Below are 86646 nucleotides of genomic sequence, written 5' to 3' on the forward strand. Positions count from 1 at the left end.
GGCTCGGCGAGCACTTGCTCTACACCGTCATCGCCGTCGGCGTCGCGGCCCTCATCGCGGTGCCGATCGGCTGGCTGATCGGCCACACCGGCCGGGGGCGCGAGTTCGCCGTCGGGCTCTCCGGCGCGGCGCGTGCGCTGCCCTCGTTCGGCCTGCTGTTCCTGTTCGTCATGCTCGTCGGGGTCACCCTCCGCGGCCCGATCGTCATCGCGGTGCTCGTCCTCCTGGCGATCCCGCCGATCCTCGCCGGGGCGTACGCGGGATTCGAGGTCATCGACCGCCGCACGATCGACGCCGCGCGCGCGATGGGCATGACCGAGGGGCAGATCCTCTGGCGCGTCGAGGTGCCGCTCGGGCTGCCGCTGCTGTTCGGCGGCCTGCGCAGCGCGACCCTCCAGGTCGTCGCGACCGCCGTGCTCGCCGTCTTCGTCGGCCTCGGCGGGCTCGGCTACGGCATCGTGCAGGGCATCGCCGTGCGCCAGTTCGACCAGATGCTCGGCAGCGCGCTGCTCATCATCGCGCTGGCCCTGCTGCTCGACGCGGTCTTCGCGCTGCTCGAGCGCTTCGCGGTGCCGCGCGGCGTGCGCGCGGGCCGCACCCCCATCGTCCGCTCGGCGTCACCGCGACGCCGGGCGGTGGCGGAGCCCTCCGCCTGAACCGAGAAGAAGGAAGAGTGTGATGATCACAGCAAGGAACAAGGGCCGGTTCGCGCTCGGCGCGACCGTGGTCGGGGCGGCATTGGCCCTGGCAGGGTGCGCGTCGGGGGATCCGCTGGACCCCGGTACGGAACCCGGCGACAGCGGCTCCGGCGACACCATCGTCGTCGGCTCGCAGGCGTACTACTCGAACGAGATCATCGCCGAGATCTACGCGCAGGCGCTCGAGAGCGCCGGCTTCGACGTCGAGCGCAACCTCAACATCGGCCAGCGCGACGCGTACATTCCGGCGATCGAGGCCGGCGAGGTCGACCTCTTCCCCGAGTACACCGGCAACCTGCTGCAGTTCTACGTGCCCGACACGACGGCCACCGAGGCCGACGCGGTGTACGAGGAGCTGCAGGGCGCCGTGCCCGAGGGCCTGCAGGTGCTCGACTACAGCCCCGCGACCGACCAGGACAGCTACAACGTCACGCGCGAGTTCGCCGAGGCCAACGACCTCACGACGATCGCCGACCTCGCCGGCGTCGAGGGCCTCATCCTCGGCGGCAATCCCGAGCTCGAGGAGCGCCCCTACGGCCCGACCGGCCTGCAGGAGGTCTACGGCGTGACGGTCGAGTTCCAGGCGACCGGCGAGACGACCGTCGACGCCCTGCTCGAGGGCGTCGTGAACATCGCCAACGTCTACAGCGCCGACCCGCGCATCGGCGAGAACGACCTCGTGACCCTGGAGGACCCGGAGGGGCTCTTCCTCGCCTCGAACGTCGTGCCGCTCGCGAGCGCCGACCTGCCGCAGGAGGCCGTCGACCTCATCAACGAGATCAGCGCCGCCCTCACGCCCGAGGGCCTCGTCGCCCTCAACGTGCAGAGCACGGTCGACCAGCTGAGCGCCGCCGAGATCGCGGAGGGCTGGCTGACCGAGAACGGGTTCCTCGAGTAGGCGACCCGCGGCATCCACGCCACGACGGGGGCGGAGCGTCAGGCTCCGCCCCCGTCGTCATGTGCAGCGGATGCCCGGCGCGGGCCCCGCGCGCCCGCTCAGTCCTCCCGCGTGGTCGCGTCGCGATCGCCCGGGTGGTCGGCGAAGCGCGACGAGTACCGCTCGAGCAGCTTCTTCACGCCCCACACGAGGGCGAGGAAGACGAGGATGATGCCCACGAAGAGGTACGCCGCCCAGCTGAGCTGGTCGTCGAGCTCGCGGTAGGTGCCCGCGGCGGCGGAGCCGACCGAGACGTAGAGGAACGACCAGATGGTCGACGCCGCCGCGAGCCAGGCGATGAACGTGCGGAAGCGCAGGGTCGACATGCCAACGGTGAGCGGTGTGAGCGAGTGCAGCACGGGCAGGAACCGTGAGACGAAGACGGCGATGCCGCCGCGGTGGTCGAGGAAGTTCTCCGCCCGCACCCAGTTCCTCTCGCCGATGAGGCGGCCCGCTCGCGACCGGCGCAGCCAGGGCCCGATCGTGCGGCCGATCCAGAACCCGATCGAGCCGCCGGCGAGGGCGCCGACGATGCAGGTGAGCGCGAGGCCGAAGTACTCGGCGGGGGAGTCGACGGCGGTCGAGGCGACGAGCACGACGGTGTCGCCCGGCACGACGAGCCCGATGAGCACGCTCGTCTCGAGCATGATGAAGAGCCCGGCGAGCAGCGTGCGCACGACCGGGTCGACGCTCTCGACCGTGTCGAGGAGGCCGCCAAGGAGGTCGTTCACGAGCGGGAGCCTACCCAGCGACCGCCGGTGTGCGCTGAGCGCCAACGCGGCGCGCGCCGCCCGCGATCTCGGGACCTTCGGCCCGTGCCCGTCGCGCGACCGTCTTCCTAGGGTTGAACCGTACCCACCCCTCACTGACGCAAGGCGGTCTGACTCCCGTGCTCGAATGGCTCGACCCACTCGCCCTCGCCCGCTGGCAGTTCGGTCTCACGACCTTGTACCACTTCCTCTTCGTGCCGCTCACGATCGGCATGGCCCTGCTCGTGGCCATCCTGCAGACCGCGTGGGTGCGCACGGGCACGCTGAAGTACCTGCACCTGACGCGCCTGTTCGGCCGCATCTTCCTCATCAACTTCGCGATGGGCGTTGTGACGGGCATCGTGCAGGAGTTCCAGTTCGGCATGAACTGGAGCGACTACTCGCGCTTCGTCGGCGACGTCTTCGGCGCGCCGCTCGCGATGGAGGGTCTGCTCGCGTTCTTCCTCGAGGCGACTTTCATCGGCCTGTGGATCTTCGGCTGGGACAAGCTGCCGGCGAAGCTGCACCTGCTGTCGATCTGGATGGTGTCGATCTCCACCGCGATGTCGGCCTACTTCATCCTCGCCGCGAACGCGTTCATGCAGAACCCAGTCGGCTACCAGATCAACGAGATGCGCGGTCGGGCCGAGCTCACCGACATCGGGGCCGTGCTCACGAATCCGGTCGTGCTCGCGTCGTTCCCGCACACGATCTTCGCCTCGATCATGTTCGCCGCCGTCGTCATCGTCGCGGTCGCGGCGTATCACCTCTCGCGCGGCCAGTACGACGACACCATGCGCACGGCGCTGAAGTTCGGCGGCGTCGTGAACCTCATCGCCTTCGCCGGCGTCGCGATCAGCGGCGACCAGCTGAGCCTCGTCATGGTCGCGACCCAGCCCATGAAGATGGCCGCGGCCGAGGCCCTCTACGAGACGGCGGGCCCGGCGAGCTTCTCGCTCTTCTCGCTCGGCACGCCCGACGGCTCGAACGAGATCTTCTCGGTGCGCGTGCCGTACCTGCTGTCGCTGCTGTCGACCCACACCCTCACGGGCGAGGTCGAGGGCATCAACGACCTGCAGGCGCAGTACGCCGAGCAGTGGGGCCCCGGCGACTACACGCCGATCATCTGGGTGACCTACTGGGCCTTCCGCTGGATGATCGGCCTCGGCGCCCTCGCCGCGCTCATCTCGGCCGTCGGCCTGTGGATCACCCGAGGTGGCCGCCGACCGGCCGGCTGGGCGTGGAAGGTCGCCATCTGGGCCGCGCCGCTGCCCATGATCGCGAGCCTCGTCGGCTGGATCTTCACCGAGATGGGCCGCCAGCCGTGGCTCGTCTTCGGCCTCATGAAGACGGAGGACGGCGTCTCACCGAACGTCACGGGCCTCGAGGTGCTCATCTCGCTCGTCGTGTTCACGATCGTCTACGGCGCGCTCGCCGTCGTCGACTTCCGCCTCATCAAGCGCGCCGCGATCGAGGGCCCGAAGGAGTGGGAGCAGCACTCCGACCCGGACGCCGTCGACCCGCAGAAGCTCGCCACGGTCTACTAGGAGCCCCTCATGGATCTCGCATTCCTCTGGTTCGTCATCGTCGGGTTCTTCTTCGTCGGCTACTTCGTGCTCGACGGCTTCGACTTCGGCGTGGGCATGTCGCTGCCCTTCCTCGGCAAGGACGACACCGACCGCCGGCAGATCATCAACACGATCGGCCCGGTCTGGGATCTCAACGAGACCTGGCTCATCGTCGCCGGCGCCGCGCTGTTCGCGGCCTTCCCGTACTGGTACGCCACGCTGTTCAGCGGGTTCTACCTCGCGCTGCTGCTGATCCTCGTGGCGCTCATCCTGCGCGGCGTCTCGTTCGAGTACCGCCATCAGGGCCGCAGCCCGCAGTGGGCGAAGCGCTTCGACCTCATGATCGTCGTCGGCTCGGCCGTACCGGCGTTCCTGTGGGGTGTCGCCTTCGCCAACATCGTGCAGGGCACGCCGATCGACGAGGCCGGCAACTACACCGGCACGCTGTTCACGCTGCTGAACCCGTACGGCATCCTCGGCGGGCTCGCGACGCTGCTGCTGTTCTTCACGCACGGCGTGCAGTTCGTCGCGCTCAAGACCGACGGCGAGCTGCGTGAGCGCGCCCGCGCCCTCGCCGGCCGCTCGGGCATCGTCACGATCGTGGTCGCCGCGGCGTTCCTGGTCTGGACGGTCGTCGCCCACCTCGGGGTCGACCACGCGCCGCTCATCGCCGCCTTCGCCGCCGCCGCCGCGGTCGCCCTCATCGGTGCGACGGTCGCCAACCGGGTCGGGCGCGAGGGCGTCGCCTTCACCCTCTCGGCCGTCACGACGCTCTTCGCGGTCGCGACGATCCTCGCGGCCCTGTTCCCGAACGTCATGCCCTCGACGATCGACCCCGCGTTCAGCCTCACGATCGAGAACGCGTCGAGCTCGCAGTACACCCTCGAGGTCATGACGTGGGTGGCGGTGTTCATGATCCCGCTCGTGCTGCTCTATCAGGGCTGGACGTACTGGGTCTTCCGCAAGCGGGTCACGCGCGCCTCGATCCCGGTGGGGGCGGCGCACTGAAGCCCCTCGACCCGCGCCTGCTGCGCACCGCGTCGGCCGCGAGATCCCTGCTCGCGGTCGGCGCGGCCGTCGCCGCCCTGCACGTCGCCAGCATCATCGCCTTCTGCTGGTTCGCCGCGCAGAGCATCGCGCGCGTCATCGAGGGCGCGCCGCTGAGCGAGGCGGGGATGCTCGTGGCGGCGACCGCCGCATCCGTCGTCGTGCGATCGCTCACCCAGGCCGCGCTCGACGCGCTCGCCGCCCGCGGCGCCGCCCGGGTGAAGAGCCAGCTGCGCCGGCGCGTCATCGAGGCGGTCGACCGCGGTGGCTCGGCGGCGCTCGGGCAGCGGTCGAGCGCGGGCATCGCGACGCTCGTCGGGCAGGGGCTCGACGCCCTCGACGGCTACGTCGGGCAGTACCTGCCGCAGCTGATCCTCACGGCGGTCGCCACGCCGCTCGTCGTCGCCGCGCTGCTGCTGAGCGACCTCGCCACGGGCATCGCCGTCATCGTGACCCTGCCGCTGATCCCGCTGTTCATGGTGCTCATCGGCTGGGCGACGCAGGCGATGCAGCGCTCGCAGTGGCAGGCGCTGCAGCGGCTCTCGCAGGGCTTCCTCGAGGTCGTGCAGGGCCTGTCGACCCTGACGATCTTCGGCCGGCAGCACCGGCAGTCGGCCCGCATCGAGCGCGTCACCGACGACTATCGCGTGCGCACGATGCGCGTGCTGCGGGTGTCGTTCCTGTCGAGCTTCGCGCTCGAGCTCGCCGCGAGCCTGTCGGTCGCGGTCGTCGCCGTCTCGGTGGGCGTGCGCCTCATCGAGGGCTCGATCCCGTTCGCGCTCGGCCTGTTCGTGCTCATCCTGGCCCCTGAGGCGTACCTGCCGCTGCGCATGGTCGGTGCTCGCTTCCACGCCGCCGCCGACGGGCTCGCGGCCGCCGAGGAGGTGCTCGACCTGCTGCACGAGGCGGATGCCCGCCCCGACGCCGCCGCGCCCGTCGCGCCCGCGGCGGCCCGGCCCGGCGAGGCGCACGGCGTCGCCCTCGCGCTCAAGGGCGTGAGCGTCGACCGCGGCGGCGTGCGCGTCGTCGACGGGCTCGACGCCGCGTGGCGGCGCGGCACGGTCGTCGCGGTGACCGGCTCGAGCGGCACCGGCAAGTCGTCGCTGCTCGCGGCGATCCTCGGCTTCGCGCCGCACGGCGGCCGCGTGCTGATCGACGGCGTCGCGCTGCCGCCGGATCAGCGACCGGCGCGGCTGGCCTGGGCGGGGCAGCGTCCCGAGCTGACCGCCGGGCCGCTCGTCGACGTCGTCGCTCTCGGGGAGGCCACGCCCGATGCGGCGCTCGCCGCGCGCGCCCTCGCCCTCGCGGGCGCGATCGACGTGCCCGTCGCGACGGTGCTCGGCCCCGCGGGCGCCGGACTCTCCGGCGGCCAGGCGCAGCGCGTCGCGATCGCGCGAGCCCTCTACCGGGCGCTCGCGCATGACCTCGACGTCGTGCTGCTCGACGAGCCCACGTCGGCGCTCGACGTCGACGCCGAGCGGCGGGTCGTCGACGGCCTGCGCGCGATGGCCGACGCGGGGCGGCTCGTCGTGGTCGTCACCCACCGACCCGCCGTCGTGGAGGCGGCCGACGAGGTGCTCGACCTGGCCGCGCATCGTGCGGGCGCCCGGGCGACACTGGAGGAGGTGCGGAGCCGATGACCGCGACATCGCAGCCCGCCCCGCCCGCCGCCGCGAGCATCCGCCCCGTGCTGCGCGCCGCGCAGCCGCCGCTGCGGGCCGCCGCCCCTGCCCTCCTGCTCGGCGCCCTCGCCGCCGGGTCGTCGGTCGCGCTGCTCGCGACCGCCTCCTGGCTCATCGCCCGCGCCGCCGAGCAGCCGCCGATCCTCTTCCTCGGCATGTCGATCGTCGGCGTGCGCGCCTTCGCAATCGGTCGGGCCGTCTTCCGCTACCTCGAGCGCGTCGTTGGCCACGACGCGGCCTTCCGCGCGCTCGCGGGTCTGCGCGTCAGCGTCTTCCGCCGGCTGCTGCCGGTCGCGCCGGACGGGTTGCGCGGCACGCGCTCCGGCGACGTGCTGACGACCCTCGTGCGCGACGTCGACACCCTGCAGGATCTGCCGCTGCGGGTCGTGCAGCCGCTCGTGAGCGCGGCGATCGTCGCCGGCCTCGCCGTCGTCGGCGTCGCCTGGCTGTCGCCCGTCGCCGCGGCCGTGCTGCTCGTCGGCCTCATCGCGACGACCGCCGCGGCGACCGCCGTGCTGTCGGCGCTCAGTCGCGACGCGGAGCGCCGCATCGCGCCCCTGCGCGCGGAGCTCGCCGACGCGGTGCTGGAGTACCTCGCCCGGTGGGAGACGCTGCGGGCCTTCGGGGCCGACGCCGCCCGCCGAGAGCGCGTGCTCGACCTCGACGCACGCCTGCGGCGCGCGCAATCGCGGCAGTCGGCCGCGCAGGGCTCCGTCGCCGCCCTCGTCACGCTGGGCGGCGGGGGGATGCTCGTCGCGACGTTGCTCGTCGTGCAGCCCGAGCTCGCCGCGGGCGCCCTCACGGGCCCCGAACTTGCCCTGCTCGTGCTCGTGCCGCTCGCGATCGTCGAGGTCGTCGGCGCTCTGCCCGCCGCGCTCGGCGCCTGGTGGCGCGTGCGCGCGAGCGCCGAGCGGGTGGCCGACGTCGTGCCCGAGTCGGTGCCGGTGGAGATCCCCGTCGCGCCGCAGCAGCCGGTGTCGATCGAGGGGCTCGAGCCGAGCATCCGCCTGCGGGGTGTGTCGGCGCGCTGGCCGGGAGCCGCGCGCCCGGCCCTCGCACCGCTCGACCTCGACCTGCGGCCCGGCGACCGCGTCGTGCTGCACGGGCCGAGCGGCGCCGGCAAGACGACGCTCGCGCACGTGCTCGTGCGGTTCCTCGAGCACGAGGGGCGCTACGAGCTCGGCGGCGTCGACGTGCGCCGACTGCACCCCGACGATGTGCGGCGGCGCGTGGTGCTGCTCGAGCAGCAGCCGCACCTGTTCGACGAGTCGATCCGGCAGAACCTGCTGTTCGCGCGCGACACGGCGACCGACGCCGAGCTGCTCGCGGTGCTCGAGCGCGTCGGGCTCGCCGAGTGGGTCGCCGAGCGCGGCGGGCTCGACGCGCCCGTCGGCGAGCGCGGCCGCCTCGTGTCGGGCGGGCAGGCGCAGCGCCTCGCGCTCGCGCGCGGGCTGCTGTGCGAGGCGCCCGTGCTCGTGCTCGACGAGCCGACCGCGAACGTCGACCCCGAGCGCGCCGAGGCCGTGCTCGAGCAGCTGCTCGGCGCGGCCATCGGCGACGACCGCGCGGTGCTCGTCATCTCGCACGCGCCCGTGCCCTCGCACCTGGTGACGCGACGCGTGCGCCTCGAGCCCGCCCCCTAGACTGGGAGGGCCACCGCCACTGCTGTCGGACCCACAAGGAAGAGGCATCCATCCATGGTGCGCACCACCGGCCCTGCTCCCAGTTTCACGACGAGCGACGACGGAGTCCCGATCTACCGCCCGGGGCTCGCGGAGGGGGGTGACGGGCCGCGCGAGATGCGCATGGAGCACGATTCGCTCGGCTCGATGCCCATCCCCGCCGACGCCTACTGGGGCATCCACACCGCGCGAGCGCTCGAGAACTTCCCGATCACGCGGCGCGCTCTCTCGAATCACCCGAACCTCGTCATCGCCCTCGCGTACGTCAAGCAGGCGGCCGCGCGCGCGAACCGCGAGATCGGCGTCCTCGACCCGGCGAAGGCCGACGTCATCGACCGCGCCTGCCAGGAGGTCATCGAGGGCCACCTCCACGACCAGTTCGTGCTCGGCGTGCTGCAGGGCGGCGCCGGCACGAGCACGAACATGTCGGTCAACGAGATCATCGCCAACCGCGGCCTCGAGCTGCTCGGCCACGCCAAGGGCGAGTACGAGCACCTGCACCCGATCGACGACGTCAACCGCAGCCAGTCGACGAACGACGTCTACCCGACGGCGATCAAGCTCGGCATGGTGCTGAGCCTGCGCACGCTGCTCGACGAGCACGAGCTTCTGAGCGAGGCGTTCTCGCGCAAGGGCCGCGAGTTCGCGCACATCCTCAAGGTGGGGCGCACGCAGCTGCAGGATGCCGTGCCGATGACCCTCGGGCAGGAGTTCCGCGGCTTCGCCACGACCCTCCGCGAGGACTACGACCGGCTCTCTGAGGTCATCCCGTGGCTCAACGAGATCAACCTCGGCGCGACCGCGATCGGCACCGGCATCACCGCCGACCCCCGCTACGCCGAGGCGGTGCGCCGGCACCTCAGCGAGATCTCCGGCTACGAGATGCAGACCGCGCCCGACCTCATCGAGGCCACGAGCGACGCGGGCATCTTCATGACGCTCTCCGGCACGCTCAAGCGCGCCGCGGTGAAGCTGTCGAAGATCTGCAACGACTTGCGCCTGCTGTCGTCGGGCCCGCAGGCCGGTCTCGGCGAGATCAACCTGCCGCCGCGCCAGGCGGGCTCGTCGATCATGCCCGGCAAGGTCAACCCGGTGATCCCGGAGGTCGTCAACCAGGTCGCGTTCTCGATCATCGGCGCGGATGCGACGGTCACGGCCGCCGCCGAGGCGGGGCAGCTGCAGCTCAACGCCTTCGAGCCGGTCATTGCGACGAGCATCATGCAGTCGCTCGCGTGGATGACGAACGCCTGCCGCACGCTGCGCCTCAACTGCGTCGACGGCATCACCGCCAACGTCGAGCGCCTGACCGAGATGGTCGACCTGAGCGTCGGCGTCGTGACCGCCCTCACGCCCTACATCGGCTACCAGGCCTCGGCGAAGCTCGCGTACGAGGCGCTGAACTCGCCGCTGTCGATCCGGCAGATCGTCGTCGAACGGGGCCTCATGTCGGCGGAGGACGTCGAGCGCGTGCTCTCGCCCGAGCGGCTCTCGGGCGCCGTGCCGGCCACCGGCGCGATCGCGCTGCCGATGGTGCCCGTCGAGGACTGACCGCACCCTCGCGCGACGCGGCGGCCGCTCCCGAGGGGGCGGCCGCCGTCGTCGTTCGCGGATGCTCCTGCCTAGTGCTCGCGCAGCATCGCGATGAGCTCGCTCTTGCGCTTGCCCGAGTACCCGGTGAGACCGAGCTCCTTGGCGCGGGCGCGCAGCTCGGAGACCGTCCGCGCCTCGTAGTCCTCGCCCTTGCCGCCGCGGCGGCCGACGGCCGAGCGGCCGTCGCGCGCCGCGGCGTTGCTGATGCGCGCGGCCTTGCTCTCACTCATGCCCTCGCCGGTGAGCTTGTCGTACAGCTCCGGGTCCTTGAGGCTCGGCCGGGCATCCGTCGGCGCCATCAGAGCGCCTTCCCGCCGGTGACCGGCAGCACGCCGCCGGAGACGTAGCTGGCCTGCTCGCTCGCGAGGTACACGTACGCAGGCGCGACCTCGGCGGGCTGGCCGGCGCGGCCGAGCGGGGTGTCCTGCCCGAAGCTCGGCAGCGAGTCCGGCCAGCTCGTGGCGGGGATCAGCGGGGTCCAGATCGGCCCGGGCGCGACGGCGTTGACGCGGATGCCCCGCTCGCCGAGCTCGTCGGCCATCGCCCGCACGAACGCGACCTGCGCGGCCTTCGTCATGGCGTAGTCGACGAGCTTCGCCGAGGGCTGGAAGGCCTGGATCGACGCGGTCACGATGATCGACGCGCCGGGGCTGAGGTGCGGCACGGCCGCCTTCGCGCTCGCGACGAGCCCGTAGAGATTCGTCTTCATGACGCGGTCGAAGTCGTCCATCGGCAGCGACTCGAGGCTGTCGCGGTTCTCCTGGTAGGCGGCGTTGAGCACGAGCACGTCGAGCCCGCCGAGCGCCTCGACGGTGCGCTCGACGATGCGCGCCGCGTGCTCGACGTCGCGAACGTCGCCCGGCAGCAGCTCGCAGTGCCGGCCGGCCTCGCGCACCCAGCGCGCGGTCTCCTCCGCGTCGGCCTGCTCCTCGCGCAGGTAGGCGATCGCGACGTCGGCGCCCTCGCGCGCGAAGGCGATCGCGACGGCCCGGCCGATGCCGCTGTCGCCGCCGGTGATGAGCGTGCGACGGCCCTCGAGCCGTCCGCTGCCGCGGTACGACTGCTCGCCGTGGTCAGGGGCGGGCGTCGTCTCGCTCGTGAGGCCCGGCTGGTCCTGCTCCTGCTCGGGGAATCCCTCGGCGTGGTGCTTCGTCGTCGGGTCGGTGCGCTGATTCGGGTCGGTCTGCTGCTTCGGCTCGTGCTGCTGGTCGGTCACGACGCTCCCTTCCGCGGCCGCGGGTGCGGCGGCGCGGCCACCGTAGGCGGGCGGCGCTCGCCGCGGCGACGGGGTTGACAGCGGCGTGAGGCGGCGCGGCTCAGTTCGATTCGGCGCTGCCCTTCTCGACGAGCCGCTTCGACAGCAGCACGATGAGGATCACGCCGTAAGTGTCGGCGACGAGGCTGATGTTGTACTCCCAGAAGAACCAGATCCAGAACTCGCCGGCCTCGAGCGGTTCGCCGGCGTGCTGCTGCTCGCCGACCCAGACGTGGTGGCCGGCGAGCACGGCGAGCGCGGTCTGCGCGATGAGGATGGCGGCGAGCACGATCGACAGGCTGTGGCGCTGCCAGAAGGTGCCCTGCGTGCTGGCGCCGCGGTATCGCATGATCATGGCCGCACGCTAACGACGCCGCGTGCCGCGCGGCACGGGGTTGCGCCGAGGCGTTGCGGCGGGTCAGCCGGCCGGGCGGTCGCCGTCGAGCGCGATGTCCGGGTCGGGCTCGGCCTCGACGCGCTCCTCGGGGTCGAGGGTCGGCGGGGGCAGCTCGAGCTCGGCGTCGTCGTCGAGGTCGACGTCGCGTCGGGCGTCGGGGTCGAGCGGGGCCGACTCCTCGAGCCGGTCGTCGTCGGTGAGCGGGTCGTGCAGCGGGTCGTGCAGGTCGTGCTCGCGGTCGGTCATCGCTCGTCCTTCCGTGCGCGGATCGGGGCCGCACCATCCTCCCGCGCTCGCCGCATCGGCGGGGGAGCCGCTCTCCACAGGTGCAGGGTCGCGTAGCTGCGCCACGGCGCCCAGCGCGCGCCGAGCATCCGTGCGCCTGTCGCCGTCTCGGCGGCGCCGAGCGCGCGCAGCGACCGCAGCAGCACGAGGTCGTGCTCGAGCAGGATGTCCGGTGCGCCGAGCACGCGCATCGTCACGTAGCCGGCCGTCCACGGCCCGACCCCCGGCAGGGCCTCCAGGCGCGCCCGGAGCTCGGCGGCCGGCATGCCCACGTCGATCGCGAGGGCGCCGCTCGCGAGCGCCTCCGCCACGCCGAGTACCGTGCGGATGCGGCTCGCCGGTCCGCGCAGCACCGCGGCGCCGTGCGCCGCGATGCGGTCGGCGCCCGGGAACTCCCGCAGCCCGGCGACCGGCTCGCGCCCCTCGAGCGCGTCGAGGTCGGCGGCGAGCCGGCCCAGCACGGTGCGCGCGGCGGGCAGCGAGATCTGCTGCCCGACGATCGTGCGCAGCAGCGTCTCGCCCGGGTCGACGGCTCCGGCGATGCGGATGCCCGGCTGCTGCGCCACGAGCGGCCCGAGCAGGGCATCCGCTCCCAGGGCCGCGTCGATCGCGGCCGCGTCGGCGTCCAGATCGAACCAGCGCCGCACGCGCGCCACGAGCGGTGCGACGTCGGCGAGGGCGCTCACGCTCGCCGTGCACACGACGCCCGGCCGCTCGTCGTCGAGCCGCACCCGCACGAGCGCGCGGCCGTGGGGCAGCGGCAGCCAGCGCCGCACGACGCCGTCGACGACCTCCTCGACGCCGTGCACGGCGTGGTCGGCGACGTAGCGCACGAGTCCGGCGCCGTCGAACGGCGCGCGGGCCGCGAGTCGCACGGTCACGGTCGTGAGGCCCGTCGCATCGGGGGAGAGCGCGGCGTGCGCGACGGCGTCGAGGCGCACGCCGACCCGGCCCGATCGGGCGAGGCGGCGCAGCTCGGTCGGGGCGAGCCCGTACACCTCGCGCACGGTGTCGTTGCACTGCCGCAGGCTCGCGAAGCCCGCGGCGAACGCCACCTCCGACACCGGCAGGTCGGTGCCGGCGAGCAGGGCTCGGGCCGACTCGGCGCGGTGGGCGCGGGCGAGGGCGAGCGGGCCGGCACCGAGCTCGCCCTGCAGCACGCGCCCAAGGTGCCTGCTGGAGTACCCGAGCCGCGCCGCGAGGCCCGGCACGCCCTCGCGCTCGACGACGCCGTCGGTGATGAGCCGCATGGCACGCGCGGCGAGGTCGTCGCGCAGGTTCCAGTCGGGGTTGCCGGGCACGGCGTCGGGCTGGCAGCGCTTGCACGCGCGCAGGCCCGCCTCGTGCGCGGCGGCGGCGGTCGGGTAGAAGCTGACGTTGTGCGGCTTCGGCGTCGTCGCCGGGCACGAGGGGCGGCAGTAGATGCCGGTCGTGCGCACGCCCGCGATGAACTGGCCGTCGAATCGCGCGTCGCGCGAGGCGAGGGCCCGGTAGCAGGTGGCGTGGTCGAGGGGCGGCACGCGACCACGATGCCACCGGGGGGATGCTCGCACCAGCGGAAAACGGACATCCCCGTCGTCGACGCCCGCGTCGCACGCCGTCGCTATGCTCGCGACCATGACCCAGCACCCCGACGCGAGCGCGCACCTCGCGCGCACGCCCGACTGGTCGGCGACGGGCGGGCTCGCCCCCGGCGCCTCCGCCGCCCCGACGGCCGCGCCCGAGAGCGTCCGGGCTGAAGCGGCGTCACCCGCGCAGCCGGTGCTCGGCACGACGCCCCGACGACGCTCGGCGGCGCTCACCGTGCTCGCCGTCCTCGGCTTCGCGCTCGTCGGCGTCGTCGCGCTGCTGGTCGCCCTGTACCTGCTCGTCGGGCTCGGCCCCGCGGGGGTGGTCGTCGGTGGCGTCATGGCGCTCGTGCCGCTCGCGATCGTCTTCGCGGGCATCCGCTGGATCGACCGGTGGGAGCCGGAGCCCCGCGGGGCGCTCGCCTTCGCGTTTCTGTGGGGTGCGGGGGTGAGCGTGCTCATCGCGCTCGTCGTCGACGCCGAGATCCAGAGCATCGTCGCCGGCATCGACGCCGACCCGGGCGCGGTCGAGTTCCTGGGGGCCGCGGTGCAGGCACCGATCGTCGAGGAGCTCGGCAAAGGCCTCGGTGTGCTGCTGCTGTTCTGGTTCGTGCGGCGGCACTTCGACGGCCCCGTCGACGGCATCGTCTACGCGGCGACCGTCGCCGGAGGGTTCGCCTTCACCGAGAACATCCTCTACTTCGGCACGCAGCTGGCCGAGGGCGGACTGCTGAGCGCCGGCACGATCGAGATCTTCCTCATCCGGGGGCTCATGTCGCCCTTCGCGCACGTCATGTTCACCGCCTTCATCGGCGTCGCGCTCGGCTTCGCCGCGCGGCACGTCGGGGCGGTCGCGGGAGTTCTGCTGTTCCTGCTCGGCGCGGTGCCGGCCATCCTGCTGCACGCGTTCTGGAACGGCGCGCTGTTATTCGTCGGCGACTTCTATGGCTACTACGTCGTCGTGCAGGTGCCGATGTTCCTGCTCGCCGTCTGGTTCGTCGTGCTGCTGCGGCGCCAGGAGCAGCGGCTCACCGCCGAGCGGCTCGCCGAGTACGCCGCGGTCGGCTGGTTCCACCCGCAGGAGGTCGCGATGCTCGCCACGCCCGCCGGGCGGCGCACGGCGCAGGCGTGGGCCGCGCGCCACGGGGTGGCGGGGCTCATGCGCGCGTTCGTGCGCGACGCGACGCGCCTCGCGCACGCGCGCCAGCGCATCCTCGGCGATCGTGACCGCATCGGCGCGCAGCTCGACGAGGCGGAGCTGCTGCAGCGGGTGGCGCGCTCGCGGCACGCCCTCATGACCGGGCGCGTCACGCCCTAGCGTCGCCGAGCGGGAATGGGGGCCGGTCGTCGCGCCCCCGCGCGTCGACCGGCCCGTCCGAGTCCTCCCTGCCGTCGCGGCCCCCCGCGACGCTCCCCCCGGATGCAACCCCCCGGAGTCCTCGGCTCGTTCCCGATACGCGTGGTGTTCGGCGCTGCTGCACGAAGGGTTTGCTCCGACTGGACCCCACGTTCGGGGGACACGACCGACGAGCGTTAACAGACTCGCCGCCCAGTGGCGGGGCGAAGCCTCCGGCGCTCCTGGGCGGCGAGTTGATCTGCCCCTATGGTGCCCCGGCGATCCGTCCAGGGTCAAGAGCGCGCGAGCGCTCCACCCCCTCACGGGGGCGAGATGAGCGAGCGTCGGCGTCGCTAGCCTCGCAGAGGGGCCGCTCTCGAGCCCCGCCCACCCGAGCGAGAGAAGGCGGTGACGGCCTGTGGCGGCATGCCCGGTGTGCGCCGCGCCGATCCGCGACGGCCAGCGCTTCTGCACCCAGTGCGGCGCGCCGCTCATCGCCGCCTCGACACCGCCGGCTGCGGTGCCAGCGGCTGCGGCCGCCCCGATCACGGTGCCCGAGTCGATCGCGCCGCAGCCGACGCCCGTCACGCCCTCGCCGACGGCCCCCGTGGCCGAGCCGCCCGCCGACTTCGAGCCGGTGCCCGCCCTCGGGCCGCTGGCTCCCGCACCCGCCGAGCGCACGAGCATCCTCGGCCTGCTCGCTGAGCGCGAGGCCGAGGCGGCGCCCGTCGAGCATCCGCTGGGGGTGCCCGTGATCACCGCACGCACGCTGCCGGGCCCGGGAGCGAACCCCGCCCACATCGGGCGCGCGAGCGACTACGCGACGCCCGCCTCCGCCGGATCGAACGGGTCGACCGGGTCGGCCTCGCCGGCTGAAGCCGCCCCCTCGACCGTCTCGCCGGCGGAGGTCGCCGGTGCATCCGCCGCCAGCCCGGCGAGCCCGGTCGGCGCGCGTGCGGCCGCCCCGCGCCGGTACACGCCGCCACCGGCGCGCAGCCGGGCCGCAACCTGGGCGCTCGTCACGGGCATCCTGCCGGTCGTCGTCTCGGTGCTCGGCAACCTGCTGACCGCCGAGCTCGGGCGTCAGGCGGTCGCGGCCACGGAGGCCGGCGTCACCACCGGGGCGTGGGCCCCCGTGTTCGTCTCGCTCTCCGTCGTGTTCGTCGTCAACGCCGCGCTGCTGACCGTCTGCGCGATCACCGGCACGCGCGGTGTGCGCGAGACAGGCAACGGCGTCACCCGGGGTCGCGGGCTCGCGGTCGCCGGGCTTGCGGCTGGCGCCGTCAACCTCGTGCTGCTCGTCGCGGGCCTCGTCATCTCGATCTCGGGCTTCTCCGCCGTCCTCGCCTGACGTGCGCTGACTCGCCGAGGCGGCGCGGGCGTTCGACCAGCATCCTCCCGGTTCTCTCTCAGCTTGAGCCGCATCCGTCCGGGCACCTGCGCCGGAAGTGATCACTGTAAGGCGAATCCCGCCTTGACCCCGCAAGGGGCGCGAGCCCCACGGGGCCGATCACTGGAGGAACCATGCGCAATCGAATTCTCGCGGGCCTGGGCGTCGCCGCCCTCGCCACCGTCGGCGTCGCGGCTCCCGCGAACGCCATCAGCGACACCTCGGCCGACCTGTACGTGGTCCACGCCGTTCCCGGCGTCACCGTCGACGTCTACGCCGACGTCACGGGCGACCCGGTCCTGGAGGGCTTCGAGCCCATGGACGTGGCCGGCCCGCTCGACCTGCCCGCTGGCGACTACACGTTCACGATCGTTCCCACGGGCACCGACCCGCAGGACGAGGCCAACGTCGCCATCCAGGCGGACGTAACGCTCGAGGCCAACACGAGCTACACCGCTGTCGCGCAGCCGCAGGAGGGTGGCGAGCTCACGCTCGGCGCCTTCGTCAACGACATCTCGGAGATCCCCGCCGGCCAGGGCAAGATCACGGTGCGCCACACGGCTGACGCCCCGGCGGTCGACGTCCGCAGCGGTGACACCGAGCTCGCCGGCGACCTCGCGAACGGCGAGGAGATCGTCCTCGGCCCGCTCGCTGCCGACACCTACGCCGACATCAACGTCGTCCTCGCCGGCACCGACACGCGCGCCATCGAGCTCGGCGACGTCGAGCTGCCCGCCGGCACGAACATCTTCGTGCACGCCTTCGGCCCCATGGAGGACGAGACCTACAGCGCCGTGATCTTCACGATCGACGGCCTGGGCGCCACCCCGGCCGGCGTGCCCGCGGGTGAGGCCGGTCTCGGCCAGCAGAACAACGGCGGCCTCATCGCCCTCGGCGCGGCGCTCCTGCTCGCGCTCGCGGCCGGTGCCGTGGTCGTCCGTCGTCAGACCGTCGGCGCCGAGCGCTAAGACGGTTTGCATCTCATGTCGATGAGCGGGAGGTCGGTGCGGGCGATCGGGTTCACCGTCGCCGGCCTCCTGCTCCTCGCCGGTTGCGCTGCTCCGGAGCCCGACGCGGCTCCGGAGCAGCGCCCTTCGGCGTCGCCGACGCCGACGTCCACCGCCTTCACCGACCCGCGCGAGGCGCTCGACGCCCTCGCCGCCCGGGTCGCCCCCGCCCCCGTCTCGCTGTCGGTGCCCGACCTCGGCATCGAGATGGACGTCGAGCCGCAGGGCCTCGACGAGCGCGGCCAGATGGCGCTGCCGCGCAGCGCCTTCGACGCCGGGTGGTACCAGTACAGCGCTGGCCCCGGCGCGAGCCAGGGCGCGACCGTGCTCGCCTCGCACGTCTTCACCGTCGCCGAGGGCGAGGGGCCGTTCCTGCGGCTGCTGGACGCGCAGCCCGGGCAGCTCGTCTCCCTCGTCGATGCCGAGGGCGTCCGACACGAGTACCGGGTGGCGACCGTGGAGCAGATCCCGAAGGACGACGTCCCGCTCGATCGGGTGTTCACGACGACGGGGGAGCCCCACCTGGTCATGGTGACCTGCGGCGGCGACTACGACTCCAGCTACAACGGGGGCGTGGGCCGCTACGAGGACAACGTGATCGTCACGGCGGAACGACTCTCGTGACAGCTTCCTTCGCTACCATGACGCGCACGACCGGCACCCGCGCCGGTCGGTCGACGCAGCAGGAGCGGAGCCGCCAGGTGGAGACAGCGGTCGATGACGGCACCGAGCTCGCCCGCCGCTTCGTGCGGGGTGAGGAGCGAGCGCTCGCCGACGTCTACGGCCGCTGGAGCTCACTCGTCTACTCGCTCGCCCTGCGCTCGCTCGGCGACGTGCCCGACGCGGAGGACGCCACGCAGCGCGTCTTCGTGAAGGCCTGGCAGAGCCGCGAGCGCTACGACCCGTCACGGGCGAGCCTCTCGGCCTGGCTCGTCGGCATCACCCGCAACGTTATCGCCGACGCGTACGAGGCGCGCACCCGCGAGCGCTCCATCACCGAGCAGCTCACGGCCATCACCGCGAGCGACGAGGCCCCGGCGCCCGACGTGGCGCTCGCCGATCGGCTGGTGGTCGCCGACGAGATGGCGCGACTCGAGCCCGTGCCGCGCAAGGTCGTCGAGCTGGCATTCTTCGATGACCTGACGCACACGCAGATCGCCGACCGACTGGGGCTCCCAGTCGGCACGGTGAAGTCCCACATCAGACGCAGCCTCGCGAGGCTCCGAGACCGCATGGAGGTGAGCCATGGAGCAGCGGACGCCTGACCGCGACACGCACGCGCCCTGGGCGCACCTCGACGCCGACGCGCTCGCGCTCCTCGCCATCGGCGAGGCGCCCGCGGGCGAGGCCGAGTTGCAGCACCTGGGCGAGTGCGCGGCCTGCCGGGCCGAGTTCGACGCCCTCAGCGGCGCCGCGAGCGTCGCTCGCACGACCCTCGGGCAGGGCGCGCTCGTCTCACCGCCGAGCAGCGTCTGGGCGGGCATCCAGCGCGAGCTCGGGCTGCCGGCCGACCTGCGGCCCGGGCCCCCCGCCCCGCTGCCGGCCGTGCTCGCCTCGGCGCCGTCGCCCGCCGGTCCGGGTGAGGGCGAGTCCGCGGCCGAGCGACCGTCGGCCGTCGCCGATCTGGCGGATGCCCGTGCGCGGCGCTCCCGCCGCCGTCGCCTCATCGCGCCCCTCGTCGGTGTCGCGGCCGCCGCCGCGCTCGTGGCGACCGTCGCCCTCTCCTGGGACGCGCTGCGGCCAGCTCCGCCGGTGACCCTCGCGAGCGCCTCGCTCGACGCGCTGCCGGCCTGGGCCGGCGCCTCCGGCGAGGCGGTCGTGCTCGAGCGCCCCGACGGCGAGCGCGTGGTGTCGATCACGGTCGCCGACGCCGCCGAGGCGGAGGGCGTGCGCGAGGTGTGGCTGCTGACCCCCGAGGTCGACGGCCTCATCAGCCTCGGGCTGCTCGAGGGCGACTCGGGCGAGTTCGCGATCCCCGCGGGCATCGACCTGGGCGAGTACCCGATCGTCGACGTGAGCCTCGAGCCGGTCGACGGCGACCCGGCGCACTCGGGCGATTCGATCGTGCGCGGCGCGCTCGACGTCTGAGTCTCGCGGCGCGGCCGGTCGCCGGCTGTTCAGCGGGCGGCGCGACGGGCGAGCACCCCGACGAGCACGAGCAGCAGGCCGGCGACGATGAGGAACACGGCACCGACGATGAGCACCGTCGCGAGCGCGGCCCCGGGCATCGCGAGCACGAGGATGCCCGCGACGATCGAGAGCACGCACGTCGCGATCGCGAGGCCCCGCGGCACGATCGCGGCGTCGGGCATGCCGCCGAACAGCGCCGCGACGCCGTCGATGATCCACGCGATGCCGATGAGGTAGGCCAGCAGCGTGAGCTGCCCGGCGGGGTTCGCGATCGTGACGACGCCGAGCGCGAGCACGGCGAGGCCCAGCACGCCGACGAACCAGCGCAGCGCGCGCGGCAGCTCGTGTCCGCGCCAGGCGACCCAGAGCCGCAGCCCGCCGACGAGCACGAGGTGCACGCCGAACAGCAGCGCGAGCGTCAGCAGGGTGGCTTGCGGCCAGGCCAGGGCGGCGACGCCGAGGGCGATCGAGAGCGCTCCGAGCAGCAGCAGGGGCAGGGGCGGGCGCGGCGCGGGCGTGTCGGTCATGGCATCAGTGTGCCGCACCCGCACCGGGTGTCAGTAACGCTCGGGCTCGGGGGCGCGCTCGAAGCGGCGCCCGGTCAGCTCGACGGGGCGGATGCGCACCCACCGGTACTTCAGCGTCGGAACCCACGGCTGCAGCGGCAGCCGGTCGGCCGCGTCGATCTCGCTCTGCAGCTCCACGCGCTCGGCGACGCCCTTCACGACGACGCTCCACGCCTCGCGCTCGCTCGCGCCGTCGATCTCGAAGGCGACGCGATCGTTGATGGAGAGCTCGAGCAGCTTGGTGCCCGGCGCGGTGCGGAAGTAGAGCATCCGGTCGTCGACCGCGTAGTTGACGGGGAAGATGTCGACGGTGCCGGCGGCGGTGACGGCGAGGCGGCCCAGGGAGTGGTCGGCGAGCACGCGCCAGCACTCGTCGACGCTGAGTTCGGTGACGGGGCCGAGTCCGATGGTCATGGCGGGCTCCTTTCGAGGTGCCCTCATTGCACTCTCTCGCGCGCCGCGCGCGTCAGGGCCGAAGGTCCTGACCCTGCCGCCGCCGGCGCTCAGCGCTGGCAGCTGCCGGTGCTGACGCGCTCGCTGAGGTCGGGAGCGGCCGCGATCACCGGGTCGAGCTCGGCCATGGTGTGCGCGTAGCCGACGTCGTCGCGGTTCTGGGCCTTCGCGAAGATCATGCCGACGACGGCGCCGTCGAGCGCGAGCAGCGGCCCTCCGGAGTTGCCGGGGTTGACGTCCGCGGCGAGCGTGTAGGTGTCGCGCGGGTACGAGCCCTCGCCGTCGATGCCGGCCGTGCTGAGGGTGCCGACCTGCACGACCTCCGCGCCGCCGGAGACGAAGGGTCCGCCCCAGGGGTAGCCCTGCACGGCTCCCACGGCGCCGACCTCGAGGGTGTCGCCGATCGCGAGCTCCTCGACGGGCAGGTCGTCGACGGCGACGACGGCGATGTCCTGCTCGCCGTCGAAGTAGACCACGCGCCCCGGCAGGCCGCCCACGCCGGGGAACTCGATGGTCGGCTCGGCGACGCCCGCGACGACGTGCGCGTTGGTGAGCAGTCGGTCGTCGGCGATGACGAACGCGGTGCCCGACTGCACCTGCCCGCACGAGTAGGCGGAGCCCGTGATGCGGCCGACCGACTGCCCGGCCCGGCGCAGCTCGGGGTTCTGGGCGTCGATCTGCGGGGGCGGGGGAGGGGCGACGTCGCCGAGCGCGTCGGCGATGCGGGGGATGCCCTCGCTCACGACGAGCCCGCGCACCTGCCCGAGCGCGCTCGCGACGGGCGGCGGCGTGAAGCGGTCGATCGTGCGCAGCACGGTCGAGCTCGCCGTCGTCGTCGAGACGAGCGGGATGCCGAGCGCGGTCACCGTCGACCCGACCAGGCTCATGACGAGCAGCGAGACGACGCCGCCCGCAAGCGCGCCGCCGACGCGGTCGAGGGGGCGGGCGCGCCGGGCGACGCCTCGACGCCAGCGGTGCCCGAGGCGCTCGCCGAGCGTGAGGCCGCCGACGACGAACAGCACGATCGCGACGAAGACGGCGGCGGCGCGCCACATCGGCTCGGAGATCCAGGTCGTGATGGGCGGGATGAGCAGGAAGGCGAGCACGGCGCCGACGCTCGCGCCGATCACCGATCCGAGCGTGAAGAGGAATCCCGAGGCCGCCCCGCGGGCGATCGCGCCGACGAGCAGCAGCAGCAGGAGCACGTCGAGCAGCAGCGGCAGCAGCATCCGGCCTCCCGTCGTCGGCTCGCGGCGTCGTGAGCATCCTGGCACGCGCGACCGCTCGCTGTCTGCGCGTGCGGTCGAGGCGGCGGATGCTCGGCGCCCGCCCGGGCGACTGCTAGTATCGGGAGGTTGCCGTCGAACGGCCGCGGAGAAAGAGAGCCCGAGCATCCCGCTCAGGGCGCCGCGCAACGAGGAGGAAGGGGATCACCTATGGCTCTGGATGCAGAGGTCAAGAAGGCGATCATCGACGAGTACGCGACGCACCCCGGTGACACCGGATCCCCCGAGGTGCAGGTCGCGATGCTCACGCAGCGCATCAAGGACCTGACCGAGCACCTCAAGGCGCACAAGCACGACCACCACTCGCGTCGTGGCCTGCTGCTCCTCGTGGGTCAGCGTCGCCGTCTGCTGGGCTACCTGCAGAACGTCGACATCGAGCGCTACCGCTCGCTGATCGAGCGTCTGGGTCTGCGCCGCTAGCGCATCGCGCGAGCGGTCGATGAGACCGCGATCTTCTTGCGCGAAGGCCGCCCCCGGGTCACCGGGAGGCGGCCTTCGTCGTTCTGCGAACAGGAACGATCGGAATTGTGGCACTTCCGCGCGAGGCGCCCCCGGAGGGGGCTACTGTGGCTCGGATGAACGAACCACGCCGCCGCGGCCGCCCCGTCGAGCTCGACCTCGATCGCGTCTCGCACGTCGCCCTCGACATGTTCCGCGAGCAGGGCTACGACGTCGTGACGATGGAGGACATCGCCCGCGTCGTCGGCCACAGCCGGCGCACCATCTTCCGGCACTTCCCGGCGAAGGCGGCGCTGGTCTGGGCGGGCACCGAGCAGTTCATCGCCCTGCTGCAGCACGAGCTCGCCCAGGTCGACCCCGAGGTGCCGGCGCTCGACGCCGTGCGCACCGCCTACGTCGCCGCCGCGAAGATCCCGGAGCAGTACGTCGCCGTCACGCGCCAGCGGCTGCGCCTCATCGGCGAGAACCACACGCTCTACGCCGACGGCGTCGTGCGCTTCGCCGAGGCGCGCGCGACGGTGCGGCAGGCCTTCGTCGAGCGCGACGGCCTCGACCCCGACGGCCCCGAGGCCGCCATGGTCGGCGATGTCGTCGTGCTCGCTGCGCATCAGGCGCTCGTCTGGTGGGCCAGCAACGACGACGGCGACCCCGGTCTCGTCATCGACCGGGTGCTCGCTCGCCTCGGCGACGGCCTGCGCCGCCGGTGAGCCGCCGACCGACGCCGCTCTCGCGCATCCGCCCCGGCCGTCTCGCGGTCGCCCTGCTGCTCATCGGGCTGCTCGTCGCCGCGGCGTCGCCCGCCCTGGGTGCGGCGCGCGGCGTGGCTCGCGCGGTGCTCGTCGTCGTCGCGGTCGCCGTCGCCGTGAGCTGGATGCTCGACCTGCTGCGCCGGCGCCGCTCCCGCTGAGCGCGGCGCGGCCCCGATTCCCGGCGCAATCCCGGGCGCGGCGTGGCACGCTGGCGGCATGCTCGAGCAGCGTCGCCTCGGTCGCGGCATGCGCGCGCGCCCGCGACGGCGGGTGCTGGGCGCCGTGCTCGCGTCGGTGGCGGCTGTGGGCATCCTCGCCGGGTGCGCCGTGCCGTCGGCCGACGCGCGCGACCGCCTGGGGCGCGTCGCCGAGCAGCGCGATCGGGTGGCCGAGCAGGCTCACGAGCGCGCGATGACGCGCTTCGCGGAGGCGGTGCGCGCCAAGTGGGGGCCGGTCTCGCTGCCGGAGGTGCGCATCGTGCGCTGGGTCGACTACGCCGAGTGGGGCGGGCTCATGGCCGAGTGCCTCGCCGACGCCGGGTTCCCGGGGGCGCGCGCGGCCGACAGCGGCGAGCGCATCGACTTCAGCGGTGTCGACGTCGACTCCGCTCGTGAGCTCTTCGACGTCGATGTCGCCACCTTCGACTGCCAGGGGCGCTACCCGGTGCGCAGCTGGTTCGCCGAGTCGGTGCGCGCGATCGAGGTGCCGTGGGCCTTCGACTACGCCACTTCCGCGCTGCCGGCCTGCCTCGCCCGCCACGGGTGGGCCGTCGCGCCGCCTCCCACGGAGGAGGGCTTCGCCTCGGGCTGGCGCACGCCCGAGCGGTACGACCCGTACGCGCTCGTCGGGCCCGACCCGCTCGAGCGGGCGGCCGCCGCCTCCCGCTGCCCCTCGCCCGAGGCGCTGCTCGACGGGGCGGGCTCGTGAGCGCGCGGAGGGTGCTCGGGGCGATCGCTGCTTCGGCCGCCGTCGTCGCGACCATCGTCGCGGGGTCCGCTCTGGTGGCGTCGACCGCGGCTCGGACGGAGCCGCTCGGGCTCGACGACGTCGTCGCCGAGCGCTCCGAGATCGTGTCGATTCAGTGGCGCGCCGCCGCCGCGAACTCGACGCGCTTCGTGCGCGAGCGCTGGCCGGAGGCCGACCTTACCGTGGCCTTCGACCGGTGGGTGCCGGTCGAGGCGCTCGACGAGGCCCGGGCCGACTGCCTCTCCGAGGCGCTCGGTCGCGAGGTGACGGTGACCGAGACGCAGGGCCTGCTGCAGGTGGGCCCGGTGCCGCCCACGGAGCCGGCGTGGAGCGCCCCCGTCGCCGACATCGGCTGCGGCCTCTCGCTGCAGCCCTGGAGCGGTCTCTACCCGTTCGGCGGGCCGGTCGAGCGCGAGTGGGTGCGCCAGCAGCTGCTCATCGGCCTGCCGGCGTGCGCGCGGGGCTTCGGCGCGCGCATCGTCGTGCCCGACGTCGAGGCCGCCGTCGACGGCGCCATCTACCCCACGAGCGTCGGGCGCGCGGTGAGCCCCATGCAGAGCGTCTGGCCGCACGTGCGGATCGTCGGCGACCCCTCCGCCACGATGCGGGTGCAGCGACTGTGCCCCGACCCGGGGCAGGTGCTGCTCGACCTCGAGCCGCCGGAGATCGTGCCGTGAGGCGCGCCCCGCGTCGCTCGCCGATCGTCGCCCTCGCGACTGCCGTCGCGATCGGCGCGGGCGGATGCTCGGGCGTCGAGCCGGCGAGCGTGAGCCTCGAGCTCGTGCAGGCCGAGCGCGCGGAGCGCCTCGTCGGCATCTGGTACGACAGCGCGCAGATCACCCAGCGCGACCTGCGGGAGCGGTTCCCCGACTCACCGCCGCTCGAGTTCCGTTTCACCGAGTGGGTCGAGCCCACGCAGTACCGCCAGCGCCTGCTGCAGTGCATCGGCGACGAGCTCGGTCGCGAGGTCGACGACGTCGGCCAGCCGGCGGTCGAGGGAGAGCAGCCGTGGGAGCCAGCGGACGCAGAGGCGCTGTGCCGCCACGAGTTCCCGCCGTTCACGCCCGAGTTCTCGCTCGGCGGGCCGATCGAGGCGCGCTGGCTCGACCATCAGCTGAGCGTGGTGCTGCCGGCCTGCGTGCGATCGTTCGGCGGTCGGCTCGAGCTCGCCGACACTGCGCCCGTCATCGACGCCATCCGCGACCGCCCGCGCAGCTTCGAGGGGCCGCGTGACATCTTCTCGATCGTCGCGGTCTCCGGGGTGAGCCTCCTCGACCGCGAGGCGATGCGCGCGACCTGCCCCGACCCTGGCCTCGCGCTCGACGCGCTGCCGCTGCCCGTCATCGACCGCTGAGCACTCAGCGCGCTCCCATCCCGCGCCCCGGCCGTGCGCCGCACAATGAGGGCATGACGAGCGAGGAGGGCCTGCTGCGACCGACCGCGGTCGTGCGGGCCGGGGCGGGCCCATGGGGGCTGCGCCTGGCGCTCGCCGCGATCGCGATGGTGGCGGCGGCCGCCGTGCTCGTCGTCGGAGCGGCGCCCCCGGGCATCCTCACGGGTCTTGCGATCGCGGTCACGCTCGGGGCCTTCCTCGTGGTCGCGGCGAGCATGATGCAGATCACGACGCGCTGGCGCACGAGTCTGCGCTCCGATGGCTGGGCACTCGTCGTGCGAGCCCCCTTCGCGGTGGCCGAGCACTCCTACGGCCACGAGCTCGCCATCGGCCGGTGGGTCGACGAGCGACGACGGCGCCCCGAGCACTGGATCATCGAGTCCGGCCGCATCGCGACCCCCATCGGCGAGGCCCTCGAACCCGTGCGCGTCGAGGCCTTCGCGCTCGCCGTGGGCGTGCCGATCGTCGACCTCGAGGGGCCTCCGCCGAGCGCGGGTCTGCGCTAGTCGCGACCCGCGTGACGCGCCCCGCGCGCAGGAGACTAGGCCGCGACACGCCGTGCTGATAGCCTGATGAGCGGTGCGATTCCGCGCCGCACAAACGAAGACCGCACGGAGCAGGCCGGCTCGAAGCTGGTCACCGGTGGTGATCTCCCGTCCCGCAGCCCCCGAGGCTGGAGGAACGGTGGATGTCTACTGTTGGCCAGAGCAGACCCGGCGGCACACTCGCCGACGTCCCTTCCTGCCCGCTCCTGCTCCGCGCGTCGCGCGCGCATCCCTGACGGATGCCCGTGCGCAGATGCAAAGGAGAGAGACCTCGTGGAAGGTCCTGAGATCAAGTTCGCCGAGGCCGTGCTCGACAACGGCAAGTACGGCACCCGCACCGTCCGATTCGAGACCGGCCGTCTCGCCCAGCAGGCGCAGGGCGCCGTCGCCGCCTACCTCGACGAGGAGACCATGCTGCTGAGCGCCACGAGCGCCGGCAAGCACCCTCGCGAGGGCTTCGACTTCTTCCCCCTGACGGTCGACGTCGAGGAGCGCTCGTACGCCGCGGGCAAGATCCCCGGCTCGTTCTTCCGCCGCGAGGGCCGTCCCTCGACCGAGGCGATCCTCGTGTGCCGCCTCATCGACCGCCCCCTGCGCCCCTCGTTCGTCGAGGGCCTGCGCAACGAGGTGCAGATCGTTATCACGGTGCTCAGCATCGCGCCCGACGAGTTCTACGACGCCCTCGCCATCAACGCCGCGAGCGCCTCGACGCAGATCTCGGGCCTGCCGTTCAGCGGCCCGATCGCGGGCATCCGTCTCGCGCTCATGCCGCAGAGCGACGGCACCGGCCAGTGGGTCGCGTTCCCGAAGCACAGCCAGCTCGCCGAGGCCGTCTTCGACCTCACGGTCGCCGGCCGCATCGTCACGAAGGCCGACGGCTCCGAGGATGTCGCGATCATGATGGTCGAGGCCGAGGCGACCGAGGGCAGCTGGAACCTCATTCAGGGCGGCGCCATCAAGCCGAGCGAGTCGGTCGTGGCCGAGGGCCTCGAGGCGGCGAAGCCGTTCCTCGCCCAGCTCGTCAAGGCGCAGCAGCAGCTCGCCGCGCAGAGCGCCAAGGAGGTGCAGGAGTACCCCGTCTTCGTAAACTACAGCGACGAGCTGTACGCCGCGATCGACGCGATCGCGCACGACGAGCTCGCTCGCGTATACCAGATCGCCGACAAGGTCGAGCGCCAGAACGCTGACGACGAGCTCAAGGCCCGCGTCAAGCAGCAGATCACCGAGAAGGTCGAGGCGGGCGAGCTGCCCGAGGAGGCGCTCGCGCAGTTCAGCGCCGGCTACAAGGGCGTCTCGAAGACGATCATGCGCCACCGCGTGCTCACCGAGGGCGTGCGCATCGACGGCCGCGGCCTGGCCGACATCCGTGCGCTCGACGCCGAGGTCCAGGTGATCCCGCGCGTGCACGGCTCGGCGATCTTCCAGCGCGGCGAGACGCAGATCCTCGGCGTCACGACGCTGAACATGCTGAAGATGGAGCAGCAGATCGACTCGCTCAACCCCGTGACGAGCAAGCGCTACCTGCACCACTACAACTTCCCGCCCTACTCGACCGGTGAGACGGGCCGCGTCGGCAGCCCGAAGCGTCGCGAGATCGGCCACGGCTTCCTCGCCGAGCGCGCACTCGTGCCGGTGCTGCCGAGCCGCGAGGAGTTCCCCTACGCGATCCGTCAGGTCTCCGAGGCCCTCGGCTCGAACGGCTCGACCTCGATGGGCTCGGTCTGCGCCTCGACGCTGTCGCTGCTCAACGCCGGTGTGCCGCTCAAGGCGCCTGTCGCGGGCATCGCGATGGGTCTCATCAGCGACGAGGTCGACGGCGAGACGCGCTACGCGGCCCTCACCGACATCCTCGGCGCGGAGGACGCGCTCGGCGACATGGACTTCAAGGTCGCCGGCACGAGCGAGTTCGTCACGGCCATCCAGCTCGACACCAAGCTCGACGGCATCCCCTCGTCGGTGCTGCACCAGGCCCTCGGTCAGGCGAAGGATGCCCGTCTGGCGATCCTCGCGGTCATGAACCAGGCGATCGACGCCCCCGACGAGATGGCGCCGACCGCGCCTCGCGTCATCAGCGTGCAGATCCCGGTCGACAAGATCGGCGAGCTCATCGGGCCCAAGGGCAAGACGATCAACGCCATCCAGGACGAGACCGGCGCCCAGATCTCGATCGAGGAGGACGGCACGGTCTACATCGGCGCCGTCGACGGCCCCTCGGCCGAGGCCGCCCGCGCCCGCGTCAACCAGATCGCCAACCCGATCAACCCCGAGGTCGGCGAGCAGTACCTGGGCACGGTCGTGAAGCTCGCGGCCTTCGGCGCTTTCGTCTCGCTCATGCCGGGCAAGGATGGCCTGCTGCACATCAGCGAGGTGCGCAAGCTCGCCGGTGGCAAGCGCGTCGAGAACGTCGAGGACGTGCTCAGCGTGGGTCAGAAGATCCTCGTCGAGATCACGAAGACCGACGACCGCGGCAAGCTCTCGCTGGCTCCCGTGCTCGCCGACGAGGAGGGCGCCGCTGAGGCTCCCGCCGAGGGCGAGGACGCGTAGCTCGCGACGCATCGCACGAACGACGGATGCCCGCTCCCGATCCCGGGGGCGGGCATCCGTCGTTCTCGCCTCGCGACGCGATCGCGGCGGGCGTCGCGCCGGCCGCTACTCGGTCCGCGACAGCCCGGTCAGCACGGCGCGCCCGACGAGGTGCTCGCGCAGGATGAAGCCGAGCAGCGCCGGCGTGGCGTCCTCGGGCACCTCGAGGCTCGGCACGTCGAGCGCGTTGACGATGAAGTAGTAGCGGTGGTCGCCGTGGCCGGCGGGAGGCGCAGCGCCGAGGAAGCGCTGCAGGCGCAGCTCGTTGGCGACGGTCACGGCGCCCTCGGGCAGCAGGCCCGCGTCGGGGTCGCCGGCGTTCTGCGGCAGCGAGGTGACCGACGCCGGGATGCCGTGCACGGCCCAGTGCCACCAGCCGCTGCCGGTGGGGGCGTCGGGGTCGTACATCATGACGACGTAGCTCTGCGTCGTGTCGGGCGCGCCGCTCCACACGAGCGCGGGGGAGCGGTCCTCCCCGCCGGCGCCGGCGATGCCGCTGCGCGCCCACTGCGGCAGGTCGTCGCCGTCGGCGACGTCGGGGCTCTCGAGGGTGAACAGGGGCACCTCGGGCAGTCGCCAGAACGGATCGTTCGTCACGGTCTCCTCCTTCTCGGGGCCCCGAGTGGGGCACTGCGTCCACCGTGGCACGGCATCCAGCAAGAACCCTCGATTCGATGCAGATGCATGCAGTCTTTTCGCAGGCGACACTCAGTGCCCTCAAGCCGTGCTGGGGGTGGATTCCGACGCAGCGGAGTAGCTTTCGAGCGTCAACCGCCGGAGGGGCCCACAACCCGATGGAGTCACTTCGCCGCTCGCCCCCGAGCGGCGCTTCACACGATTCGAAGGAGAATTGTGGACTTCCAACTTGTGCAGGCGTTCTTCATGCTCGGCTTCGTCGCGATGGCGGCGGGCACTGTGTGGTTCATCCTCGAGCGCAACGACCTCAAGCCCGAGCTGCGCTCGGTCGCCACCTACGCCGCCGTGATCACCTTCGTGGCCGCGGTGCTGTACTACGTCATGAAGGACATCGTCCAGTTCCCGGGCGGTGCCATCGACGCGGCGACGGTCGAGGCGACGGCCCCCATCCGGTACATCGACTGGCTCATCACGACCCCGCTGCTGCTCATCGAGTTCGGCATCATCGTCGCGCTGGCGGGCGCGGCGAAGAAGGGCCTCGTGACCCGGCTCGTGATCGCCGACATCATCATGATCGTCACCGGCTACCTCGGTGAGGTCGGCGAGCCGGGCTCCGCCGGCAACGTGATCTTCTTCGTGATCTCGGTGCTCGCGTGGCTCTACATCGTCTACGCGATCTTCGGCATCAAGGCCACGGGCGCCCCCGAGCACGTGCAGCGCGCGGTCTCGATCATGCGGCTGTTCGTCATCATCGGCTGGTCGATCTATCCGCTCGGCACGGCGACGCAAGAGTTCCTCGAGCTCAGCGGCAGCGACCTCGGTCTCGCCGCAAGCGCCGCCGCGATCATCTACGTGATCGCCGACGTGCTCAACAAGGTGGGCTTCGGCATCGTCGCGGTCAACGCGGCCAAGAAGTCCTCCGGCGTGAACGAGGTGCACCCGGCCTCCTAGCGCCCCTGATCCCCGACGCGGTCGCGCCTGTGGGGGCGCGGCCGCGTCGGTGCGTGCGGGCCCGTGTTCGTCGAGCGAACATCCGTGAACCCAGAACGTGCACGGTCGCATAACGATCGCGTGGCGGAGCGGCGCTCACCTCTGCTCGGCCACTACCGTGTCGCCCAGCACACCCGGCCCAGCAGCACCCGCCGCATACCCGCCGGCACCCGACCTCGAGAGGCCCACCCGTGAGCGACGCACCCGGCATCCCGCCCGGTGCCTCCCTCGTGCCGTCGGCCGCTCAGGCCGCACTGCTATCCGCTCCGTCGGTGCCGTCGGCGACCTCGGCGGCGTCCGCCGCGACGGGGCCGATCTCGGTGCACCGCCGCGTCGGCTCGAGCTCGCTGCGGGTGTTCCCGATCGCGCTCTCGGGCGCGTCGTTCGGCTGGACGGCCGACGAGCGGGCGACCACGAGCATCCTCGATCGGTTCCTCGAGCTCGGCGGCGACTTCATCGACACGGCCGACTCGTACGCCGGTGGCCGCAGCGAGATCATGATCGGCAACTGGATGCGCCGCCGCGGTGCGCGCGATCGCCTCACGATCGCGACCAAGGTCGGCAAGAGCGCCGACAACCCCGGTCTCTCGGCGCGCAGCGTCACGGCTGCCGTGACGGCGTCGCTGTCACGGCTCGGCGTCGAGGCGATCGACCTGCTCTACCTCCACGTCGACGACCCGACCGTGCCCTTCGACGAGACGCTCGCCGCCGTCGACGGGCTGATCCGTGCCGGCAAGGTGCGCCACTTCGGCGGCTCGCACCACATCGCCGACCGACTCGTGGCCGCCCGCATCGCGTCGGGGCAGCTCGGCTTCGCCTCGATGGTCGCGCTGCAGAACCAGTACCACCTGCTGCACCGCGACGAGGTCGAAGGAGCCCTGGGGCTCGTCGCCGCGCAGCTCGATCTCGGCATCATGCCGCGCTTCGCCCTCGCGGCGGGCTTCCTCGCCGGGCGGTATCGCACGCGCGCCGATCTCGAGGGCAGTGCGCGCGGGGCGACCGCCTCCCGCTACCTCAACCGCCGGGGGCTCCGCGTGCTGAGCGCGGTCGACCGGGTCGCCGACGACCTCGGCACGCACCCGGCGGCGGTCTCGCTCGCCTGGCTGCTGAGCCGTCCGCGCGTCGTGGCGCCCGTCGTGGGCGTGAGCGCGCCCGAGCAGCTCGACGCCGTCATGGCGGCGCCGTCACTCGGCCTCGGGCGTCATGAGCTCACCGAGCTCGACCGCGCGAGCGCGTAGCGCCCGACGCGGCTCACCGGGCAGCGCCCGGCGGTGAGGATCAGCCGGCCTGCGCGATGACGCGGTCGAAGACGCGGCGCAGGGCGGCGCTCGCAGCGATGACGTCGCCGACGTGGCTCCAGGCCATCGCCCCGTCGTAGGCGAGCACGAGCTCGTCGGCGGCCTCGCCCGGCATCGGGTGGCTCATGCGCGTGAGGGTCTGCTCGAGCACCTCGTGCAGCGACTCGTGGAACTCGGTCACGACGCGGCGCACCGGGTGCGTCGGGTCGGGGAACTCCGCGGCGGCCTTGAGGAAGGGGCACCCGCGATAGCCGGGGGCGTTCACCTGGGCGACCACGGCATCCGCGACCAGCCGCAGGCCCACGCGAGGATCCTCGTGGGCCGTCACGAGGCCCGACAGCGACTCGAGGGCGGCGTCGCGCCGCGTCGAGATGTAGTCGAGCACGAGGCGGTCCTTCGAGCCGAAGTGCTTGTAGAAGGTCGCCTTGGTGACCTTCGACTCCGAGATCAGCAGGTCGACGCCGACCTGCCGGATGCCGTCGTCGTAGAAGCGGCGCATGGCCGTCTCGAGGATGCGGGCCTTCGCGGGCGCGACGCGTCGAGCGGTCTCGTGCGGGGCGGTGACCGTCATCCGAGTCTCCTCACTGCGGGCGCCGCCTGCTCCGGATCAGGGGCGAACGGAGCGGCGGCGCACGCGCTGCCAGCGACGGGCTGGGTGACCCGCCGACCGGTGGCTGACGCCCTCGGTGCGCTCACTGTAGCAGGGGACAGACGAGGTTGTCTGTCCGCATGTTCGCTCGGCGATGACCCCAGAACGGGGGATGCTGCGCACGGGCACCACGAGCGGCCCTCCGGGTGGCATAGGGTCGAGGTTCGACGAAGGAGTGAGGCCCGTGTCCCGGTACGTCTACCTCGTGCGCCACGGCGAGCAGCAGGATGCGGAGCATGGCCTCCCCGACGGCCCCCTGAGCGGCCGCGGGCAGCGGCAGGCCATCGCCATCGCCGAGCGCCTGAGCGGCGTGCCCTTCACGAGCGTTCACACCTCGCCGCTGCAGCGCGCCGTCGAGACGGCGACGTTCATGACCGCGCGCATGCCCTCGATCGAGCCCGAGCCGACGGCCCTGCTCATGGACTGCATCCCCTCCGGCCCCTCACCCGACATGCCGCACGCCTTCGAATCGTTCTTCGGCGGCGTGACGGAGGCCGAGATCGCAGCGGGCGAGGCCCAGATGGCCGACGCCACAGCCGAATGGCTGTCGCCGTCGCGGGATGACCGGCACGACCTGCTCATCACGCACAACTTCGTCATCGCCTGGTTCGTGCGCGAGGTTTTCGGCGCCCCCGCCTGGCGCTGGATGGGTGTCAACCAGGCCAACTGCGGGCTCACGATCATTCGCGTGCGCACGGCGAAGCCGCCCGTGCTCGTGTGCCACAACGACCTCGGCCACCTGCCGGCCGAGCTGCGCACGGGCCTGCCGGTCGAGCAGCCGTTCTAGACGCGGCGCGGGTCAGGCCGACTGGCGCGCGAGGCGCTCGAGCCGCTGCCGCGAGTAGCGCACGCTCGACGACTCGGGGCCGAGCAGCAGGCGCATGCCCGCGAGCATCAGGCGCGTGGCCGTGATGGCCGGCCACCACGGGCGACGCAGGCCGAGCATCCGCCGATAGCGGGTCGGCAGGGAGGCCACGGCGCCGGCGAACAGGATGCGGTACCCGGGCCCGACGCCGCGGCCGAGGTTCGGCGACCGCAGCCAGCGCACGGCCTCGTCGACGCGAGCGTCGCGCCGCAGCACGGGCAGGTAGGAGGCGATCGCGGCGTCGAGCTCGGCGCGCGACCGCGGCGGGTCGGTCATGCCCATGAGCTCGCCCGCGCGGGCCCACTCGGCCACGTACTGGTCGGAGCCTCCCGGCACAGGCCCGCCCCAGGTCTCGTGCGAGCCGATGAAGGCGTCGGCGAAGACGCAGTGCACCCAGCCGACGAGATCGGCGTCGTCGGCGCGGTACGCGACCGGCTCGCCGTCGGCGCCGTCGTACTGGCCCTGCACCCGCTCGTGCAGGCGCGCGACCCAGGCGCAGCCCGCCTCGGCCTCGGCTCGGGCGGCGAAGGTGGTCGTGAGCACCCACCGCACCGTGCCGGCGAGTCGCCCGAGCGGGTCGGTGCGGTACCGGCTGTGGTCGTGCACGCCCGCCATCGCGCCGGGGTGCAGCGTCTGCATGAGCAGCGCGCGGATGCCGGCGACGATCGTCGGCGTCGCGCTGTGCACTGCCCAGACGGCCGAGCCGGGTCCGAAGAAGCCGTCGTCGTCGCCGTCGGCGAGCGCCCTGACCCAGCCGGGCTCGCCGTTCGGCTCGCCGGAGAACATGACGAGCACGCGGGCGCGGGCGCGCTCGACGAGGGCGGGGCGGGGCATGATGGAAGCACTGTCGCACACCGTGCTGGGCGATCGGCGAGCGGCGCCGTCGCGCGACGGGGCGCAGCCTTCGCCCTGAGCGAATCAACCGTGGCCGCGTTGCAATAATACCCCCGGGGGTATACGGTCGAGTCATGAGCGAGCCCCGCACCTACGTCATCATCGGCGGTGTCGCCGGCGGCATGTCCGCCGCCACCCGCCTCCGTCGCCTGGACGAGCACGCCCGCATCGTCGTGCTCGAGCGCGGCGAGCACGTGAGTTTCGCCAACTGCGGCCTGCCCTACCACGTCGGCGGGGTCATCGAGCGCCGCGAGGCTCTCGTGCTGCAGACGCCCGCAGCCCTCGGCGCCCGCTTCGGCCTCGACGTGCGCGTGCGCACCGAGGCGATCGCGATCGACCGCGAGCGGCGCGAGGTCGTCGTGCGCGACCTCGACTCCGGCGAGCGGCAGCGCATCGCCTACGACGCCCTCGTGCTGAGCCCGGGCGCGAGCCCCGTCCGCATCCCCATTCCCGGCGTCGAGCGAGGCCTCGCCCTGCGTGACCTCGCCGACATGGACGCCATCATCGAGCGCGCGGCGGATGCCCGGCGCGTGGTCGTGGCCGGCGGCGGGTTCATCGGCCTCGAGCTCGCCGAGAACCTGCGCCACCGCGGGCTCGAGGTGACCGTCGTGGAGCTGCTGCCGCAGCTGCTGCGGCCATTCGACGTCGAGATGGCGCACCTCGTCGCCGAGCGGCTGCGCGACCACGGCGTCGACGTGCGTCTGGGCACCGCGCTCTCCGCCATCGAGACCGACCACGTCGTGCTCGACGCCGGCGCCGAGACCCTGCCGGCCGACCTCGTGATCCTGTCGGTCGGCGTGCGCCCCGACTCGCAGCTGGCGAAGGATGCCGGGCTCGAGCTCGACGCGCGCGGCTACATCGTCGTCGACGAGCACCAGCGCACCTCGGATCCCGCGATCTACGCCGTCGGCGACGCCGCGCTCAAGCAGCGCTTCGAGGGTCCCGCGACGCCCGTGTGGCTCGCCGGTCTCGCGAACCGGCACGGTCGGCTCGCCGCCGACGCGATCGCCGGGCGCGCGCATCCCGCCGCCCCCGCCTTCGGCACCGCCGTCATCGGCGTCTTCGGGCTCACCGCCGCCGTCGTCGGCCGCACCGAGCGCGAGCTGCGCGAGGAGGGGCGGGCGATCCGCGTCATCCACACTCACCCGAGCGACCACGCGGGCTACTACCCGGGCGCGACCACGCTCGCCCTCAAGCTCATCGTCGACGCCGAGACCGACCGCATCCTCGGCGCGCAGGCCGTCGGCGAGAACGGCGCCGACAAGCGCATCGACGTCATCGCGACCGCCATGGCCGGCGGGCTGACAGGGCGGCAGCTGGCCGACCTCGAACTGGCCTACGCGCCGCAGTTCGCGAGCGCGAAAGACCCGATCAACATGCTCGGCTACGTCGACGACAACCTCATCGACGGCGAGCCCAGCGTGCAGTGGCACGAGCTCGACGCGCGACTCGCGGAGGGCTGGCGCCTCATCGACGTGCGCACGGTCGCCGAGCATGCGGCGGGGGCCATCCCCGGCTCCGAGCTTATGCCGCTCGACGAGCTGCGCCAGCACGCCGAGTCGCTGCGCGGGCAGCGCGTCATCGTGCACTGCAAGGTCGGCCAGCGCGGCCACACTGCGGCGTCGCTGCTGCGGCAGTACGGTGTCGAGGCCGCCAACCTCGACGGCGGCTACACCACGTGGGCCGCCGGCACGGCGGCGCTCGCCGCGGCGACGACCACCACCACCACCACGGCATCCACCACCCGCTGACCAGGAGGCACCCATGGCTGACGAGATCACCGTCGACGAGCTCGCGCGCCTGCGCGCGCTCGGTCCCCTCACCCTGATCGACGTGCGCGAGCCCGACGAGTTCGTCGCCGCGCACGTGCCCGGCGCTCGCCTCGTGCCGCTCGCCACGGTGCCCGAGGCGGCCGACGACCTCGTCGGCGACGATCGCGTGTACGTCATCTGCCACTCGGGCGGTCGCAGTCTGCGCGCCGCCGACTACCTCGTCGCGCGCGGCATCGACGCCGTCTCGGTCGCCGGCGGCACGTCGGCGTGGGTGCAGCGCGGCCTCGACTACGACACGGGGGAGTGAGATGACGACGATTCCCGCCGACGAGGCTCGGAAGATCGCCAACCGCCTGCGGCGCGCGCAGGGTCAGCTGACCGCCGTGCTCGGCATGATCGAGGAGGGCCGGGACTGCCGCGACATCGTCATGCAGCTCTCCGCCGCCTCGAGCGCGATCGACCGCGCCGGCTTCGCGATCATCGCCTCGGCGATGAAGGAGTGCCTGCGCGACGACGCCGACGGCTCGAGCGTCGAGGTCGCCGACCTCGAGAAGCTGTTCCTCAGCCTCTCCTGAGCCCAGAGCTCACTCCAGCGGCTTCCCGAGCCAGAGGGTCGCGTTCGGGTTGTCGTTGAACGGCTCGATCGGCCGATAGCCGAGCGCGTCGTACAGCGCGCCCGCCGCCACCTGCGCGTGGTGGGTGTCGAGCACGAGCTCGCGGGCGCCCGCCTCGCGCGCACGGCGCTCGAGCTCGAGCATGAGCGCGCGACCGGCGCCGATGCGGCGCGCGTGCGGCTGCACCCACACGTGCTTGACCTCGCGGCGCGCGCCGAGCGGCCCGTCGGGCACCGTGCGGATGCCGCCGCAGCCGACGTCCGCGGGCTCCCCGGCGAGGTTCTCGCCCTCGACGAGCAGGAAGACGCCCGCGGGAGGCGTGAATCGCTCGGCCTCCACGACGGGGCGCCGGTAGCCGCCCTGCTCGGCGGGGAACCCCTCCGCCCGCGCGGCGAAGTACTGGTCGAGCAGCGCCGCGGCGATCGGGTCGGTCGGCGCGGCCTCGCGGAAGGTCACCATGCGCCTCAGCCTAGGCGGGTACTCGGCGAGCCCGCGGCCGCCCGCCGGTAGGCTCTCAGCATGGTCATCCGAGTCGCCGTCGTCGGCGCGAGCGGCCGCCTCGGCTCGGTCGCGAGCCGCGTCATCGAGCAGCGCCCCGACCTCGAGCTTGTCGCTCGCCTGAACTCCCGCAGCTCCCTCGACGACATGCTCGGCGCCGATGTCGTGCTCGACGTCACGCACCCCGGCGTCTCGCCCACGGTCGTCGACCACGCTGTGCGCGCCGGACTCGACGTCGTCGTCGGCACGAGCGGCTGGAGCGAGGATCGCGTGCGCAGCCTGCGCACCCTGCTGGCGCAGCACGAGGATGCCGGGGTCGTCATCATCCCGAACTTCTCGATCGGGTCGGTGCTCGCGACGCACTTCGCGACCATCGCCGCGCGCTTCTACGAGTCGATCGAGATCGTGGAGGCCCACCACGCCGCCAAGGTCGACTCGCCGAGCGGCACGGCTGTGCGCACCGCCGAGCTCATCGGCCACGCACGAGCTGAGCTCGGCCCCGTGGTCGCGCCGCACGTCGATCAGCGCGCGAGGGGCCAGCAGGTCGCGAGCGTGCCCATCCACTCGCTGCGTCTGCAGGGCGTCGTAGCCAAGCAGGAGGTCCATTTCGGCGGCACCGGCGAGGTGCTGACGCTCACGCACGAGACGCTCTCGCCGGCTGCGTACGAGCAGGGCATCGTGCTGGCACTCCGCGCCGCGCGCGAGGTTCGGGGGCTCGTCATCGGGCTCGATCGCCTGATCGGGCTCGGCGCCGACGGCGCGGCGAGCGACAGCGCTCCGGCGGCGGGCGCCGGCGACGCCCCCGAGCACGGCGGTTGCTGAGGTGCGCGGTCGGCTGCGCTTCGGTGCGCTCGCGATGGGCGCGCTGCTGCTGCTGTACCTCGTCTTCACGATCTTCTACGCCGTGCAGCTCGTGACCGATCCGCAGCCGGTCGCCCGCGTCATCGGCTGGGCGCTCATCGTGCTGCCCCTGCTCGGCATCTGGTTCGCGGCGGCTGAGTTCCTCTTCGGCTTCCGCAGCGAGCGCCTCGCGGTCGCGCTCGAACTCGAGGGCGGCCTGCCCGAGGACGAGCTGCCCGCGCGTGCGAGCGGCCGGGTCGAGCGCGCGGCGGCCGATGAGATCTTCACGCGCTACGCCGCCGAGGTCGAGCAGCATCCTGCGTCGTGGCGGCACTGGTTCCGCCTCTCGCTCGCCTACGACGGTGCCCGCGACCGGCGCCGGGCGCGGTGGGCGATGCGCGAGGCAATCCGGCTCGCCCGCGCCGAGGGCACCCTCTGAGCGGCGCCGCTCGGGGCTAGGCCTCGGGCTTCACGAGCGCGGCGATCGCCTGCTCGACGGTCTCATGCCGGAAGGCGAAGCCGTCGGCCTGCAGCTTCGCCGGCACGACGCGCTGGCTCGGCAGCAGCAGCTCCCGCCCCGCCTCGCCCATGCCGAGGGCGATGAGCCGCTCGGGCAGCACGAAGGCGTGCGGCCGCCGCATCGCCTCGGCGAGCGCGCGGGTCACGCGGTCGCTCGTCGCCGGTGTCGGCCCGGCGAGGTTCACGGGCCCGCGCAGGCGAGAGGTCAGCAGGTGGCGGATCGCCGCGGCCTCGTCGTGCAGGCTGATCCACGGCCAGTGCTGCCCGCCCTGCCCGACGCGGGCGGCGAGCCCGATGCGGGTGAGCAGTCGCAGCGGCGCCATCGCCCCGCCGGGGCCGATCACGAGCCCCGTGCGCACCATGACGGTGCGTGTGCGCTCCGGCGCGAGCTGCGCGGCGAGCTCCCACGCCTCGACAACGTCGGCGAGGAACCCCTCGCCGCGCGGCGACTCCTCGGTCAGGCGCACGCCCGGCCGGTCGCCGTACACGCCGACCGCCGACCCGCTGATGAACGTCGCGGGCGGGCGCTCGGCCATGTTCATGGCCTCGGCGAGCGCGCGGGTGGCCGAGACGCGCGAGTCGAGGATCTGCTTCTTCCAGCCCCGTGTCCACGGGATGCGGCTGATCGACGCCCCCGAGAGGTTCACGACCGCGTCGACGTCGTCGAGGATGCGCGCATCGAGCACGCGCGACTCCGGCGACCAGGCGAACTCGGTCTCCGATCGCGGTGACCGCCGCACGAGGGTGCGCACGGCGTGTCCGTCGGCGCGCAGCTGCCGCTGCAGCTCCTGGCCGATCATGCCGGAGGCACCGGCGATGAGCACGGTGAGCGGCGTCGCGCCGCCGCGGGGGGCGTCGCTCACTAGGCGAGCGAGGCTTCGAGCGTGATGCTCACGCCGGCGAGCGCGGCGGAGACGGGGCAGTTCTTCTTCGCGTCCTCGGCGAAGGTCGCGAACTCCTCGGCCGAGAGGCCCGGGATCTTGGCGCTCACCAGCAGGTGGCTGCCGGTAATGCCCTCGCCGGGCACGAAGGTGACGGCGGCGGTCACCTGCAGGCTCTCCGGAGCGTGACCCGCGCCGGTGAGGGCGTGCGAGAGCGCCATCGAGTAGCACGCCGAGTGCGCCGCGCCGAGCAGCTCCTCGGGGTTGGTCTTGCCGGGCACGCCCTCGCTGCGCGCCGCCCAGGTCACCGGGAACTCGGCCGCGTCGGAGGAATCCAGGGAGGTCGTGCCGTGCCCCTCGGTGAGGGATCCGAACCAGAGGGTGGTGGCTTCGCTCGTGACGGCCATGAGGGTCTCCTTCGTCCTGACGGGAGCCCCAGCCTACGGAAGCCGCTGGGGCGGTGCGAGGGGCGCTCCCTCAGATTTCTCCGCTAGGCCGCCGCTCGCGGTCGGATCACTCCGGCCCGCACGAGCAGCACGTACAGCTGGCAGCCCAGGCAGTAGTCGAAGACCGCGTTGAGGAAGGCGGCGACGAAGGCCAGCGACGCCGCGACGACGACGGCCCCCGGCACGCCGAGCAGCTGGAGCACGAGCCCCGCTCCCGTGATGAGGAAGCCGACGAGCTGCGCGAAGGTCGGCGCGGCCGGGTCCTCGCGCACGGTCGGGGGAGCCAGGCGCGGGGCGACGAGCCGCGCGTACAGCCGACCCCACGGGTGGCGGCGAATGCCCGCGAACGCCCCCCAGGCGAAGATCGCGACGAGCGCGGCGTGCACCGCGATCGCGGCCACGAGCTGCCCGCTGAGGGCGAGCCCCACGACGACGAGCAGCAGCACGGCGGTGATCGCGGCGCCGAAACGCGGCCCGCGGGGGTCGATGCCCTGGGTGCCCGCGGCGCCGGGGGCGGGTGCCGCGGCGCTCACGCGGCCGCTCCGAGCTGCTCGCGCACCGAGCGCACGGCGTCGCGCACGGCCTCCGGTCGCGCGGCGCCGACGATGCGACCGCGCACGGCGCCGGTCGCGTCGACGAGCAGCGTCGTCGGGGTGCTGAGCACGTTGTGGGCGCTCGCGAGCTCGGGGTGCTCGGTCACGTCGAGCTCGCGGCGTGCGAGCGCGGGCTCGCCCGCGACGAGCTCCTCGGTGACGCGCCGCATGACCGCGCACGCCGAGCAGACGGGGCTCGAGAGCTGCAGCAGGGTCACCTCGGCGCCGGGCACGGCGAGCCGGGCATCCGTCGAGGAGGGGTCGGAGGCGACGACGACGCGACCGGACCGGGCGCGGACGACGAAACCGATCGCGGTCGCGCCGAGCACGAGCGCGGCGATCGCGAGCAGGGCGGGGGAGTCCATGGAACGACTGAACCACGAAACCCGCGTCGGGTATTCCCCGCGCGCCCCCTTCGTGACGCCGTGTGACGCGACCGGCGCTCGCCGCCCGCCCGGCGGTGCGCCCGCCGACCTCGCCGCCCGCCGGTAGGGTGGCGATCGTGTCCGAGGCTGCCGAGATCACCTTCCGCTCCGATGTGACCGTCGAGCTCGTGCGCGCGAGCGCCGCCGACTCCGACGTGCTCTTCGCCGCCCGCGTCTCGACGCAGGGCGAGCAGACCCTCGAGAGCGCGTCGTCGGGGCAGGATGCCACGGTGCGCGACCGCGGCCTCATCAACTACCTCATGCGCGACCGCCACGGCTCGCCGTTCGAGCACAACTCGATGACGTTCTACGTGCAGGCGCCGATCTTCGTCTTCCGCGAGTTCATGCGGCACCGCATCGCCTCCTACAACGAGGAGTCGGGCCGCTACCGCGAGCTGCGCCCCGTCTTCTACGTGCCCGGCCCCGAGCGCAACCTCATCCAGGTCGGCAAGCCCGGAGCCTACGACTTCCTGCCCGGCACGCCCGAGCAGCATGCGATGGTCGACGCGGAGGTGCGGGGCGTCTGCGAGGCGGCCTACGCCTCGTACCAGCGGATGCTCGACGCGGGCATCGCGCGCGAGGTGGCCCGCTCGGTCCTCCCGGTGACGATCTACAGCTCGATGTACGTCACGATGAACGCCCGCTCGCTCATGAACTTCCTGTCCTTGCGCACGAAGCGCGAGGGCACGCACTTCCCGTCCTTCCCGCAGCGCGAGATCGAGATGGTCGCCGAGCTCATGGAGGCGCGCTTCGCCGAGCTCATGCCCCTCACCTACGAGTCGTTCAACGCGAACGGCCGCGTCGCCCCGTAGCGGCCGCCGCCCGCGCCGGGCGAACGGATGCCCGCTCCGGCGCGACCGCGCGGCCGTCGGTCGCGATAGCCTGAAGCACGTGTCCGCGCAGAACCCCTTCGGCCAGGTGCTCGTCGCCCTGGTGACCCCGATGACCGCCGACGGCGAGGTCGACTGGCCCGGCGTCGAGCAGCACATCGACCACGTCGTGAGCCACGGTGCCGACGGCGTCGTCGTCACCGGCACCACCGGCGAGACCAGCACGCTCACCGACGCGGAGAAGATCCGCCTCGTGCAGGTCGGCAAGGAGGTCGCCGCGGGCCGCGCCTCGATCATCACCGGCGGCGGCTCGAACGAGACGGCGCACGCGATCGAGCTGTACAAGGCGAGCGAGAGGGCCGGCGCCGACGGCGTCATGATCGTCACCCCGTACTACAACAAGCCGACGCAGGCCGGCGTGCTGACGCATTTCCGCATGATCGCCGACGCGACCGATCTGCCGGTCATCCTCTACGACATCCCCGGCCGCGCGGGCATCGAGATCAAGTACGAGACGATCCTCCGCGCCGCGAAGCACCCGAACATCCTCGCGGTGAAGGATGCCAAGGGCGACCTCAGCGAGGTCAGCCGCGTCATGAACCAGACCGACCTGATGTACTTCGCCGGCGACGACGCGAACGTGCTGCCGACGCTCGCGATCGGCGGCACCGGCCTCATCGGCGTGACGGCGAACATCGCGCCGGCGAGCTACCGCACGATCGTCGACGCCGTGAACGCCAACGACCTCGCCACGGCGACGGCCGAGCACCAGCGCCTCGAGCCGCTCGTGCGCGCCATCATGACGCACGTGCCCGGCACCGTGGCCGCGAAGTACGTGCTGCACGGCCTCGGACGCATCGGCTCGCCGCGCGTGCGCCTGCCGCTCGTCGGCCCGGAGGACAGCGAGGCGGCGATCATCGAGGACGAGATGGCGCTCGTGCGCGACGTCGACGGCGTCGACCTGCACAGCTTCCGGCCCGACCGCAACGCGGCCGCCGGTGGAGCCCTGCCGAAGGTGGCGGGCACCACCCGATAGACATCACCCCGGGGCACGAGGCCCCGCCGCACCGGCCCGGGAGGGCCCGAACCAGAACCGAGGTCCATCCCGTGCCCCATGCGATCGAAGACGCCCCCGCGCTCGAACCCGGCACTCTCCGCGTCACCCCGCTCGGCGGCCTCGGCGAGGTCGGCCGCAACATGGCCGTCTTCGAGATCGACGGCAAGCTGCTCATCGTCGACTGCGGCGTGCTGTTCCCCGAGGAGCACCAGCCCGGCGTCGACCTGATCCTGCCCGACTTCTCGCCCATCCGTGACCGCCTCGACGACGTCGTCGCAGTCGTGCTGACGCACGGCCACGAGGATCACATCGGCGCCGTGCCCTACCTGCTGAGGCTGCGCGCCGACATCCCGCTCATCGGGTCGACGCTCACGCTCGCGCTCATCGAGGCGAAGCTCAAGGAGCACCGCATTCAGCCGTACACGCTCGCGGTGAAGGAGGGCGACACCGAGAAGCTCGGGCCGTTCGAGCTCGAGTTCGTCGCCGTGAACCATTCGATCCCCGACGCCCTCGCCGTCGTGATCCGCACGGTCGCCGGCACGGTGCTGCACACCGGCGACTTCAAGATGGACCAGCTGCCGCTCGACGGCCGCATCACCGACCTGCGCGCCTTCGCTCGCCTCGGCGAGGCCGGCGTCGACCTGTTCATGACCGACTCGACGAACGCTGACGTGCCGGGCTTCACTCCGCGCGAGCGCGACATCGGCGCGGTGCTCGAGTCGGTCATCGCGAAGGCCCCCCGTCGCGTGATCGTCGCGAGCTTCTCCAGCCACGTGCACCGTGTGCAGCAGGTGCTCGACGCGGCGGTCGCGAACGGTCGGCAGGTGGCGCTCATGGGGCGCAGCATGGTGCGCAACATGGGCATCGCGGCCGATCTGGGCTACCTCAAGGTGCCCGAGGGCATCCTCATCGACTACAAGAAGGCCGCCGACCTGCCGGACGACCGCATCGTCTACATGTCGACCGGCTCGCAGGGCGAGCCGATGGCGGTGCTGGCGCGCATGGCGAACCTCGACCACCAGGTCGAGGTCGGCAAGGGCGACACCGTGATCCTCGCCTCGAGCCTGATCCCGGGCAACGAGAACGCGGTCTTCCGCGTCATCAACGGCCTCATCTCGCTCGGCGCGACGGTCGTGCACAAGGGCAACGCGAAGGTGCACGTCTCCGGTCACGCCGCGGCCGGCGAGCTGCTCTACTGCTACAACATCGTGCGCCCGAAGAACGTCATGCCGGTGCACGGCGAGGCTCGCCACCTCGTGGCGAACCAGCAGCTGGCGATCGACACGGGCGTGCCCGAGGAGCGCACGATCCTCGCCGAGAACGGCACCGTCGTCGACCTGCGGGACGGCGAGGCCCGCATCGTCGGCCAGCTCGACCTCGGTGAGGTCTACGTCGACGGCTCGAGCGTCGGGCAGATCACCGACGCCGATCTGAAGGATCGCCGCATCCTGGCGGAGGAGGGCTTCATCTCCATCTTCGTGGCGGTGGATGCTCAGACCGGTCGTGTCGTCGTGGGCCCCGAGATCCACGCTCGCGGGTTCGCCCCCGACGACAGCGTGTTCGACGCGGTCATCCCGCAGGTGGTGAAGGCGCTGACGGAGGCGGCCGAGAACGGCACCCGCGACAGCCACGCCTTCAGCCAGGTCGTCCGGCGTGTCGTCGGTCGCTGGGTGAACACGCAACACCGTCGTCGCCCGATGATCGTGCCGGTCGTCATCGTCGCGTAGCCCGGTCGCGGGGTGTGACGAGAACGTGACGAAAGCCCCCTTCCGAAGCTGAGCGGCGCGGCGCTACGGTCGCGGCATGACGCCGCACCGTCCGCTCCGCTCCCTCGGGCTCGGGCTCGGGCTCGGGCTCGCGCTCGCAGGGCTCGCGACCGCGGCGCTCGTCGGCTGCGGCCCGAGCGCCGAGCCGGTGGCCTCGCCGAGCGCCTCGCCGAGCGTCTCGGCGAGCCCGGAGCCGTCGGGCAGCGCCGAGCCGTCGCCGACGCCCGAGCCGACGCGACCGGCGCTCGCCGAGCTCGAGCTCAGCACCGACGGGCTCGGCCTGCTCGCGCTGGGTCAGGCTCCCGACACCGACCCCGCCACGCGCATGGTCGCCTTCGAGGAGGGTGCCTGCGTGAGCGCCGAGTTCGGCATCGCTCCCGGCGACCCGGGCGCCGACCTGTGGCGCACCGACGCGGCGTACACCTCGTCGACGCCCGCGTACGGGCCCGGCACGGCGTTCGGCGTGGGCGTCGATCGCGACTCCGGGCTCGTGACCCGCATCGACCTGTACTCCTCCGACATCCCGACCGACGCGGGCGTCCGGATCGGCGACTCCCGTGCCGACGTCGACGCCGCCTACCCCGACGCGACCGTCTACCCGCAGTCGCTCACCGACATCCACGTGATCTCCGGCGCGAACGGGCTGCTGCAGATCGAGGTCGCCCGCAACGATCCGATGCTGGGCGACTACTGGGGAGACCAGGTCAACACGGTCGTCTACATCCACGCCGTCGCACCGGAGCTCGGCGTCTTCACGGTCGCGGCGAGCGGCAACCTCGTTGGGGTCTGCGGGGCCTGACCGCCCCGCCACCGCGCGGCGTCCGGGCCCGCACGGCCCAGGGCGCGTGTCGAGCGGCCCTCGGTCGCACCCCGCGGGTACCGTGACTGCATGGCCTCGACCAGCCGCACCTCGTCGCGCCCGCGCACCTCGTCGTCGCGCGGCGCCTCGGCGTCGGCGAAGGCGAGCGGCACCCGCGCACAGGCCACGAAGAAGCTGCCCGCGCCGCCGAGCGAGCAGCCGGGCATCCTCGCGAAGGCCTGGATGGGCCTCGCGCACCTCACCGGCGGCGCGTTCCGCGTGCTCGGCAAGGAGACCCTGGCGAAGGAGGAGCGGCGCGACGGCGTGCCCTTCCTGATCGTGCTGCTGGCGGTCGTCGGCGCGGTCGTCGAGTGGTTCAACCCGACTGACCCGGTGGCGCTCGCGCTCGACGCCTACACGTTCGGCGGCCTCGTCGGGCGGGTCGCCTACGCGCTTCCCGTCATCATGATCCTGTTCGCCGCATGGCTGTTCCGGCACCCGGCGAGCGTGCACGACAACACGCGCATCGGCATCGGGCTAGGGCTGCTCATCGCGAGCGTGAGCGGCATCTGCCACGTCGTGCTGGGGGCGCCTCAGCCGACGGCGGGGGCGCTCGTGCTCGCGCAGGCGGGTGGCGTCATCGGCTGGCTGCTGGGTGGCGCACTGCTGCTGGCGACGGTGTGGGTGGCGGTGCCGGCGCTGGCGCTGCTGGCGTTCCTGTCGGTGCTCATCATGACCAAGACGCCGCCGAACCGCATCGGGCGTCGCCTCGGCGAGCTGTACGCCTACCTCTTCGGGGCCGAGCTGCCGCGGCGCGACAAGTCGGCCGGCGAGCCCGAGGCCCCCGGCCCCGAGTTCGGCACCTTCAGCGACCTCGGCCTCGACCTGGAGGACACCTCCTCGATGCCGTGGTGGCGCAAGGGCAGGCCGCGCGATCAGGCGCCCGCCTTCGACACGCCCGTCGAGCGCGATCAGCCCACCGACGTCATCGACCGGGATGCGGTGGCCAAGGCCACGGGCGACCTCGCGGCGGTGCTCGATCAGGCCGAGCAGGCCATCCATCGCGTCACGGGCGAGCAGCCGATCCACCCCTCCGGCGTGCGCGACGATGCCGAGCCCGCGGTGCTGCCGGGCTTCTCCACGACCGCGAGCGAAAAGGGCGCGGCGGGCGAGTTCTCGCCGCCGCCGGCCCTCGCGAAGGCGGCCCCGCCGTACCGGCTGCCCGCGCCGGCGATCCTCGCCCCCGGCACGCCGCCGAAGGCCCGCAGTGCCGCGAACGACGCCGTCGTGGCGGCGATCACCGAGGTGCTCACGCAGTTCCAGGTCGACGCCCGGGTCACGGGCTTCAGCCGCGGCCCGTCGGTCACGCGCTACGAGATCGAGCTCGGACCCGGTGTGAAGGTCGAGCGGTTCACGGCGCTGACCAAGAACATCTCGTACGCCGTCGCGAGCAACGAGGTGAGCATCCTCTCGCCGATCCCGGGCAAGAGCGCGATCGGCGTCGAGATCCCGAACACCGATCGCGAGGTCGTCTCGCTCGGCGACGTGCTGCGCTCGAGCGCCGCCGGCAAGGCCCTGCACCCGATGACGATCGGCGTCGGCAAGGACGTCGAGGGCGGCTACGTCGTGGCGAACCTCGCCAAAATGCCCCACCTGCTCGTCGCCGGCTCGACCGGCTCGGGCAAGTCGAGCTTCATCAACTCGATGATCACGAGCCTGCTCATGCGTGCGAAGCCCGCCGAGGTGCGCATGGTGCTCATCGACCCCAAGCGCGTCGAGCTCGCCGCGTACCAGGGCGTGCCGCACCTCATCACGCCCATCATCACGAACCCGAAGAAGGCGGCCGAGGCGCTGCAGTGGGTCGTGAAAGAGATGGACATGCGCTACGACGACCTGGCGTCGTTCGGGTTCCGCCACATCGACGACTTCAACCGCGCCGTGCTCGCGAACGAGATCGTGCTGCCCGAGGGCAGCAAGCGCGTGCTGCAGCCCTACCCCTACCTGCTCGTCGTGGTCGACGAGCTCGCCGACCTCATGATGGTCGCCCCGCGCGACGTCGAGGATTCGATCGTGCGCATCACGCAGCTCGCACGAGCCTCCGGCATCCACCTCGTGCTCGCGACGCAGCGCCCGAGCGTCGATGTCGTGACGGGCCTCATCAAGGCCAACGTGCCGAGCCGCCTCGCCTTCGCCGTGTCGAGCATGACCGACAGCCGCGTCATCCTCGACCAGCCGGGCGCCGACAAGCTCATCGGGCAGGGCGATGGCCTCTTCCTGCCGATGGGCGCGAGCAAGGCTGTGCGCGTCCAGGGCGCCTGGGTCACCGAGGCCGAGATCGCCGCGGTCGTCGACCACGTCAAGAAGCAGGCGCGGCCGGAGTACCGCGACGACGTCGCGGTCGAGGCCGAGAAGAAGCAGATCGACGCCGACATCGGCGACGACCTCGAGCTGCTGCTGGCCGCCGCCGAGCTCATCGTCGGCACGCAGTTCGGCTCGACCTCGATGCTGCAGCGCAAGCTTCGCGTCGGCTTCGCCAAGGCCGGGCGCCTCATGGATCTGCTCGAGTCGCGCGAGATCGTCGGGCCCTCCGAGGGCTCGAAGGCGCGTGACGTGCTCGTGAGCCCCGAGCAGCTGCCGGAGGTGCTGGCGCGGCTGCGCGGCGACGAGACCCCGGCGTCGGGCGCGGGCGGCGCGCAGAGCGGCGGAGGAGCATCCGCGTCGCCTGGGAGCGACCCCGTCGACGACATGACCCGTGGGTATCCTGAGGTCGAGGGCGACTCCGACGAGGACGCCTGGGGCCTCACCGGTCGCGACTGACGTCGTGCCGGTTCCGACGGGCCGAGGCGAGCGGGGGAGGACGGGATGACGGGCGCTGACGGCGACGCGACGCGTCCGGCTCCCGCGCGCAGTTTCCCGATGCGCGGCCGCGTGCTGAGCGCGGGCGAGAGCCAGGCCTCGACGGGCAACGTCGCCAACATCATCACGGTCGTCCGCATCCTGCTGGCGCCCCTGTTCATCGCGCTGCTCGTGCTCGACGGCGGGGCAGACGGGCCCCTGCGCATCGCCGCCGGCGTGCTCTTCATCGTCGCGATCGCCACCGACAGCCTGGATGGGCACCTGGCGCGCAGCCGCAACCTCGTCACCGACCTCGGCATCCTGCTCGATCCGATCGCCGACAAGGTGCTCACGGGGGCCGCGCTCGTCATGCTCGCGGTGCTGGCCGAGCTGCCGTGGTGGGTGGTGGCGGTGATCCTGGTGCGCGAGTGGGGCATCACGCTGTTCCGCTTCGCGATGCTGCGCGATCGCGTGATCCCAGCCTCGCGCGGCGGCAAGCTGAAGACGGTCGTGCAGTCGGTCGCGATCTCGTTCGCGCTCCTTCCGCTGTGGAACCTGCTCGGCGACTGGGTGCACGGGCTGAACGGCGCCCTCATGACGGCGGCGGTCGTGCTCACGGTCGTCACGGGGCTCGACTACCTGCGCCAGGCGTGGGTGCAGAACCGCCGCGGCGCCTGATGCCCGCGAGTGACGGGCCGAGCGGGGCCGACCTTCCCTCAGTGGCGGATGCCGCGCGCGAGATCGTCCGCCTGCTGACCTCGAGCGGCCGCACGGTCGGCGTGGCCGAGTCGCTCACCGGGGGCAGGGTCGTCTCCGCCCTCGTCGACGTGCCGGGAGCCTCCGCAGTCGTCCGCGGCGGCGTCGTCGCGTATGCGACGCCGCTCAAGCACTCCCTGCTCGGCGTCGATGCCGAGCTGCTCGCCGAGCGCGGCCCGGTCGACGCCGAGGTCGCGCGGCGGATGGCCGAGGGCGTGCGTCGCGCGGCCGCGGTCGACGGTCGCCCGGCCGACCTGGGCGTGGCGACGACGGGTGTCGCCGGTCCCGACCCGCAGGGCCAGGCGCCCGTGGGTCTGGTGTTCGTCGCCGTCGCCGACGAGCGCGGTTCGACGGCGCGTGAGCTGCGACTGCCCGGCGATCGCGAGGCGGTGCGCTCGGCCGCGGCGAGTGCCGCGCTCGCCCTGTTGCTGGAGCACGCTCGGAGCTGAGTCGAACCGGCTCAACTTCGCCCGGCATGCGGGAATAGCAGTGGTTGCGGTCGTGTTACAGACAGCAGACTGACACGCGCCATCCAGGCGCCGACGGTTAGAGTCGAGGCACAGCCGGTGGGGTACAGTGATCCCCCCGACGCCCGGCACCGACCGCGAAGCTCAGGCAGAAGAAGGAGGCAGCATGGTTCTCGTCCGACAGGAGATCGGTGAGGTCCTCCGCGATGTCCGCCTGCAGAAGGGCCGCACCCTGCGCCAGGTCGCGAGTCGCGCGAGCGTCGCTCTCGGCTACCTCAGCGAGGTCGAGCGCGGCCAGAAGGAGGCCTCGAGCGAGATCCTCGCCTCGGTGGCCGACGCTCTTGACACCCCGATCTCGGTGATTATGCGCGAGGTCGGCGACCGCCTCGCCGTCATCGAGGGTCTCACGACCGTTCCCGACACGCTCCCCGACGAGCTCGTCGCGGAATTCGACTCCGGCATGGCGGTGCGCTAGCCCGCACCCCGTGGTCGGCATCATCGACAGCAAGGCCCCGCCGGTCGACCGGTGGGACCTTCGTCGTGTCCGGGCCCGACGGCCGCTGGTTAGGGTTGTCGGATGACCCGCAGCGAGTTCTCCCGCGCGATCGCCGTCGAGTTCGGCGAGGCCTACGGCCGCTCGCTCGTGCGCGATCTGGTGCTCACGCCCCTCGGGGAGCGCACGGCAGAGCAGGCGCTCGCGGCGGGCGTCGCGCCTCGCGAGATCTGGCTGGCGCTGTGCGCGGCCATGGATGTCCCGCGCGAGCGCTGGCACGGTGCAGGTCGCCCCGAGCCGAAGCGCTGACGCGACCCGCACGGCGCCGGCGTCGGCGCGCCCGCACGACACGCCGCACCGTAGTTCCTTCGAACATCCGTTCGGATGCGGCGTAGACTCCTCCCCAGCGGCTCTCGAACACGAGTGATGCACCGAAGACGCGCGAAGCCCCCGGTTGTCGGGGGTCGTGCGTACCGTCATCCCTCGTCGGCGATCGTCGTCACCGCCTTGTCGCACGACGACCGGCCCGGCTCCATCGGCTGGTCGTCACGCGGCAGCCGACAGGCAGCAGCTCACTACCGCGAAGGAGACCGCAATGCCCTCACCCGCAGACCGCGAGAAGGCCCTCGAGACCGCTCTCGCCCAGATCGACCGACAGTTCGGCAAGGGCACCGTCATGCGCCTCGGCTCGGACGAGCGCGCGCCCGTCGCGGTCATCCCGACCGGCTCGATCGCCCTCGACGTCGCCCTCGGCATCGGCGGCCTCCCCAAGGGGCGCATCATCGAGATCTACGGCCCGGAATCCTCGGGCAAGACCACGCTCACGCTCCACGCCATCGCGAACGTGCAGCGCGCCGGCGGCATCGCGGCGTTCATCGACGCCGAGCACGCCCTCGACCCCGAGTACGCCAAGAAGCTCGGTGTCGACATCGACCAGCTGCTCGTGTCGCAGCCCGACACGGGTGAGCAGGCGCTCGAGATCGCCGACATGCTTGTGCGCTCAGGCTCGATCGACCTCGTCGTCGTCGACTCCGTCGCCGCGCTCGTGCCGCGCGCCGAGATCGAGGGCGAGATGGGCGACTCGCACGTCGGCCTCCAGGCCCGCCTCATGTCGCAGGCGCTGCGCAAGCTCACCGGTGGGCTCAACCAGACGCAGACCTCGATGATCTTCATCAACCAGCTGCGCGAGAAGATCGGCGTGTTCTTCGGCAGCCCTGAGACCACCGCCGGTGGCAAGGCGCTGAAGTTCTACGCCTCGGTGCGACTCGACATCCGCCGCATCGAGACCCTGAAGGATGGCACCGAGGCCGTCGGCAACCGCACCCGCGTGAAGGTCGTCAAGAACAAGATGGCGCCGCCGTTCAAGCAGGCCGAGTTCGACATCCTCTACGGCGTCGGCATCTCGCGCGAGGGCAGCCTCATCGACTTCGGCGTCGAGCACGAGATCGTGCGCAAGTCGGGTGCCTGGTACACCTACGACGGCGACCAGCTCGGCCAGGGCAAGGAGAACGCGCGCAAGTTCCTGCTCGAGAACCCGACCGTGGCGGAGGAGATCGAGCGCAAGATCCTCGCCAAGCTCGGCATCGGCGCGGCGGCCGCCTCGGTCGAGGCCGGCGCTCCGGTCGACTCGATCCAGCAGAAGATCGCGCAGCGCAAGGCGGCGGGCGCGTAATCGTGCCCCACGACCCCCAGCGCGCCGGGCAGGGAGCGACCGACAACGTCGCCTTCCTGCCCGGGGTGCGTGAGGCCGACGCGCAGCGGGCCGAGAACGTCACGCTCCACGCGCTCACCCGGCGCGGCCTTTCGCGAGGCGAGGTCGTCGACCTGCTGCGTCGCCGCGAGATCGACCCGATCGTCGCGCAGGCCGAGGTCGAGCGACTCGAGCGCGTCGGGCTCATCGACGACGCGGCGCTGGCCGCCACCCTCGTCGAGCGGCTCGTCGAGCGCAAGAAGCTGGGCCCGGCGGCCCTGCGCGCCGAGCTCGGCCGACGGCGGCTCGACCCGGCGACGATCGAGGCGGCTCTGGCCGACGGCGCCCTCGACGACGAGGGGGCCCTCGTGGCAGAGCTCGTCGCCGATCGCGCGCGCCGACTCGGCGAGGTCGATCGCGACACCGCCGAGCGCCGGCTGCTCTCCTACCTCGCGCGCAAGGGGCACGGCGGGTCGATCGCTCGCGACGCCGTCCGTTCGGCGCTCGACGAGCTCGGGCTCGAGCGGGCACCTCGGCAGGCCTTCGGCGCCGGGCGGGGCGGCATCGCAGCCGGCCGCGCCGACTCTGGCCTCAGCCGTCGCGGGGCGGGCTCGACGCCTCGCCTCGGAGGGCGCCTTCCCGGCGACGGCCCCGCCCGCGTCGCCTTCGAGTAGCCGCCGTAGACTCGAGGGCACCATGAGCACGACCCTCCCGCGCCCCGAGCTCGCCGCGCCCGCTGATCGCGCAGCCGATCGCGTGCGCACCTATGAGGTGCGCACCTACGGCTGCCAGATGAACGTCCACGACTCGGAGCGACTCAGCGGATCGCTCGAGGCCGCCGGGTACGTGCGGGCGGAGGGCGGCACCACTGCCGACGTCGTCGTCATCAACACCTGCGCCGTGCGCGAGAACGCCGACAACAAGCTCTACGGCAACCTCGGGCACCTCGCCGGCGTCAAGCGCGAGCGCGGCGGCGATCTGCAGATCGCGGTCGGCGGGTGCCTCGCGCAGAAGGACAAGGCGGTCATCCTCGAGAAGGCCCCCTGGGTCGACGTCGTGTTCGGCACGCACAACATGGGCTCGCTGCCCGCCCTGCTCGAGCGCGCTCGGCACAACGGTGAGGCGCAACTCGAGATCCTCGAGTCGCTCGAGGTGTTCCCCTCCACGCTGCCGACCCGCCGTGACTCCAGCTACAGCGGCTGGGTCAGCATCTCGGTGGGCTGCAACAACACCTGCACCTTCTGCATCGTGCCGAGCCTGCGCGGCAAGGAGAAAGACCGCCGCCCCGGCGAGATCCTCGCCGAGATCCAGGCGCTCGTCGACGACGGCGCGATCGAGGTCACGCTCCTCGGCCAGAACGTCAACTCCTACGGCGTCGAGTTCGGCGACCGACTCGCCTTCGGCAAGCTCCTGCGCGCGGCCGGTCAGATCGAGGGCCTCGAGCGCATCCGCTTCACGAGCCCCCACCCGGCCGCCTTCACCGACGACGTCATCGACGCGATGGCCGAGACGCCGGCCGTCATGCCGCAGCTGCACATGCCGCTGCAGTCGGGCTCGGATCGCATCCTCAAGTCGATGCGCCGGTCGTACCGCAGCGAGAAGTTCCTCGGCATCCTCGACCGGGTGCGCGCGCGCATCCCGAACGCCGCCATCAGCACCGACATCATCGTCGGCTTCCCCGGTGAGACGGAGGAGGACTTCGCCGACACGCTGCGGGTCGTCGAGGCCGCGCGCTTCGCGAGCGCCTTCACCTTCCAGTACTCCATCCGCCCCGGCACCCCGGCGGCGACGATGCCCGACCAGGTGCCGAAGGAGGTCGTGCAGGAGCGCTACGACCGCCTGATCGCGCTGCAGGAGCGCATCAGCCTGGAGGAGAACCAGCGCCAGGTCGGCCGTGAGGTGCAGGTGCTCATCTCCACGGGCGAGGGAAAGAAGGATGCCGCGACCGAGCGCATCTCGGGCCGCGCGGAGGACAGCCGGCTCGTGCACGTCGCCGTGCCCGCCGGCAGCGAGCGACCCCGCCCTGGCGACGTCGTGACCGCCACGATCACGCACGCCGCGCCGTTCCACCTGCTCGCCGACGAGACCGCGCCGCTGCGCGTCCGCCGCACCCGCGCCGGCGACGCCTGGGATCGCCAGCAGGCCGAGAGCTGCGCCGTGCCGACGCCGGCCGGAGCGACCGCCGGGCAGGGGCCGCGAGTCTCGCTCGGGCTGCTTACGGTTCGGGTCGCGACGAGTCCGATCTACGACGCCGGCGACGGGGAACGCCGCTCGCTGCTGTGATCGTCGCCGTGGTCGGCGCCACGGGCACCGGCAAGAGCGCGCTGAGCCTCGACCTCGCCGAGCGGCTCGCCGCCCGCGGCCTCCGCGCCGAGATCGTCAACGGCGACGCCATGCAGCTCTACCGCGGCATGGACATCGGCACGGCCAAGCTGCCCGAGTCCGAGCGACGCGGCATCCCGCACCACCTCCTCGACGTGCTCGACGTCACCGACGAGGCCTCCGTCGCGCGGTATCAGCAGGATGCCCGGGGCGCGATCGACGACATCCTCACCCGCGGCGCCGTGCCCATCCTCGTCGGCGGCTCCATGCTCTACGTGGCCGCCGTGCTCACCGACTTCCAGTTCCCGGGCACGGACCCGGTCGTGCGGGCGCGGTGGGAGTCGGTGCTCGCCGAGCGCGGCACGACCGAGCTGTTCCTCGAGCTGCAGCGGCGCGACCCCGAGGCGGCGGCCGCGATCGGGCCCCACAACGCCCGCCGCATCGTGCGGGCGCTCGAGGTCATCGAGCTCACGGGTGAGCCGTTCAGCGTGGGCCTCGCCGCGCGCGACACCCCGTGGCGGCCCTACCGGCAGTTCGGCGTCGCGCTCGACCGACCGGCCCTCGTCGAGCGCCTCGACGCGCGCGTCGCCGGCATGTGGGCGCAGGGCCTCCTCGACGAGGTCGCGGCCCTGCGCGAGCGAGGCCTCGAGCGCGGAGCGACCGCGAGCCGCGCGATCGGCTACGCCCAGGCGCTCGGCCAGCTGCGCGGCGAGCTCGGCGAGAGCGAGGCGATCACCGAGACGGCGGCGCTGACGCGGCGGTACGCGCGGCGGCAGCTAAGCTGGTTCCGCCGTGACCGCACGATCGAGTGGGTCGAGGCGCTCGACCCCGGCCTCGCGCAGCGGGTCGAGCAGCGTGTGCTCGAGGCGCTCGAGCACGACGACGCAGCCGGGGCAGGCGCCTGACGCGCCCGTAGACTCGGGGCATGGCCACGAGCATCCGTTTCACGAAGGGGCACGGCACGGGCAACGACTTCGTGCTCTACGCCGACCCCGAGGGTCAGCACGCGCTCAGCGCGCAGCAGCTCGCGGCCATCGCCGATCGCCGATTCGGCGTCGGCGGCGATGGCGTGATCCGCGCCGTGCGCTCGGCGAACCTGCCCGACGGCGCGGCCGCGCTCGCGGAGGACGCGGACGCCGAGTGGTTCATGGACTACGTCAACAGCGACGGCAGCGTCAGCGAGATGTGCGGCAACGGCATCCGCGTGTTCGTGCGCTACCTGCTGGAGACGGGGCTCGCCGAGCTCGAGCCCGGGCAGAGCATCGCGATCGGCACCCGCGCCGGTGTGCGCGACGTGCAGCGCCTCACCGACGGCTTCGCCGTCGACCTGGGGCGGTGGCGGCTCGCCGGCGGTGAGCCGCTCGTGCGGGCGCGCGAGCTGCCCGTCGCCCGGCCCGGCCTCGGCGTCGACGTCGGCAACCCGCACGTGGTCGTCGCTGTCGCGAGCGACGACGAGCTCGCCGCGATCGACCTCAGTCGGGCGCCCGAGCTCGAACCGGCACCGCCCGCCGGCGCGAACGTCGAGTTCGTCGTGCCGGGCGACCCGCTCGTGGTCGACGGGGTCGGCCGCATCCGCATGCGCGTGCACGAGCGCGGCAGCGGCGAGACCCTCTCGTGCGGCACCGGCGCCGTCGCGTCGGCGCTCGCGGTGCGCCACTGGGCGGGCGCGCACGCCCCGAACGAGTGGCGCGTCGAGGTGCCGGGCGGGGTTCTCGGGGTGCGCATGTTCCCGACCGAGGATGGCGAGCACGTCGCGCTGAGCGGCCCCGCCGAGCTGGTCTTCGAGGGCGAGCTGCGCGTCTGAGCGTCGCGCGGCGCTCGCGCCGAGCATCCGCCGCTAGTCGGCCTCGATGACGGGGATGGCCCCCGTGATCGCGCCCCTGCGGCGCACCCGCAGCACGCGGAAGCCCTTGCTCGTTGCCGCGCGCTGGGCCCGCAGATCGTCGAGCTCGGCGTCGATCCAGCGCTGCAGCGAGTCGGCCCCGAGGTTGCGGGCGACGACGAGCCAGGCGTCGGAGGCGTCGGCCAGTCGAGGCAGCCAGCCCCGCAGCATCGCGTGCAGCTCGTTCTTGCCGACCCGGATCGGCGGGTTCGACCAGATCGTGCGGAAGGTGACGTCGTCGGGAACATCCTCGGGCCGCACGGCGTTGACGTTCGTGAGGCCGAGCGTGGAGGCATTGCGGCGCGTGAGCTCGAGGGCGCGCTCGTTGACGTCGACCGCCCACACGGTCGCTCGCGGCGACTCGAGTGCGAGGGTCAGTGCGATCGGCCCCCAGCCGCACCCGAGGTCGAGCAGGTGACCGCCCGGGGGAGGCGGCGGCACGGAACCGAGCAGCACCCGGGTGCCCACGTCGAGCGCTCCGGGGCTGAACACGCCGCCCGCCGTCACGACCTCCACGTCGCGACCGGCGAGCGTCACCGGCAGCGTCCTGATGACCATCTCACTCTGCGGCCGCGCGCTGAAGTAGTGGTCGGACGACATGGCCAGAATCTACCGAATAGCGAGAGAGTATGGTGAAGCGGATGACCGAGAAGACCACCGCCCACGGCGACGAGAGCCCTCGCGCCACGAGCCCGGTCGGCGACGACGCCGAGACGGATGCGGTGGCCCGCGTACTCGCGAGCGCTGAGTCGCGTGCGCGCTCGGTCACGCTCCACGGCCAGCGCGCCGCCGCCCTGCAGGCCGACGACGCGTACCTCGACGATCGCGACGGCGACCAGTTCGACCGCGAGGATCGCGCGGCCCTGCGCCGCGTGCGCGGCCTCTCGACCGAGCTCGACGACGTCACCGAGGTCGAGTACCGGCAGCTGCGCCTGGAGAACGTGGTGCTCATCGGCGTGTACTCCGGCGGCTCGCTCGCCGACGCCGAGAACTCGCTGCGCGAGCTCGCCGCCCTCGCCGAGACGGCCGGCGCGGTCGTGCTCGACGGACTGCTGCAGCGTCGACCGCACCCCGACCCGAGCACCTACCTCGGCAAGGGCAAGGCCGCTGAGCTCGCCCTCATCGTCGCCGAGCTCGGCGCCGACACCGTCATCGCCGACACCGAGCTCGCCCCGAGCCAGCGTCGCGCCCTGGAGGACGTCGTCAAGGTGAAGGTCATCGACCGCACCGCGGTGATCCTCGACATCTTCAGCCAGCACGCGAAGAGCCGCGAGGGCAAGGCGCAGGTCGAGCTCGCGCAGCTGGAGTACCTCCTGCCGCGCCTGCGCGGCTGGGGCGAGTCGATGTCGCGCCAGGCCGGTGGGCAGGTCGGCGGCGCGGGGGCCGGCATGGGCAGCCGTGGTCCGGGTGAGACGAAGATGGAGCTCGACCGGCGCCGCATCCACAGCCGCATGGCGAAGCTGCGCAAGCAGATCAAGGGCTTCGCGCCGGCTCGAGCGGCGAAGCGCGCCAACCGCGACCGCTTCACGGTGCCGAGCGTCGCGATCGCCGGCTACACCAACGCCGGCAAGTCGAGCCTGCTGAACCGCATCACGCGCGCCGGCGTGCTCGTCGAGAACGCCCTCTTCGCCACGCTCGACGCGACCGTGCGCAAGTCGTCGACGCCCGACGGCCGCCCGTTCACGATCGCCGACACCGTCGGCTTCGTGCGCAACCTGCCGCACCAGCTCGTGGAGGCGTTCCGCTCGACGCTGGAGGAGATCGCGGAGTCGGACGTCATTGTGCACGTCGTCGACGGGGCCCACCCCGACCCCGCCGCGCAGATCGCGACCGTGCGCGACGTCATCGGCGAGGTCGACGCGAGGCACATCCCCGAGATCATCGCCTTCAACAAGGCCGACCTGCTCGACGACGACGCGCGGCTCGTGCTGCGTGGGCTCGAGCCGGGCGCCGTGTTCGTCTCGGCGAAGACCGGCGAGGGCGTCGACGAGCTGCGGGCGCGCATCGCCGAGCTGCTGCCCAACCCGGAGGTCGAGCTGCGGCTGCTGATCCCGTTCGACCGCGGCGACCTCGTGGCGCTGCTGCACGAGCGCGGCCGCATCGTCGAGACCGACTACGACGAGCGCGGCACGCGCGTGCACGCCTTCGTGAACCCGCAGTTCACGGGCCCGTTCGAGCCCTTCGCGGTCGTCGACGCGTAGCCGCGGCGACGACCGCCGACTCGGGTCGGGCCGCTCCGCGACGGTTCAGACCGAGCGCAGCACCGCGACGACCTTGCCGAGAATCGTCGCGTAGTCGCCCAGGATCGGCTCGAACGCCGAGTTGCGCGGCAGCAGCCAGGTGTGGCCGTCGCGCTGCTTGAAGACCTTCACGGTCGCCTCGTCGTCGAGCATGGCCGCGACGATCTCGCCGTTCTCGGCGGTCGACTGCTGCCGCACGACGACCCAGTCGCCGTCGCAGATCGCCGCGTCGATCATCGAATCGCCGACGACCTTGAGCATGAACAGCTCGCCCTTGCCGACGAGCTGGCGGGGGAGGGGGAAGACCTCCTCGACCTGCTGGTCGGCGGTGATCGGGATGCCCGCGGCGATGCGCCCGACGAGCGGCACCATGGCCGCGTCGCCGACCGCGGGCCCCGCCGGCGCCTCCGAGGCGGCGGATGTGGGGGCCTCGACGTCGATGAGCACCTCGAGAGCGCGGGGACGGTTCGGGTCGCGGCGCACGTAGCCCGCGAGCTCGAGCTGGCCCAGCTGGTGCGAGACGCTCGACATCGACGAGAGGCCGACCGCCTCGCCGATCTCGCGCATCGACGGCGGGTACCCGCGCTGCGCCACCGAGGCCTGGATGACTCCGAGGATGGCGCGCTGCTTGTCGCTCAGGGTCGTGCGGCGTCGCGTGCCGGGCGCGCTCGCGCCCTCGGCGGTCGTCTCGTCGGCCATCGTCGGCTCCGTTCCGGTGCGGGCAGTCGGGCCGCACGGTCGGCGGCACGAATGTCGGTGGTCGCTGGTGGAGTACCAGTGAGCTTTCGAAACTGTATCCGCCCCGGACCGTCCGTTCAAACACCCGTTCGAACGTGTCGCACCTCGCGAGGGTCGGATTCGACCTCGAGGCTTGAATCTGTGTTCGATCGAATGTATGTTCGGAACACAGGTTCGCAGGGCTCTCCCGGCCGAGAGCGCTGCATCCCCGGCGGTCCCCGCCGCCGGGGGCCTGTCGACATCCTCACCCGAGGAACCCAGGAGGACCGGATGACCGCCATCGCCCTTGCCGAGCTCGCAGCCCCCCGCACGCGCCTCCGCATCACGCGGCGTGGCCGCGCCGTCCTCGCCGCCGTCGCCGCCGCCCCGTTCGTCGTCGCCGTGTTCACCTCGGTGCTCGGCGGGGCGGCGGCGACGGCCACCTCCACGGTCGTCGACGCACCCCCGACGGTCGTCACCGTCGAGGCGGGGCAATCGCTGTGGCAGATCGCCGCGATCGTCGCCCCCGAGGCGAACCCGGCCGACGTCGTCGCCGACCTCATCGCGCACAACGCGCTCGAGAGCGGCAGCGTGCTGCCCGGCCAGACCCTCGTGCTTCCGGAGCGCTACGCCGACTGACGGCGTCGCGCCGAACAAGCGCGCTGCCCCGACCGAGCGCGCCGCCCCGACCGGCCAATCGCGCGGTCGCCAGCGCCTAGCATGGGCTGAGTGACGTCCCTCGCCGACCTCCCCATCCGCGACGACCTCCGCGGCCTCACGCCGTACGGCGCTCCGCAGAAGCCCGTGCGCATCGCGCTCAACGTCAACGAGAACACGCATCCCGTGCCGGAGGAGGTCGTGGCGCACGTCACCTCGGCCGTCGAGCGCGCGATGCGCAGCATCAACCGGTACCCCGATCGCGAGTTCACGCTGCTGCGCGAGCACCTCGCGGCCTACGTGGGCGAGGGCACGACGCCCGAGCAGATCTGGGCTGCGAACGGCTCGAACGAGATCATCCAGCACCTGCTGCAGGCCTTCGGCGGCCCCGGCCGCAGCGTGCTCGGCTTCCCGCCCACGTACTCGATGCACGCGATCATCGCCGCGGGTACCGGCACGCGCTGGGTCGCCGCCGAGCGCGACGCCGACTATCGGCTGAGCCCCGCGACGGCTGCCGCGGCCGTCGAGCGCGAGAACCCGGATCTCGTCTTCCTCTGCGCCCCGAACAACCCGACGGGCACGGCCCTCGGCCTCGACACGATCGCCGCGGTCTATGAGGCCAGCCGCGGCATCGTCATGGTCGACGAGGCCTACGCCGAGTTCATGCCCGAGGGCGAGCCCTCGGCGCTGAGCCTGCTCGAGGGGCGCCCGCGCCTGGTGGTCTCGCGCACCATGAGCAAAGCCTTCGCCTTCGCCGGCGGTCGCCTCGGCTACCTGGTCGCCGATCCGGCGATCGCGGATGCCCTCCGCCTTGTCCGGCTGCCCTACCACCTCTCCGCGCTCAGCCAGGCGGCCGCGGTCGCCGCACTCGAGCACGCGCCGGCGATGCTCGCGACGGTCGGAGCGATCCGCGAGCAGCGCGACCGTCTGCTTGTCGAGCTCGCTCGACTCGGCTACGCGCCGCACGAGAGCTGGGCGAACTTCGTGCTGTTCGGCGGCGTCGACGACCCGCGCGCGACGTTCGAGTACCTGCTCGCGCACGACATCCTCGTGCGCGACGTGGGCATTCCGCACCACCTCCGCGTGACGGCCGGCACCGAGGCCGAGACGACGGAGTTCCTCGAGGTGCTCGGTAGGATGAACCGGTGACTTCACCGCGCACCGCCGAGCTCGTCCGTGAGACGAGCGAGTCGAGCATCCGTCTCGCGATCGACCTCGACGGCACCGGCCGCTCCTCGATCTCGACGACCGTGCCGTTCTTCGACCACATGCTGACGGCGTTCGCGAAGCACGCCCTCGTCGACCTCGAGGTCGAGGCGACGGGCGACACCCACATCGACGTGCACCACACGGTGGAGGACACCGGCATCGTGCTGGGCCAGGCCATCGTGCGCGCGCTCGGTGACAAGTCGGGCATCGCGCGCTTCGGCGACGCCCTCGTGCCGCTCGACGACGCGCTCGCGCAGGCGGTCGTCGACGTCTCGGGCCGGCCGTACCTCGTGCACTCGGGGGAGCCGGCGGGCTTCGAGTTCCACCTGATCGGCGGCCACTTCACCGGCTCGATGATCCGCCACGTCTTCGAGGCGATCACGATGCACGCGGCGCTCACGGTGCACCTGCGGGTGCTCGCCGGTCGCGACCCGCACCACATCGCCGAGGCCGAGTTCAAGGCCTTCGCGCGCGCCTTCCGCCAGGCGGTGCAGCCCGACGCGCGCGTGCAGGGCGTGCCGTCGACCAAGGGCGCCCTCTGATCGTGAGCGCGCGCCCCTCCGTCGTCGTGCTCGACTACGGCTCCGGCAACATCCACTCGGCCGCGAAGGCGCTCGAGGCCGCCGGCGCCGACGTCGAGATCTCCGCCGACCGCGGCCGCGTGCGCGACGCCGACGGTCTGCTCGTGCCGGGCGTGGGCGCCTTCGGCGCCGTCATGGCGGCGCTCAAGAGCGTGCGCGGCGACGAGCTCATCGACCGCCGCCTCGCCGGCGGGCGCCCGGTGCTCGGCATCTGCGTGGGCATGCAGGTCATGTTCGAGCGGGGCGACGAGCGCGGCCTGCTGACCGAGGGCCTGGGGGAGTGGCCCGGCACCGTGACCGAGCTCGACGCACCCGTGCTGCCGCACATGGGCTGGAACACGGTGGATGCTCCGTCGCAGTCGCGCCTGTTCGAGGGCCTGCACGACGAGCGCTTCTACTTCGTGCACTCCTACGCCGCGCGCGACTGGAGCCTGGAGGTCACGAACCCGAAGATCCCCGCTCCGGCGGTCACGTGGGCTGAGCACGGCGGTCGCTTCGTCGCGGCCGTCGAGAACGGCCCGCTGAGCGCGACGCAGTTCCACCCCGAGAAGTCGGGCGAGGCCGGTCTGCGGCTGCTCAGCAACTGGCTGCGCACCCTGTAGCGGTCAGCGGCCCACGAGAAGGGGAGTACGATTCTGTGCTTGTCTGCGGGCCGATCGGGTACCCCACCGCACCATCTCCGCACGAATCCACCTCGAGAAAGACAGTCATGAGCGAGTTCTCCCGCATCCCCGCCCTCACCCTGCTGCCGGCGGTGGATGTCGCGGGCGGCAAGGCGGTGCGACTGACGCAGGGCGAGGCCGGCACGGAGACGGCGTACGGCGACCCGGTCGACGCGGCGCTCGAGTGGGCGAACGACGGCGCCGAGTGGATCCACCTCGTCGACCTCGACGCGGCGTTCGGTCGCGGCAACAACCGCAAGATCATCCAGAAGGTCGTCAAGGCCACCCCGAAGCACGTCAATATCGAGCTCTCCGGCGGCATCCGTGATGACAAGAGTCTCGAGGCCGCGCTCGCGACAGGCGCCAAGCGCATCAACCTCGGCACGGCCGCTCTCGAGAACCCCGAGTGGGCCGCCCATGTCATCGCCGAGTACGGCGAGGCGATCGCGGTCGGTCTCGACGTGCGCGGCACGACGCTCGCCGCCCGCGGCTGGACGGAGGAGGGCGGCGACCTCTGGCAGGTGCTCGAGCGCCTCGAGGAGGCCGGCTGCGCCCGCTACGTCGTCACCGACGTCACGAAGGATGGCACGCTCAAGGGCCCGAACCTCGACCTCCTGCGCCAGGTCATGGAGCGCACCCACCGTCCCGTCATCGCCTCCGGCGGGGTCTCGAGCCTCGACGACATCGCCGCGCTGCGCGACCTCGTGCCGCTCGGGCTCGAGGGCGCGATCGTCGGCAAGGCGCTCTACGCGGGCGCGTTCACGCTGCCCGAGGCGCTCGACGTCGCCGGCAACTGATCCGCATGGTGAGCGGCGCCGCATGACCGCGACCGACTCGGCGGGCCAGCCCTGGGCGGGGCGGTCCTTCACGCCCAACCCCGCGGCGGGCGACGACGGCTCGGCCCCCGGGGCCTTCGTCGAGGGGATGCGCGCCTTCCGCGCCGGTGAGCTGGCGGCGAGCGGCCTCGTCGACGTCCTCCGCGACTGCCGCTTCCTCATCCCTCTCGTCGCGGTCGCGGGGGAGGAGGGCCTCACCGAGACCGGGCAGCGCGTCGACAAGACGCAGGAGCTGTCGATCATCACCGTCGCGGGCCCCGATTGCCGCCCGATCCTGCCTGTCTTCTCCAGCGTCGCCGCGATGACCCGCTGGCGCCCGGATGCCCGGCCGGTGCCCGCGACCGCGCAGCGAGTCGCCCTCGCCGCCGCGAGCGAGCGCACCGACCGCGTCGTGATCGACGCGCGCGGCGACGAGCTCGTGCTGCCGCGACCGGCCGTCTGGGCGATCGCCCGCGGCACCGCCTGGGTGCCGGCCCTCGACGACCCCGAGGTGGTCGAGGCCATCACGGCTCCGGCCGAGCAGCACGATGGCGTGGTGGCTGTTGCGCTCGTGGGCGGCGACCCGGAGCTGCGCGGCAGCGGGCCGGAGGTCGTCGTGCGCCTCGCCCTCGAGCCGGGCGTCGAAGGCGAGCGCCTGCGGGAGACGATCGGCGCGATGAGCGCGCGATGGGCATCCGACCCGATCGTCGCGGAGCGCGTCGACGCGATCGCGGTGCAGCCGGTCGTGCTGCCCGCGAGCGACGGCTGACGCCGGGTCGGGCGGTCTAGGAGACCGGGCCCGTCCACTTCTCGCCGGGGCCCTGGCCGGGGGCGTCGGGGAAGGGCGAGGCCTCGCGGAAGGCGAGCTGCACCGAGCGCAGGCCGTCGCGCAGCACGCGCGCGTGGTGGTCGCCGAGCTCGGGCGCCGAGGCCGTGATGAGGCCGGCGAGGGCGGTGATGAGCTTGCGCGCCTCGGCGAGGTCGATCTCCTCCTCGCCCTGCTCGGAGAGGCCGCACTTCACGGCGGCCGCGCTCAGCAGGTGCACCGCGACGGTGTTGATGATCTCGACGGCGGGCACCTCGGCGATGTCGCGCGAGGCCTCCGAGCCAAGGTCGGTCGCATCGTTCAGGGGCTCGCTCATGAGGCTCTCCGGTGTCGAGGGCGGCCGCGGCTTTCCGCGGCGGCGCGGGACTGCTACTCTTATGCGGGCTCCGGGGCCAGATCCCCGGTACGAAAGTGGAGGACTCCTCCCACCCGCGCTTGACCGCTTCACTAGGTTACCGGGTCAGATCACCCCGCTCGATCGGCAGCAGTGCCGGGCGAGGGCCGCGGGTGAGCACGGCACTGCCGTGCGGAGGATCCTCTTTCGACCACTCACGACAGAGGAGACTCGCATCAGCGAACCGAGAACGAACGACCGCATCCGCGTGCCCGAGGTCCGACTCGTCGGCCCCGGTGGCGAGCAGGTCGGCGTCGTCAAGATCGAGGTGGCCCTGCGGTTGGCGCAGGAGGCCGACCTCGATCTCGTCGAGGTCGCTCCGAACTCGAAGCCGCCCGTGGTCAAGATCATGGACTACGGCAAGTTCAAGTACGAGGCGGCGCAGAAGGCCAAGGAGGCCCGCCGCAACCAGGCGAACACCATCCTCAAGGAGGTGCGCTTCCGCCTGAAGATCGACAAGCACGACTACGAGACCAAGCGCAAGCGCGCCGAGGGCTTCCTCAAGGATGGCGACAAGGTCAAGGCGATGATCCTGTTCCGCGGTCGCGAGCAGTCGCGCCCCGAGCAGGGCGTGCGCCTGCTGCAGCGCTTCGCGGAGGACGTCGCCGAGTTCGGCAGCGTCGAGTCGACGCCGACGATCGACGGCCGCAACATGGTCATGATCATCGGCCCGCTCAAGAACAAGGCTGACGCGAAGGCCGAGCTCAACGCCGCGCGCGCCGCCTCGAAGGCGGAGCGCAAGAGCGCCGCGGCCGCCGAGAAGCAGTCGACGAGCGAGCCGACGGCCGCGCCGGCCACGGCCGCACGGGTCGCCGCGCCGACGACCGCCGCGCCCGCGGCGGAGACGCCGAATGCCGAGCAGCCCGAGGCCCCGGCTCCGCAGGCTGAGGCTCCGAAGGTCGAGGCGCCGAAGACCGAGGCCCCCAAGGCCGAGGCTCCGAAGGCCGCGGCCCCGAAGGCCAGCGCCCCCAAGTCGGCCCCGCGCTCGACGCCGAAGGCGACGCCGGCCAACGCCCCCAAGCCCGCCGCGGTCAAGCCGACCCCGGCCAACGCGCCGAAGCCCGGTGCCGGCTCGAAGGCGGCGACGCCCAAGGCCCCCACGACGCCCGCCCCCGCGGCGGAGTAGTTCCAGCCCACGAAAGAGAGAAACGAATGCCTAAGCAGAAGACCCACTCGGGAGCGAAGAAGCGCTTCAAGCTGACCGGCTCCGGCAAGGTCATGAAGCAGGGCGCGGGTATGCGTCACAACCTCGAGAAGAAGTCCAGCGAGCTCACGCGCCGCCTGAACAACGAGGTCGTCCTGGCTCCGGCCGACGCCAAGGTCATCAAGAAGCTCATCGGCAAGAAGTAGCCGGCACTAGGAAAGACTGAAGGACACCGAACATGGCAAGAGTGAAGCGGGCCGTCAACGCCCAGAAGAAGCGTCGCGTCATCCTCGAGCGCGCTGAGGGCTACCGCGGCCAGCGGTCGCGCCTCTACCGCAAGGCCAAGGAGCAGGTCACCCACTCGCTCGTCTACGCCTACCGCGACCGTCGCGCCAAGAAGGGCGAGTTCCGTCGCCTCTGGATCCAGCGCATCAACGCCGCGGCCCGTGCCAACGGCATGACCTACAACCGCCTCATCCAGGGCCTCGGCCTGGCGGGCGTCGAGGTCGACCGCCGCATGCTGGCCGAGCTGGCCGTCAACGAGCCCGCGGCGTTCACCGCGCTCGTCAAGGTCGCCAAGGAGGCCCTCCCGGCCGACACCTCGGCGCCGAAGACCGCCGCGTAGTCTCGCGTTCCGCTCGAAGGCGCGCTCCCGATCCGTCGGGGGCGCGCCTTCGTCGTCCCCGGCGCGGGAGTCGCCCGGCCACGCCGGCGCTGGTTAGCCTGACCGCATGATCGACAACCCGCGCTCGCCGCGCGTGCGGGCCGCCGCGAAGCTCGCGAAGCGGTCGCAGCGCGCCGAGACGGGGCTGTTCCTCGTCGAGGGCCCTCAGGCGGTCGACGAGGCGGTGCGCACGCGACCCGACCTCGTGCGCGAGGTCTTCACGACTCCCGCGGCGGAGGAGCGCCACCACGGTCTCCTCGCGCAGGCTCGTGCGGCGGGCATCCGCATCGATCAGGTGACGGATGCCGTGCTCGAGGTCATCGCCGACACGGTCACCCCGCAGGGCATGGTGGCGGTGTGCGCGATGATGCCCGCGGGCCTCGACGACGTGCTCGCGGCCGGGCCGCGCCTCGTGGCGGTGCTGGAGGAGGTGCGGGATCCGGGCAACGCGGGAACGGTCATCCGCGTCGCCGATGCCGCGGGCGCCGATGCCGTGATCCTGACCGGCTCGAGCGTCGACCCCTTCAACCCGAAGGCCGTGCGGGCCTCGACGGGCTCGCTGTTCCACCTGCCGGTCGTGGTCGGCGTTTCGCTCGAGCGCGCGCTCGCGGGGCTGCGCGCGGCGGGCGCCCGCGTGCTCGCGGCCGACATCTCGGGCGACGACCTGCTGACGGTGCGCTCCGCGGGCGAGCTCGACGGGCCCACGGCCTGGCTGTTCGGCAACGAGGCGCGCGGGCTCACCGAGCAGCAGCTCGAGCTCGCCGATCGGGCCGTCATCGTGCCGATCTACGGCCGGGCCGAGTCGCTCAACCTCGCCACGGCGGCCGCGGTCTGCCTGTACGAGAGCGCCTTCGCGCAGCGGAGCGCGGCCGGCTCCGCGCCGTGACCGTCCTCATCGTCGAGGACGACGATCGCCTCATGGATGCCCTGCGCGCGTTCCTCCGCCGCGCGGGCTACGACACGGTGAGCGCCGCCGACGCCGCGCAGGCCCTCGATGCGCTTGGCTCCGACACGGAGGTGGTGCTGCTCGACCTCGGCCTGCCCGACATGGACGGCGTCGAGCTGTGCCGGCTGATTCGCCAGCGCACGGGAGTGCCGATCATCATCGCGACCGCGCGCAGCCACGTGCAGGAGCGCATCCGCGGGCTGCGCGCCGGTGCCGACGACTTCGTCGTGAAGCCGTACAACGTGCTCGAGCTCGTGGCCCGCATCGAGGCGGTCACGCGGCGCTGGCGCTCGGCGCCCGAGCCGGCCGCCGAGCAGGTCATCGACGTCGCGGGCGTGCGCGTCGACCTCGCGGGCCGTCAGCTGCTGATCGAGGGCGAGCCCGTCGAGCTCACGCGCACCGAGTTCGACATCGTGGCCGCCCTCGCGCGCTACCCGGGCGTGGTGGTGCCGCGGGAGCGCATCATTCGCGAGGTGTGGCAGACCGACTGGCACGGCTTCAGTCGCTCGCTCGAGGTGCATGTCGGCTCGATCCGCCGCAAGACGGGCCGCACCGACCTCATCGAGACGGTGCGCGGCGTCGGCTACCGCTTCGCCGGGAGCTGACCGTGCGCCGTCGCCTCGTCGTGGTCTTCCTCGTCCCGCTCGTCGCGGTGCTGCTCGTGCTGGGCGGCGCCTACGCCTGGAGCGCCGCCCGCAGCATCCAGCAGGAGCGTCTGGCCGAGCTGCTCGGCGACGTCGCCTACTTCGTGACGAGCGCGCGGCAGGCGCTGCGCAGCGGCAGCCCCGATCTGGTCGCGAGCGAGGCGCAGCGCTACTTCGAGGTCTACGGCACGAGCGTGCTCGTGGTCGATCGCTCCGGCTCGACGTGGGCGTACGGCGGCGGCGAGCCGCTCGTGCTCGACGAGTCGACCTCGGGGCAGATCGAGCTCGCCCTCGCCGGGCGCCGCGGCGACCTGCCGGAGCCCGCCCTGCCGTGGGCGCTCACCGAGTCGGTGGTCGTCGAGCCGGTGCTCGACAACGGCGACGCGATCGGCGCGGTCGTCGTCACGGCGAGCGTCGATGTCGCGCGCGAGGCGATCCTCGAGCAGTGGGCGGCACTGCTCATCGGGGCGGTGCTCGCGACGGCGATCGGTCTCGTCGTCGTCTCGCGCCTGGCGACCTGGGTGCTGCGCCCCGTGCAGCGCGTCGACGACGCGATGGAGGCGATCGAGCGCGGCGAGATCGAGGCGCGCATCGACGACGACACGGGCCCGCCCGAGCTGCGCCGCATGATCCAGCTCTTCAACAGCATGGCGGAGGAGATCGAGCGCACCCTGTCGCGCCAGCAGGAGTTCGCCCTCAACGCCTCGCACGAGCTGCGGAACCCGCTCAACGCGCTGCTGGTCCGCGTGGAGTACCTCGCGACGGGCCTCGGTGACGAGTGGCGCGACGACGTGGAGGAGACCCGCGAGGAGGGGCGGCGCATGACCCGCATCCTCGACACGTTGCTGAACCTCGCCAGGAGCGGCCAGCGCGGCGCCGCCCTCGAGCGGCTCGACGTGGTGGAGCTCGCGCGCGGTCGGGTCGAGGCGTGGCGGCAGGCGGCGGGGCAGGCGGGCGTGTCGCTCGTGCTCGACGCCGTCGAGCCCGTCCGCGCCGACACCGATCGCACGATCCTGGAGAGCGCCCTCGACGCCGTCATCGACAACGCCGTGAAGTTCTCGCCGGGCGGCACGCGCGTGGTCGTCACGGTGCGGGTGGCGGATGCCGCGCCCGAGATCGTCGTGCGCGACGAGGGGCCCGGGGTCGACACGGAGGAGCTCGCCCGCATCACCGATCGCTTCTGGCGCAGCCCGCGCAGCCGGCAGTCGCCCGGGTCCGGCCTGGGGCTCGCGATCGCCACCGACCTGCTGCAGTCGATCGGCGGCCGTCTGCGCGTGGAGTCGCCGGAGGGCGGCGGACTCGCCGTGCACCTGCGCCTGGCGCGAGGGGAGGCGTCGTGAGGGGGCGGCTCCGCAGGGCGGTGCTGACGGCGATCGGCGGGATGCTCGCCCTCGCGTCGCTCGCCGCGTGCGGCCCGACGCCCGTCGTCGAGCGCTTCTCGATCGCGGGTGGCGGCCCCACCGGCGTCTACTACGCCTTCGGCGAGCGGCTCGCGGTCGAGGTCACCGAGCGGCTCGGGTCGCAGGCGAGCGTCGATGAGACGAACGGCTCGGTCGACAACCTGCTGCGCATCAGCGAGGGCCGCGCGCTGTTCGGCTTCGCTCAGAGCGACGTGGCCGCCGACGCGGTGGCGGGGGAGGGAGCCTTCCCCGAGCCGGTCGCGGTGCGCGCGGTCGCCCGCCTCTACGACGAGTACGTGCACGTCGTCGTGCGCGACGACAGCGACATCGCCGATCTCGCCGAGCTCGCGGGGCGCACGGTCTCGCTCGGCGCGACCGGCTCGGGCGTGAGCTTCGTGGCCGGGCGCGTGCTCGACGCCGCGGGCCTCGACGTGGCGGCGGTCGACGACCGCGAGCTAGGGCTCGCGGAGTCGATCGCGGCGCTGCGCGACGGCGAGATCGAGGCGTTTTTCTGGGTGGGAGGCCTGCCGACGCCGGGCCTCACCGAGCTGTTCGCCCAGACGCCGGCGCGGCTGCTGTCGATCGAGCCGACGACCGTCGACCGCGTCAACGCGCGGCACGACGGCGTGTACCGCCTCGCCGAGTTCCCGATCGGCGCGTACGGCCGCACGGAGGCGACCGCGACGATGACCGTGCCGAACTACCTCGTGGTCGCCGAGAGCGCGCCCGACGAGGTCGTGCGCGACGTGCTGCGCGTGCTGTTCGAAGCCCGGTCCGAGATCGCCGCCGATGTGCCGGCGGCGGCGCTACTGGACCGCCGGCAGGCGATCTTCACCGACCCCGTGCCGCTCCACCCCGGCGCGATCGCCTCGTACCGCGACGCTCGCGACTGAGCCTCGCGGCCCTCACGGAGCACCCCGGGAGCACACGCTCAAGAAAAGCTCAAGGCGGGTTCGGTCCGCGTTCGTGCCGTTTACCGTGTCGTCGTGCCACCAGTGCTGATGCGCTCGCCGCTCGTCGTGCGCGCTCCGGCGCTGGGGCCGTTCCGAGCCCGAAAGGACGACGCTGGTGCCTGAACCGCTGGTCGCGATCGAACACGTCAACAAGCACTACGGCGAGCTGCACGTGTTGCGCGACATCTCCACGACGGTCGAGAAGGGCCAGGTGGTGGTCGTCATCGGCCCCTCCGGCTCGGGCAAGTCGACATTCTGCCGCGCGATCAACCGTCTCGAGACGATCGATTCCGGTGAGATCCGCATCGACGGCACGCCGCTGCCCGCGGAGGGCGCCGAGCTCGCGGCCCTCCGCGCCGACGTCGGCATGGTGTTCCAGTCGTTCAACCTCTTCGCGCACAAGACGGTGCTCGAGAACGTCACGCTCGCGCCGATGCGCGTGCGCGGTGTCAGCAAGGCCGAGGCCGAGCAGCGCGCGATGCAGCTGCTCGAGCGCGTCGGCGTCGCCAACCAGGCCCACAAGATGCCCGCGCAGCTGTCGGGCGGCCAGCAGCAGCGCGTCGCGATCGCCCGCGCCCTGGCGATGGAGCCCAAGCTCATGCTGCTCGACGAGCCGACGAGCGCGCTCGACCCGGAGATGATCAACGAGGTCCTCGACGTCATGGTCCAGCTCGCGAAGGACGGCATGACGATGATCGTCGTCACCCACGAGATGGGCTTCGCACGCCGCGCCGCCGACCGCGTCCTCTTCATGGCCGACGGCCAGATCCTCGAGGATGCCCCGCCCGCGTCGTTCTTCGACGCCCCGAAGACCGACCGCGCCAAGGACTTCCTCTCGAAGATCCTCAGTCACTGAGCGCCGTCCGCCGAACCCGCACCATCCGCAACCGACACCGAGGGAGCAGCACATGCGCATCACACGGAAGAGCACGATCCTCAGCGCGGCGGGCGCCGCGCTCCTGCTGGGGCTCACCGCCTGCGGCCCGGCCGGCAGCGCCGGTCCTGGCGGCGTGGACGAGCCCGAGGAGAGCGGCGAGGCCGCGACCGGCAACGGTCCGTACAGCCTCGAGATCGCCGAGAACCCGGAGTTCGAGGAGGGCACGACGATGGCCGAGCTCGCCGAGGCGGGCACGATCCGGGTCGGCACCAAGTTCGACCAGCCGCTGTTCGGTCTCGTCGGTCCTGACGGGGTGCCGGTGGGCTTCGATGTCGCGATCGCGGCGCTCGTCGCCGCCGAGCTGGGCATCCCGTTCGAGGACATCGAGTGGACGGAGGCCCAGTCGGCCGTCCGCGAGTCGTTCCTGGAGAGCGACCAGGTCGACATCGTCGTGGCGACCTACACGATCAACGACGCACGCAAGGAGCGCATCGACTTCGCCGGCCCGTACTTCCTGGCCGGCCAGGACATCCTCGTCGCCGCCGGCAACCCCGAGGGCATTACGGGCCCGGAGGACCTCGAGGGCCAGCCCGTCTGCTCGGTGAGCGGTTCGACGCCTGCCGCCACCATCGCCGACGAGTACGGTGCAGAGGTCTTCGCGGCCGGCGCCTACAGCGACTGCCTCGACCCGCTGCGCAACGGCCAGGTCGTCGCCGTGACGACCGACAACGTCATCCTTTCGGGCTTCGTCGACCAGAACCCCGGCGAGTTCGAGCTGCTCGGCGAGACCTTCACCGAGGAGCCCTACGGCATCGGCCTGCCCAAGGGCGACGACGCGTTCCGCGACTTCATCAACGACGTGCTCGAGGAGGCCTTCGAGGACGGCACGTGGGAGCGCCTCTTCAGCGAGACCGCGGGCACCGTCATCGACACGCCCGAGCCGCCGAGCGTCGACCGCTACTAGGCGGTTGCCGAAACCCGGGTGCGGGGCGGCCCCGGCCGCCCCGCACCATCCCCCTTCCTGACAGGAGACTCGCGTGCAGTTCCTCATCGAGAGCGGCGACGTGCTGCTCGAGGGCTTCCTCGGCACACTCCGCATGCTCGCGCTCACCTTCGTGCTCGCCGTGCCGCTCGGCATCGTGCTGGCCGGCATGCGCATCTCGCCCGTGCCGAGCCTGCGCTGGGTCGCGGCCGGCTTCACCGAACTGCTGCGCAACACCCCGCTGACGCTCGTCTTCTTCCTCCTGGTCTTCGTTGTGCCGCGGCTCGGCGTCGTCGTCGACTTCCAGGTGAGCGCGATCGTCGCGCTCACGCTCTACACGGCACCCTTCTACGCCGAGGCGATCCGCTCCGGCATCAACTCGGTGCCGGTGGGTCAGGCCGAAGCGGCCCGATCGCTCGGCATGACCTTCACGCAGACCGCGCGATTCGTCGTACTGCCCCAGGCCGTGCGGTCGGTCATCCCGCCGCTCATCAACGTCACGATCGCGCTGACCAAGAACACCTCGGTCGCCGGCGGGTTCTTCATCGTCGAGCTCTTCGCCTCCAGCCGCACCCTCGCGAACGCCTACGCCGACCAGACCATCGCGATCTTCCTGGCCGTGGCGCTCTGCTACCTCGCCGTGACGATCCCGCTCGGTCGCATCGCCGACCGGCTCGAAAAGAAGGTGGCGGTGCTCCGATGACCTCCGTCCTCTACGACGCCCCCGGGCCCAAGGCTCGTCGGCGCTCGCTCATCGCCTCCCTCGTGACGGGTGCGGTGCTGCTCGCCGCGCTCGGCTGGGTCGTCGCGACCCTCGCCGGGGAGGGCCTGTTCGACGCCGAGCGGTGGGACATCTTCCAGGATCCGCTCGTCTGGCTCGGCCTCTGGGAGCGCGGTCTGCTCGTCACGCTGCAGGTGGCGGCGCTCGCGAGCGTGCTCGCGGTGCTGCTCGGCAGCGTGTTCGCGGTCCTGCGCCTCTCCTCCGTCGCCGCCATCCGCATCCCGGTCACGATCGTGCTCGAGTTCTTCCGCGGCATGCCCGTCCTGCTGATGATGTTCTTCATCCTGATCCTGTTCTCGACGAGCCAGTACTGGGCCGTCGTGCTCGGGCTCACGGTGTACAACGGAGCGATCATCGGCGAGGCGCTGCGCTCCGGCATCGTGGCGCTGCCGAAGGGCCAGCGCGAAGCGGGGCTCGCTCTGGGCCTCACGCCGCTCAAGGCCCGACTGCTCATCGAATTCCCCCAGGCGTTCCGGGCGATGACGCCGATCATCGTCGCGCAGCTCGTCGTGCTGCTGAAGGACAGCTCGCTCGGCTACATCGTCGGCCTGCGTGAGCTGGTCCGCGAGCAGCGGCTGCAGGCCGAGTTCTTCGGGTTCTCGCAGTACGGCTTCTCGTTCTTCGTCATCACCCTCGGCATGTTCCTCGTCGTCAACCTCACGCTGTCGTGGTTCGCGCGACGCCTCGCGTCGCGCAGCCCCGGCGGCCGTCGCTCGCGCCGAGCCGCGCGCGCCGCGATCGGCGAGAACGCCGACACGACGGTCATCGCCACGCGCGGCGCCACCGTCGGCGAGGCGGGCTGGTCCGACGGCGGCGGGGCGGATCCGCACTGATCGGCCGCGCAGGGGCGGCCGCGGCCCACGGCTAGACTCTCGTCTCGTGCCTGACACCCCCCTCATCTCCGAGTCGGCGGTCGAGTCGGCGGTCGAGGCGGCGCTCGCCGCAATCGCCGCGGCCCCCGACACCGCGGCCCTCAAGGCAGCGCGCTCCGCTCACGCGGGCGAGGCCTCGACGCTCGCGCAGCTCAACGCGAGCCTGCGCGACGTGCCGAACGACCAGAAGGCGGCCCTCGGCAAGCTCGTGGGCCAGGCGCGGGGGCGCGTGACCCAGGCGATCGCCGCGCGCGAGGCCGAGCTCGCCGTCGCCGAGGAGCAGGCGCGGCTCGCGGCCGAGACGATCGACGTGACGGGTATCCCCGTCAAGCACGTCGTCGGCGCGCGCCACCCGCTCACGACGCAGATGGAGCAGATGAGCGACATCTTCATCGCCATGGGGTGGGAGGTCGCGGAGGGGCCTGAGCTCGAGAACGAGTGGTTCAACTTCGACGCCCTGAACTTCGACCCCGACCACCCGGCGCGGGCCATGCAGGACACGTTCTTCATCGACCCCGTCGAGCGCCACCTCGTGCTGCGCACGCACACGAGCCCCGTGCAGATCCGCTCGCTGCTCGAGCGCGAGCTGCCGGTGTACGTCGTCGCGCCCGGGCGGGTGTTCCGCACCGACGAGCTCGACGCGACGCACACGCCCGTCTTCCACCAGATGGAGGGCATCGCGATCGACAAGGGCCTCACGATGGCGCACCTGCGCGGCACGCTCGAGCACATGGCGCGGGCGATGTTCGGCGAGGGCGCGCGCATCCGCCTGCGCCCCAGCTACTTCCCGTTCACCGAGCCGAGCGCCGAGCTCGACGTGTGGCACCCCACCTTCCGCGGCGGCGCCCGCTGGATCGAGTGGGGCGGCTGCGGCATGGTCAACCCCAACGTGCTGCGCGCCGCGGGCATCGACCCCGACGTCTACCAGGGCTTCGCGTTCGGCATGGGGATCGAGCGCACGCTCATGTTCCGCAACGGCGTGAGCGATATGCGCGACATGGTCGAGGGCGATATCCGCTTCTCACAGCAGTTCGGAATGGTGGTCTGATGCGCATCCCGCTCTCCTGGCTCCGCGAGTGGGTCGACGTGCCCGCGACCGGCGACGCGACGGCCGACGCCGACCACGTCCACGCCGCCCTCGTCAAGGTCGGGCTCGAGGAGGAGGGCGTCCACGGCGGCGCCCTGACCGGCCCGATCGTCGTCGGCGAGGTGCTCGACTTCGTGGAAGAGCCGCAGTCGAACGGCAAGACCATCCGCTGGTGCCAGGTGCGCACAGGTACGACCGCCGACGGCGAGCCCGAGGTGCGCGGCATCGTCTGCGGCGCGCGCAACTTCATGATCGGGGACCTCGTCGTGGTGACGCTGCCCGGTGCGGTGCTGCCCGGCCCGTTCCCGATCGCGGCGCGCAAGACCTACGGGCACGTCTCCGACGGCATGATCGCCTCGGCGCGCGAGCTCGGGCTCGGCGACGAGCACGACGGCATCCTGCGCCTCGCGACGCTCGGCATCGAGGCGGAGCCCGGCACCGACGCGATCGCCCTCCTGGGGCTGGATGACCTGGCCGTCGAGGTGAACGTCACGCCCGACCGCGGGTACACGCTCTCGATCCGCGGCATCGCCCGCGAGTACTCCCACTCGACCGGCGCGGGCTTCCGCGACCCGGCGAAGGCGCTCGAGGTGGGGGAGGGCGCCGGCTTCAGCGTCATCGTCGACGACCGTGCGCCCATCCGCGGCCGCCGCGGCTGCGACGTGTTCGTCACGCGCGTCGTGCGCGGCATCGACGCGACCCGGCCCACGCCGCGCTGGATGGTGCAGCGCCTGCAGCTGGCGGGCATCCGCTCGATCTCGCTGCCGGTCGACATCACCAACTACGTCATGCTCGAGCTCGGCCAGCCGATCCACGCCTACGACCTGCAGCGCCTGCAGGGCGGCATCACGGTGCGCCGCGCCCTGCCGGGGGAGACGCTCACGACGCTCGACGACCAGACCCGCACGCTCGACGCGGAGGATCTGCTCATCACCGACGAGTCGGGCCCCATCGGCATCGCGGGCGTCATGGGCGGTGCGAGCTCCGAGGTGCACGACGGCACGACCGACGTGCTCATCGAGGCGGCGACCTTCGACCCCGTGTCGATCGCGCGCTCGGCACGCCGCCACAAGCTGCCCAGCGAGGCCTCCAAGCGCTTCGCGCGCGGCGTCGACCCGCTCGTCGCCGCCCCCGCGGCCCAGCGCGTCGTCGACCTGCTCGTCGAGCTCGCCGGTGGCACCGTCGACGCGCTGGGCTCGGAGTGGATCGAGGCCAAGCGCCCCGAGTCGATCGCGCTCGCCGAGGGATACGTCGACCGCCTCATCGGCGTCGACTACTCGCTCGACGAGGTCACCGACTCGCTCACCGCGATCGGCTGCAGGCTCAAGCCCGAGGGTGAGGGCTGGCTCGTTGAGCCGCCCAGCTGGCGCCCCGACCTCGTCGACGCGCCCTCGCTCGCCGAGGAGGTCGCCCGCATCGTCGGCTACGACCGCATCCCCTCCGAGCTGCCCGTCGCCCCGCCCGGTCGCGGCCTCACGCGCGCCCAGCGGGTGCGCCGAGGCGTCGGCGCGGCGCTCGCCGCCGCCGGCCTCACCGAGGTGCTCGCCTACCCGTTCGTGCGCTCGGCCGACAACGCCCTCATGGGCGGCGACGACGTTGCCCAGACGCGCGTCGCGAACGCCCTCGACGCCGAGCAGGCGATGCTGCGCGTCAGCCTGCTGCCCGGCCTCGCCGCGATCGCCCACCGCAACCGCTCGCGCGGCCTGACCGACCTCGCCCTGTTCGAGATCGGCCACGTCGTCCTGCCCGAGCAGGGGCGCACCTACGGCGTCGACGCGGTGCCGTTCGGCGCGGCGCGGCCGAGCGAGGCGGCGCTCGACGAGCTCGAGCGGAGCATCCCGCACCAGCCCTGGTACGTCGGCGCGCTGTTCGTCGGCGATCGGCGCGGCCGCGGCATCGGCCAGGCGGCCGAGGAGTCGGGCATCGCCGACGCCCTCGACGCCGCCCACGTCGTGGCGAGCGTCGCCGGCGTGACACTGCGCGTCGAGACGGGGCAGCACCCGGCGCTGCACCCGGGCCGCACCGCCGCTCTCTACGTCGGCGACGAGCCGGTCGGGGTCGCGGGCGAGCTGCTGCCTGCGGTCGCGGAGGAGCGCGACCTGCCGCGCCGCGTGGGCGTGCTCGAGCTCGATCTCGACCGGCTCGTCGCGCTCGGCTCGGGCGAGGTCGCCGCGCGCGAGCTCGCGACCTTCCCCGCCGCGACGCAGGATCTCTCGCTCGTCGTGCCCGTCGAGGTGCCGGCCGGTGCCGTGCGCGAGGCGGTCGTCGAGGGTGCCGGGCCGCTGCTCGAGCACGCCGAGCTCGTCGACGACTACCGCGGTCAGGGCCTCGAGCCCGGCACGAAGTCGCTCACGCTCGCGCTGCGCTTCCGGGCCGCCGACCGCACGCTCACGGCCGCCGAGGCGACCGAGGCCAAGAACGCGGGCCTCGCCGTCGCCGCCGAGCGCTTCGGCGCGACGCTGCGCGCCTGAGGCGACGGATGCTCGGCGCGCGAACCCGCGCCGGTGCAGCGGTCAGCGCCCCCGTCGGCGGGCTCCTAAGCTAGAGCAATGCCGTATTCCGTTGCGGTCGCCGGCGCGAGCGGCTACGCCGGCGGCGAGGCCCTGCGTCTGCTCTCCGCCCACCCCGAGCTCGAGGTGCGCACGGTGACGGCGCACTCGAACGTCGGCCAGCGCATGCTCGACGTGCACCCGCACCTACGCTCGCTCGCTCATCTCGACTTCGTCGAGACGATGCCCGAGGCGCTCGCCGGGCACGACGTCGTCGTGCTCGCGCTGCCGCACGGCGCCTCCGGCGCGCTCGCGGCGAGCCTGCCGGAGGACGTCGTCGTGCTCGACCTCGGCGCCGACCACCGCCTGACCGACGAGCGCGACTGGGCCCGCTTCTACGGCGGCGAGTGGCACGGCTCGTGGGCCTACGGTCTGCCCGAGCTGCTGCACCGCGGCAGCGGCCGCCAGCGTGATGCCCTCGCGGGCGCGCGCCGCATCGCCGTGCCCGGGTGCAATGTGACTGCGGTCTCGCTCGCGCTCGCTCCGGGCATCCGCGCCGGGGTCATCGAGTCGGGCGACCTGACGGCGGCCCTCGCGGTCGGCCCGAGCGGCGCAGGGCGCTCGCTGAAGACCGAGCTGCTCGCGAGCGAGCTGCTGGGCTCGGCCTCGCCGTACGCCGTGGGCGGCGTGCACCGGCACATCCCGGAGATCCTGCAGAACCTGCGGGCGGCGGGCGCCGAGCAGCCGACGATCTCGTTCACGCCCGTGCTCGTGCCGATGAGCCGCGGCATCCTCGCGACGGTCACCGCTCGTCTCGTGCCCGGCACTGCCGAGTCGACCGTGCGCGACGCCTGGGTCGACGCCTACGCCGCCGAGCCGTTCGTGCACGTGCTGCCGGAGGGCCGCTTCCCGAAGACCGCCGACGTCGTCGGCGCGAACACGGCCCTGCTCGGCCTCGCGGTCGACGCCGACGCCGGCCGCGTCGTCGTCGTCGCCGCGATCGACAACCTCGTCAAGGGCACGGCCGGTGCCGCCGTGCAGTCGCTCAACCTCGCGCTCGGCCTGCCCGAGACGCTCGGCCTCATCGTGGACGGAGTCGCCCCGTGACCGTGACCGCCCCCGCCGGGTTCGACGCCGCCGGCGTCGCCTGCGGCCTGAAGTCGAGCGGCAACGCCGACCTCGCGCTCGTCGTCAACCGCGGGCCGCGCCGCGCCGCGGCCGCCGTCTTCACGAGCAACCGCGCGAAGGCCAACCCGATCCTGTGGTCGCAGCAGGTCATTGCCGACGGCGAGGTGAGCGCGATCGTGCTCAACTCCGGCGGCGCGAACTGCTTCACCGGTGCGCAGGGCTTCCAGACCACGCACGCGACCGCCGAGGCCGTCGCCGAGGCGCTGCAGGTGAGCGCGGGCGACGTGCTCGTGTGCTCGACGGGCCTCATCGGCGAGCAGCTCGACCGCGCGAAGCTGCTGAGCGGTGTCGCCGCGGCCGCTGCCGAGCTCTCGCCGGAGGGCGGCGCCGATGCGGCCCGCGCCATCATGACCACCGACTCGGTGCCGAAGACGGTCGTCGTCGAGGGCGACGGGTATGTCATCGGCGGCATCGCGAAGGGCGCGGGGATGCTCGCGCCGGGGCTCGCGACCATGCTCGTCGTGCTGACCACCGACGCCGACCTGCCGGCGGCCGAGCTCGACGCGGCGCTCCGCGCCGCCACTCGCGTCAGCTTCGACCGGCTCGACTCCGACGGCTGCATGTCGACCAACGACCAGGTGACGCTGCTGGCGAGCGGAGCATCCGGCGTCGTGCCCGACGTCACTGCCTTCACGGCGGCGCTCACCGAGGCGTGCATCGACCTCGCGCAGCAGCTGCAGGCCGACGCGGAGGGCGCGAGCCACGACATCCGCATCGAGGTCGTCGGCGCGGCGAGCGAGGAGGACGCGGTCGAGGTGGGCCGCGCCGTCGCCCGCAACAACCTGTTCAAGGCCGCCGTGTTCGGCAACGACCCCAACTGGGGTCGCGTGCTCGCCGCGATCGGCACCACGAGCGCCGCCTTCGACCCGTACGACGTCGACGTGACGATGAACGGCGTGCGCGTCTGCCACGCCGGCGGCCCCGACCGCCCGCGCGACGAGGTCGACCTCACCGGCCGCGCCGTGCACGTGCTCATCGACCTGCGAGTGGGCGCGGCGACGGCGACGATCCTGACCAACGACCTCACGCACGACTACGTGCACGAGAACAGCGCCTACTCCAGCTGAGAGCGAGCATGAGCGAACTGCGACACCCCGACGACGCCGCCGCCGAGCAGGCGCGCGCGGCGGCGAAGGCCGAGACCCTCATCGAGTCGCTGCCGTGGCTGCAGACCTTCCGCGACGCGATCGTCGTCGTGAAGTTCGGCGGCAACGCGATGGTGAGCGACGAGCTGCAGCGCGCCTTCGCGGAGGACATGGTGTACCTGCGCACCGTCGGCCTGCGCCCCGTCGTCGTGCACGGCGGCGGCCCGCAGATCTCGGCGATGCTCGACCGCTTCGGCATCGCCAGCGAGTTCCGCGGCGGCTACCGCGTCACGAGCCCGGAGGCGATGGACGTCGTGCGCATGGTCCTCACCGGGCAGATCAGCCGCTCGCTCGTGAGCCTCATCAACCAGCACGGCCCGCTCGCCGCCGCTGTGTCGGGCGAGGACGCCGGCCTGTTCGTCGGCCAGCGCCGCGGCACGGTGGTCGACGGGGTCGAGGTCGACCTCGGCCTCGTGGGGGACGTCGTGGATGTCGACCCCGCGGCGGTGCTGCAGCTGATCGACGCCGGGCGCATCCCCGTCGTGTCGTCGATCGCCCCCGACCGCGACGCCCCCGGGCAGTCGCTCAACGTCAACGCCGACTCGGCGGCGGCGGCGCTCGCCGCGGCGCTCGGGGCGCAGAAGCTCGTGATCCTGACCGACGTCGCCGGCCTCTACCGCGACTGGCCCGATCGCGACTCGCTCGTGTCGTCGATCGACACCGACGAGCTGCGCGCGCTGCTGCCGAGCCTGGAGTCGGGCATGATCCCGAAGATGCAGGCGTGCCTCGACGCCGTCGACGCGGGTGTGCCGAAGGCGGCGATCATCGACGGCCGCGTGCCGCACTCGATCCTGCTCGAGATCTTCACCCGCTCGGGCATCGGCACCGAGGTGGTCGCCGCGTGAGCGCCGCCCCCGCTGCTACCGCCCTGCCCGCCGGCTTCGCCTCCGGCCCCGTGACGGATGCCGTGCGCGCGCGGTTCGCGCACGTCGCGATGCGCTCCGCCCCGGCCCCGATGGCCGTGCTGAGCCACGGCGTGGGCGCGACCGTGTGGGACGTCGACGGGCGCGAGTACCTCGACTTCCTCGCCGGCATCGCCGTCAATGCGCTCGGGCACGCGCACCCGGCGCTCGTCGCGGCCGTCAGCGAGCAGGCCGCGCGCCTCGTGCACGTCAGCAACTACTTCACGACCGAGCAGGCGGTCGGCTTCGCCGAGCGGCTCGTGCGCCTCACCGGCGCGGGGGAGACCGGGCGCGTGTACCCGGCGAACTCGGGCGCCGAGGCGATCGAGGCCGCCGTGAAGCTCGCGCGCCGCACCGGGCGGCCGCGCATCCTCGCCTTCGAGCAGGCCTTCCACGGCCGCACCATGGGCTCGCTCGCGCTCACCGGCAAGCTCGCGCTGCGCGCGCCGTTCGAGCCGATGATGCCCGGCGTCGAGCACCTGCCGACCGACCTCGACGCGCTCGAGGCGGCGATGGGCGACGACGTCGCGGCGCTCGTGCTCGAGCCCATCAAGGGCGAGGCGGGCGTCGTGCCGCTGCCGGAGGGCTTCCTGACCGCCGCGCGCGAGCTCACCCGCCGGCACGGGGCGCTGCTCATCGTCGACGAGATCCAGACCGGCGCGGGCCGCACGGGCGACTGGTTCGCCTTCCAGCACGAGGGCGTCGCGCCCGACGCGATCGCCCTCGCGAAGGGCATCGGCGGCGGCGTGCCGATCGGCGCGCTCGTCACGATCGGTGCGACGAGCGAGCTGTTCACGCTCGGCCAGCACGGCTCGACCTTCGGCGGCAATCCGCTCGCGACGGGGGTCGCCAGTGCTGTGCTCGACGAGATCGAGCGGGCCGACCTCGTCGGCAACGCGGCCCGTCGCGGCGAGCAGCTGCGGCAGGGCATCCTCGCCCTGGGGTCGCCGCTCGTGGCGGAGGTGCGCGGTCGCGGGCTGCTGCTCGGCGTCGGGCTCGACCGCCCGGTCGCGGGCGCCGTCGTCGCCGCGGCCATGGATCGCGGGCTCATCGTCAACGCCGCCAACGACTCCAGCATCCGCCTCGCGCCGCCGCTCATCATCGGCGACGGCGAGATCGATCGCTTCCTGACCATCTTCTCCGCGAGCCTGGAGGCCGCCGCATGACCCGCGCTGCCACGACCGCCGCCGTCCGCCACTTCCTGCGCGACGACGATCTGAGCCCGGCCGAGCAGGCCGAGATCCTCGACCTCGCCGACCGGCTCAAGGCCGACCGCTTCGCCGAGCGCCCCCTCGCCGGCCCCGAGACGGTCGCCGTCTACTTCGACAAGACCTCCACGCGCACGCGCGTGAGCTTCACCGTCGGCATCGCCGACCTGGGTGGGCAGCCGCTCGTGATCCAGGCGGGCGAGAGCCAGCTCGGCGCGAAGGAGTCGATCGCCGACACCGCGCGCGTGCTCGAGCGCATGGTCGCCGCGATCGTGTGGCGCACCTTCGCGCACGCGGGGCTCGAGGAGATGGCCGCGAATGCCGAGGTGCCGGTCGTCAATGCGCTGAGCGACGACTTCCACCCCTGCCAGCTGCTCGCCGACCTGCAGACGATCCGCGAGCACCGCGGGCGGCTCGCCGGCCTCACGGTCGCCTTCCTCGGCGACGGGGCGAGCAACATGGCGCACTCGTACCTGCTGGCGTGCGCGACGGCGGGCATGCACGTGCGCATTGCCGCGCCCGCCGAGGCGTCGCCCGCCGCGGCCGTCGTCGCTGACGCCGAGCGCCGCGCGGCGGAGACGGGCGGCTCGGTGCTCGTCACGACCGATGCCGACGCGGCCGCCGCGGGCGCCGACGTCGTCGTCACCGACACGTGGGTGTCGATGGGCAAGGAGGACGAGAAGGAGGCCCGCGTCGCCCTCTTTGATCCCTATCGCGTGGATGCCCGGCTCATGGCCCTCGCCGCCCCCGACGCCCTCTTCCTGCACTGCCTGCCGGCCTACCGCGGGTACGAGGTGACCGCCGACGTGCTCGACGGCCCCCAGTCGGTCATCTGGGACGAGGCGGAGAACCGCCTGCATGCCCAGAAGGCGCTGCTGGTGTGGCTGCTGCGCCAGGCGCGCGGCGGCGCTGGGTCGACCCCGGCGACCGAGGCGGGAGCGGCCCGATGAGCGGCGCGACGAACGAGGGCTCGCTCTGGGGCGGCCGTTTCGCTGACGGGCCGAGCCCCGAGCTCGTGCGTCTGAGCCGCTCGACGCACTTCGACTGGCAGCTTGCCCCCTACGACCTCGCCGGCAGCCGCGCCCACGCGAGCGCGCTCGCGGCCGCGGGCTACCTCGACGCCGAGGAGCTGCAGCGGATGCGCGCCGCCCTCGACGCCCTCGAGGCCCGCTGGCGCGACGGCTCCCTGCAGCCCCGCCCCGAGGACGAGGACGTGCACGGCGCCCTCGAGTCCGCGCTGCTGGCCGAGGTCGGCCCCGAGCTCGGCGGCAAGCTGCGCGCGGGCCGCAGCCGCAACGACCAGATCGCCACGCTCATCCGGATGTACCTGCGCGACCACGGCCGCGCGATCGCAACCGAGGTGCGCCGCCTCATCGAGGCACTCGCCCAGCAGGCCGACGCGCATCCGGATGCCGTCATGCCGGGCCGCACGCACCTGCAGCACGCGCAGCCGGTGCTGCTGGCGCACCACCTGCTCGCCCACGCCTGGCCGCTCGTGCGCGACCTGGAGCGCCTGCGCGACTGGTGGGCGCGCGCCGACCGCTCGCCGTACGGCTCGGGGGCCCTCGCGGGCAGCTCGCTCGGGCTCGACCCCGCCCTGGTGGCCGCTGAGCTCGGCTTCGCCGGCCCGACCGAGAACTCGATCGACGCCACCGCGAGTCGCGACCTCGTCGCCGAGTTCGCCTACATCGCCGCGCAGCTCGGCATCGACCTCTCGCGCCTGGCGGAGGAGATCATCTTCTGGAACACGCGCGAGGTCGCGTTCGTGACCCTGCACGACGGCTACTCGACGGGGTCGTCGATCATGCCGCAGAAGAAGAACCCCGACATCGCCGAGCTCGCGCGCGGCAAGGCCGGCCGGCTCATCGGCGACCTGACCGGGTTGCTGACGACCCTCAAGGGACTGCCCCTCGCGTACAACCGCGACCTGCAGGAGGACAAGGAGCCCGTCTTCGACGCCGTCGAGACGCTCGAGGTGCTGCTGCCGGCGTTCACGGGCATGGTCGCGACGCTGCGGTTCGACAGCGCGCGCATGGCCGAGCTCGCGCCGCAGGGCTTCTCGCTGGCGACCGACGTCGCCGACTGGCTCGTGCGGCAGGGCGTGCCGTTCCGCGAGGCGCACGAGATCTCGGGCGCGCTCGTCGCCCACTGCGAGCGCGCGGGCCTCGAGCTGCACGAGCCGAGCGACGCCGACTACGCCGCGATCGACCCGCGCCTCACGGGCGAGGTGCGCGCGGTGCTAACTGTCGAGGGCTCGATCGCCTCCCGTTCGGGCGCCGGCGGCACCGCCGCGTCGGCCGTCGCGCGGCAGCGCGCGCACCTCGACGAGCGGCTCGCCGCGCTCGCGTGAGCCTGGACGGGCGCTCGGCGAGGGGCGCCGACGACGACGCGGCCACGGATGCGGCCGCCGTCGCCCTGCTCGCCGGCGACCCGCTCGAGGTCGCCCCGCGCCTGCTCGGCAGCGTGCTGCACGGGCGCGGTGTCGCGGTGCGCATCACCGAGGTCGAGGCGTACCGCGGCGCCGACGACCCCGGCTCGCACGCCTTCCGAGGCGAGACGGCGCGCACCCGCCCGATGTTCCAGGGCGCCGGGCACGTCTACGCCTACTTCACGTACGGCATGCACACGTGCGTGAATCTCGTCTGCGGTGAGGCGGGCACGGCGTCGGGCCTGCTCATCCGCGCCGGTGAGGTCGTGCACGGTGCCGAGCTCGCGCTCGAGCGACGACGGGCGGGCAGCGAGCGCGCCATCCCGCACCGCGATCTCGCGCGCGGCCCTGCGCGGCTCGCGCAGGCGCTCGGAGTGTCGCTCGCCGACTCGGGCTCGAGGCTCGCGCCGCTCGACCGGCCCGAGCTCGACCGGCTGCGGCTCGAGGTCGCGCCTCCGCTGACCTTCGCCGCGATCGCGACGGGGCCGCGCGTCGGCGTCGCCGGTCCGGGCGGTGACGGCGAGGCGCATCCGTGGCGGTTCTGGATCGCCGGCGACCCGACCGTCTCGGTCTACCGACCAGCGGTCAGCCGGCGACGATGAGCGCGGCGCACGCTCCGGCCCACAGCAAGCTCGTGAGCGTGCCGATGATGAAGCGCTCGGTGGCGGCGCCGGCGTCGAGGTCGCGGAACCGGCCGAGACCCTTGATGGCGATGAGCGCGGCGAGCAGCTCCCAGCGGCCGATGAGCACGGCGGCGACGACGACGGTGCGCTCGAGGTAGCCGATCGTGGTGCCGCCGCGCAGCACCTCGCGGCCGGGCTCGTCGCCGACGAGGATGCCGCCGTGCTCGCCGACGGTCGCCCGCGCGCCGTGCGAGGCGGCGCGCAGCACGAGCGTCGCGGCCGGGCCGCCGCCGGCGATGGCGAGGGCGGCGAGGCCGAGCTGCGCGGCGAGGGCGAACCAGCCGGTCGGCGGCCCGTCGACGCCGACGGCGATCGCGAGGCCACCGGTGACGAGCACGCCGATGCCGACGGCGAGCAGGCGGGGTCGCGACTCGGTCGTCGCGAGCACGGCCAGCAGCACCGCGAGCCAGACAATGCCGACGAGTCCCGCCCAGGCGAGCACGAGCGAGAGCAGCATCGGGTCGAACGTCATCAGGCGGGCTCCTCGGTCGTGTGGTCGTCGTCGGCGGATGCTCGCCCGCCGTCGCCCGCATCCCCTCCGTGCCGGCGGTCGAGGTCGGCGAGCAGGCGGGCCAGGGCTCCTCGCGCGTCGGCGTCGAGGCGCAGCCCGGCCGCCCTGGCGCGCTTGCTCGCCGCCTGCGGCGAGATGCCGATGCGCTCGGCGGCGTCGGCCTGGGTGTCGCCCTCCTCGAGGAGGTCGTGCAGCTCCCAGCCCTGCTCGCTCCATCGTGCCCGCTGGGTGAGCATGAGGTCGATGAGCGCCCCCAGATCAGCAGTGCGCTCGTCGTCGATCTCGGGGCCGCGCAGCGCGCAGCGGGTGGCGCGGCGCTCGGCGGCCTCGATCGCGCCGCGCGCGGCCACGAAGGCCGGCCCGCGCGCCTCGCGCACGCTGTCGGGCAGGGGAGTGCGAACCGGGCCGAGCCCGATGCCGACCCGCCAGTGCTCCTCGCGCAGCAGCTGCAGGGCGGCGTCGAGCGCGGTCGCGGCGTCGGCGGTGAGCAGCTGCAGCTCGTCGCCCGCGGTGCGCTCCGGGGGCAGCGCGAGCCGGTCGCCGTAGCGCTCCTGGAGCGCGGAGAGCGCGTCGGCGACGCGGTCGTCGTCATGGCGACTGTCGATCTGATCGGCGATGATGACGAACACGCGGCGCTCCCTCCTCGTCGGCCCAATCAAGCCTACAGGGGTGATATCTAACCAGGCAACCCACGAGGGTTGATCATGCCCCTGAGGGAGCGGAGGCGCTGACAGGTCGGGCCCGGCGCGCTCGGTAGGCTGGCCCGGTGACCGCCGCATCCGTGACCCTCACCGAGCCGCGCAACGACGACACGTTCGCCGACGTCTGGGACGAGATCGTCTGGCGCGGCCTCGTGCACGTCTCCACCGACGCCGCCGAGCTCAAGCGACTGCTCGCGGGAGAGCCGATCACCTACTACTGCGGTTTCGACCCGACCGCGCCGAGCCTGCACCTCGGCAACCTCGTGCAGCTGCTGCTCATGCGCCGGCTGCAGCTCGCCGGCCACCGCCCCCTCGCGCTCGTCGGCGGGTCGACGGGCCTCATCGGCGACCCGCGGCCGACGAGCGAGCGTACGCTCAACGACCGCGAGACGGTCGCGGAGTGGGTGGGGTACCTGCAGCGCCAGGTGAGCCGGTTCCTCAGCGCCGACGGCCCGAACGGCGTCACGCTCGTCAACAACCTCGACTGGACGGCGCCGCTCAGCGCCATCGACTTCCTGCGCGAGATCGGCAAGCACTTCCGCGTCGGGACGATGCTGAAGAAGGATGCCGTCGCGGCGCGCCTGAACTCCGACGCCGGCATCTCGTACACCGAGTTCAGCTACCAGATCCTGCAGGGCTACGACTTCCTCGAGCTGCACCGGCAGCACGGCTGCGTGCTGCAGACCGGCGGCAGCGACCAGTGGGGCAACCTGACCAGCGGCACCGACCTCGTGCACAAGGCGGAGGGCACGAGCGTCCACGCGATCGGCACTCCGCTCATCACGAACAGCGACGGCACGAAGTTCGGCAAGAGCGAGGGCAACGCCATCTGGCTGGACGCCGCGATGTGCTCCCCTTACGCGATGTACCAGTTCTGGCTCAACACCGACGACGCCGACGTGATCGATCGCCTGAAGGTGTTCACGTTCCTGTCGCGCGCCGAGATCGAGGAGTACGCCGCGAAGGTCGAGGCTGAGCCCTTCCGCCGCGAGGCGCAGAAGCGGCTCGCGCTCGAGGTCACCGGATTCGTGCACGGCGCCGATGCCGTGCAGGCGGCGATGGATGCCTCGGCGGCGCTCTTCGGCGGCGGCGACCTGCACGCCCTCGACGCACCGACTCTCGCCGCAGCGATCGCCGAGCTGCCGCACGCGGAGGTGACGGCCTCCACGACCGTCGCGCAGGCGCTCGTCGACACGGGTCTGTGCTCGAGCCTCAGCGAAGCGCGCCGCGCGATCGCGCAGGGCGGGGTCGCGGTCAACAACGAGAAGGTGCTGACGGACGACGAGACGCTCGAGGGCCGTGCGCTCGCCGGCGGAGCGGCGGTGCTGCGCCGCGGCAAGAAGACCCTCGCCGGGGTTCGTTTCCCCGCAGCGTGAGCGCCACCGCGCGCGACACGCCCGGGATCGAGCGCTGATTCGCTCCCGAACGCTCCCGGCCGTAGTGTTCTTACTCGTCACCCCACAGGTGCTGGAGCGCAGCAGAGCCTCCCGCCTCACGCGGTGACAGCATCCCCCTCCAGATCCTCTCGACTTGTCGTGAGCGGTTCGGCGGCGTAGGATGTCGATCCGGCCCTGATGGATCCGGTGCCTCTCTTCGCGGCTCCTCACAGAGCGCGAGTTGCACCGAGACGAGCGGCCGGATAAGTTAGGACAGTTGCCCTGAAACAAGCGCCGAGAGGCGTGCGGTCAGGTGCGCCCGATCCTTGAGAACTCAACAGCGTGCACTAAGTCAATGCCAAATTATCCTCGTCGGTCGACGTTTGTCGGCCGGTTGAGATTCCTTTGGATTGAAATCGAATGTCA

93 protein-coding genes (1 of these 93 cut by a window edge) are annotated in these 86646 nt (G+C 72.7%); 71 read left to right on the forward strand and 22 right to left on the reverse strand.

The window, feature by feature from the left end; genetic code table 11:
* A protein-coding gene (locus ID804_RS04090; RefSeq protein ID WP_169077641.1) for an ABC transporter permease crosses the window boundary here: on the forward strand, positions 1-656 show its 3' portion. Its footprint begins 76 nt before the window's first position; the window shows 656 of its 732 coding nt (coding positions 77-732); its start codon lies beyond the left edge, outside the window; it ends in the stop codon at positions 654-656.
* 22 nt (positions 657-678) lie between these two features.
* Entirely contained in the window at positions 679-1596 is a 918-nt protein-coding gene (locus ID804_RS04095) for an ABC transporter substrate-binding protein (RefSeq protein ID WP_169077642.1), read from the forward strand.
* A 98-nt stretch (positions 1597-1694) separates the two neighbouring features.
* Here ID804_RS04095 and ID804_RS04100 read toward each other — a convergent pair whose 3' ends face one another.
* Positions 1695-2366 (reverse strand): DedA family protein, encoded by a 672-nt coding sequence (locus ID804_RS04100; protein WP_169077643.1) that lies wholly within the window; start codon positions 2364-2366, stop codon positions 1695-1697.
* Between the two features lie 158 nt (positions 2367-2524).
* Here ID804_RS04100 and ID804_RS04105 point away from each other — a divergent pair, with 158 nt between their 5' ends.
* From ID804_RS04105 to ID804_RS04125, 5 genes are all read left to right on the forward strand, one after another.
* Positions 2525-3931: a cytochrome ubiquinol oxidase subunit I gene (locus tag ID804_RS04105; RefSeq protein ID WP_169077644.1), complete on the forward strand. Its 1407-nt coding sequence runs from the start codon at positions 2525-2527 to the stop codon at positions 3929-3931.
* Between the two features lie 9 nt (positions 3932-3940).
* Positions 3941-4960, forward strand: coding sequence for a cytochrome d ubiquinol oxidase subunit II (gene cydB, locus ID804_RS04110; protein WP_169077645.1), 1020 nt, complete (start codon positions 3941-3943; stop codon positions 4958-4960).
* Positions 4849-6639 carry a thiol reductant ABC exporter subunit CydD gene (gene cydD, locus ID804_RS04115; protein WP_317451160.1) on the forward strand — a complete coding sequence of 597 codons (1791 nt, stop codon included), beginning with the start codon at positions 4849-4851 and terminating at the stop codon, positions 6637-6639. Before cydB ends, cydD begins: the two co-directional genes overlap by 112 nt.
* Positions 6636-8324: a thiol reductant ABC exporter subunit CydC gene (gene cydC / locus ID804_RS04120; protein ID WP_169077646.1), complete on the forward strand. Its 1689-nt coding sequence runs from the start codon at positions 6636-6638 to the stop codon at positions 8322-8324. Before cydD ends, cydC begins: the two co-directional genes overlap by 4 nt.
* 156 nt (positions 8325-8480) lie before the next feature.
* Positions 8481-9911 carry an aspartate ammonia-lyase gene (locus ID804_RS04125; protein ID WP_169077811.1) on the forward strand — a complete coding sequence of 477 codons (1431 nt, stop codon included), beginning with the start codon at positions 8481-8483 and terminating at the stop codon, positions 9909-9911.
* A 71-nt stretch (positions 9912-9982) separates the two neighbouring features.
* On the opposite strand, the gene ID804_RS04130 is transcribed toward ID804_RS04125, so the two are convergent.
* The 5 genes from ID804_RS04130 to ID804_RS04150 all read right to left on the reverse strand — a co-directional run bounded on the left by ID804_RS04130 (position 9983) and on the right by ID804_RS04150 (position 13410).
* Positions 9983-10252, reverse strand: a complete 270-nt coding sequence (locus tag ID804_RS04130; protein WP_169077647.1) for a DUF7218 family protein — start codon at positions 10250-10252, stop codon at positions 9983-9985.
* Entirely contained in the window at positions 10252-11169 is a 918-nt protein-coding gene (locus ID804_RS04135; protein ID WP_169077648.1) for an SDR family oxidoreductase, read from the reverse strand. Before ID804_RS04135 ends, ID804_RS04130 begins: the two co-directional genes overlap by 1 nt.
* 100 nt (positions 11170-11269) lie before the next feature.
* Positions 11270-11563 (reverse strand): hypothetical protein, encoded by a 294-nt coding sequence (locus ID804_RS04140; RefSeq protein ID WP_169077649.1) that lies wholly within the window; start codon positions 11561-11563, stop codon positions 11270-11272.
* Positions 11564-11626: 63 nt separating this feature from the next.
* Positions 11627-11851 carry a hypothetical protein gene (locus tag ID804_RS04145; RefSeq protein ID WP_169077650.1) on the reverse strand — a complete coding sequence of 75 codons (225 nt, stop codon included), beginning with the start codon at positions 11849-11851 and terminating at the stop codon, positions 11627-11629.
* Entirely contained in the window at positions 11848-13410 is a 1563-nt protein-coding gene (locus ID804_RS04150) for an AlkA N-terminal domain-containing protein (protein ID WP_317451161.1), read from the reverse strand. Before ID804_RS04150 ends, ID804_RS04145 begins: the two co-directional genes overlap by 4 nt.
* A gap of 97 nt (positions 13411-13507) precedes the next feature.
* On the opposite strand from ID804_RS04150, the gene ID804_RS04155 reads away from it, so the two are divergent.
* From ID804_RS04155 to ID804_RS04180, 6 genes are all read left to right on the forward strand, one after another.
* Positions 13508-14776 (forward strand): PrsW family intramembrane metalloprotease, encoded by a 1269-nt coding sequence (locus ID804_RS04155; protein ID WP_169077652.1) that lies wholly within the window; start codon positions 13508-13510, stop codon positions 14774-14776.
* Positions 14777-15227: 451 nt separating this feature from the next.
* On the forward strand, positions 15228-16145 hold the full coding sequence (locus ID804_RS04160; protein ID WP_169077653.1) for a zinc-ribbon domain-containing protein: 918 nt from the start codon (positions 15228-15230) through the stop codon (positions 16143-16145).
* Between the two features lie 173 nt (positions 16146-16318).
* A complete protein-coding gene (locus ID804_RS04165) occupies positions 16319-17152 on the forward strand; it encodes a DUF4397 domain-containing protein (RefSeq protein ID WP_169077654.1) in 834 nt (277 codons plus the stop codon).
* 21 nt (positions 17153-17173) lie between these two features.
* Positions 17174-17815, forward strand: a complete 642-nt coding sequence (locus tag ID804_RS04170) for a class F sortase (protein ID WP_169077655.1) — start codon at positions 17174-17176, stop codon at positions 17813-17815.
* Positions 17816-17832: 17 nt separating this feature from the next.
* Complete coding sequence (locus ID804_RS04175; RefSeq protein WP_169077656.1) at positions 17833-18456, forward strand: RNA polymerase sigma factor; 624 nt, start codon at positions 17833-17835, stop codon at positions 18454-18456.
* Complete coding sequence (locus tag ID804_RS04180; protein WP_169077657.1) at positions 18437-19279, forward strand: anti-sigma factor; 843 nt, start codon at positions 18437-18439, stop codon at positions 19277-19279. The genes ID804_RS04175 and ID804_RS04180 overlap by 20 nt, the downstream gene beginning before the upstream one ends.
* A 29-nt stretch (positions 19280-19308) precedes the next feature.
* Here the strand turns inward: ID804_RS04180 and ID804_RS04185 are convergent, their stop codons facing one another.
* The 3 genes from ID804_RS04185 to ID804_RS04195 form a co-directional block, all read right to left on the reverse strand.
* Positions 19309-19848 carry an HdeD family acid-resistance protein gene (locus tag ID804_RS04185; RefSeq protein WP_169077658.1) on the reverse strand — a complete coding sequence of 180 codons (540 nt, stop codon included), beginning with the start codon at positions 19846-19848 and terminating at the stop codon, positions 19309-19311.
* 30 nt (positions 19849-19878) lie between these two features.
* On the reverse strand, positions 19879-20301 hold the full coding sequence (locus tag ID804_RS04190) for a pyridoxamine 5'-phosphate oxidase family protein (RefSeq protein WP_169077659.1): 423 nt from the start codon (positions 20299-20301) through the stop codon (positions 19879-19881).
* An 89-nt stretch (positions 20302-20390) separates the two neighbouring features.
* Positions 20391-21569, reverse strand: a complete 1179-nt coding sequence (locus ID804_RS04195; RefSeq protein ID WP_169077660.1) for a MarP family serine protease — start codon at positions 21567-21569, stop codon at positions 20391-20393.
* 207 nt (positions 21570-21776) lie between these two features.
* On the opposite strand from ID804_RS04195, the gene rpsO reads away from it, so the two are divergent.
* From rpsO to ID804_RS04235, 8 genes are all read left to right on the forward strand, one after another.
* Positions 21777-22046, forward strand: coding sequence for a 30S ribosomal protein S15 (rpsO, locus tag ID804_RS04200; protein ID WP_169077661.1), 270 nt, complete (start codon positions 21777-21779; stop codon positions 22044-22046).
* A gap of 155 nt (positions 22047-22201) precedes the next feature.
* Positions 22202-22792: a TetR/AcrR family transcriptional regulator gene (locus ID804_RS04205; RefSeq protein ID WP_169077662.1), complete on the forward strand. Its 591-nt coding sequence runs from the start codon at positions 22202-22204 to the stop codon at positions 22790-22792.
* Entirely contained in the window at positions 22789-22992 is a 204-nt protein-coding gene (locus ID804_RS04210) for a hypothetical protein (protein WP_169077663.1), read from the forward strand. The genes ID804_RS04205 and ID804_RS04210 overlap by 4 nt, the downstream gene beginning before the upstream one ends.
* Before the next feature lie 58 nt (positions 22993-23050).
* Positions 23051-23761: a hypothetical protein gene (locus ID804_RS04215; RefSeq protein ID WP_169077664.1), complete on the forward strand. Its 711-nt coding sequence runs from the start codon at positions 23051-23053 to the stop codon at positions 23759-23761.
* A complete protein-coding gene (locus tag ID804_RS04220; RefSeq protein WP_169077665.1) occupies positions 23758-24477 on the forward strand; it encodes a hypothetical protein in 720 nt (239 codons plus the stop codon). Before ID804_RS04215 ends, ID804_RS04220 begins: the two co-directional genes overlap by 4 nt.
* Entirely contained in the window at positions 24474-25154 is a 681-nt protein-coding gene (locus ID804_RS04225) for a hypothetical protein (protein WP_169077666.1), read from the forward strand. Before ID804_RS04220 ends, ID804_RS04225 begins: the two co-directional genes overlap by 4 nt.
* Before the next feature lie 53 nt (positions 25155-25207).
* Positions 25208-25699 (forward strand): hypothetical protein, encoded by a 492-nt coding sequence (locus tag ID804_RS04230; protein ID WP_169077667.1) that lies wholly within the window; start codon positions 25208-25210, stop codon positions 25697-25699.
* 312 nt (positions 25700-26011) lie between these two features.
* Entirely contained in the window at positions 26012-28282 is a 2271-nt protein-coding gene (locus tag ID804_RS04235; RefSeq protein WP_169077668.1) for a polyribonucleotide nucleotidyltransferase, read from the forward strand.
* A 105-nt stretch (positions 28283-28387) separates the two neighbouring features.
* Here ID804_RS04235 and ID804_RS04240 read toward each other — a convergent pair whose 3' ends face one another.
* Complete coding sequence (locus ID804_RS04240; RefSeq protein ID WP_169077669.1) at positions 28388-28918, reverse strand: YbhB/YbcL family Raf kinase inhibitor-like protein; 531 nt, start codon at positions 28916-28918, stop codon at positions 28388-28390.
* Positions 28919-29173: 255 nt separating this feature from the next.
* Here ID804_RS04240 and ID804_RS04245 point away from each other — a divergent pair, with 255 nt between their 5' ends.
* Together ID804_RS04245 and ID804_RS04250 are read left to right on the forward strand one after the other, a co-directional pair.
* Positions 29174-29908 (forward strand): bacteriorhodopsin, encoded by a 735-nt coding sequence (locus ID804_RS04245; RefSeq protein ID WP_169077670.1) that lies wholly within the window; start codon positions 29174-29176, stop codon positions 29906-29908.
* A gap of 230 nt (positions 29909-30138) precedes the next feature.
* Positions 30139-31185: an aldo/keto reductase gene (locus ID804_RS04250; protein ID WP_317451162.1), complete on the forward strand. Its 1047-nt coding sequence runs from the start codon at positions 30139-30141 to the stop codon at positions 31183-31185.
* A gap of 40 nt (positions 31186-31225) precedes the next feature.
* Here ID804_RS04250 and ID804_RS04255 read toward each other — a convergent pair whose 3' ends face one another.
* Entirely contained in the window at positions 31226-31816 is a 591-nt protein-coding gene (locus tag ID804_RS04255; RefSeq protein ID WP_169077671.1) for a TetR/AcrR family transcriptional regulator, read from the reverse strand.
* Between the two features lie 262 nt (positions 31817-32078).
* On the opposite strand from ID804_RS04255, the gene ID804_RS04260 reads away from it, so the two are divergent.
* Positions 32079-32681 (forward strand): histidine phosphatase family protein, encoded by a 603-nt coding sequence (locus ID804_RS04260; RefSeq protein ID WP_169077672.1) that lies wholly within the window; start codon positions 32079-32081, stop codon positions 32679-32681.
* Between the two features lie 12 nt (positions 32682-32693).
* Here ID804_RS04260 and ID804_RS04265 read toward each other — a convergent pair whose 3' ends face one another.
* Complete coding sequence (locus ID804_RS04265; protein WP_169077673.1) at positions 32694-33593, reverse strand: oxygenase MpaB family protein; 900 nt, start codon at positions 33591-33593, stop codon at positions 32694-32696.
* 134 nt (positions 33594-33727) lie between these two features.
* Here ID804_RS04265 and ID804_RS04270 point away from each other — a divergent pair, with 134 nt between their 5' ends.
* Genes ID804_RS04270 through ID804_RS04280 form a run of 3 tightly spaced genes read left to right on the forward strand, consistent with a single transcriptional unit; the run spans position 33728 to position 36000 of the window.
* The gene (locus tag ID804_RS04270) at positions 33728-35404 is read left to right on the forward strand and encodes an FAD-dependent oxidoreductase (protein WP_169077674.1); all 1677 of its coding nucleotides are present in this window, start codon (positions 33728-33730) and stop codon (positions 35402-35404) included.
* Positions 35405-35417: 13 nt separating this feature from the next.
* Positions 35418-35732, forward strand: a complete 315-nt coding sequence (locus tag ID804_RS04275; RefSeq protein ID WP_169077675.1) for a rhodanese-like domain-containing protein — start codon at positions 35418-35420, stop codon at positions 35730-35732.
* 1 nt (position 35733) lies between these two features.
* Positions 35734-36000 carry a metal-sensitive transcriptional regulator gene (locus ID804_RS04280; RefSeq protein WP_169077676.1) on the forward strand — a complete coding sequence of 89 codons (267 nt, stop codon included), beginning with the start codon at positions 35734-35736 and terminating at the stop codon, positions 35998-36000.
* 9 nt (positions 36001-36009) lie between these two features.
* On the opposite strand, the gene ID804_RS04285 is transcribed toward ID804_RS04280, so the two are convergent.
* Positions 36010-36498, reverse strand: a complete 489-nt coding sequence (locus ID804_RS04285; protein ID WP_169077677.1) for a GNAT family N-acetyltransferase — start codon at positions 36496-36498, stop codon at positions 36010-36012.
* A gap of 60 nt (positions 36499-36558) precedes the next feature.
* On the opposite strand from ID804_RS04285, the gene dapB reads away from it, so the two are divergent.
* Together dapB and ID804_RS04295 are read left to right on the forward strand one after the other, a co-directional pair.
* Positions 36559-37359, forward strand: a complete 801-nt coding sequence (gene dapB / locus ID804_RS04290) for a 4-hydroxy-tetrahydrodipicolinate reductase (protein ID WP_169077678.1) — start codon at positions 36559-36561, stop codon at positions 37357-37359.
* Between the two features lies 1 nt (position 37360).
* On the forward strand, positions 37361-37816 hold the full coding sequence (locus ID804_RS04295) for a hypothetical protein (protein ID WP_396789763.1): 456 nt from the start codon (positions 37361-37363) through the stop codon (positions 37814-37816).
* Positions 37817-37832: 16 nt separating this feature from the next.
* Here the strand turns inward: ID804_RS04295 and ID804_RS04300 are convergent, their stop codons facing one another.
* From ID804_RS04300 to ID804_RS04315, 4 genes are all read right to left on the reverse strand, one after another.
* Complete coding sequence (locus tag ID804_RS04300) at positions 37833-38759, reverse strand: TIGR01777 family oxidoreductase (RefSeq protein WP_169077679.1); 927 nt, start codon at positions 38757-38759, stop codon at positions 37833-37835.
* Entirely contained in the window at positions 38759-39184 is a 426-nt protein-coding gene (locus ID804_RS04305) for an OsmC family peroxiredoxin (RefSeq protein ID WP_169077680.1), read from the reverse strand. Before ID804_RS04305 ends, ID804_RS04300 begins: the two co-directional genes overlap by 1 nt.
* An 83-nt stretch (positions 39185-39267) precedes the next feature.
* Positions 39268-39756, reverse strand: coding sequence for a DUF4395 domain-containing protein (locus tag ID804_RS04310; protein ID WP_169077681.1), 489 nt, complete (start codon positions 39754-39756; stop codon positions 39268-39270).
* Complete coding sequence (locus ID804_RS04315) at positions 39753-40181, reverse strand: thioredoxin family protein (protein WP_169077682.1); 429 nt, start codon at positions 40179-40181, stop codon at positions 39753-39755. Before ID804_RS04315 ends, ID804_RS04310 begins: the two co-directional genes overlap by 4 nt.
* Positions 40182-40318: 137 nt before the next feature.
* Here ID804_RS04315 and thyX point away from each other — a divergent pair, with 137 nt between their 5' ends.
* The 14 genes from thyX to dapF all read left to right on the forward strand — a co-directional run bounded on the left by thyX (position 40319) and on the right by dapF (position 55060).
* Positions 40319-41053: an FAD-dependent thymidylate synthase gene (gene thyX, locus ID804_RS04320; protein WP_396789768.1), complete on the forward strand. Its 735-nt coding sequence runs from the start codon at positions 40319-40321 to the stop codon at positions 41051-41053.
* A 79-nt stretch (positions 41054-41132) separates the two neighbouring features.
* Positions 41133-42107: a 4-hydroxy-tetrahydrodipicolinate synthase gene (gene dapA / locus ID804_RS04325; RefSeq protein WP_169077684.1), complete on the forward strand. Its 975-nt coding sequence runs from the start codon at positions 41133-41135 to the stop codon at positions 42105-42107.
* Between the two features lie 71 nt (positions 42108-42178).
* Positions 42179-43855 carry a ribonuclease J gene (locus tag ID804_RS04330; protein WP_169077685.1) on the forward strand — a complete coding sequence of 559 codons (1677 nt, stop codon included), beginning with the start codon at positions 42179-42181 and terminating at the stop codon, positions 43853-43855.
* A gap of 76 nt (positions 43856-43931) precedes the next feature.
* A complete protein-coding gene (locus ID804_RS04335; protein ID WP_169077686.1) occupies positions 43932-44693 on the forward strand; it encodes a hypothetical protein in 762 nt (253 codons plus the stop codon).
* 90 nt (positions 44694-44783) lie between these two features.
* Entirely contained in the window at positions 44784-47510 is a 2727-nt protein-coding gene (locus ID804_RS04340) for an FtsK/SpoIIIE family DNA translocase (protein ID WP_169077687.1), read from the forward strand.
* A 99-nt stretch (positions 47511-47609) separates the two neighbouring features.
* Complete coding sequence (gene pgsA, locus ID804_RS04345; protein ID WP_169077814.1) at positions 47610-48206, forward strand: CDP-diacylglycerol--glycerol-3-phosphate 3-phosphatidyltransferase; 597 nt, start codon at positions 47610-47612, stop codon at positions 48204-48206.
* Positions 48206-48733 (forward strand): CinA family protein, encoded by a 528-nt coding sequence (locus ID804_RS04350; RefSeq protein WP_169077688.1) that lies wholly within the window; start codon positions 48206-48208, stop codon positions 48731-48733. The genes pgsA and ID804_RS04350 overlap by 1 nt, the downstream gene beginning before the upstream one ends.
* A gap of 184 nt (positions 48734-48917) precedes the next feature.
* Positions 48918-49226, forward strand: a complete 309-nt coding sequence (locus tag ID804_RS04355; RefSeq protein WP_169077689.1) for a helix-turn-helix domain-containing protein — start codon at positions 48918-48920, stop codon at positions 49224-49226.
* A 102-nt stretch (positions 49227-49328) separates the two neighbouring features.
* Positions 49329-49553 (forward strand): DUF3046 domain-containing protein, encoded by a 225-nt coding sequence (locus ID804_RS04360; RefSeq protein ID WP_169077690.1) that lies wholly within the window; start codon positions 49329-49331, stop codon positions 49551-49553.
* Positions 49554-49839: 286 nt separating this feature from the next.
* Positions 49840-50916, forward strand: coding sequence for a recombinase RecA (gene recA, locus ID804_RS04365; protein ID WP_169077691.1), 1077 nt, complete (start codon positions 49840-49842; stop codon positions 50914-50916).
* Positions 50917-50918: 2 nt separating this feature from the next.
* Positions 50919-51608, forward strand: coding sequence for a regulatory protein RecX (locus ID804_RS04370; protein WP_169077692.1), 690 nt, complete (start codon positions 50919-50921; stop codon positions 51606-51608).
* 22 nt (positions 51609-51630) lie between these two features.
* The gene (miaB, locus tag ID804_RS04375; protein ID WP_169077693.1) at positions 51631-53217 is read left to right on the forward strand and encodes a tRNA (N6-isopentenyl adenosine(37)-C2)-methylthiotransferase MiaB; all 1587 of its coding nucleotides are present in this window, start codon (positions 51631-51633) and stop codon (positions 53215-53217) included.
* Positions 53214-54161 carry a tRNA (adenosine(37)-N6)-dimethylallyltransferase MiaA gene (gene miaA, locus ID804_RS04380; RefSeq protein ID WP_169077694.1) on the forward strand — a complete coding sequence of 316 codons (948 nt, stop codon included), beginning with the start codon at positions 53214-53216 and terminating at the stop codon, positions 54159-54161. Before miaB ends, miaA begins: the two co-directional genes overlap by 4 nt.
* Before the next feature lie 20 nt (positions 54162-54181).
* On the forward strand, positions 54182-55060 hold the full coding sequence (gene dapF / locus ID804_RS04385; protein ID WP_169077695.1) for a diaminopimelate epimerase: 879 nt from the start codon (positions 54182-54184) through the stop codon (positions 55058-55060).
* 33 nt (positions 55061-55093) lie between these two features.
* Here dapF and ID804_RS04390 read toward each other — a convergent pair whose 3' ends face one another.
* The gene (locus ID804_RS04390) at positions 55094-55738 is read right to left on the reverse strand and encodes a class I SAM-dependent methyltransferase (RefSeq protein ID WP_169077696.1); all 645 of its coding nucleotides are present in this window, start codon (positions 55736-55738) and stop codon (positions 55094-55096) included.
* 41 nt (positions 55739-55779) lie between these two features.
* On the opposite strand from ID804_RS04390, the gene hflX reads away from it, so the two are divergent.
* A complete protein-coding gene (gene hflX, locus ID804_RS04395; protein ID WP_169077697.1) occupies positions 55780-57339 on the forward strand; it encodes a GTPase HflX in 1560 nt (519 codons plus the stop codon).
* A gap of 45 nt (positions 57340-57384) precedes the next feature.
* Here the strand turns inward: hflX and lexA are convergent, their stop codons facing one another.
* On the reverse strand, positions 57385-58077 hold the full coding sequence (lexA, locus tag ID804_RS04400) for a transcriptional repressor LexA (protein ID WP_169077698.1): 693 nt from the start codon (positions 58075-58077) through the stop codon (positions 57385-57387).
* Positions 58078-58386: 309 nt separating this feature from the next.
* Here lexA and ID804_RS04405 point away from each other — a divergent pair, with 309 nt between their 5' ends.
* The 6 genes from ID804_RS04405 (at position 58387) to ID804_RS04430 (ending at position 62788) form a co-directional block, all read left to right on the forward strand.
* Positions 58387-58734 (forward strand): LysM peptidoglycan-binding domain-containing protein, encoded by a 348-nt coding sequence (locus ID804_RS04405; protein WP_169077699.1) that lies wholly within the window; start codon positions 58387-58389, stop codon positions 58732-58734.
* A gap of 90 nt (positions 58735-58824) precedes the next feature.
* On the forward strand, positions 58825-59901 hold the full coding sequence (locus ID804_RS04410) for a histidinol-phosphate transaminase (RefSeq protein WP_169077700.1): 1077 nt from the start codon (positions 58825-58827) through the stop codon (positions 59899-59901).
* A complete protein-coding gene (gene hisB / locus ID804_RS04415) occupies positions 59898-60503 on the forward strand; it encodes an imidazoleglycerol-phosphate dehydratase HisB (protein WP_169077701.1) in 606 nt (201 codons plus the stop codon). Before ID804_RS04410 ends, hisB begins: the two co-directional genes overlap by 4 nt.
* Complete coding sequence (hisH, locus tag ID804_RS04420; protein ID WP_396789818.1) at positions 60503-61144, forward strand: imidazole glycerol phosphate synthase subunit HisH; 642 nt, start codon at positions 60503-60505, stop codon at positions 61142-61144. Before hisB ends, hisH begins: the two co-directional genes overlap by 1 nt.
* A 107-nt stretch (positions 61145-61251) precedes the next feature.
* A complete protein-coding gene (gene priA, locus ID804_RS04425; protein WP_169077703.1) occupies positions 61252-62001 on the forward strand; it encodes a bifunctional 1-(5-phosphoribosyl)-5-((5-phosphoribosylamino)methylideneamino)imidazole-4-carboxamide isomerase/phosphoribosylanthranilate isomerase PriA in 750 nt (249 codons plus the stop codon).
* A gap of 22 nt (positions 62002-62023) precedes the next feature.
* Positions 62024-62788 carry an SseB family protein gene (locus ID804_RS04430; RefSeq protein ID WP_169077704.1) on the forward strand — a complete coding sequence of 255 codons (765 nt, stop codon included), beginning with the start codon at positions 62024-62026 and terminating at the stop codon, positions 62786-62788.
* Between the two features lie 16 nt (positions 62789-62804).
* Here the strand turns inward: ID804_RS04430 and ID804_RS04435 are convergent, their stop codons facing one another.
* Positions 62805-63161 carry a DUF1844 domain-containing protein gene (locus tag ID804_RS04435; RefSeq protein ID WP_169077705.1) on the reverse strand — a complete coding sequence of 119 codons (357 nt, stop codon included), beginning with the start codon at positions 63159-63161 and terminating at the stop codon, positions 62805-62807.
* Between the two features lie 286 nt (positions 63162-63447).
* Here ID804_RS04435 and infC point away from each other — a divergent pair, with 286 nt between their 5' ends.
* From infC to ID804_RS04535, 20 genes are all read left to right on the forward strand, one after another.
* Complete coding sequence (gene infC / locus ID804_RS04440) at positions 63448-64365, forward strand: translation initiation factor IF-3 (protein ID WP_396789785.1); 918 nt, start codon at positions 63448-63450, stop codon at positions 64363-64365.
* A gap of 26 nt (positions 64366-64391) precedes the next feature.
* Entirely contained in the window at positions 64392-64589 is a 198-nt protein-coding gene (gene rpmI, locus ID804_RS04445; protein WP_169077706.1) for a 50S ribosomal protein L35, read from the forward strand.
* A gap of 32 nt (positions 64590-64621) precedes the next feature.
* Complete coding sequence (gene rplT / locus ID804_RS04450) at positions 64622-65008, forward strand: 50S ribosomal protein L20 (protein WP_153982725.1); 387 nt, start codon at positions 64622-64624, stop codon at positions 65006-65008.
* A gap of 106 nt (positions 65009-65114) precedes the next feature.
* Positions 65115-65933, forward strand: a complete 819-nt coding sequence (locus ID804_RS04455; RefSeq protein WP_169077707.1) for a TrmH family RNA methyltransferase — start codon at positions 65115-65117, stop codon at positions 65931-65933.
* Positions 65930-66598 carry a response regulator transcription factor gene (locus tag ID804_RS04460; protein ID WP_169077708.1) on the forward strand — a complete coding sequence of 223 codons (669 nt, stop codon included), beginning with the start codon at positions 65930-65932 and terminating at the stop codon, positions 66596-66598. The genes ID804_RS04455 and ID804_RS04460 overlap by 4 nt, the downstream gene beginning before the upstream one ends.
* Positions 66599-66600: 2 nt before the next feature.
* Positions 66601-67977: a sensor histidine kinase gene (locus tag ID804_RS04465; protein WP_169077709.1), complete on the forward strand. Its 1377-nt coding sequence runs from the start codon at positions 66601-66603 to the stop codon at positions 67975-67977.
* On the forward strand, positions 67974-68930 hold the full coding sequence (locus tag ID804_RS04470) for a TAXI family TRAP transporter solute-binding subunit (RefSeq protein WP_317451164.1): 957 nt from the start codon (positions 67974-67976) through the stop codon (positions 68928-68930). The genes ID804_RS04465 and ID804_RS04470 overlap by 4 nt, the downstream gene beginning before the upstream one ends.
* Before the next feature lie 187 nt (positions 68931-69117).
* Entirely contained in the window at positions 69118-69846 is a 729-nt protein-coding gene (locus ID804_RS04475) for an amino acid ABC transporter ATP-binding protein (protein ID WP_169077817.1), read from the forward strand.
* A gap of 52 nt (positions 69847-69898) precedes the next feature.
* Complete coding sequence (locus tag ID804_RS04480; RefSeq protein WP_169077710.1) at positions 69899-70831, forward strand: glutamate ABC transporter substrate-binding protein; 933 nt, start codon at positions 69899-69901, stop codon at positions 70829-70831.
* Between the two features lie 73 nt (positions 70832-70904).
* Positions 70905-71552: an amino acid ABC transporter permease gene (locus ID804_RS04485; RefSeq protein ID WP_169077711.1), complete on the forward strand. Its 648-nt coding sequence runs from the start codon at positions 70905-70907 to the stop codon at positions 71550-71552.
* Complete coding sequence (locus tag ID804_RS04490; protein ID WP_169077712.1) at positions 71549-72463, forward strand: amino acid ABC transporter permease; 915 nt, start codon at positions 71549-71551, stop codon at positions 72461-72463. The genes ID804_RS04485 and ID804_RS04490 overlap by 4 nt, the downstream gene beginning before the upstream one ends.
* Before the next feature lie 46 nt (positions 72464-72509).
* Complete coding sequence (gene pheS, locus ID804_RS04495; protein WP_169077713.1) at positions 72510-73550, forward strand: phenylalanine--tRNA ligase subunit alpha; 1041 nt, start codon at positions 72510-72512, stop codon at positions 73548-73550.
* Complete coding sequence (pheT, locus tag ID804_RS04500) at positions 73550-76060, forward strand: phenylalanine--tRNA ligase subunit beta (RefSeq protein WP_169077714.1); 2511 nt, start codon at positions 73550-73552, stop codon at positions 76058-76060. The genes pheS and pheT overlap by 1 nt, the downstream gene beginning before the upstream one ends.
* 78 nt (positions 76061-76138) lie before the next feature.
* On the forward strand, positions 76139-77185 hold the full coding sequence (gene argC, locus ID804_RS04505; RefSeq protein WP_169077715.1) for an N-acetyl-gamma-glutamyl-phosphate reductase: 1047 nt from the start codon (positions 76139-76141) through the stop codon (positions 77183-77185).
* Positions 77182-78333 (forward strand): bifunctional glutamate N-acetyltransferase/amino-acid acetyltransferase ArgJ, encoded by a 1152-nt coding sequence (gene argJ / locus ID804_RS04510; RefSeq protein ID WP_169077716.1) that lies wholly within the window; start codon positions 77182-77184, stop codon positions 78331-78333. Before argC ends, argJ begins: the two co-directional genes overlap by 4 nt.
* Before the next feature lie 8 nt (positions 78334-78341).
* On the forward strand, positions 78342-79256 hold the full coding sequence (gene argB / locus ID804_RS04515) for an acetylglutamate kinase (protein ID WP_188219147.1): 915 nt from the start codon (positions 78342-78344) through the stop codon (positions 79254-79256).
* Between the two features lie 62 nt (positions 79257-79318).
* Positions 79319-80479: an acetylornithine transaminase gene (locus tag ID804_RS04520; protein ID WP_396789822.1), complete on the forward strand. Its 1161-nt coding sequence runs from the start codon at positions 79319-79321 to the stop codon at positions 80477-80479.
* The gene (gene argF, locus ID804_RS04525; RefSeq protein ID WP_169077718.1) at positions 80476-81471 is read left to right on the forward strand and encodes an ornithine carbamoyltransferase; all 996 of its coding nucleotides are present in this window, start codon (positions 80476-80478) and stop codon (positions 81469-81471) included. The genes ID804_RS04520 and argF overlap by 4 nt, the downstream gene beginning before the upstream one ends.
* The gene (argH, locus tag ID804_RS04530; protein ID WP_169077719.1) at positions 81468-82871 is read left to right on the forward strand and encodes an argininosuccinate lyase; all 1404 of its coding nucleotides are present in this window, start codon (positions 81468-81470) and stop codon (positions 82869-82871) included. The genes argF and argH overlap by 4 nt, the downstream gene beginning before the upstream one ends.
* 65 nt (positions 82872-82936) lie before the next feature.
* The gene (locus ID804_RS04535) at positions 82937-83551 is read left to right on the forward strand and encodes a DNA-3-methyladenine glycosylase (protein WP_169077818.1); all 615 of its coding nucleotides are present in this window, start codon (positions 82937-82939) and stop codon (positions 83549-83551) included.
* Here the strand turns inward: ID804_RS04535 and ID804_RS04540 are convergent.
* Positions 83535-84104: a hypothetical protein gene (locus ID804_RS04540; RefSeq protein WP_169077720.1), complete on the reverse strand. Its 570-nt coding sequence runs from the start codon at positions 84102-84104 to the stop codon at positions 83535-83537. The two genes, ID804_RS04535 and ID804_RS04540, sit on opposite strands and share 17 nt — an antisense overlap.
* Complete coding sequence (locus tag ID804_RS04545) at positions 84104-84772, reverse strand: SatD family protein (RefSeq protein ID WP_169077721.1); 669 nt, start codon at positions 84770-84772, stop codon at positions 84104-84106. The genes ID804_RS04540 and ID804_RS04545 overlap by 1 nt, the downstream gene beginning before the upstream one ends.
* 137 nt (positions 84773-84909) lie before the next feature.
* Between ID804_RS04545 and tyrS the strand changes: the two genes are divergently transcribed.
* Complete coding sequence (gene tyrS / locus ID804_RS04550; protein WP_317451165.1) at positions 84910-86220, forward strand: tyrosine--tRNA ligase; 1311 nt, start codon at positions 84910-84912, stop codon at positions 86218-86220.
* Positions 86221-86646: the final 426 nt, after the last annotated feature.

This window comes from Microcella alkalica (assembly GCF_014595885.1).
Lineage (GTDB): Bacteria > Actinomycetota > Actinomycetes > Actinomycetales > Microbacteriaceae > Microcella > Microcella alkaliphila_B.

What these genes read in the sequence shown, in the direction of transcription:
- ID804_RS04095 (WP_169077642.1), top strand. Translation starts at nt 679, where the DNA reads ATGATCACAGCAAGGAACAAGGGCCGGTTCGCGCTCGGCGCGACCGTG.
- cydB (WP_169077645.1), top strand. Translation starts at nt 3,941, where the DNA reads ATGGATCTCGCATTCCTCTGGTTCGTCATCGTCGGGTTCTTCTTCGTC.
- cydC (WP_169077646.1), top strand. Translation starts at nt 6,636, where the DNA reads ATGACCGCGACATCGCAGCCCGCCCCGCCCGCCGCCGCGAGCATCCGC.
- ID804_RS04125 (WP_169077811.1), top strand. Translation starts at nt 8,481, where the DNA reads ATGCGCATGGAGCACGATTCGCTCGGCTCGATGCCCATCCCCGCCGAC.
- ID804_RS04130 (WP_169077647.1), bottom strand. Translation starts at nt 10,252, where the DNA reads ATGGCGCCGACGGATGCCCGGCCGAGCCTCAAGGACCCGGAGCTGTAC.
- ID804_RS04140 (WP_169077649.1), bottom strand. Translation starts at nt 11,563, where the DNA reads ATGATCATGCGATACCGCGGCGCCAGCACGCAGGGCACCTTCTGGCAG.
- ID804_RS04145 (WP_169077650.1), bottom strand. Translation starts at nt 11,851, where the DNA reads ATGACCGACCGCGAGCACGACCTGCACGACCCGCTGCACGACCCGCTC.
- ID804_RS04155 (WP_169077652.1), top strand. Translation starts at nt 13,508, where the DNA reads ATGACCCAGCACCCCGACGCGAGCGCGCACCTCGCGCGCACGCCCGAC.
- ID804_RS04165 (WP_169077654.1), top strand. Translation starts at nt 16,319, where the DNA reads ATGCGCAATCGAATTCTCGCGGGCCTGGGCGTCGCCGCCCTCGCCACC.
- ID804_RS04170 (WP_169077655.1), top strand. Translation starts at nt 17,174, where the DNA reads ATGAGCGGGAGGTCGGTGCGGGCGATCGGGTTCACCGTCGCCGGCCTC.
- ID804_RS04175 (WP_169077656.1), top strand. Translation starts at nt 17,833, where the DNA reads ATGACGCGCACGACCGGCACCCGCGCCGGTCGGTCGACGCAGCAGGAG.
- ID804_RS04180 (WP_169077657.1), top strand. Translation starts at nt 18,437, where the DNA reads ATGGAGCAGCGGACGCCTGACCGCGACACGCACGCGCCCTGGGCGCAC.
- ID804_RS04185 (WP_169077658.1), bottom strand. Translation starts at nt 19,848, where the DNA reads ATGACCGACACGCCCGCGCCGCGCCCGCCCCTGCCCCTGCTGCTGCTC.
- ID804_RS04190 (WP_169077659.1), bottom strand. Translation starts at nt 20,301, where the DNA reads ATGACCATCGGACTCGGCCCCGTCACCGAACTCAGCGTCGACGAGTGC.
- ID804_RS04195 (WP_169077660.1), bottom strand. Translation starts at nt 21,569, where the DNA reads ATGCTGCTGCCGCTGCTGCTCGACGTGCTCCTGCTGCTGCTGCTCGTC.
- rpsO (WP_169077661.1), top strand. Translation starts at nt 21,777, where the DNA reads ATGGCTCTGGATGCAGAGGTCAAGAAGGCGATCATCGACGAGTACGCG.
- ID804_RS04205 (WP_169077662.1), top strand. Translation starts at nt 22,202, where the DNA reads ATGAACGAACCACGCCGCCGCGGCCGCCCCGTCGAGCTCGACCTCGAT.
- ID804_RS04215 (WP_169077664.1), top strand. Translation starts at nt 23,051, where the DNA reads ATGCTCGAGCAGCGTCGCCTCGGTCGCGGCATGCGCGCGCGCCCGCGA.
- ID804_RS04230 (WP_169077667.1), top strand. Translation starts at nt 25,208, where the DNA reads ATGACGAGCGAGGAGGGCCTGCTGCGACCGACCGCGGTCGTGCGGGCC.
- ID804_RS04255 (WP_169077671.1), bottom strand. Translation starts at nt 31,816, where the DNA reads ATGACGGTCACCGCCCCGCACGAGACCGCTCGACGCGTCGCGCCCGCG.
- ID804_RS04265 (WP_169077673.1), bottom strand. Translation starts at nt 33,593, where the DNA reads ATGCCCCGCCCCGCCCTCGTCGAGCGCGCCCGCGCCCGCGTGCTCGTC.
- ID804_RS04270 (WP_169077674.1), top strand. Translation starts at nt 33,728, where the DNA reads ATGAGCGAGCCCCGCACCTACGTCATCATCGGCGGTGTCGCCGGCGGC.
- ID804_RS04275 (WP_169077675.1), top strand. Translation starts at nt 35,418, where the DNA reads ATGGCTGACGAGATCACCGTCGACGAGCTCGCGCGCCTGCGCGCGCTC.
- ID804_RS04280 (WP_169077676.1), top strand. Translation starts at nt 35,734, where the DNA reads ATGACGACGATTCCCGCCGACGAGGCTCGGAAGATCGCCAACCGCCTG.
- ID804_RS04285 (WP_169077677.1), bottom strand. Translation starts at nt 36,498, where the DNA reads ATGGTGACCTTCCGCGAGGCCGCGCCGACCGACCCGATCGCCGCGGCG.
- dapB (WP_169077678.1), top strand. Translation starts at nt 36,559, where the DNA reads ATGGTCATCCGAGTCGCCGTCGTCGGCGCGAGCGGCCGCCTCGGCTCG.
- ID804_RS04305 (WP_169077680.1), bottom strand. Translation starts at nt 39,184, where the DNA reads ATGGCCGTCACGAGCGAAGCCACCACCCTCTGGTTCGGATCCCTCACC.
- ID804_RS04315 (WP_169077682.1), bottom strand. Translation starts at nt 40,181, where the DNA reads ATGGACTCCCCCGCCCTGCTCGCGATCGCCGCGCTCGTGCTCGGCGCG.
- ID804_RS04335 (WP_169077686.1), top strand. Translation starts at nt 43,932, where the DNA reads ATGACGCCGCACCGTCCGCTCCGCTCCCTCGGGCTCGGGCTCGGGCTC.
- ID804_RS04340 (WP_169077687.1), top strand. Translation starts at nt 44,784, where the DNA reads ATGGCCTCGACCAGCCGCACCTCGTCGCGCCCGCGCACCTCGTCGTCG.
- pgsA (WP_169077814.1), top strand. Translation starts at nt 47,610, where the DNA reads ATGCGCGGCCGCGTGCTGAGCGCGGGCGAGAGCCAGGCCTCGACGGGC.
- ID804_RS04350 (WP_169077688.1), top strand. Translation starts at nt 48,206, where the DNA reads ATGCCCGCGAGTGACGGGCCGAGCGGGGCCGACCTTCCCTCAGTGGCG.
- ID804_RS04355 (WP_169077689.1), top strand. Translation starts at nt 48,918, where the DNA reads ATGGTTCTCGTCCGACAGGAGATCGGTGAGGTCCTCCGCGATGTCCGC.
- ID804_RS04360 (WP_169077690.1), top strand. Translation starts at nt 49,329, where the DNA reads ATGACCCGCAGCGAGTTCTCCCGCGCGATCGCCGTCGAGTTCGGCGAG.
- recA (WP_169077691.1), top strand. Translation starts at nt 49,840, where the DNA reads ATGCCCTCACCCGCAGACCGCGAGAAGGCCCTCGAGACCGCTCTCGCC.
- miaB (WP_169077693.1), top strand. Translation starts at nt 51,631, where the DNA reads ATGAGCACGACCCTCCCGCGCCCCGAGCTCGCCGCGCCCGCTGATCGC.
- dapF (WP_169077695.1), top strand. Translation starts at nt 54,182, where the DNA reads ATGGCCACGAGCATCCGTTTCACGAAGGGGCACGGCACGGGCAACGAC.
- ID804_RS04390 (WP_169077696.1), bottom strand. Translation starts at nt 55,738, where the DNA reads ATGTCGTCCGACCACTACTTCAGCGCGCGGCCGCAGAGTGAGATGGTC.
- hflX (WP_169077697.1), top strand. Translation starts at nt 55,780, where the DNA reads ATGACCGAGAAGACCACCGCCCACGGCGACGAGAGCCCTCGCGCCACG.
- lexA (WP_169077698.1), bottom strand. Translation starts at nt 58,077, where the DNA reads ATGGCCGACGAGACGACCGCCGAGGGCGCGAGCGCGCCCGGCACGCGA.
- ID804_RS04405 (WP_169077699.1), top strand. Translation starts at nt 58,387, where the DNA reads ATGACCGCCATCGCCCTTGCCGAGCTCGCAGCCCCCCGCACGCGCCTC.
- priA (WP_169077703.1), top strand. Translation starts at nt 61,252, where the DNA reads ATGAGCGAGTTCTCCCGCATCCCCGCCCTCACCCTGCTGCCGGCGGTG.
- ID804_RS04430 (WP_169077704.1), top strand. Translation starts at nt 62,024, where the DNA reads ATGACCGCGACCGACTCGGCGGGCCAGCCCTGGGCGGGGCGGTCCTTC.
- ID804_RS04435 (WP_169077705.1), bottom strand. Translation starts at nt 63,161, where the DNA reads ATGAGCGAGCCCCTGAACGATGCGACCGACCTTGGCTCGGAGGCCTCG.
- rpmI (WP_169077706.1), top strand. Translation starts at nt 64,392, where the DNA reads ATGCCTAAGCAGAAGACCCACTCGGGAGCGAAGAAGCGCTTCAAGCTG.
- rplT (WP_153982725.1), top strand. Translation starts at nt 64,622, where the DNA reads ATGGCAAGAGTGAAGCGGGCCGTCAACGCCCAGAAGAAGCGTCGCGTC.
- ID804_RS04455 (WP_169077707.1), top strand. Translation starts at nt 65,115, where the DNA reads ATGATCGACAACCCGCGCTCGCCGCGCGTGCGGGCCGCCGCGAAGCTC.
- ID804_RS04480 (WP_169077710.1), top strand. Translation starts at nt 69,899, where the DNA reads ATGCGCATCACACGGAAGAGCACGATCCTCAGCGCGGCGGGCGCCGCG.
- ID804_RS04490 (WP_169077712.1), top strand. Translation starts at nt 71,549, where the DNA reads ATGACCTCCGTCCTCTACGACGCCCCCGGGCCCAAGGCTCGTCGGCGC.
- pheT (WP_169077714.1), top strand. Translation starts at nt 73,550, where the DNA reads ATGCGCATCCCGCTCTCCTGGCTCCGCGAGTGGGTCGACGTGCCCGCG.
- argC (WP_169077715.1), top strand. Translation starts at nt 76,139, where the DNA reads ATGCCGTATTCCGTTGCGGTCGCCGGCGCGAGCGGCTACGCCGGCGGC.
- argB (WP_188219147.1), top strand. Translation starts at nt 78,342, where the DNA reads ATGAGCGAACTGCGACACCCCGACGACGCCGCCGCCGAGCAGGCGCGC.
- argF (WP_169077718.1), top strand. Translation starts at nt 80,476, where the DNA reads ATGACCCGCGCTGCCACGACCGCCGCCGTCCGCCACTTCCTGCGCGAC.
- argH (WP_169077719.1), top strand. Translation starts at nt 81,468, where the DNA reads ATGAGCGGCGCGACGAACGAGGGCTCGCTCTGGGGCGGCCGTTTCGCT.
- ID804_RS04540 (WP_169077720.1), bottom strand. Translation starts at nt 84,104, where the DNA reads ATGACGTTCGACCCGATGCTGCTCTCGCTCGTGCTCGCCTGGGCGGGA.